The organism is Verrucomicrobia bacterium S94, from assembly GCA_004299845.1.
In the GTDB taxonomy this organism is placed as follows: domain Bacteria; phylum Verrucomicrobiota; class Kiritimatiellia; order Kiritimatiellales; family Pontiellaceae; genus Pontiella.
Genome location: CP036201.1, coordinates 1672474 through 1787816 on the forward strand (window position 1 = coordinate 1672474; position 115343 = coordinate 1787816).

Genomic DNA, 115343 nt, shown 5'->3' on the forward strand with positions numbered 1-115343 from the left:
ACCGAGTTCCATTCTATGACAAAACCGGCCTGTGTTTCATACTGATTATCGATCCGGAAATACGACAGCGCATTCGTCGGAATCGTGTCGGCAATGAATTCTTCAATATTCAGGAAACCATCACCGTCACTATCAACCTGATCACCGGGATATCCGCCCGGGAAGTACTGCATTTTCCAGGCACTTGAAACCACCAGATTTCCGCGGAATCCGGTATCCGGCTGGCTGAATCCCCCTATTCCTCCTCCATTATACGGCCTCACCCAGTAATAGTAGAGTTGGTCCACCGCACCGCCGATATCGTTATATATATTCGTTACTGTATTACCGATGTAGGCTGCGCTCAGCTCATTACTCGTTGTGCCTCGATAGAGGTAATAATAAGTTGCTTCCGGAATTAGATCCCATGTGATGACGGTGTGATCTTCATAGTCACCATCCGTGGCACTGACATCGACCGGAATCTCCAGCGGATGCTGAATCACAGTGAAGGTCTGTGAGGCCACCGTGATGGTGCCTGTTCTGGAAAGCGAACCGGCATATGCTCCGATCGAATAAGCCACCGTTCCGTTATTCGTTCCCGGACTGCCGGACAGAACCGTTATCCAGTTCAGGCTTTCCGTTGCGGTCCAGAATTCACCTGCCGATGCGGTAACCTCAACCGTTCCATTTCCTCCGGACGCAGTAAACGTTGCTGACGATGTATTCAATGATCCGCTTCCGGGGCGCCATCCGCTGTCACCCACACTGAATGTGCTCGTATTGGTGAAGCCGCCGGCACTGACCCAGTAGTAATACAACTGCCCCGGCACAGCTGTATAGTCAGAATAACTGCTCGTTCCCGCTGTCCCGACCTGAATGGCCAAGGAGCTATCGTTTAGCAGACTTCGCCAGACCTCGTAGGAGGATATACCCGAGATACCATTCCAGGTCAGAGATACCCGATCCAGATATGTACCGTCGGTGGCCATGAGGTTTGCCGGTATTTCCGCCGCCGTACTGCCCTGCATGACCAGATCAAACGGCTCGGGATTAGCCGTCGGATTCACTACCGTGAGGTAGTACGTGTAATCCGGCCGCCAGGGCCAGCCGTCAGTATTCCGCAGATACTTGTTCAGCGTATACGAGCCGGAGGTGCGGTACCAGTGATCCGATGAGGTTTGCGACGGAAGCGTTCCCTGCTCAAGATAGACGTTCAATGCTGAGCTGTTGGTCTGACTGTGAATCCATCGAACCGCATCGGCCGGAACATCAATCTGATAGGTTATGCTGGTGCCGGCGGGAACGCTGGTTGAGACGGTTCCACCTTCAAAGTCCACTTTTTCATATTCCGGAATGGTCCCGCCGCTCACGGTCGAACTTACTGAGAAAGACGCATCGGATTTGGCAAAGAAACTGACATAGTAGACATGCCCCGGACGCAGCGGCGGCATATTCAGGGTATGCGTTCCTGTATCCGGATAATTCGGACGGGGTGTTCCCGAGTTTTTATAGTCCAGGTTCCAGTCCCGAATATATGAGGTTGAATCCGAGAAAAGTTCCCAATGTCCCGCCGGCACAGTATCACGGATAAACATATCCACATTACCGGAGGCCTGCGAATAGGTGATTTCCCAGTTTACCGGCGCATTGGTTGGAACCTCCACCCGATAGTGGCGCCAGTCGTTATCCGCCAGCAGCTGTCCCGTATAACTTTCCCCATCCAGAGTCAGCTCCTGCACATTTCCTCCTGCATAGCTGTTTCCGCCGGAGACCTTCAACCGGTATCGGGCATTGCTCGTTCCTTCGGCTTTGACCATCAGATACCAGATCCCGGGCTCAAGGGAATCCGCATATCGACCGTCATACGGCACCCAGTTTCCATATTCCGTATTGGCCGTACTGTTCAGATAGCGATCATAAAGCGTTCCATGATTAATCGTGTCATGATCCAGCGTCGGAACATTTCCGGCGCGGATATAGAGATTCGGATTTCCGCTGATCGCTTCCAGCTGTGTCCGCAACAGGCCGGCATTGTTCTCCGGAACGGTCACCGCATAAATATGGTAGAACCCGTTATTCAGATCCACACCCTGATCCACCGGAAGCGGCAGACCGGCTTCGTTTACTCCGCTGTCTCCAAACAGAGGCACAGACAGCCCCGGTGTGGAAATCGTTTCTCCAACCGACGGCATAATCCACGAACGTTCCGGAATGACCACCGAACTTGTGAGCGTGAAATCGGTTGCCCCAACGCCTTTGACTTCTACATACCATGTGCCCGGCGAAAGAAACGGCGGAACCACCATCAATGCATCCGACCGGAAATAGGTCTGATAACTCTGCTGATTTCCGGCCGGCAACAGATCCTTGCGCGCTCGAACCTGAGCATCGCCCCGAGTGACCGATGTAGTCAGATACCAGCCCGCCACCGGATTGCCGTCCACAACGTCCGGCACATCCACACGGTAGAAAATACGCTCATCATCCACCAGCGTGGCAGAAGCTACATTGGAATTCCCATTTGTATTCAATACGGCATCAATATTCAGGTCTGGCGGAACCAGATCCTCAATCACAAGCTGATATTCCCCGTTCACCAGAGAACCTTCATTATTTCGATCCCCGATCACCAGCGACCACAGCCCCTCCGTCGGATTCGGAATGGTTATAATATCAGGATCCGTATAGCTGGAACTATTCCCGCTGTACAGACCGTAGCTGAGTCCATTCGGAAACGCAGAATCCGTTCTCAGATTCAGCTCCGGCATCCCCGACACGTTTTCCAGCCGCACCTGTACGCCCAAGGTTCCTGACTGAACCGTGAAGCGGTAGAGATCTGCTTCTCCGGCTTCATAATTGTTCGAACGAATGAGGCTTCCGGCCACAGGAAGAAGACCCAGGTTATCCACCACGGCCTCGCCCAGACTGCGCAGCACTGCACCTGACGTACCGGTGCCGATATTACTGCCCGACGGGTTCTGTCCTTCGCTCACCACCATCAGGTAATAGGTGCCGCCCGGAATCGTCGTTTCACCACTGGCCGGAAGCAGCGTGTAATATTCATCCCCGCTTTTACGGAAGGTCGGAAGATATGAAACACTTTGGTCCGGCGAATAGGTCGGGTTCTGGTATTGCGCAATATTAGGCACATAGTCTTTGCGGATAAACAGCGAACTCTCACCGACCGTATTTTCCAAATGGACGCGCCAACTGCCGGTATTCGTGGGCACCTCAACCCTGAAATACCGGACATCACGCGGGGCCAGGTCGGTGATCACCGCACTGCCGCCATTGAATGCAACCGGTTGCGGTTCATACGTCATACCATTCCCCACGGCACTGCTCACAAAGCTGTAGGTTGACGTAGTCGAGGTGGAGCTGTTGTAGAAGCCGATGTAATAACTGCCCGGTTCCAGCGGACGGCCCATGGCCATCGACAGCAGATATTCCGGATAGTTCTGACTTCCGTCGGAACTCCGATAGAACCCCGACCAGTCAGCCGTCGAGGTCGACCACTGGTAACCACTTGTCCATGAACCGGCTGACCGCCAGTGCGTCCAGGAGGTTGAATTGATCGCATCCGGCAGCTCATCCCGCTTGATGACCATAGTCGGCTGCTGCCCGCTCCAGGAATTAACCCGTAGCTCCCACCCCAGTATATCCTGTCCATTGGTCTGTTCCGGAATATCCATGTGATAGTAGCGCCATTCGTTCGGCGGAATCACCACGCCGGCATCTCCCCCGCCGTCGATCTGAATTTCCGAAGCTCCGACGGTGACCACTCGCAAGGTGTATGATCCGGCAGACACTGAATTTCCGCTCCGCGAATCATTGATCATCAACGAATAAGTTCCTGACGGCGGGTTCGCAATCGTAATCAGTTCCGTATCCGTATGATTATAGGTATACCCGGAATACTGGCCATAGCTCGCCCCGTTCGGCATATTGCCGTCGGTACGCAGATTCATTTCCGGACTGCCTACGCGGTCTTCAAGACGGACTTCCAGTGCAAGCACACCCGCCGGAACCGTAAATTCCATCAGGTTGACCTCGCCGGCGGCATACGATTGCGTATCGCTCAACTCCCCTGCCACCGGAACCGTCCCGAGATCCTGAATCACGGCTTCGCCCAGACTGCGCAGTACCGCACCTGACGTACCGGTGCCGATATTGTTGCCCGACGGATTCTGTCCTTCGCTCACCACCATCAGGTAATAAGTGCCGCCCGGAATCGTCGTTTCACCACTGGCCGGAAGCAGCGTGTAATATTCATCCCCGCTTTTACGGAAGGTCGGAAGATATGAAACACTTTGGTCCGGCGAATAGGTCGGGTTCTGGTATTGCGCAATATTAGGCACATAGTCTTTGCGGATAAACAGCGAACTCTCACCGACCGTATTTTCCAAATGGACGCGCCAACTGCCGGTATTCGTGGGCACCTCAACCCTGAAATACCGGACATCACGCGGGGCCAGGTCGGTGATCACCGCACTGCCGCCATTGAATGCAACCGGTTGCGGATCATAGCTCATGCCTGTGCCGATGGCACTGCTCACAAAGCTGTAGGTTGACGTAGCCGAGGTGGAACTGTTGTAGAAGCCGATGTAATAACTGCCCGGTTCCAGCGGACGGCCCATGGCCATCGACAGCAGATATTCCGGATAGTTCTGACTTCCGTCGGAACTCCGATAGAACCCCGACCAGTCAGCCGTCGAGGTCGACCACTGGTAACCGCTCGTCCATGAACCGGCTGACCGCCAGTGCGTCCAGGAGGTTGAATTGATCGCATCCGGCAGCTCATCCCGCTTGATGACCATAGTCGGCTGCTGCCCGCTCCAGGAATTAACCCGCAGCTCCCACCCCAGTATATCCTGTCCATTGGTCTGTTCCGGAATATCCATGTGATAGTAGCGCCATTCGTTCGGCGGAATCACCACGCCGGCATCTCCCCCGCCGTCGATCTGAATTTCCGAAGCTCCGACGGTGACCACTCGCAAGGTGTATGATCCGGCAGACACTGAATTTCCGCTCCGCGAATCATTGATCATCAACGAATAAGTTCCTGACGGCGGGTTCGCAATCGTAATCAGTTCCGTATCCGTATGATTATAGGTATACCCGGAATACTGGCCATAGCTCGCCCCGTTCGGCATATTGCCGTCGGTACGCAGATTCATTTCCGGACTGCCTACGCGGTCTTCAAGACGGACTTCCAGTGCAAGCACACCCGCCGGAACCGTAAATTCCATCAGGTTGACCTCGCCGGCGGCATACGATTGCGTATCGCTTAACTCCCCTGCCACCGGAACCGTCCCGAGATCCTGAATCACGACTTCGCCGAGGCTGTGCAGCACTGCACCTGACGTACCGGTTCCGATATTACTGCCCGACGGGTTCTGTCCTTCGCTCACCACCATCAGGTAATAGGTACCGCCCGGAATGGTTGTTTCACCACTGGCCGGAAGCAGCGTGTAATATTCATCCCCGCTTTTACGGAAGGTCGGAAGAGATGAAAGACTCTGATCCGGCGAATAGGTCGGGTTCTGGTATTGCGCAATATTAGGCACATAGTCTTTGCGGATAAACAGCGAACTCTCACCGACCGTATTTTCCAAATGGACGCGCCAACTGCCGGTATTCGTGGGCACCTCAACCCTGAAATACCGGACATCACGCGGGGCCAGGTCGGTGATCACCGCACTGCCGCCATTGAATGCAACCGGCTGCGGTTCATACGTCATACCATTCCCCACGGCACTGCTCACAAAGCTGTAGGTTGACGTAGTCGAGGTGGAGCTGTTGTAGAAGCCGATGTAATAACTGCCCGGTTCCAGCGGATGGCCCATTGCCATCGACAACAGATATTCCGGATAGTTCTGACTTCCGTCGGAACTCCGATAGAACCCCGACCAGTCAGCCGTCGAGGTCGACCACCGGTAACCGCTCGGCCACGTTGCGGTGGAACGCCAATAGGCATAGGTACCCGTGGTATCCGGAAACTCATCGCGCCGGATCACCATGGTCGGACGCTGCCCGCTCCAGGAATTGACACGAAGCTCCCAGCCGAGAATGTCCTGACCGTTCAGCTCCGCCGGAATATCCACATGATAAAACTGCCAGGTCAAAGGGGCAACCTGAAGCGATCCAGCACTGAACCCGTCTACTGTAACGGCTGCCGGCTGGATATTTCCACTGTTCAGTGTAAAAGCTCCCAGCGCGGCGTCCGGCGAATAAATACCGACATACCAGATATCGGCCTCATGATCCGGATCCTGTAAATAGCCGAGCGAACTGGTCTGGTCGTTATGCGCAACCTGGAAAACAGAGGTGCTTCCGTTTTTACGGTAGTTCCAGCGACCGGGTACAAAATTACGGCGTATCGCGATTTCCGTTCCGGGAACAAAATTGCTGAGATCCAGCAACCAGCCCAGCTGGCCCAATTGCTGGCCAATATCGGATACCGCGAAATAACGCCACCCCGCACGCAACGGATCGTTATTGAGAGTGGAACTGAAAAAGTCAATTTGTGTAATTACGGGTTCGCGGTTCCGTAGATTAAAACTGAAATCAGTATCTCCATAGACTGTGACATAATAAGAGCCATCGCTGAGCGATGCCGGAACCAAAGTGATACTGTCACCCTCTGAAGTACTGTCAATTTCCGAAAAAGCATCATTGTTGAATGCGTTTGGAACTTTATCCAGCCGTACCGCCAGCTCCGGATTTGTACCGGCCGACGGCTCGGCAGTCACCTCCCAGGCGATCTGTTCCGGCGGAACGGGAACGCGGTAGGTCCTGTAAAGAAATCCGGAAGCACTCTGACCAACCAGCGTATTGTTGTAGGTCGTATCAATAATCTCCTGCTGTCGTGAATCCAGCCGGAACTGTTCTCCGGGCACCCCGGAGATACCTACATAATAATAGGACGCGCTGCCCGGCACCACATAATCAGGAACCAGAAGGCCCTGTCCGGTTCGGGTGCGGTCATAATAGCTGTTACTTGATGGATGCGGAGCCAGTCCGTTCCTCACATAAAAAGGAATATTCAGCGTGCCTGTACCGGATGCATCCTGCAACCACAGCCGCCAGGCATATGCGGCGGCCGGAATGGTTGTTTTAAAATAACGAATACCTTCGGGCGGAATTTCAGACACACCGCTGCCGCTACCGGAACCGGCCGCCAGCGCACCGAGATCTTCGGCATAGACATCCCCGGATAACAGATTCCAGGTTGATCCGGCATCCGCCAGCACCGCAATATACCATTCCTGGCCGGAGCCGGATGTTTCAGAAAGATACCGCGTGAAACCATCATCCCCGACATAGACGGAATGGTCTGTATAGGAATAATTATAGCTGTTTGTATAAGGAAGTGCATTCTGGCGGATCAGCAGATCCGCTTCGCCGGAAAGCACATCCAACGCGGTTCGCCATGCGGCGAGATCCGGAAGCTCCGTAGTGATTTTAAAATAATACACTCCGCCATCGGTATTCAGGTTATTGAACACCTCCGTTCCTGCATCAGCCAGACCGGGATCCCAGGTCAATTCAGTCAGGTGAATATCACCAGCAAACAGACTCCAGGAAGCCCCTTCTTCGGCCTCGACCAGAATAAACTTTTCCTGCCCGGCAGTCAGAGGCTGGATAATCGTATCACTACCGGCCAGTTCCGACTCATATTCCCGGTTGTCGGGCGAAACATTTGCAGCTGCATCAGTGTAGAGATCGGCATTTCCGGCGGAAACGTTCAGGACAGTCCGCCAGAATCCCTGGTTAGCCGGTGTATTTGCAGTCGTGATCCGAAACAGGTAACTGTCTTCACGGGTATCTGTATGGGTATAAACCTCCGTGCCGCTCTGCGTAGATCCCGGATCCCACGTCAGTTCTTTCACATGCATGTCGCCGGCAAAAATGCTCCAGACTGAACCAGCCTCAGAGCGAACCAGCAGATACCAGGTCTGAGCCCCCCCGGTAAAGAACGAATAATCCGCTCACTGCCGACAGTGTCCGATTTTTCGACATAATTATTGGTCGTCACAGAAGGCGACGTGCTGATGAAAAGATCCGCCTCACCAGATTCCACATTCAGCACACTTCTCCAAAAACCTGTAGTGCCCGCCGAACTGGCGGTGGTCACCTCAAAAAGATAGAGTCCGGCATAAGGATTCGAATTCACATAAACGGCTGTGCCAGTCTGCGACACACCGGAGTCCCATGCCAACGGGATCTGACCTGCAGCCAGCAGCGGAAGTACGGCAGCAAAAAATAAGATACTCCTCTTCATTACAACTCTCCTTTTTTAAAGCCGCAACGGGATCTGCAGATGCTGGCGCAGTTTGATTACTGAAAAGCCGGAACGTTCTACAATGAATTGACGTTATCCGACGTGCAGTTTCATGCCCCGTATCGATCAACTTTGGCATCTCCTCCGCAGCTGTGCCGGAAACCTACCCCCACACAATTGCCTATACAATGATTATTTTTCTAATGTTTTATAAATTCGCTTCTTTGGGAAAAAGATTTTTGCTTAATGCAAACCGACATACAGGTGATGAAATGTTCAGAAAGAGAAAGGGAGAACAGTTCACCCCCAAAAAAAACACTCATATACAAAATAAGAATTGAATGTTTTCAACCCCGGCCCTGAAGCGATCTTTACCCGATCCACCCCAGGTTCCCTTTTCTCTCTGCAGCTGCCAGCCGCAAATACCATCAGAAGAAAATGCGTTTTCAGATATTGGAAACTGTTTGAGGGCAGATTATTTCAGTATATACAAGCTCTTAAATTTCACATCGCTCCATCATTCCTTAATTACTACGCTTGACTCATTCAGTCAATCTGCACAGAATGGGTCGGCAAAAGGATGCAAAATCTATGAGCCAAAACCAATATATCCAAGACTTCATGAATACCTTCAAATATGAAGGCCTTACCTTTGATGATGTTTCGCTGATCACCCAGTATGCGGACTTTCTGCCTGGCGATACCGACATCTCCTCTAAACTGACCCGCAATGTGAGCGTAAAGATTCCATTTCTTTCTGCCGCCATGGATACCGTGACCGAAAGTCGCATGGCCAACTCCATGGCCATGCTGGGCGGCATCGGGGTAATCCACAAAAATCTCGAACCTGAAGTTCAGGCTCAGCAGGTCAGCCGGGTCAAACATCATCTCAACGGACTGATTGCCGATCCCATCACGTTCTCTACCAACGATACCCTCGAAACCATCGCTGAGCGGCGCTCGGAAAAAGGGTACAGCTTCAACGGATTCCCGATCATTGATAATGACGGCAAGCTCGCCGGCATCCTGACCTCCAAGGATATCCGTTTTGCGCGTTCGAAGCGCGCAGCTGTCACGGAAATCATGACGAAAAATGTCATTACAGCACCCCCGGACACCAATCTGAAGCAGGCCTATGAAATTATGCAGGAACATAAAATCGGCAAGCTTCCGTTGGTAAATAAAGGAAAACTGATTGCTCTGTATTCCTATGCCGACGTTCGACGCCTGATTGAAAATGAAGAACCGCTGTTCAACCGCGACGAAAAATACCGCCTGCGCGTTGCCGCCGGCATAGGCCCCGGCGATTATGAGCGCGCCGAAATTCTCAACGAACGCGAAGTGGACGTACTGGTGGTGGACACTGCACACGGCCACACCAAAGGCGTGATCGATATGGTTTCATGGGTGAAAAATAAATTTCCTCATATCGACGTAATCGGCGGCAACATCGCTACCGGCGAAGCTGCGCTGGCTCTGCGCGATGCCGGCGCGGATGCCGTCAAAGTCGGCATCGGTCCGGGATCCATCTGCACCACCCGCGTTGTTGCCGGAGTCGGCGTTCCGCAGATTTCCGCTATTTATGCCGCAGCAAGTGCACTCAAAGGAGAAATCCCCGTTGTCGCCGATGGAGGCATCCGCAATTCGGGGGATATTGCCAAAGCTCTCGTTGCCGGAGCCGACACGGTCATGATGGGGTCCGTACTGGCCGGCACCGAGGAATCGCCCGGTGAAAAAATCATTTACGAAGGCCGGCAGTTTGTTATTTACCGCGGAATGGGATCGCTCGATGCCATGAAATCCCGTGAAGGTTCCCGCCAGCGCTACGGATTGAGTGATGACGACGATATCGTTCCTCAGGGCATCGAAGGTATGGTACCCTTCGCCGGCACCGTCAGTAAAGTAATGAAACAATACTGCGGCGGCCTTCAGGCCAGTCTCGGCTACTGCGGAGCCAGAAATATTGAAGCGCTCAAGGCCACCGGTAAATTTGTCCGAGTTTCCAGTGCAGGTGCTGTTGAAGCCCATGCGCATGACATCAAAATCACCAAGGAAGCGCCGAACTACAGAAGGTAGATGATACGCGAATCGTGAGGCATGATTTCCATGCTTCACGGCTCAATCATCACGGCTCACGCATGAAAACAGCACTGATTCAAATGAATCCGACGGTCGGCGCGCTGGAAAGCAATGCCGACCTTATCATTTCCAATGCCTGGAAAGCCTTTAACGATGGCGCCGGACTTATTGTCTTCCCCGAGCTCGCCCTGTCCGGATACCCCCCCGAAGACCTGATTCTTAAAGATCATTTCTGCGGAGACTGCGAAGCCCTCCTGACCTGCCTCAACAGGGAACTTCCGCCCGACCCCGTCATTGTTGTTGGGGCTCCCGTTTCCAGAGAGCGGAAAAAATACAATGCCGCCATAGCTTTCCAGGGTTCGGAAATCATCGGGGAATACCGGAAAATGCTGCTTCCGAACTATGGCGTGTTCGATGAGAAACGATTGTTCGAAGCCGGAACCCAACCGCTGATTCTTGAAATTCAGGGAAAACAAGCCGCCATACACATCTGTGAAGATTCCTGGGATCCGGCCGGAGAAGCCGTCCAATCCCTGGAAAACAAGAATATTGACCTGCTCATCAATCTTTCCGCCTCACCCTATCACCGCGGCAAACTCCTTAATGACCGCATCAATGTACTCTCAAAAACCGCTCAGAAACTCGAAACCACACTGCTCTACTGCAATATTGTCGGTGGACAGGATGAGCTGGTTTTTGACGGTGCCAGTATGGTTTTTTCATCCGACGGCACACGTCTCGCCCGTGCCAGACAGTTTGAAGAAGACATCCTCTATTTTGAAGATTTGCCGGCACGGAAGGAACAGCCTCTTTCCGACCTTGAAGAGGTTTATGCCGCGCTCAAACTCGGGCTGAAAGACTACGTCAATAAAATCGGTTTCAAACGCGTCGTCGTTGCCCTTTCCGGCGGCATCGACTCCGCACTGGTGCTGGCCATTGCCGTCGATGCCCTTGGAAAAGAACGTGTGGCCGCGGTCACCATGCCTTCTCAATACTCCTCTGCCGGCACACTCGGCGATGCGCATCAAATGGCCGAAATTCTTGGCATCGAATTTTATGAAATTCCGATTAAAGGACTCTACAAACAGTTCGAAGGCGAACTCTCCAAAGTCTGGGGCAAAGACAAAAAGCCCGGTCTTGCCGAAGAAAATCTGCAGGCCCGCATCCGCGGCAACCTCATCATGGCCCTTTCCAACGAATACGGCTGGCTTGTACTGACCACCGGGAACAAAAGCGAAATGGCTATGGGCTACTGCACCATTTATGGCGACATGGCCGGCGGATTTGCCGTCATTAAAGACGTTCCCAAAACCCTTGTTTTCGATCTCTGCCGATGGCGCAACGAACAGCCGGACGGCATCATCATCCCCCCCGGCATCATTGAGCGTCCTCCTTCAGCAGAACTCCGCCCTGATCAAAAAGACTCCGATTCTCTGCCTCCCTACGAAACCCTCGACCCGATTCTCGAAGACTACGTGGAAAATGACATGGGCATTTCATCACTAATCGATAAAGGTTATGACGAAGCCATCGTCCGGCGTGTAGTCCATGCCGTCGAACTCAGTGAATACAAGCGCCGTCAATCACCGCCCGGCGTAAAAATAACCCCGAAATCATTCGATCGAGACCGGCGCATTCCGATCGTCAATCGTTACCGCAACTGATCAGTAGTACAGGGACCTGTAGCACAGGAATAATTATCACACTTTTGAATGTGTGAAATTCACATAACCCTTTAATTATTCAACATTATTACATTTCACACATTTAAATGTATGAAATAAAACCCGGTTGATCACAATGCCCAGCGCCGTCTTCGACGGCCATGTTCAATAGAGGATTCATCGTCTGCGGCCGTAATCATGGTCTGCGTCGTCAATGGAGTCATTTCAATGGCATTTCCCCGATCAATCGCAGGGCAGATATTCCGGCAGGCCCCACAGCCCCGGCACTTCAAAGGATTGATTTCAGGCAAAGGGATGCCGTCTTTTCCTTCGTGCATTTCGATGGCATTGTAACCGCAGAATTCATCGCATGCCATGCATTCCTGCCGATCTTCCCAGGCCAGACAGGCACCTCGGCGAATACGGGCGGTTGCAATTTTCCGTTGCTGTTTTTCATCCTCGTTCAGAAACCGGATGGCTCCGGTGGGACAGACCGTCGTACACACATTACAGTATTGTTCGCAATATGACCCATCCATTCGGTCAAAATCCATTTCGGGCAGACAGAATTCAGCAAGTCCACCCTCCTTGCGCACTGTCAGCACACCGGTCGGACAGACGTTCACGCAGGCATAACAACGCATGCAGGTTGCCGCGAAATCGTCTAAGTTTTTCGCGCCGGGCGGCAATACCGGAGGATGCTCCGCTCGCGCATTCTGCTTAAAAACCATAGCGGCCGGAACGCCCAGTACCAGACCGGTTAAGATTTCACGTCGGCTGGATTTTATCGATTTATCGGTCTGAGGCGTTTTCACCTTCAGTTTTTCCACCATATATCCCATCGGACAGAGCTGCACACACCAGATATGCGGCTGAACAAAACTGAGCAGAAGAAAAAACGGTATAATCCCCCCCGGAATCCAGGCCATCACATGTGCCGTGCCCTGACCCAGCACCCCGAAGCGGGTAAACGTGGAAAGCGGATCAAGAAACAGAATCAGCGGCAGGCCGGCAATGGATGCAGAAACCGTAAACCAGAACAGATATCCATTCAGCTTCCAGGGCAGAATTCTCTTTTTCGCACTGAATTGCGATGGCACCGAATAAAGGGTTCCCAACGGACAGATCCAGCGGCAGAAAAAACGACCTTTCCACAGACAAAGTAACAGGATGCCCAGTGCAGGAAGACTCCATACCAGCGATACATACCATACCTGATGAGCGAGTGTAGACGACAGGGCCGCCAGCGGACTTAACGCAGGAATCCAGCGAACGGCATGATCCGGCAACGGTCCGCCGATCAGAAAAAAGATACTTAATGCGAGTATCACCAGACGTACCGACCAGCGGATTATCTGTTTATGTTTTTTATAGAAACCATCTGCACTCATCGTTAACCGACTTCAATTTGATGTATATTCATCCCGCTTTTATCAATGACCCCAATGCCCATCTCAGCAGCATATCTAAGGTATTTGATTTCCATGGGATCGAGTTCAAAAATATCCATCGCGCAGGCATCTGCTGCCACCTGATCTCTGGACACAATCAGCAGATTCGGTTTTTTCAAATGTTTTGCCGGTCCCTGAGGGCCATGATCCATCATAACCCGCGTTGCATCAATCAGGGTCCATACCGGTTTAATAAATGAGGAAAAATCAGCTATACATTGATGCAGATCGGTGCGATGCCAATGCCGTCGGTCCCGGACAATGCCCATCCAGTTTTTCATCGCGGCAGAAACGGTAGTGCCATTATGATGTTTCGCCACCGGGATATTCACAATGGCATCCGCATCCAGATATTCACCGGCCACTTCAGCTTCACTGAGTTTACGGCCTTCGGGAATATCGACTTTCCGGTAGCTCTTCTGCACCTTTTTGAGATCGATCATTTTACACTTGTGTTTTTTCGCAACCTTTTCAATACCGCTCCGGTCGAAAGCAATCTTAGCCGCGTTACACGGGTTCTCCGGAATCTGAATCTTTTCCACACCGCTCTTCTTTGCCTTTTCCAGGAAAACATCAACCAGATCCGGGTGTGTATTGGCGCCCACCTCCGGTTCACGTCCCCATGCGGCATTCACCTTCAGTGTCAGATTTTTCACTCCGGAACCAAAACCGCCGTTCTCCATCACAATCGCCATGGCCTTTTCCATCAATTTGCGATTATCCAGCCCATGCAGGATCCAGACATCTGTTTTTTCCGAGGCGATCCCGCGGGCTCCCGAAGCGGCCGCAACCGCAGCACCGGCAGCGGTGGTTTTGACAAAAGTACGGCGTGATGCAGATTCAGTTTTCATAGCAGACTCCTTCGTTAGGGCTATAAGACGAAAGAAGTCGCCGGTGAACCACTCTAAAACAGCTGCTCACATAACTTTAGATGGAATCCGACTAAGCCGGAACTAGAGATCCAGAAAATTCCGGAGCAGTTTTTTCCCCTCAACCGTCAGGATGGATTCCGGATGGAACTGAACTCCATGCACCGGATGTTCTTTATGCTGAACGCCCATGATTTCCCCCTCTTCCGTCCAGGCCGTGATTTCCAGGCAATCCGGCAGGGTTTCGCGTTCGATGATCAGAGAATGATAGCGCGTAGCATTGAACGGACTCGGCAGTCCCTTGAAAACGCTTTTGTTTTCGTGAAGCATCGGGGAGGTCTTTCCGTGCATCAGGCGATCGGCACGAATCACCTTACCCCCATACACATCACCGATCGACTGGTGCCCCAGACACACTCCGAAGGTCGGAAGGCGCGGACCGAACTCGCGGATAATGTCGCACGAAATACCCGCTTCTTTCGGCGTACAGGGCCCCGGGCTGACCAACACCTTTTCCGGTTTCAGTGCCACAGCTTCCGCCACCGTAATTTGATCATTGCGGAAAATACACATCTCCGCCCCCAGCTCGCCGAGGTACTGCACCAGGTTGTAGGTAAAGGAATCGTAATTATCGATAACTAAAATCATTATTTCTCTCGCTAAGGCGCAAAGACGCCAAGTTAAAGGCCGTTTACTATCCGTTTAATTCCATTTTTAATGAGGTTGTCCCCAAAATTGATCAGTAACCCCAACCTTTTCCCAGAAAGCTTCAGGTACGTCAGCAACTGTTTCTTATGCACATCCTTAATGGTTTCAACTGACTTGAGCTCTATGATGACTTTTTCATTAACCATCAAATCAGCTCTAAAACCTTCATTTATAATTCGATCGTGATACACGATCTCTATCGGAGCCTGACGAACGACTGATAATCCTCTTTCTTCCAGCTCATCGGCCAAAATGATTTCATAAACACTCTCTAACAATCCCGGGCCGGTTTCTTTATGAATATGAAAAGATGCATCAACGACAATCTGAGCTATTTCATTTTCATTCATACTTAGCGCCTTTGCGTCTTAGCGAGAGAATCTCATTCCGTCCGGGCGGCGTGGTAGTGTTTAGCAAGTGCCAGTGCTTTCATCATACCGCGCGCTTTGTTGCGCGTCTCTTCGTATTCACTGACCGGAACCGAATCCGCAACAATTCCCGCACCGGCCTGAACATAGGCTTTATCCTTATCCAGAATTACGGTCCGGATCGTAATCGCCGCATCAAAATTGCCGTTATAGTCAAAATAGCCGACACATCCGGCATACGGACCTCGTTTGCTCTTTTCCAGCTCGGCAATAATTTCCATTGCCCGGATTTTCGGAGCACCACTCACGGTACCCGCCGGAAAACTGGAGCGTACCAAATCATAAATATCATGGTCATCAGCCAGCCGGCCGGTCACATCCGACACAATATGCATTACATGACTATACCGTTCGATCACCATCAGATCCGGGACTTTAACAGAATTGAATTCACAGACACGCCCAACATCATTACGCCCCAGATCAACCAACATAATATGCTCTGCAATTTCCTTTGGATCAGCCAGCAAATCCTGTTCAAACGCCAGGTCCTCTTCCGGCGTTGCACCACGCGGGCGGGTTCCGGCAATGGGACGGACTTCTACTTTCTTATCCTCGCAACGCACCAGGATTTCCGGCGAGGTACCGACGATGGCACTTTCACCCATATCCAGACAATACATGTAAGGCGAAGGATTTACCGCCCGCAACGCACGATAAACATCCAGTGAATCGGCTTCATTCTCCACTTCAAAACGCTGGGAGATTACCGTCTGAATCACATCACCGGAACGGATGTATTCCTTGGTATTCTCAACCATTTCCAGAAATTCATCCTTCGAAGTATTCGACTTTGGTTCCAGCGGCTCCACGTCCTTATGCGTATCAATCAGAACCCGGTTCACCTCGGTCTTCAGCGCTTCAGACAGCTCATCAATCTGGGCCAATGCTTTATCATAGGCGTCGTTCGGATCCCCCTCGATATGCGCATCGGCAACAATCCGTAGATTATGATTCACCCGATCAAAAATAATCAGCCCGTCTGTCACCATGAACACCATATCCGGATTGCCGATTTCATCATTTCCGATAACAGGAACCCGTGGCTCAAACTGGGAAACCACATCATATCCCAGAAACCCGACCGCACCGCCGATAAAACGCGGAAGTGTCGGATCATCCACCACCGGTGCAAACTGCTGCATATGCTCCCGCAGCGCATCCAGCGGATCGATATCCTCGATCACTTCCAGCTCTTTACCCTGCGTTTGGATTTCCACTTTCCGGCCATAAGCCCGCAGAATGGTTCGCGGATTTCCGCCGATAAACGAATAACGACCGATATTTTCGCCACCCTCGACTGATTCGAGCAAATAGGTGTGGGACGCCTGATCCTTCTCACGCAGATACTTCCGCACCCTTTCATAGGCGGAAACCGGCGTCTCCTGATCGGCCAGAACTTCCTTCCAGACCGGCACCAGATTCCCCTGCTTTGCTTTTTCCAGAAACGTCGCTCTATCGGGTATAATCGCCATGAAATCTCTCACTGTTAAAGGCGGTTAAGTGTAGTCATTACACCGGTCATCGCAATTAAAAATATCTGAAGTTAAATCCTTCCGCAAAAGAAAGGATCATTTTCCATTCATAAAACCGATACGAAACAGAACCATTAAAAAGCATCTTCCGGATTCACCCGGCATGCCGCACCGGCGGAGCATCCGCCTGCAGATACACATGTTCCACGATTCGGAAAATTATTTTTTATGCACCTCCACCTTCAGGAAACCCGTTTTCGAAGTGGATACCGGAGAAAGCAACCGCTCGGACACCGCTTTAATATCATTCGTCAGCGAATCCACCTGGAAAACAACCGTCTGATTCGTCTGCCACCCGGTCCCTTCAACCAGATTAGTGGAGTGCATTACTTCGATATTCACAAACGGCAACGCCTCAACAGCCCGGCGGTAAGTCACCCCGAAATAGTCCCCGTCTGTGTCGCTGAAAATCTGAAACACCGGCTGATTCCCGGTATTGTCCTCCCACGGCTTCAGGCCCATCGCAAACTCATCCAGTGCCGTCAGATCGTCATCAAAATAATCCGTATCCGGTTCCATCACTTCCGCGTCTCCGGCATAACGGGTTTCGAAATCGTCCGATAACCCATCGTCGTCAAGGTCGCGCTCCAACGGATCTCCATACGTCACATCCAGCACCGCCGCAGCCAGATGCCCGCCGCCTGAAGCATAGGTGACCGAAATGACATTCGTCTCTGACAGCAGTGCCGTCGGTACATCCACCTCCCAAGCCTGCAGCAGATCCGAAACTTCACCCATCTGATTAGACGGCATGGAAACCGCCGTACCGTTTACCAGTAGCGAAGAAGGCAGCCATGAGTCCACATTTCCAGCGGAAATACGCAGCCGTGCATTCAGAATATTTCTGCTCAGATCAATTCCCGAAATTGAAACCGAACTGGGCGAACCTCCGATAATCGGCAAAATCATCGTATCCCCGAAATACGTGATTTTTTCATTATCTTTCTGCCCGCTCGGCGTACCGGAAAGGTTCAGCGTCAGCATCACGGCTTCGTAACCGCTGAGGGTAAGATATTCCTCCGAAATACTGAACGACCCGACAGAAACTTTAGTTGCATCGGAAACCGCATCCCAGTACAGCCTCGAAATTTCCGCTGAAAGAATCGACGCATCGCCCGTTAAATAATCCAGTTCCACATTCACATCCGAATCGAGTGTATTATACATAACCAGCCGGACGGTGTTTCCATCCTGGAGCGCATGCACCAGCACATCGGGATTGCCGGACGAAACCTCCAGACGTGCGCCTCGGAAATCCTGCCAGAATTCATAGAGCCGGATCATATCCGTCCATACATAATTACCGTTGCCGTCATCCTGCAGCATGGCACTGGCCCATGATGTGGAGCTTGCGGTATTGAACGGAATACTCCGCCCCATCAGCCCTCCACGTTCCAGAAACTGGAAGAAAAATGAATTCTGACCGCGCATATTCTGCCAGAATTTTTCATTCAGAGACCCTTCCATATCCGGCAGATGCCCGAACTCGGTAATCATCAACGGCCGGGTTTCCCCAATGCGGATCACGGAATAGTTGTTGATCATATCCATAATGGCTTCCGCATTGGGTCCCATACGGGAATACAGGTGAACGGAATAGGCATCCATCGATGCCCCCGCAATATCAATGAATTCCACCCAGTCACGATTCCAGATCCCGAAATCCTGATATTCAAACGCCGGCCATTTCCCACCGAATCCCACAAATTTTGTACCCAGGTTATCCGCATGCACCCGATCCGCCACCGTTTTCGCCAGTACACAGATATTGCTCCAGGTCGTCCCCAGCTCTTCAGCCTCTCCGTTGATCTCATTCGAAAACTCATACCACGTCATTCGTGGATAAAACATCTGGATATATTTCGAGACGAACTCGGCATTCGCCTCGTGATCCCAGGTACGGAATCCGTTGGGCGGTGCATTGGTAATATCTTCGACCGACGGAAAATGAGTATCGGTGTGGCTGGTAGTGATGTTATCGGTTGTATTATTATGCTCAGGGCTTCCCGCATTTACCCAGCTGTTGGAAGCACTGGCAATCTGACTGTTCATCTGATCCAGATCCCAGTAACCCGGACGATCCGCATCCTCTTTAATCCCCATCATCTTCCAGCGGACTCCGAAACCGCGTCCGGCATAGACATCAAGATCTTCATAAAGATATTCCTGCTGAGCCTCACTGAATCCACTGGTCCCTGCATGTACACTGAACAGGTTTTTCCGGATAATCTCCAACTGCCCATTGATCGATCGACGCCGTGTAACATCCACCCGAACCCGAACCGCATCCGACTCCGGCTCCGGCTCGGCCGGCACTTCCGGAACAGCCGCCTCCTGCCCGATCCAGCGTATCTCCTTCAGAATAAAATTATACTGAACAGCATCATCCGTATCACCGGTTTCAATATAGAGTCCCCCGCCCGTAACGGCGGACAAATCAGGAACTCCAGCTGCCAATAGAGCAGGATCGTCAATTGCGTATTTGGCATCGGCATCCAACTCATTCATTTCTGCTGAAGCCGCTTCATCCACCTTCAACCAGCTCAGACCCAATAGTTCCACAGCATATGTTCCGGAAGTGACAACTGCAGTCGCCTCCGAAAGATACCAGTCAGATTCGGCATCACGAACCATCCACCGAATTTCCTGTTCAGGCGCCGGCGTTCCGATATCCACTTCAATCCGCTCCAGATCCAGCGCAAGGCTTGCAAAGGAAGTTCCGTTTGTATCAAAAACCGTATAAAAATACGTTCCGCTGTAATTCGCTGAAATGGTATCATCGGCATTCGTGTTTCCATAAAGCTCCAACCGCTGATTACCGCCGCTGATATTGATATTGCCCCGCCAGCCGTTCACTGACGCATGTGTACAACCGCCCCACGTGAACCCGGAACCCGACATGGCAGCCGGCGTTTCGCCAGTATCATTACAAATGGAAAAACCATTCGTCGTTTCAAAACTTTCAACCAATGTCGTTTGAGCAGCAACCTCCGCCAATCCGGCACTCAATAGACTGGAAATAAAAAATACAGCACTCAGCCTCCCGCAGAAGATATGTTGCAACAACCAACAGAACGTTCCCATACGATTCCCCTCCTATTGAATAAATAACAACCGCTCAAAATATGAGATTTACACATTATGCCGGAATACCCGTACAATGAAACATCCTTTGTTATCGATCTCACACCGGAAAACAAAAAAGCGGAACTGAAATCAGTTCCGCCGATATCGCTTTCGAATTTCCTCAGCCTTTCAACCTCAGCAGTATCTCCATCGACTGCTTCTGCATCTCCAGCACCCGCTCTTCAGAATCAGCCTCGTTATAACAGCGGAATTCCGGCGCGTTACCCGATGGGCGCATATGCAGTATTTCCGATGACTGAAATGTCACGCGCAGTCCATCCGTCCGGTCAACCGACTCAACCGGCCCGAACAGATCACTGAATACCGTTTCGATGGCCGAAACCTCTTCAAACCGCTCCAGAATTTTTGCACTCTCCTCCGTCGGAAAATTCTGAATACGATCACTCGCCGTAAAACGCTGAGGCAGATCCGCCAGCAGTTGTGAAATCGGTTTACGTTCCTGAATCGAGAGCAGAATAATGCTCAGCACCGGAAGCACCGCATCGCGCGTCGGCAAAGCCCGCAGCTCATTCCCGAAAACCGAAAATTCGGAATTCGTCAGAAACCCACCGTTGGCCTCATAACCCACGACTCCTTTTTTCCCGGAAAAGCTCGCTTCGATCATTGAAGCCACCACAAAGGGCGAACCGATTTTTGTCCGGCGGATATCCTCAAACCACCCGCATTTTTCCAGCGCAGTATTACAGCTCACCGGCGTGCTGACCGAATCCGCACCCAGATATTTCGCCGCCAGAATGCCCGCCACATCGCCACGCAGCCACACACCGTTTTCATCGGAAATCAACGGCCGATCACTGTCTCCATCAGTTGACAGAATGGTATCGAATCCGTTCTGTTCCGACCACTCGGCAGCCAGTTTATAATCCTCATCACGAATGGCCTCCGTATCCACCGGCACAAAAGTATCCGAAAAACCGAGCGGCGTAACATCCGCACCCAGCCCCGAAAAGATTTCAATCAGCACATCACGACCCACCGCCGAATGCTGATAAATACCCACTTTTTTGCCCTGCAGACAGTCTTTCGGAAATGCCCTCAAATAACGCCGGACATATTCAATCCGCGCATCAATATGTTCTTCCGGAAGCTCAAACCCGGCACCGGTAAAAATCGAATCATCCGTTTCAACAACCTGTTCACGAATCTGCTCTTCATCGAACTTGAGAATTTCGCCGGTACATTTATTGAATTTAATGCCGTTGCGGTCAGCCGGAATATGACTTCCCGTCACCATAATGGCCGGGCAGACGTTTTCCAGCCCGTACAGTGCCACCGCCGGAGAAGGAATCCGGCCGCAGTTTACCGGCACATAACCCATATCAGAGGCCGCTTTGGCCACCGCCCCCATAATTCTTCCCGTACTCGGACGGAGGTCCCCAGCAATCGCCACCGGTTCGCCGGACTTTTTCAGCTCACCGGATTCCTCCAGATACTGAAGAAACCCTTTGGTGTAGGCATAACAGACCTGATCGGTCATCTCTGTCGCCAGGCCGCGTGCGCCACTGGTGCCGAATTTCACACCGCTCTTCGCCATCAAGTCGTTGATTCTGATTTTCATAAGAGTTTCAAATTCCGAGGTTAAACAAATTGAAAAAAGCGATTTACGGATCGATATTTTCGAGTTTTGTCGGATTGTCCAGATCAATTCTGCGGTAATAGCAGTTACGCGGTTCACCTTTTGAATTCTTTGTGTGGCAGATCCCGCCACGGTTCGGACGTACAATGAACAGCAGTGAATTCTGCTCACAGTTGACATAAGCTTCCAGCAGCTCGAAGGTTTCGCCGGAAGTCTCCCCCTTAACCCACAGCTCCTGCCGCGAAGAACTCCACAGCACCAGCATTTTCCGTTTAAGTGATTCCTCAAATGCAAGCTGATTGATATAGGCCACCAGAATCACTTCCTTCGTATCCGCATTTTGCACAGCCACCGGAATGATACCTTTTGTTCCTTCAACCGCCTTTTCCAGCTTGTTCCAGTCCAGCGCTAATTCAAATCCTTCTTCAAGTTCTTTGCTCATAATCTCTCCTTCAAGTGAAAGTGCAAAACTATACGCATCTGCAGTCCGCTTGCCAATCTCTCAGCAGACAGATTATGAACCGAACTGTCCGTCCTGCCTGATCAGCTTCGTTACTTCCCTGTATTTTCGTTGCATAAAGTGGGATGCAGCGAAGCAACTGACAACATTGGGGAAGATGAATGAAAAGACGAAATGTACTCGCCTTCGGAACGGCGGCAGGTGGCGGAGCATGCCTGCTCACACTGACTACCGCCTTCAAAACAGACGTTCAGGCGCAAGAAAAACCGCATAAACTTGAGCCGGAAAATCCGGAAACAGAATGGGGATACGCCCCGCTCACCGCAGATGATACCGGCCGCCTGGCCTACAATGGTTATGCCGAAGGCAGCTGCATGTTTGCGGTGGCTAACAGCATCATCAAACAGCTGGCTGAACGCTTCGGCGAACCCTACACCTCGTTCCCGATTCACATGATGAAATACGGACACGGCGGAGTCGGCGGCTACGGAACCGTTTGCGGAGCACTGAACGGAGCTGCAGCAATGATCGGTCTTGTGGTATCCAGTAAAAAGGACCAGAACGCCCTGATCACCGATCTATTCCGCTGGTACGAACAGAGCCGGCTTCCGGTTTATACCCCGGAAACAGCACAGCTGGATTATACGCCGGAATCCTCCACCGCAGCCTCTGCACTCTGTCACGCATCGGTAACTAATTGGTGCAAAGCGTCAGGACACGGAGCAAACAGCAAACAACGGAAAGAACGGTGCAGCAGACTTTCAGCCGATGTTGCTATTCAGGTCAGCAGCATGCTCAACCGCTATTTTGACTGCGAATACGAAACTCCGATGTTCAGCGGTGAAACTTCGAATAGCTGCCTGACCTGCCATGGCAAGGAAAGCAAACTGGAAAATACCAGCGGTCAGATGAACTGTACATCCTGCCACACCAAATCAATCGGCCACCGGCTCTTTGCCGATGTGCATTACAAATGCATAGGAGAAACCGAGTAGCGATTCAGAGACGGACTTCAACGCCTTTGTCGCGCATATATTTCTTCAGCTCACCGACCGTGAGTTCGCCGAAGTGGAACAGCGATGCCGCCAGAACGGCATCTGCTTTCCCTTCGGTTACCGCATCCACAAAATGCTGTTTCGTCCCGGCTCCCCCGGAGGCAATCACCGGCACATTCACCGCCTCGGAAATCGTGCGGGTCAGCTCCAGATCATAGCCATCCCGGCATCCGTCGCAATCCATACTGGTCAGCAGAATTTCGCCCGCGCCGCGCCGAGTGCCTTCAATGGCCCACTCCACCGCATCAAGTTCCGTCGGATTCCGGCCGCCATGCGTATAAACCCCCCACGTACCGTCACCCTTTCGCCGCGCATCAATCGCGAGCACGGTACACTGCGAACCGAACGATTCCGAGCACTCGTTGAGAATGTCCGGATTACGAATGGCCGCCGTATTAAACGAAACCTTATCCGCGCCGGCTTTCAGCATGCGGCGCACATCCGGAGCTGTACGGATTCCTCCTCCGACCGTCAGCGGCATAAAAACCTGTTCTGCACACCGCCGGACAATATCCACCATGGTATCCCGACCATCGCTCGATGCCGTAATATCCAGAAAGGTCAGCTCATCCGCACCCTGCGCCTCATACGCTTTGGCGCACTCGACCGGATCACCCGCATCGCGCAGATCCACAAAATTGACCCCTTTAACCACACGCCCGCCGGTTACATCCAGACAGGGAATAATTCGTTTTGCCAGCATAGAAATTTTCCTGAAGTTTCAAGCCCGTGACGATATTCCAGGCTTTGCAAAAACGCAAACGGGTTTTAGAGGCTATTCCACCTCCACCCCTGCACCATCTTCCGGCTCCGGCTCCACACACCGGCAGGAAAATGATAAATCGGGAAGATCCACCTGCGTAAGCTGAACAAAAATTTCCTGGTCCAGCGGAATATTCTCCACGCGGCGAACTTTCGCATCGATGGCCAGTTCGGGAATCAGCACCGTACCGCGGTCATCCCGCTTATCCACCAGAATACCGCGATACACCTTTTCCGGCTGCTGCTGCATATGCAGCAGCGTCCAGTGACGGTTACTCGACCGCTCCGCCCGCGCCGCACTTCCGCCGCCCTCATCCGCCTGCGCCACACGCGACAGCATATCGGATTCGCCGATCAGCTCCCCACCGCGCAGAAATGCGCGTAGCTGCTGATGCACCAGCAGGTCGGAATATCGACGCAGCGGACTGGTGACTCGTGTGTAAGGCTCAATCCCCAGCCCTGCGTGCAGGCCGGGCTCCAGATGAAGACCCGATCGCTTAAACTTTTTCCGATACATAAACTTTTCCGCCATAGTCTCAGGCGTCGACGGTTCATCCGGCGGCGGCTGCGTTGCAAAAGGCGCCGGAATGTTATGCCCAATCAGAAACCGGGCAACCGCCTCCCCGGTCATCAGCATGGCGTCAGTGACCATATCCCGGCTCTTTAAACGCGGCAGCTGCTTCACACAAACAGAATAACGCACAGATTTTCTCAAACCGAGCTCATCCTCACCCTGCAGTTTATACAGCCCACCCTCTACCGAGGCAGACAGCTTCACCTCCGGCAGATCAATCACTGAAGCTCCGTTGGCTATCCGACGAGCCCTGTATTTTTCGGTCAGTATCAGCATATCCGCAAACGGCGCCTCATCCAGACGCGTATCCACCTCGGCATAACTCAAGCGCTTTACGGCCACCCAGCTCGGAACTATTTTTTCGCACTGCGGAGTGCCGTCATCTTCAAATGATATCTTAAACGAAAGCGCAGGCGACCGCTCCGTCAATCCCAGCCCAAGAGCCTCCGTCACCGGCTCGGGCAGCATGTGGATCACCGTTTCCGGCAAATAGAGGTTCGCCCCGCGCACCCGCGCCTCAACATCCAGCGGCGAATCGGGAAAAATCAGCGCGGCCGCATCGGCCACATGAACCCAGAGACAATCACCGTCCAGACTGATCGCATCGTCCGGATCACTGCAGTTATCATCATCAATCGCATAACTGGCCAGCGCAGTCAGATCCTCGCGCCCCTCATCAGCCAGCACCGGCACTTCCAACGGCGGCTCCACCAACGCACAGCCTTCGCGCGCCGGATACGGATTCACGGTCTCATCCCAGATTCCCAGCTTTAAAAGAAGCCGGTGCGCCTTTTCCGGCCGGAGTTCAATACCCAGTTCTTTCAGCGTCCGATTCGTCACGGCCCGGCCATAGGCCAGCCGCTCCACTTCAGACAACGCTTCAAAATCTTCCGGACCGACCGCACCGGCTTTCACCCGTTCAAGGTACGCGTTCCAGCCGGCAGCCTCTTCCTCCCTGGCACGGCGCTTCTTCAGCGTCTCAGTCACCTCGGCTTCGGAGCGCGCCGAAACCGCCTCCACCGTTCCCGAAAAGTAGAGATTCTCCTGCAGCGTCTTCCAGGCAAACCAAACCGTCACCGGCGTTTCCTCGCCATAGATAAATTCTGCCAGTTCCACAAGCGAAACGGTTTCGTCCTGCAGCAGTTCCCAGGCCTCTTCAATGTTCCCGGCGGGTTCCGTATCCAGCGCTCCCAGCGACTTTATCGGTCCGTCGTGCAACAGCACGATATCCTTGGGCCGCACCTTCACCTGCCTGCCGCCCGCGCGTTCAATCAGGATTTTATCCCCGCCTCCGCCACCACGGCCGGAGCGTTTTTAAACAGAACTAAATTATTCGAACGAAAAGCGCGCGGCATCATTTCTCCTGAACAGCGGCGTTATACACATCAATAACCGCAACCTTGTTTTCACGGGCCAGCCTGCGGCAATCCTCAATTTCCGGCGACACCGTGATGACTTCACCGCCCCGCTTCCCGACTTTCAGCCGCACGTCACCGAACGGCGTTTTCACTGTCTGAAAACTGCGCTCCAGCACCGTCCGCTTTTCCAGCCGCTCCCGAATGCCGAATGTCGTCGATTCAGCAAAAATCATTCCGAGCATTTTTTCGCGGTCGGTAGGCAAACACAATACCGTCAGCAATGTGCCCGGCCGATTCTTCTTCATCTGAACCGGCGTGTTAAATACATCAAGCGCACCGGCTTCGAGCAGCGAATCAAACAGGCCGCCCACCAGTTCCGGTGTCATATCATCCAGATTACATTCCAGCACCAGCACTTCATCCGGTGTCTGATCTTCCAACGTTTCATAAAGTGTCGCCCGCAAAAGATTCGGCCGGCCATTCAACTTCCGGTGTCCGAAACTATAGACGGTTTTCACGGCCCGGCTGACGGCCTTCGGAACCACTGCAGTACGCCACGTTGAGATCAGCGCCGCACCGGTCGGGGTAACAAGTTCAAACGGCTCATCGACCTCCTGTACCGGAAAACCTTCCAGAATCCGCAGGGTCGCCGGTGCCGGGTTCGGATACGTTCCATGTGCACATTCAATCGTGCCATGCCCTTGCGGAAGACTGCGGATCGACACTTCATCCACGCCTAGCTTATACCGTGCCAGACAGCAGCCGACAATATCCACAATCGAATCCATCGCCCCCACTTCATGAAAATGGATTTTTTCAATATCCACGCCGTGAATCGCCGCCTCGGCCTCACCGATTCTCTGAAAAACATCTAAGGCCTGAAATTTTACAAAGTCCGGAAGAGCACTGGCCTCAATCAGCTTTTTAATCGTGCTCAGATGGCGGCCGTGATGATGGTCGTGATGCGCGTGGTCATGATGATGGTGATGCGGGGCGTGCAGCAGCACTTTTCCGCGAACGCCGCTCATGCCCTGCTCGATTATTTCATCAACCACAATTTCGAAAGGGTCCACCTTCAGTGATTTCAGTTCTTCGTTCAGTTCATTCACTGAAACACCAAGCCCCACCAGCGCCCCGAGAATCATATCCCCGCTCGCCCCGCCAATACTTTCAAAATGTAACGTTCTGCTCATGATGCTCCAAGCATGGCAGGTTTTAGTTTTCGCGCCAAGAATCAAACGGCGAGGTCACGGCACTCGGAGCCCCGTAATTCCCCTCCTATGAAAACCGGACCAGTCCCGCTTCGCGCAGACTGATAAAATCGGTATTCATATGGGTTCTGCGATGACCCAGCACGATATGATCCAGCACCTTGATGCCCATTACGTTTCCGGCCTCGATCAGCTGCTTCGTAACTTTAATATCTTCTCCTGACGGCGTCGGATCGCCCGACGGGTGATTGTGCGCCAGAATGATCGAAGCACAGGACAGCTCAACCGCTTTTTTAAACAGTTCACGCGGATGCACCAGACTGCTGGTGAGGGTTCCCTCGCTGATTTTCTGCGGCTCCCCAATCAGCCGGTTTTTAGCATCAAGCATCAGTGCCCAGAAAATTTCTTTCTGAAGGATCCGTGCGCGCTCCCGCAAAACAGCGGCCGCCTGCTCCGGCGTGGTCACTACCGGACTTTCCCCGACACTTTCCCGGGTCAGACGCTGTGCCAGCTCCATCGAGGCCTTAATCATCTGTGCCTTCACTTTTCCAATACCCGGCAGTTTTTCATCCCGCGCCATTTCATTCACAGACGCTTTCGCCAGAGCCGTCAGGGAACCGTAGCGCGAAAGCAGCATCTGCGACAGTTGAACCACATTCACTTTCGTTGTTCCGGTACGGAGAATCAAAGCCAGCAACACGGCATCGGAAACATTTTCGGCCCCCACACGTTCAAATTCCTCCCGCGGACGCAGTTGTGCGGGCATATCACAGACACGGAGACTCTGCCCCTTTGTGGAATATTCAGTCTGAATGGATTCACCCGGCATGGGAACTATTTTCCGGTTGATCCGAATCCCCCGGTGCCCCGGGTGGTTTCCGATAATTCCTCTACCAGCTCATAGTAGATCGGCGAACAGTCGCAGGCAACGATCTGGAACAGACGCTGTCCCTTTTCCGCAGTATAGGGTTCCCCTTTGATATTATCGCACATCGCCATCAGCTCTCCGCGATAACCGGCATCAATCAGGCCGACTGAGTTCGCCAGACGCAACGGCGTTTTGGAAATACTCGAACGCGGCATCAGAAAATAGGCGCGGCCGTCTTCAGGCTCACAGGCAATCCCCAGCCGAATCGCTTTAGTATCGCCGGGTTCAATCGTGATATCTTCGAGCACATAGAGATCGAGCCCCGCATCCCCTTCGTGAAAATGGCCGTGATCCGAGTAAATTTCGCGTGCTGTATCGTTCAGCGGTTTGATTTTAAGATGCATCTTCTATCCTTTTTTGAGTTTCAGAATTCAGAGAATGTAAAACAACCTGCGGCCATAATCCATAAAAGAGTTTTATACGATACCGGCAGCAGCGCTTATCAGGCAGAGCCCTCACCGTCCCGCGGTTTGCCGCCTCCCCGGCGGCCTCCATTTAAGTATTGTACTTTCCTTCCGTCCATGTATTTGGTGTATTTCGTGATCACTTTGAATATAAGGAAAAAGAACATGCTTAAGTTAGCCATTTTCGGGTCGGGATCAGGAACCAACTGCCAGGCGATCATCGATGCGGTGGAAGCCGGAACACTGAACGCCGAAATCAGGTGCGTACTGGCCGATAAGGAAGACGCCTACATTCTTGAACGAGCTCGCACACACAATATTCCCGCCATTTACATTGACTGTGCCCCCTTTAAAACCAAACTCGACGGCGAGGCCGAGCTGTTCGTTCTCCGGACCCTGAAAGAGCACGACGTCAATTTTATCGCCCTTGCCGGTTTCATGCGGATTGTTAAAGATGGTCTTCTTAAGGCCTATGAAGGCCGGATGATCAACATTCATCCCTCGCTGCTGCCCAGCTTTCCCGGTCTCGACGGCGGGAAACAGGCCTTTGAATACGGTGTTAAATTTACCGGATGCACGGTTCACTTTGTCGATGCGGGCGTTGATACCGGGGCCATCATCAACCAGAAAATCATCTCTATCGATGATGAGGATACACTGGATACCATGATGGAAAAACTGCATGCGCAGGAACACATCGCCTACCCCGAAGCGCTTCAATGGATTGCCGAAGGAAAAATTCAGCGCAACGGACGGCGCATCAAAATAACGTAGCCGAAACATCCGTCTTCATCATGTGTAATAGAGAGAAAAAGCTTTCTATTCAGACCAGCAGATCGTCGTCAATCGGCTGATGATGCTCTTCTTTCAGTCGAACCGGATCCCAGACAAAATGACTGAGAATAAAAGAGGCCAGACGCGTGACGAAAAGAATTCCGCCACCATAGAAAAGCAATGCAGTGACCGGATAGCCTTCATAGGCTTCCATAAACTCATTCCGCAATGCTCCGCCCACCATAATGAGCAACATTCCCGGTGTGATAAAACGAATCGCGATGTCCCAGACAACAGGCAGTTTCACGGTGCTCACCGCATTTACATGACTGCGCATGACCCCCGATTTCAGAATCCAGCCGACCAGAACACACTCCAGAATGCCGCCGATGATCAGGGCATAGTTATTAATAAAATGGTCGACGATATCCAGAATAAACAGACCGCCCTGCGTGGTGAAAACAATACTGCCCGTCAGCCCCAGACCACAAATGATCGAAGTGGATTTTTTCCGACTGATCTTAAACTTATCGCAAATGGAACAGGAGAACGCCTCCGTCAGCGAAATCGCCGAAGAAAGCCCCGCCACAATCAGGACCAGGAAGAACAACGCACCGAAAATGCGGTTTCCGGCCGGCAGCTGATTGATTGCTTCGGGATAAACCACAAAAGCCAGACCGGGACCCGCTTTAATGGCATCGCCGAAGGCGATGCCCTGAGTCTGCGCCATGTAGCCGATTGTTCCGAAAACAGCAAATCCGGTAATGAATGAATAAAGACAGTTGAGCACACAGGTCGTCAGAGCATTCCCGACAATGTCGGTTTTTTTCGGCAGATAGCTGGCATAGGTGATCATGATCCCGAAACCGAGTGAGAGCGTGAAAAAGATCTGACCGAAAGCCGCCACCCAGACCTTGCGGCCGGCATCAGTAAACAGGCTTATTTTTGAAAAGTCACAGGACAGATAGTTTTCCCGAATGGCGGTCCACGCCCCGGGAAGCTGAATGGACCAGGCCACGAGCACAAGCGTCAAAATGAAAAGAAGCGGCATGAAAATCATGCTCGCTTTCTCAATCCCATGGCTCACTTCGCGATAACAGATAAACCAGACAATCGCCCACGTCAGAACGGTTCCCGCCAGAATCGGCCAGCGAATGGAGCCGAGCTCGAAAGGCCCGCCGCTGATCTTCAGAAATTCACCGAAGAAAAATGCACTCGTGTCGTCGCCCCACGAAAGGTTGAACGAGAGCAGAAAATAATTCATACACCAGCCGATTACAGCGGCATAAAAGAGGTTGATCCCGAAAAACGCCACCGTCGGCATCCACCAGCCCAACGGTTCCCACAGCCGGTTCACCCGGGCGAAGGCCAGTGGTGGAGAAGCTTTTTCCCGATGCCCCAGCGCATATTCGAGAATCATCAGGGGAATACCGGCCAGCAACAGAGCCACAGCATAGGGAATCAAAAAGGCCCCTCCGCCGTTTTCATAGGCCATATAGCCGAAACGCCAGATATTTCCCAATCCGACCGCCGACCCGATTGCGGCCAGCAGAAAACCGACTTTACTGCCCCACAGGCTTCTTTTTTCACCCATCGCTTCGCTCCGTCTGAATCGGGATTACTGAAATACCGGGGAGTTTTAAAACAGAAAGAAGTGCACCATATATCCGCGACTCCGGAACTCCGCCGTTCTGCATTTAATTTCTATGACGGAATGTGATGCGCCCTTTTTCCAGATCGTACGGCGAAATTTCTACAGTTACCCGGTCACCCACAGCAATACGAATAAAATGTTTACGCATTTTCCCGGAGATATGCGCCAGAACCTCATGTCCATTCTCCAGCTCAACACGGTACATCGTTGCCGGAAGTACCTTTTTCACAACACCTTCTGCTTCGATTACGTCTTCTTTAGCCATTCAAGCTCCTTTCAAAAATTACAAAAGGAGCATGCTACACGCAAAAATAACGTTTGCAACCCTAACAGTTCGCGCTTTTCCCAATTCACAGCTCACTCCGCCGTTCGATCAGCAGTTCCACCACCGATGGATCCGCCAAAGTGGAGATATCTCCGAGATCATCCGTTTCCTGGCGGGCAATTCTACGCAGAATACGCCGCATGATTTTCCCTGAACGGGTCTTCGGCAGTCCCGTCGTGATCAGAATATGGTCCGGGGCCGCAATCGGACCGATATGCGTCCGGACCTCATTCCGGAGTTCTCCTACCAGTTCAGCATCGGCTTCGAAACCCTCTTTAAGAATGACATACGCAAAAATACCCTGCCCTTTGATCTCATGCGGAAACCCGACCACCGCCGCCTCGGCACAGCCGGGATGACTGACCAGCGCGCTTTCGACCTCGGCGGTACCCATGCGATGCCCGGAAACATTGATCACATCATCCACTCGCCCTGTAATCCAATAATAACCGTCCTCATCACGCCGGCACCCGTCGCCGGTCAGATAATAGCCCGGAAACGGATCAAGATACGTCTGCACAAACCGCACATGATCGCCCTGGATCGTCCGCGCCATTGCCGGCCACGGACTTTTTATGGCCAGCAGACCGGAGACCCCATTGCCTTTAATTTCATTCCCCTGATCATCCAGCAGCACCGGTTCGATACCGAAAAAAGGAAACGCGGCCGATCCCGGTTTGGTCGGCGTGGCGCCCGGCAGCGGGGTGATCATAATACCGCCGGTTTCGGTCTGCCACCAGGTGTCGACAATATTGCAGCGCCCTTCACCGACCACGTCGTAATACCACTGCCAGCTTTCAGGATTAATCGGTTCGCCCACCGAACCCAGTACGCGAAGGGTTGAACGGTCATACATTTTTACAAACGCATCCCCGTTACGCGCAATGGCACGGATAGCGGTCGGTGCCGTATAAAACTGTGTAATTTTCAGGCGGTCGACCATATCCCAATATCGGCCCGAATCCGGATAGGTCGGAACCGATTCAAACATCACGGTCGTCGCTCCGTTCGCCAAAGGCCCATACACCACATAACTGTGGCCCGTAATCCATCCGATGTCGGCAACACACGCAAAAATATCGTCTTCTCGATAATCAAATACATAGCGGTGAGTCAGCATCGTGTAGAGCAGGTAACCCGCGCTGGTATGGGAAATACCCTTGGGTTTCCCGGTCGACCCCGAAGTATAGAGTAGAAAAAGCGTATCCTCGGAATCCATATGTTCAACCGGACAATACGGCCGCTCATTTTTCATAGCCTCGTTCAAATCGATATCACGCGGTTCATAAAAAGGAACCTTCGCATCCGTGTGACGCACCATAAAAACATGCTCCACCGTCGGGCAGGCCATAACCGCTTCGTCCACAGGGCGTTTAAGCGGAATCGTCTTCTTTCCGCGACGGCCCTCATCGGCCGTAATCACCGCTTTGCATTTGGCATCAATAATCCGGTCCCGCAACGCTTCGGCACTGAAACCGGCAAACACCACACTGTGCACAGCACCGATACGCGCACAGGCCAGCATGGCAAAAGCCGCCTCCGGAATCATCGGCATATAAATCGCCACACGGTCGCCTTTTCGAATTCCGTTATGCCGAAGAACATTCGCCAGTCTGCAGACCTCCCGATGCAGTTCTCGGTAGGTAAACGTACGGACATCACCCGGTTCATCACCTTCCCAGAGAATGGCCACCTTATCCCCTCGCCCGGCCAGATGGCGGTCGACACAGTTGTGACAGACATTCAGTTTACCGCCCAAAAACCACGCCACCATACCGTTTGTAAAATCGCAGTCCGACACCTGATTAAAACCGTGAAACCAATCGATATGCTCTTTCGCCTGTTCACCCCAGAACGCTTCCGGATTTTCCAGCGACCGGGCATACAGCTCCTGATATTCCTCCAGACTCTGGAAATGAGCTCCTTCGCTCACCCGGGCCGGCGGCGCATACATTGAATACCCCTCTTTATGACCACTCATACAACTTCTCCGATTATTAACCATGAGAATATATTATGAACACGATCATATTTTAAGCAAAACCTTTTCCTAAACATTGAAAAAGGCGGCTTCCAATCGCTGGAAAAGCCGCCTCAAACCGAATCGTTCCCTAAAGGGGGATCTATAGCGATTCGCCGCGCAGAGGGATGCCGCGTTTATACAGATTGCTGTGCCGCGTAATACCGGCCAGCAGCTCTTTCTGCTTGTTGGCTTTGGCCACTTTGGCGGCCCGCTTCGACCATTCAACCGCTTCGCCGAAGTGCGAAAGTTCCGCATAGGCGGCACTGATCAGAATCAGCGTCGATGCGTCGTTCTGTCCGGTCAGATCAAGCAGTTTCTGGGCGTACTCCAGTGCCTCCACCCCATTGCGTTCATCGGGATTTTCATCGGTGGCAAGAATCGTAATGAGTTCGCGCAGAGCTGCGGTATCGCGCGGGTTGACGTGCAGTTTTTTGCGTGCCTTTTCACTCTTCGATGCATTCTCACTCTCGTCGGCATGCATATCCATATCGTCCAACGAGGAAACAGACAGATCGAGCTGAATATTCTCTTCCTTAAATTTTCTCTCCAGAAACGACTTATCCACCGCATTGCTATAAGCTTCTTCCGGCGTAATGATGCCTCGCTTGACCAAATTCAGCAGGTCATCGGCAAACGTGCACATACCGATATTTTTACCCGTCTGCATCAGTGAGGGAATCTGATGCGTTTTACCTTCGCGAATATTGGCTGAAACCGCCGGAGTGACCACCAGAATTTCGCAGGACGCAATACGACCGCCACCGATGCGCCGGCAGAGAGTCTGTGCAATGACACCTTTAAGCGAATCGGCCAGCATACTCCGGATCTGATTCTGACGGTCCGCCGGAAATTTATCGATAATCCGGTCTACCGTGGTCGCTGCGGTATTGGTATGCAACGTGCCGAAAACCAGATGTCCCGTTTCTGCGGTTTCAATGGCAATTTCCATGGTTTCGAGGTCGCGAAGCTCCCCCACCAGAACAATATCGGGGTCTTCACGCAGGGCTGCACGCAACGCATTGGAAAAACTTTTGGTGTGCACATGCACTTCCCGCTGATTGACCAGACAGCCCAGCGAACGGTGCTTAAACTCCACCGGATCTTCTACCGTGATGAGATGCTGGCGCCGTGTGCGGTTGATCAAATCAACCATGGCCGCCAGCGTTGTCGATTTACCCGAACCGGTCGGCCCCGTAACAATCACCAGCCCTTTTTTCAGAAAACAGAAAGATCGCACCCCCTCGGGAATATTCAGCTCCTCAAAGGTGGGAACCCGGGAGGGAATCTGGCGCATCACGCACCCGATTCCCTCGTGATCGATAAAAACATTCACACGGAAACGCGCCGCGCCCGGCAGTTCATAAGCAAAGTCCGTATCCCAATGCTCTTCGAGTTCATCAATATTACGCTGTGGAGCAAATTCATAAATGAGCTCCCTCAATTCCTCATCGGTAAATTTTTCAGTTCCCCGCTGAAAATGCATTTCGCCGTCTATGCGGTAGCAGGGCTGATGGTTGGAGGAAAGATGGATATCACTGGCGCCCTTTTCGAGCATTTCTTCAAGATATTGGTCTATTTGTCTCATACGTTTTCCTTAACAAAAATGCACAATATCTTTAGCAACATCAGTGCCATACCTCCCGGCAATTGACATTCAGGTAAAAGCGCTACGTCTTTTCACTGATATATCTCTGAATCGTCCGGCCCAGCTCCCTCCAATCCACCGGCTTAGCTACATAACCGGAGTGACCCAGCGAACTCAGATCCTCGCCATCAACTTTTTCCATGTACCCGCTGCACAGAATGGCCGGAATATCCTTCCGGATCTTGAGAATCTGCTGAATCAGCTCATGGCCGTTGATTTCAGGCATGCTGTAATCCGTCACAACCATGTCAAAAGTTTCCGGACTACGCCTGAATGCTTCCAGCGCCTGCCGGCCGTTGGGCGCGGAAACCACTTCATAACCGAATGATTCAAGCATTTCGCGGCCCATGGAAAGAATGGCCTCATCGTCATCCACAAAAAGAATACGTCCCGCCCCGGAAGGTTCCGACAGATCAACCGATTCTTTCTCCGCAGGAACAGCTTCGCCCAGCAGCGGAATATATATCGTAAAAGTAGTACCTAAACCCTCTTCACTTTCCACGCAGATCTTGCCGCGATGCTTACGGACAATGCCATGAACAATCGACAGTCCGAATCCGGTACCCTCTCCCTTTTTCTTGGTTGTGAAATAGGGCTCGAAAATACGTTCAACCACCTCAGGCGGCATACCGCATCCGCTGTCAGAGACTGTTATACAGGCATATTTACCCGGCTCAAGGTCCACCAGTTTTTCGTCTTTATGCCCTTTTGCAATTTCAACTTCCTGCAGCGAAACACTCAATATTCCCTGATCGGTTTTTCCCAGCGCATGCGCTGCATTGGTACACAGATTGATTAAAACCTGCTGAATCTGTGTTGCATCCCCCAGAATGGCTCCGCAGGCCGGATCAATATTCTGCTTAACCGTGATATTCTTTTTCATGGTGGTCTGCACCATGTTGAGCGAATCTTCAACAACAGGCTGCAGATCCACCGTCCGGAACTCCTGCTCCTCCTGCCGGCTGAACGTCAGAATCTGACGCACCAGCTTGGTGGCCCGATCGCCGGCTTTTACGATCTCTTTCAGATAACCGTATGCCTTACTCTCCTCATCCACAGTATTCATGCAGAGTGCCACATAACCGAGAATGGCTGTGAGAATATTGTTAAAATCGTGAGAAATCCCGCCGGCCAGCGCCCCGATGGCATTCATCTTCTGCTGCTGACGCATGTACTTCTCGATCTCACGCTCTTCCGTAATATCACGGCCGATTGCCACATAGTTAATCATCTCATTCCCCTCGCCGCGGATGGGATAGATGACCGATTCCTCTATATAAATACTGCCGTCTTTTTTTCTATTGATAAATTCGCCCGACCAGGGCTCGCCACGGCTGATTGTGCTCCACAGTTCCTCATAAAACTGCGCTCTCAGCTTTCCACTCTTGAGAAAATTTGTTTTCCGACCCAGAACCTCATTGTGGGTATACCCCGAGGTATTCTCAAAAGCGGCATTCACATACTGAATATTTCCACTGACATCGGTAATGATGATCGATTCGCTCGACTGCTCCACCGCCACAGCCAGACGACGCATCTCCTGCTCCATCTGCATACGCCTGGTCAGATCGCGGCTGATGCTGATCATTCCCGTGGAGCCCGCGGCGGATTCAAGATACGGAATTTTCACGGTTTCGAGATAAACATCCTCTCCATCCGCATTACTGGTCCATCCTTCAGATTCCGCAGAAGTTCCCCGAGCCAGAACACGCAGATCTTCCATGTGTGAAGCTTTTGAAATGTTTTCCGGAAGAATCTCCGACGCCGTCCGTCCGTAAATCGCATCCACTTCAGCCCGACAAACCGCGCATATGCCGAATTGCAACTCAGATAAAGGCCCCGGCTGTCCTTCACATAAATCGGATCGGGGATCGAATCGATCAGGCAATACATCAGCGCCTGCTGCTCCACAAGACGGCGCCCCACCTGAATCCGGGCAAGCAGCTCGCCGCTGTCGAACGGCTTTATAATAAAATCATCCGCCCCGGCCGCAAAACCCTCCAGCACATCCTCCTTATCGGATTTCGCCGTGAGCAGAATCGTATAAACCGGAATCGGGGATTCAATCTGACGCATCTTCCGGCACAGTTCGATACCGCTGAGCCCCGGCATCATCCAGTCGAGTAAAGCCAGCTTCGGAGGATCCTCCTGCTGCAGAATTTTCCAGGCCGCATCACCGTTCTCGGCCGCAACCACTTTATACCCTGCTTTGGTCAGGGTCTTCTTCAACAGGGTCCGCGAGAACGCATTATCCTCAGCAATCAGAATTTTCATCAGGTCATCTCCAAGGAGCCGCAAACCATGCTGTACATTCCCTAAAAAGCTCCATTCAAAAAAAGAAGTGTTACAGATCGTTCATAGGGGTTCAACCGTTTTCCAGACTGTGGAAATCTAAAAAAAACGCCTCGGGAATTCCCGGGGCGCAGTACGGATTTCCTACTGTTGAAAACGGATAAACCTTAGTGATCCGTCACATCCACCACTTCCTTCACTTCCGGCACCCGCTCCTTCAACAGCGTTTCAATACCGTTTTTCATAGTCATGCGGGCCCCCGGACAGCCTTTGCATCCGCCCTCGAGCTCAATATACACAATACCGTTATTCACATTGGTCACGTTGCCACCGCCACCATGGGAGGCCAATGCCGGCGTAACTTCCTCGTCCATTACCGCATTCACTGCATCCAGAATTTCCTGATCCGTCATGGTTTTTTCCTTTTCTATAGATGAAATTGACTTAGCTCGGCTTTATCCCTACTACTTTCCCCCGACTTACACAAGCATAGGGGAGCCATTAATGATCGACTATATCCTGAATATTCTCAAAGGCGCACTTATGGGTGCGGCCAACGTAATCCCCGGCGTTTCCGGCGGTACCATGGCCCTCCTCACCGGAATCTTTGAAAAACTGATCAACACCATCAAATCATTCGATCTAACGGCCGCAAAACTGGCCTGCAATTTCAAATTCAAAGAGCTCTGCGAACACGTCGACATCAGATTCCTCTCCGCCATCGGCATTGGAATTATCGGCAGCATTCTCACCGTGGCCCGTATTCTCGAATATCTCTTTGAACATCAGGCACTATACGTCTGGGCCTTCTTTTTCGGCCTGATTCTGGCCTCTGTCTACTTTGTCGGGAAAAAGATTCAGCAGAAATCCATGGCCGTTTACCTGCTTTTTGCACTCGGCACCGCCATCGCCGTCGGCATTGCATTCCTGGAACCGGCCGAGCAGAACGACGCCATTCCCTACCTGCTTATCTGTGGGGCCGTCTCCATGTGCAGTATGATTCTGCCCGGCCTCTCCGGCTCTTTTGTTCTGCTGCTCATGGGCAACTACGAACTCGTCATGATCGATGCCGTTAACACACTCAATCTTCGCGTCATTATCCCGACCGGCATCGGCATGGTGCTTGGTCTGGCCGCTTTCGCCCGCGTGCTTTCCTGGGTCTTCAAAAAATTCCACGATCAGACCATCGCCCTGCTCACCGGTTTCATCTTCGGCTCGCTGACCATTCTCTGGCCCTGGAAAGAAGCCATCACCAAAACCTTTCAGGATGGCGAAAACATCAAAGAAAAGGTGGTGGGCTATCATCACAGCCTGCCGGAAATGAGCACCGAAACCGGAATCGCCGTCGCCATTATGCTGGCCGGAATACTCATCATCGCGGCCGTTGAAACCACCGCCGGAAAAATCAAGGCCGACTGATCACTCAGCCGGCCCGTTTTCTTCCGGAAAAGGAACGCCTACGCCTGAACCATTTTATCCGCACGATACGACGAACGTACCAGAGGCCCCGAAGCCACGGCATCAAACCCGATCTCGTAGGCCGCATCCTCAAAATCGACGAATTCCTTCGGAGTCACAAACCGCTTTGTATGCGCATGGTCGCGCGTCGGAGCCATATACTGCCCGATAGTCAGCAGACGAACGCCATGGTCATAAATATCCTGCAGGCACTCCATCACCTCTTCGTTGGTTTCGCCCAGACCCAGCATAATACCGGTTTTCACCCGAATCGAACCATCGCCGTATTCTGAAGCCATTTTCAGAATATTCAGCGAACGCTCATACGTAGCCCCCGAACGAATTGAACGCTGCAGCCGTTTCACCGTTTCTACATTGTGGTTGAAAACAATCGGTCCGGCATCCAGCACCTTATAAAGCGATTCCTTCCGGCCCCAGAAATCCGGCGTCAGCACTTCCACGGTAATCCCGGGAACGCGTTCTTTCACCGCCGTAATGGTCTGCGCAAAAATCTCTGCGCCGCCATCAAGTACATCGTCCCGCGTAACCGATGTAATCACCACATGTTTCAGTTTCATTTTCTCCACGGCATCCGCAACCCGGCGGGGCTCATCCAGATCCAGACCTTCCGGTTTCCCAAAGGCAATGGAACAGAACCGGCAGTCGCGCGTGCAGATATTCCCCAGAATCATCACCGTTGCCGTACCATGATTCCAGCATTCGTGGCGATTCGGACACTTGGCGTCTTCACAGACGGTATGCAGTCCGTTTTTTTTCAGGGCATTGTGGGTTTCAGCATAGGCTTTATCGGTCTGAATCGGGCGCCGCATCCATTCCGGAATCCGTGCGGGCCGCACTGCTTCTGTTGTATCCATATATATCCTCTCCAATCGACCGGAAAATCGGTCGTGTCAGTGGCAAAACACGAGGAACATAGCAGAACCTGCGCCGCGGAAAACCCTATTCCTTAATTTATATAGGACTGATGAGGTTCAAAATGGACACTTTTATCATGTTTTCAGCAATTTCATCCATAAGTATAGCATTTCGCTCTATGGCCGAAACGCACTTGATCCTTTTTCCTATATAACATTAACCAAGATATAAGGAGTTTAGTTATGCCTGTTCATCCTGATCCGTTTAAGGCCGACCGTGAGTCGACCGGACTTCATCATGTCGATGTCGAAGGTGAAAACCTTCCGCTGATCCTCACCCATCAAGAGGTCCGCAATGCCGCCCGCGATTATAAATCGTTCAGCAGTGACAATCCCCTGATGTGCGTCATCCATTCTGAAGCAGATGTGCGCACGGTTCGCCAGCTTCCCCTGGAAATCGATCCACCCGACCACACCGATTATCGCAACATTGTAGAGCCTCTATTCAAACGGCCGATGGAGGACGAAGATTACATGGCCGACATGAAAGCCCTTGTGAGCGGAATGGTGACCGATGCCGTGCAGCAGAAAGAAATCGAAGCCGTACGCGGCTTCGCTTTGCCGCTGCAGTGCCGGGCCCTGACACGCCTGCTTAACGTTCCCGAAAGTGAAGCCGACGAATGGATCAGCTGGGGCGTGCACGTCTTTCATGACCGCGACGACGGAGTCGACAGTGGTCCGGTTCTCGAAAATTATACCGGAAAACAGTTCAAAAAAGTCGAAGAAAATCCGGGCAACGATTTTTTCAGCATCCTGAATCAGGCGGAATTCCGCGGAAGAAAACTGACCTTCGAAGAAAAACAGGGTTTTGCCAACGTCGCATTTGCCGGCGGAAGAGATACAGTGATTAATATGGTCTCCAGTATTCTCGCCTATTTCGGCGATCACCCGGAAGGAATCGACTTTCTGCGTGAAGATGAAACCCGCATTCCGAAAGCCGTTGAAGAATTTGTCCGTTATGTCAGTCCACTCACCGCAATTACCAGGGTGTGCCCCCGTGCTAAAGAGGTACTGGGACACACCGTTCCCGCCGGCGGACGGGTCGGACTGTGCTGGCCGTCTGCAAACCGCGATGCCTCAGTCTTTGAAAATCCGGATGAAATCATCCTCGACCGGCACCCGAACCGGCACGTCGGGTTCGGCCATGCTACTCACCGCTGTATGGGTGCCCCGCACGCCCGGCTGATTATGCGCAGTCTGCTTGAAGCGCTCTGCGAACAGGTCGAACGCATCGAACTGATCGAAGCCGTGCCGAAATACGACGAGGAAACTTCATTCAAACGTATGACCGGATACGAGTCTGTAAATATCCGTTTTATCAAACGATAAACCGCCCGCTCCGGCCAAAGAGCGGAAAGCTTTAAAAACCGCGATATCAGCTGCGAAGCGTATCGATCATTTTTTCAAGCTTTTCGCTCTTTTCCTGCAGCTCAACCTTACGTTTGCGCTGAATATCCACCACATCCTTTGGCGCACGGTCCACAAAATTAGGATTCTCAAGCTTCTTCTTAACACTGGTCAGGAAGCCGTTGACTTCCTCCAGCTCTTTGGTCAGCTTTTCGATTTCCGCATCAACATCAACCAGACCTTCGATCGACATATACACCGTGCCCAGCGCACTGATACCGCTCGGCATCGCGCCTTCCGGTGTATAATCAACATCCACGTTCAGAGCTTCAGCTTTCAATGCCGCAGAAATAGAGGCCGCATCTTCCTCGATCTGCCGGGCCACCTCGGCATTTGCTGCGCGCACACAGAATGTAGCTGTCTGTTTATTCGTCAGGTTATATTCTGCCCGCAGAATCCGCCCGATGCGGATCAGATCATGTTTTCCATCGACGTATTTCACAATCGAGGAACTGATGCCCGAAGCCACCGGACGCTCCGGCCACGGGGCAATCATAATAGAATCTGTTTCGTGGTTATATCCCATGCCCTCCCAGAGTTCTTCCGTCTGGAACGGCATAAACGGATGAAGCAGCCGAAGTGCCGTGGAGAATGAAAAATGCATCACCTGCAGCGTATGCTTCTTCTGCTCCGGCGTACCTTTGTAAAGAATCGGCTTCGCATATTCAAGATACCAGTCACAGTAGCTGTGCCAGAAGAAATCATATAACGCCAGCGTCGCATCGTTAAACCGATAACGGCCCAGATTATCGTTTACCTCTTCAATGGCTTCATTCAGCTTGGCCAGTAGATGCTGGTCATCCGGCGTCAGATTCGCTTCGTCAAACGCCAGATCCTTCACATCAAACCCTTCAGAATGCATTTCCATGAAACGGGCGGCATTCCAGATCTTCGTACCGAAGTTACGGCCGATCTCAAACTTTTCATCGTTAATATAAACATCCTGCCCGGTCGCGGTGATCATCAGCAGTGAAAAGCGCAGAGCATCCGAGCTGTATTTTTCGATGATATCCAGCGGATCGATGGAATTACCGAGCGATTTCGACATTTTCCGACCCTGATCATCACGTACGGTACCGTGGATGTAGACGGTATCGAACGGAATGTCCCCCATCACTTCCAGACCCGACATAATCATACGTGCCACCCAGAAAAAGATGATCTCGTTGCCGGTCACCAGTGTATTGGTCGGGTAATAGAATTTCAGATCTTTATCTTCGTTCGGCCAGCCGAATACACTGAACGGCCATAGCCAGGAAGAAAACCACGTATCGAGTACATCCTCATCCTGCCGCACGTTGGCTGACTGGCATTTCGGGCACACTGTTTCCGAGGTTTTAGAAGCCCACTCATGCCCGCAGTCATCGCAATAGAAAATCGGAATACGATGCCCCCACCAGATCTGGCGCGAAATGCACCAATCACGAATGTTTTCCATCCAGCCCATGTAAGTTTTATTCCAGCGCTCGGGAACAAACTTAATCCGGCCGTCATTCACCGCCTCAATCGCCGGACGCGCCAGCGACTTCATCTTCACAAACCACTGCGGGGAAAGGCGCGGCTCAACCACCGTATCACAGCGATAGCAATGCCCTACCGCATGCATATGCTTCTCAACCTTTTCAACCAGCCCGCCGGCTTTCAGATCCTCCATCAACTGTTTGCGGCATTCAAAACGGTCCATGCCTTCATACCTTCCGGCATTTTCATTCATGATACCGGTATCCGTCATTACATTGATCTGCGGCAGATCATGACGAATACCCATTTCAAAGTCGTTCGGATCATGCGCCGGCGTGATTTTCACAATACCGGTACCGAATTCCGGATCGACATAATCGTCGGCAATAATCGGTATTTCGCGGTTCACGATCGGCAGAATCACTGTTTTTCCCACCAGATCCCTATAGCGCTCATCGCGCGGATTCACCGCAACAGCGGTATCGCCGAGCATCGTTTCCGGACGCGTCGTCGCCACCACCAGTTTTTTCTTTTCGTCTTTGACCGCATATTTAATGTGATACAGCGCACCCTCAACCTCCACGTGCTCGGACTCCTCATCCGACAGTGCGGTTTCACAGCGAGGACACCAGTTGATGATCCGGTTGCCGCGGTAAATCAGCCCCTTATCATACAGCCGGCAGAAAATTTCCAGCACGGCATCGCTCAGACCTTCATCCATCGTAAAGCGCTCGCGGTCCCAGTCACAGGATGCCCCGAGTTTCTTCAGCTGATTGGAAATGGTGGAACCGTATTCCTCTTTCCACGCCCAAACCCGTTCCAGAAATTTTTCACGCCCAAGGTCATCCCGTGTTTTACCCTCTTTTTTCAGGGCGCGCTCCACTACATTCTGCGTGGCAATGCCGGCGTGGTCCGATCCCGGAACCCAGACCGTATTTTTGCCTTTCATACGCGCCACACGGGTCAGTACATCCTGAATATTATTGTTCAGTGCATGGCCCATATGGAGAATACCGGTCACGTTCGGCGGCGGAATCACAATACAGAACGGATCGCCACCATCTTCGCTTTCGGCGTGGAAGCGTTTGTCTTCCATCCATTTTTTATACCACTTCTCTTCAACAATCTTTGGGTCGTACTTCTGTGCTAGTTTACTCATATTTTTTCACCGAATATTCCGCGCAGAGACGCTGAGAGCGCGGAGGATTATTTTTCAAAATTATTAACTATCCGTTTAATTCCGTCTTTAAGCAGTCGAAAATTGACATTGATCAAAAGTCCTAACTGCAAATCCATTAATTTTAAATAGGTTCCTGTCTGCTGTGAAAACACCGGTTTTAAATCCTCAACAGACTTCACTTCAACAACTACTCATTTATCAACCAGCAAATCTATTCTATACGCATTGTCTTCAACAATTTCTCTACGGAACATATGACCGGGAGATAAATGTTCCCCTCAACATCATACTGCACAGCCTTTGCGCACTCTGCACCTGTGCGAGGAGTTCCTTCAGTCAGCACGTTCCTCATTCAGGAAGAGCTTGTATTCCACGCCGTCAACCAGAGCCTCCCACGAAGCTTCGATAATATTTTCCGAAACACCGACCGTGCCCCATGTATTTTCACCGTCCGATGATTCAATCACCACGCGGGTTTTCGCCGCCGTCGCCTCTTCCGGGTCAAGGATGCTCACTCGGTAATCCGACAGCTGCACATCCCGGATACTCGGATAAAATTCCTGCAGGGCATTTCGCAGAGCCATATTCAGCGCATCCACCGGACCATCACCCTCGCCCACCGTAAACGCCTGCTTTCCGTTTACGTTCAGCCGTAGCGTCGCTTCGGAAATGCACGGCTCATTTTTACCCCGCTTTTCAACCATCACACGGAAGCCCTCAAACTCGAAGAAACTCTTGTGTTCCTTCAGGACCTTTTTGATCAGCATCTTGAACGAAGCATCGGCCGATTCATACACATAGCCGCCCCGCTCCTGCTTTTCCATAGTCTTCAGAATATCGCGCACCTCCGGCGACTTCCGGTCGATGTTATTCAGCCCCATCTCAATCAGCTTTTCCATCACATTGCTCGCACCGGAAAGTTCCGAAATCAAAATCCGCCGCTCATTACCCACCGACTCCGGCGGCACATGCTCAAAGCTGTGCGAAACCTTACGGACACCATCCACATGCATCCCTGCTTTATGAGCAAAAGCACTTTCCCCCACAAAAGCCGCCCGCTGATTATCCCGCAGATTCGCCTGCTCGTTCACAAACTGCGAAACCGACTTCAGATTTTTCAGCTGCGCCGGATCCGCCAGACAGGTTTTATCGGTTTTCAGATTCAGGTTAGCCACCACTGAAACCAGATTGCAGTTACCGCACCGTTCACCGAACCCGTTAATCACACCCTGAACATGCACAGCACCGGCACGCACCGATTCCATCGCATTCGCCACAGCGGTTTCAGAATCGTTATGCGTATGAATCCCCACGGCCACGCCGAATCTTTCGCGCACCAACGTAGTCACCTCAAAAACCTCATTCGGCATGCAACCGCCGTTGGTATCACACAATACCAGACAGTCCGCTCCGCCCTTTACCGCCGCTTCCAGAGATTGAAGTGCATAATCCGGGCTGTCCTTATAACCATCAAAAAAGTGCTCCGCATCGTAGATCACCTCTTTGCCGTTAGTCTTCAGAAAACGACAGGTATCCTCGATCATCGCCAGATTTTCCTCCGGCGTCGTTTTCAGAACCTCGGTCACATGCAGCAGCCAGCTCTTACCGAAAATCGTACAGACTTCCGTATCGGCCTCCAATAGCGCCGCCGTCCCTTTATCCTCTTCCACTTTCACATTGGCCCGGCGCGTACTCCCGAAGGCCGCAATTCTGGCATGCTGAAGCTTTTCCTTTTTAATGGCTTTGAAAAAAGCCATATCCTTCGGATTCGACGCCGCAAATCCACCCTCGATATAATCCACCCCAAACGAATCGAGCATTTTCGCCACGTGAATTTTAGCCACAGCCGAGAAGGTAACCCCCTCCGCCTGTGCACCGTCACGCAATGTTGTATCGTAGATGAAAACTTTATTTTCTGCACTCATGGAGACTCTCTCTGTCAATCAAAACGCGGAAACATACCGCAGCCCCCTTAATCGAACCAAGCCTGAAGGGGGAATTTCTCGAAACATAAAACCTGCTGTTTTGCACTGAAACCGTTCTTTTCCATCGCTATATTTCCTCTCATGGACCCTATTCCCGCCAACCGAAGCCTGGCCTATCTGCTCGGCCGCCGATCCGGCCCCCTTTTTCTAAAAGCAGGCTGGGTGATGAAATCGCTGGCCGGCACAGAAGAGGAAAAGATATCGGCCGAATTCCAAATGGGCCTGCTGCTGGCCCGGGCCTACGAAGCGGACGTTCCAGCACTTGCAAACAACCGGCTCGATGAAATCGCCGCGCGGCTGACCGCCAGATTACGCAACAAAAACCGGAAACATATCTTTAAACTTGATCAGTCCGACGACCTCAACGCCTGCGCTATTCCCGGAGGATTTATCTATATGTCGGAAAAACTGTTCGACCTTTGCGGCGAAGACGCCGACGCCATCGCTTTTGTACTTGCCCACGAAATTGCCCACGGTATTCATGGTGATGCCAACCGGCGCTACCTGACCAAAACCATAATCAACGGATTACTGCGTCTGCAGACCCGAGGCCTCTCTCCGTCCACAAAACAACTGCTTGCCCGGATGATTCAGCAGGGTTATTCCCGCGAACAGGAATTCCGCGCCGACCGCTTCGCCGTCGCCCTCACCAAAGCCGCCGGCTTTAATCCCCGTGGCGGCGCCCGCCTTTTTTCCACTCTCCGGAAAAGAGCTCCTGACCCCAATCCGTTCGGAGCCTACTTTTCCTCGCATCCCCCGATGGGCGAACGTATTTCCCGCATTCAACAACGAATTAAAGAATTGAATTAATCCAGCGGGGAACCACAGAATTTGCAGTGTTTTGCATCCGAATCATGCGGCCCTTTTTTACAGGACGGGCAGATTTTCCCGCGCTTTTTCATGGCGGATGAAAATCCGATCTCCGCAGTAATAATCCCGGTCGGCACAGCAATAATACTGTAGGCGATGATCATCAGAAACGCGGCCAGAGTTTGACCTAAAGGGGTCTCCGGGGCCATGTCTCCATAGCCCACCGTCGTTACGGTGATGATGGCCCAGTAGACCGACTGCGGAATACTGTTGAAACCGTGTTCCTCCCCTCTATCGCATACATCAACGAGCCGACAATAACAACCAGCGTCAGTACCGTAACCAGAAAAATGCCGATTTTCCGACGGCTGGCCATCAGCGAATTCATCAGCAGATCCGCTTCGCCGACATACTGCGCCATTTTCAATACGCGGAAAATGCGCAGCATGCGCAACACCTTAATCACATCCAGAAATTCCGCATTATCAATAAACAGCCCCAGATAAAAAGGCAGCACCGCCAGCAGATCCACCACTCCGAAAAAACTGTGCGCATATTTCACCGGATTCCTGGCACAATATAGCCGCAGAATATATTCAATGGTAAACAGTACCGTGAACGCGGTATTAAGCGATGAAATCAGCAGGCCGTGCGCATCCCGGATAGCATGTACACTGTTAAGCATCGTCAGCCCGACACTGATCAGAATGGCCGCAAACAGCCCGACATCAAAGGCCTTCCCCGCCGGTGTATCCGCCCCGAAAATAATGATAAACAGCTTCTGCTTCAGCGTCTGATCACTCATGATACAGGCATCCGTCCGGCGTTATCTCCAGATGATAAACCGGGAAACCGAGCTCCTCCAGATCAGCATAACCGATCCCAATGGCGCAGTCGCCCATCCCCGACCCGGAAATCTTCGCGCCGAAAATATCCGGCGACTGCTGCAAGGCATCGACAATAATCTGGAGCTCCGGCGTATTCACCCCCATTTCATCCATCAATTCCTGATTCCGGTTGAGAATTTTTCCAAAACCCGGGACATCGTGATTCCGCAGCCTGGAAACCGCCTCTTCCGCCCCGCATGCATTTCGGCATAAATACGCATATATTTACCGGGATCATCCGCCTTGAGCTGCTCCACCCGCAGAATAACATCCGGCGTAGGCGTTTTGTACCCGCAGTAAACTGCAGTCAGCGGAATGGAAACGTTCAGAGGAATAAAATCCGGATCAATGGTATAGCCGACGATTCCGCCGAACACACTGGCGGCGAGGTCGGAACCGGAGCCGCGTCCCTGCACCGTCTGCACGGTTTTGAGTGCTTCATCAAACAGCCGCTCCGGTGCAGGCGTATTGCCGGACAGCCAGAACATCAGCGCCGCATGCGTTGCCACGGTCACTGCAGCCGACGACCCGAACCCGATATCCGCCGAAAATTCGGAATGAATTTTCAGAAATAATCCCGAGGGCACCGCATCCAGGTGCCGCCGGACGGCCTGCAGTACAAAACGGAACCGTGGATCATCCTTCAGATCACTGAGTGATGCCCGATACGTTCCGAGACCGGAATCAATCTCCAGCACGTTTTCCGGTATGGGGAAAAGCTCCACCTGAATCCGGCGGTCGATCGCCCCGATCAGTGCACGGTTTCCATGAAGTACCGCATGTTCACCCAGCAGCATCAGACTGCCGGGCGCCGAGGTTTTGATGACGGCAGCTTCGGCCATGCGGATCAGACAATTCGGGTTCCCAGCGGATCCCCCGAACGGGCGATACGCTATAGCCATACTTTTCGCAGATTGCGCGCGGCATTTCATCGGCAATTACCAACACCACACCCCCGCGCTCTCCGGACACGGATCCCGCTCCGCATATTTTCGCAGAACCGCCCCATGCTTCAATTTCGGAAATAAAACGCTGCACCTTTTCCGGCACCACACCGATGGCGGAAAGTAACCGGTTGTTCTCCCGAACCAGCCAATGCAGTTTCTGCGTATTGTTGGTCCGGATGGCCTGCTCAAACTCGTTGGTCACAGCCTCGAATTCACTCCAGATTTCGCTACTCTTGAACTGCTTTTCCACATTCATCACACACTCACCGGTGGATGACACCGGAATACCGGTCTGCACCATGTACATCTGCATTCGCGGAAGCGAAATCGAAACAGCTTTTCCGTTCTGAAACCGGGCACAGCCGCCGTGCAGCGAAATATAGGAATCCACACCGCTTGGCCGGCCGTGCTGGAGTTTTTCGGCTTCAAGGGAATATTCGTAGTACCAGTCGGGCTTGAAATCAACACGGAAGTAGTGCCCGATCGCCCGGATTTCGCTCAGCACGGTAGCCGCCGAGGATCCCATACCGCAGCCCACCGGAATGCTGGAACGCAGCTTCATCACCAGCCCGGAATCAAGCGTGCGGTGCAAACCGTCCATCGTATGAATAAATGCAAACCGGAACAGATCGGCCGGAGCTCCAAGCACATAGCTGATCCCGATTTCCCCTTTCAGGAATTCACGGTACTTTTTTTCTGCACGGCGCTTCAGATCGCGCAACGCCATCAGCGTATGGGATTCGGAAATTCCGGTTCCGGGAAGATCAAAGGCCACGCCCTGCTCCTCTTTCGGCGTCAGCTCAAATACCGCACTACGGTCAATCGCCATGGCAATGGCCGGTTTTCCGTAAACCACCGCATGTTCACCGCTGAGGATCAGCTTGCCCGGAGCAACTGCTTTCATTCGTCTATTAATGATTCATACTCCCTTTTATGCTGACTGATCCCCGAGAACCGGAACGGTCCTGTTTTGTATTGCGGAAAACTGTAATTTCCGCCGTCCGTCGGCACACCGTAATGAAAAATGTCTTCGTACTGTTGATACGTAAGTTCTGTGCGTTCTGCGAGCATTTTTGCATGCTGATCCGCATAGAGCACATTACGGTAACCGGGCTGGATTACACCGCTGTAAAATTCACCGACACACCCCGAACCATAACTGTACAGCCCGATGCGTTTTCCGCCCAGATCCTCCTCCGAGGTTTCAAGCAGAGAAGTAAGTCCGACATACATTGAGCCGGAATAACAGTTTCCGGTAATCCGACTGTACCGCAGCGATTCCTCCAGCAGATGCATCATCTCCTCGCGTGAGGTCTTCACTTTGAATTTCCGGCAGAGCTTCTGATGGGCCTTTTCAGCCATTTTTGTAAATGGAATATGATAGCAGAACCGGTCAAAATCCGTCAGCTCACGGCCGGATTGTTCCGCATACTGCTTCCAGGATTCAATGAGTGCATGAATGTAGACCATCGTAGAGTACTTCCCGTCCACCAGCGCTTCTGAGCGGTAATTCGGACGCCAGAAATCCATGACATCCTCCGTATAATATCCCGCTTCAGGGTCAATCGCCAGAATCCGGGGATCGGCGGAAATCAACATCGCAACCGATCCGCAGCCCTGCGTCGCCTCACCGGGACTTCCCAGTTCATAACGGGCCACATCGGACGTAATCACCAGTGCTTTTTTGGAGGGATTCCGCGCCACAAAGCCGAGGGCCAGCTGAATGCCGGCGGTTCCGGAATAACACGCCTGCTTTAACTCAACGGTGCGGCAGCGCGAACCCAGTTCCAGCAGTCCGTGAACATAAACCCCCGCGGCCTTCGACTGGTCAATCCCGGTTTCTGTGGCAAAGAGGAGCAGCTCGACATCATCCAGCTCTCCCTCCTTCAGGAGCGGATATGCGGCACTCGCGCCCAGCGTAACCACATCCTCGTCCGGCGCAGGAATACCCATTTTTTCCTGCCCGATACCCACATAATATTTATCGGCATCCACTTTACGCGCTTCAGCCAGCGTTTTCAGATCTACAAAATAATGAGAGGTGTAGAAGCTGATCCGATCAATTCCAATCTTCATTCAGAATGAGTTCCTCTTTGCCTTTCAAATCTTCAACACACCCGCTTCCCAGCAGAAACATCGCCGTCACAAATTCCCGTTTAAGCCGTCGTATCACCTGCCGCACCGCATCCGCCGATTCCCTCGCCGGATCCAGAAACGGCCGGGCCAGACCGCACATCGATGCCCCCAGAATAATACTTTTAGCCATATCTATGCCACTCCGGATACCTCCGGAAGCGATCACATTCACCTCATGCCGGAAAGGGGCCATCATTTTCAAAGCAACCGGCGTCGGAATGCCCCAGTCCCCGAACAGTTCCCCCAGAGAAGGATTCTGACTACGGCGGCTCTCCACCATACTCCATGATGTACCGCCGCTGCCCGCAACATCAATATGTTTAACTCCGGCCGCCAGCAGATGCTCCACATCCTGCGCGGAAATTCCGGCACCGACCTCTTTGATAATGACCGGCTTTCTGAGCTGCTGCACAACCGTTGCAATTTTACTCCGCAGATCAGAAAAATCGGTATCCCCCTCCGGCTGCACCGCTTCCTGCAAAGGGTTTAGATGCAGATAAAGCGCATCGGCCTCCAGCACCTTTACCGCAGCCTCACAGTCCGCAAAGCCTACATTGTAATTCAGTTGAACCGCCCCCAGGTTTCCAATCAGAGGAATACTCGGCGCATGCTCACGCAATTCAAAACTGGCCCGTGCCGCACGGTCGGAAAGAAATACACGCTGCGATCCCACCGCCAGCGCCACACCCTCAGCTTCGGCGGCAACAGCAAGATTGCGGTTGATGTTCACCAACTCTTCATCTTTGCCGCCGGTCATCGAGGAAATCAGCAGCGGAAACGAAAGTTTTCTGCCGAGAAACATTACCGAAGAATCAATCTCCGATAGATTCAGCTCGGGCAGAGCCCGATGCGTCAGATGAATTCGGTCAAAATAGGATTTATTACGATCAATCGCCGCGTCATCCGACACGATATTGATATGATCCAGTTTTCGCTGATTGATTTTTGCCATAAGGAAAATACCTTATAACGTTAGACCGGATCTTGAAAACCCCAAAAATCAACCGCCGGACTTCTTCACCGTATAGCCCATCGCCTGCAGTTCCGCCACCAGCAGGTCGCGGTGATCGCCCTGAATTTCGATGGTCTGCCCTTTAACGGTTCCGCCTGTTCCGCATTTCTGCTTCAGTTTTCTGGCCAGGTCCTTCAAACCCTGCGGATGGGTCGGAACGCCGGTAATCACCGTCATGCCCTTGCCCTTTCGGCCCTTGGTTTCCCGCCCGACGCGGACAATACCATCACCCTTCGGCACATCCGCCCTTTTCTTTTCGGGCTTAATGCGGCCCATTTCGGTTGAAAAAACAATATCCAGATCGTCAAAACTGTTCATGACATATCCTTTAATTAAACCAATCGCACTCCATCATCTTCGATGGTGATCAGGCGCTTTTTATACAGTGCGCCGATGGCGTTTTTATAGGTCTTTTTACTGACACCGAACAGAGCATTGATTTTTTCCGGCGGCGTTTTTGCCGTCACAGCCATAAACCCGTCGTTTTTCTTTAGATGTTCCAGAATCACATCGGTAAGCCCTGTGACTTTTCCATAGCCCTGTTTCTGCAGAGTCAGATCGATCCGTCCGTCGGGGCGCACCTTTTTAATGTAGCCTTTAAGCCTGGTTCCGCGCTCCAGTGGACGGAAAATCTCATTATGAAACACCATGCCCCAGCGCTCATTATTAATGATGAATTTGTAGCCGAGATCCGATTTCTGCCAAACGATCAGATCCACCTCTTCATTGTTTTTATAAAAACGCTTGGAGTTGAGGTATTTGTCCAGCTTCGCCGAAGCCACAATACGCTCACTGGTCTTATCGTAGTAGATATACACCAGATAGGATTCCCCCTTGCGCATCTTCATCCGCTGTTCCCGGAATGGAACAAACAGATCTTTCGGCAGTCCCCAGTCCAGAAACGCCCCGATCGGTGTAACATCTTTACAGCGCAGCAATACAAATTCACCCACTTCACCCTTCGGTTGCTCGGTGGTGGCGGTCAATCGGTCTTCAGAATCAAGATAGACAAAGACATCGATTTTATCGCCAATGTTCCAGGCCTTGGAAACATAGCGCTTCGGCATCAGAATTTCACCCAGCTGCAGTCCATCGAAAACGAGACCGAAATCGGTCTCGCGCGATATCGTAAGCCGGTTCCGTTTTCCCACCTCAACCATGCATGCTTCTCCTCTGACTCGAACGGCGGCTTTTCACACGGCCCGGGCGCGGCCCTTTTCGCGTATTTTTCGGCCGGCCGTCGTTCCCCACCGTAACCTTGCCGCGCTGCTGCCGGACCTTAGGTCCCGGTTTGGCCTCCGCGCCGGTTGCATTCATTGCTTTTTCAGAATGCCAACTATGATTCAGATCCCGCGGGACCTCAAAACCGATCAGCTTTTCAATCGCACGCAGATAGTCCCGTTCCGGTGCACAGCACATCGAAATCGCATCGCCTTCAGCACCGGCCCGGGCGGTTCGTCCAATCCGGTGCACATAGGTTTCCGGCTCCACCGGCATATCATAATTAATGACGTGGGAAATTTCCTTCACATCAATCCCGCGCGCCGCAATATCGGTGGCTACCAGTGCCCGGCATTTGCCCGATTTAAAATCGGCCAGCGCCTGGGTCCGCGCACCCTGGCTTTTGTTGCCGTGAATCGCCGCCGCAGAAACACCAACACCCTCGAGCTTGCGTGCCACTTTATTGGCCACGTGCTTCATCTGTGTAAAAATGATGACCTTATCCAGTTTCTTACTGCCCATCAGCTGCAGAATCAGATCGTCTTTATGCTCTTTTTTAACAAACAGGACTTTCTGCGTAATCCGCTCAACCGCCGGCTTTTCCGGTTCAATGGCCACCTGTGCCGGATTATTCACCAGCGACTCCGCGAGCTGCTTGACCTTCGGTTCCATCGTCGCCGAGAAAAAGAGCGACTGCCGTTTTTTCGGCAGCTCTTTGATTATTTTTTTGATGTCATGAATAAAACCCATATCGAGCATACGGTCGGCTTCGTCGAGCACGAAGATTTCCACACCGCCCAAATCAAGCAGTCCCTGGCCCACCAGGTCATTCAACCGTCCCGGTGTAGCCACCAGCATATTCACCCCGCGCCGAATGGCTTTTACCTGCGGATGCTGACCGACGCCGCCGAAAATAACCGTATGCGAAACTCTGGTATATTTGCCGTATTTTTTAATACTGTCACCAATCTGCGCCGCGAGCTCGCGCGTCGGGGCCAGAATCAGGACTTCCGGCCGTTTCGGAACCGGGCGCTTATTCTTTTTCACAAGATACTGAAGAATCGGCAGTGTGAAGGCTGCCGTTTTTCCGGTACCCGTCTGGGCACACCCGATCATGTCGCGTCCCTCCAGCAGGTACGGAATCGCCTGCTCCTGAATCGGTGAGGGTGTATGATAACCTGCGTCGGTTACTGCATTTCCAAGTTCAGGAAGCAGTGCACCGAAAACGCCATTGAGGTCGTTTTCTTTTTTCATTTGGTTTTTCCACGGAACAGTTTCAACCACTCATACATCGATCCTCAAACGAGGAAGGATCTACGAACAACCCGACTGCCACTCTGTGGCTCCTAACCGGCGAATAAAAATAATTTCAAAACTCGCCGCCGGTGGAGTGAAGAAAAAAGGGCGGTCCGTCTGACCATCCCGAAGTGGCGTGGGTTCTATAGGTTCAGATACACCGAGTCAAGCTCAGCATTCCGGAGTTTCCGGAGAGACTGTATATTCACCCTTACCGAAAAAGGCCTTAAAACAGAAAATCCAGACCGAAAGCAATCCCCAGCCCAGACCGAAAAGGACACCTGCGTCAACAATTCCGCGCCAGGGCTGCGGCAGAAAACGAACCGACAATATCAGTACAATCACCATCGTCGTAACACTGTAGGCCACAATTTTCCGTTTTTTCGTGGCATAAAAAAACCCCATGCAGAAAAGTGGAGCAAAAAGAATACGGATCGGCGTAGGATTGTTTTTCAAATACAGTGCCCGCGCAGCAACCCGCGGGGAAAATTTAAGATGAAATCCCTTATAGCCCTCCGCGTAGCCCATAAACACAAGGCTTACGGCCAGGCCGATCCATTCAACCGCACCGAAGCGCGTCCCGATGATTTTATCCACAAACGGCCAGATACTGAAAAGCCCACGCCCCAAAATAAAACTTAACCCGATAATGCCCCAGCACGCTCCAATTATTCCCGCCATAAACAGCCATCCATTCATTCATCGATCAAAGGCGCGCGAGTGTATCAACCCCTTATCGGAAACAAAGCCTTTTTAAAGCAGAAGAACACATGGCACGATGCCTGCTATAAACTCAGACACATCTCCTCCTCACCAGGCAGTGAGCTGAGAGCGTATCAGCTCGCTGCCTGTGTGTTTACTTACCCAGGAGAGCAGTTCTTCTGCACCCGGAGAACTGCTCTTCTTTTTTTTAAGGATCGCCACGGCATTTTTACGCAACTGCGTTACGCCCGCATATTCAGTCGCATTTCCTTTGATTAAACGTCGGATCTCCCCCGCCGGTGATTTCAAAAGCCACTCCAGATCAACCGGAATCCGGGTATCGACCTTATCTTTCGGCGGACAGACCACCGAACACCAGTCACAACCGAAAAGCCAGTCCTCAATCATTTTCGCTTCTTTAAAATTAAGAACGGATCTTTTCTCGATTGTGAGATAACTGATGCAAAGCTGCGCATCAATCGGATCGCCAAACCGGATCGCCCCGGTTGGACAGTTTTTGATGCAGGCCCGACAGTCATCGCAGGCAAAGGGCATTTTCGGTTCATGAATCACCTCCGGAAGCTCCCGATCCACAAAAAGACAACCGATAAATACCCGGACATTGGTTCGAGCCGGCACACGGAGCAGATCATTCGCCCCACGAATACCCAGCCCGCCGACCGTCGCAAAGAGCCGTTCATATACCGCTTTCGTATCCACTGCGGCCTCGGCCTGAAGATCTTCACCCAGTTTATCTTTCAGTGCCGCAAGCATCCGCTGACCGGCACGGTGATAATCCAGCTCCCGGGCATAGGCCGAAATATAGCCCAGCAGTGCATCGTTTCCTGGGATGGGAAACGGGTGCCTTGCTTCCGGATCGCCCCATTTATTCGTAAACGTCAGCACAATCACTGATTTTGCAAACGGAAAAGCATTCCACGGATCAGCCTTATCCGGAAACATCCGTTCCAGGTAATCCATCTCCCCCTGTTTACCGGACTCCAGCCACGCACGGTGCAACGCACTGTTTTCCGTAATGCGCTTCTTCAGAACAGGATTATCCAAACGGATACACGCCGCCGAAAACGCACCGATTTCCCGGGCGGTTTCCTGCAACCATTCTGTAAAATTTTCTAAATCCATTTTAAGCACCACGGAACACACTGAATACACGGAAGGTTCCTGAATTGCGATTTTTTCCGTGTGTTCAGTGTATTCCGTGGTTTAGCCTCCGCTCCCACGATGAGCAACGGTTTAAAAATTCTATTTATCTTTGTGGATGGATTCGGGCTCGGCTCCGACAATCCTGTCGTTAACCCATTGCGCGATTCCCGTTTTACAAACCTTGGAAAACTGCTTGATTCAGCCATTCCGATCGATGCGTGCCTCGGCGTCGACGGCATCCCGCAGAGTGCCACCGGCCAGGCCTCGCTCCTTGGCGGCTTCAATGCCCCGCAGGCCATGGGCCGGCATATTGAAGGCTTCCCCCCGCCCCGACTCAAAAAACTGATCGAAAAAGAGAATATTTTTTCCAAACTTCGGAAACTCGGCAAAGCCCCCACCTTTGCCAATGCCTACTGGATCGACGACCCGCTCAATATTCCGCTCAACCGGCAATCTGTCACGACGGTCATGGCACTGACAGCCAACGGCAAAGTGCGCCATAAAGATGAACTGCTGAACGGAAAAGCCGTCAACCACGATATCACCCGCTGGACCATGCACGAGCGTGGATACGACGGTCCCCATATTTCCGAAGAAGAGGCTGCCGCCCATCTACTGACGGTAGCGGCGGAACACGACTTCACCCTGTACGAATATTTTCTGACCGACCGTGCCGGCCACTCCGGTAATCCCGAGCTGATTTTCCAATGCCTGAAGTCGCTCGAAAAATTTCTTCCCATTACCGCAACATTCGGAAATCACCCTAATCAGCTGTTTCTGCTCTGCTCCGACCACGGCAACATCGAAGACCGCACAACCCGAACCCACACCCTCAATCCCGTCCCGCTGATCGCCATCGGCGATGGTGCCGAACACTTCCAATCCCTGGAAAATCTCGCCGACGTTACCCCTGCTATCCTTCGTTTATTCTGAAGCAGACCAAGAGCACCCGTCAGGAGACAGTTAATCTTCATCCTACCCATCCCATATAATATTTAATTGACATATATATTATACGTATAATTAACTCTCAGTTGAACATTAGAAATTCAGAGGATTATGAAAACAACGGTTACATTCACTTTTTTACTGTTCTTTTGCACCACCTCCTTTTCCGAAATTTTCACGCTGGATCTGAACTCGCCCAACCAGTTCACCGATAATTTCCAAACATCGTATACCGGAACGCCCGTGTCGCAACAAAGTGACGGCGGACTCGGAGGATCGGGATCGATCGATTTCACCAGCGGCGACGGAACTCAGGGATGGTACACTAAATTCTCATTCGATCCGATTGATGTCGGAGGAAGTCTGTCTTTGTCCTATGCATTTCAGTACCATGACAATGATGAGAAGCTGTCTAGTGTTTCCGGAGTAAAAATCGGTTTTTGTACCGATCCGACCTCGCCCTCTAATCAATACGGGATGCCCTCCTCAGGATTGCTTGGCGACCTGGGAATGTGGAGCTGGGGAAACGCAATATTATCCAGTGACTCATCCGGTATGATCAGCGGAGGCTTGGGGAACGCTATTTCCATGACGGATTATGGCTGGTACGAAATCGGACTTGCACTTTCCCGAACCGCAGACACAACGTACGACATCACCTATTCATTCTGGTCGCTGAATGATGACGGGGAAAAAGACACGCAACTCGGATTTAACAGTGGAACGCCGTATGACTCCTCGAAGTTTAATACCACACTATATGCCTTCCTGGCTTTGGAAAATCCGACTGCTACGGCAACCTTTAATGCTCTGGATAACATAACACTCAGCAGCACCGGCACTATTAATGATCTCGCAATCCCCGAACCAAGTTCATTAACTCTGGCCGGGTTCATCTGTGCATTTGCTTTTTTCATTCGCAGACGAATGCTGATCTAACCCCGCCATTTAAATTCAGAGACGGCTCCGTCTATGCCGTAATTATTAACTCAACATTGGCTTTGTCGAACATCCCTGTCTTTCGGTACATTCGCCGAATGAATCAGGAAGAACAGAAACGTCCCGACTGGGATGAATATTTCATGGACATCGCACATGTAGTCTCCAAACGGGGAAACTGTTGCAGGCGGAAGGTTGCCGCTGTGATTGTCCGGGACCGGCGGATTATCTCTACCGGCTACAACGGTACCCCGCGGGGCATCCCCAACTGTTTTGAAGGCGGCTGCCCGCGCTGTAACTCGGATGCACCGTCGGGCTCGGACCTGGGCGACTGCATCTGCGCCCATGCGGAGGAAAATGCGATTGTTCAGGCAGCGTATCATGGCATCAGCGTCCGCGACGGATCGCTCTACTGCACGCTGAGTCCCTGTCTGCTCTGCACCAAAATGATTATCAATGCAGGTATTAAAGAAGTGATTTATGAAGAGGAATACCATTTCAGCCCGCAGTCGCGTGAACTTTTCGCGACGGCGGGTGTAATCTGTCGCCAGTTTAAACGAAAATAACGGCATGAAACGTTTCGCTGCCGCCCTGCTCTGCCTCTTTTTTTCCGCACAGATCCGGGCGGAAAACTTTTCCGGCTGTTTTATTCCCGGCGAAATATCGGAATATAAGGTTTCCTGGATGGGGGTTCCGCTGGCGTGGTCGAGATCGACCACCGATGTGGTGAATCACAACGGGACCGACCGCATCCGAATCACCATGGTTTCCAGAACCTATACAGCGTATGACCACATTTACAAGGTGGATGACAAAACCGAGGTGATTCTTGACCCGGAAAGCGCTCTGCCGATCCAGCTGGACCTGATGCTCAATGAAGGCAACCGGAAAAAAAGTCACCTGACCACCTTCGATCATACCCGGGGAGAAGCGGTGTTCATTGACCGCATGGCCGGCACAACGAATGTTGTTGCCATTGCCCCGGATACCCGGGAAATTCTAAGCTTTCTCTATTCCTCTCGCATCAGAGACCTCACTGTTATGAAAGAACAGATCCATACGCTGTTTGTTGACGGTAAAATGCATGAAGTCGGACTGACACTGGGAAAAACCAAACGGCTGAAAATTCCGGACCGGGGAAAAGTGGAGAGCATTCGGATTGAACCGCTGGCCGAATTCGACGGCTTATTTCTCCGCCAGGGGAAAATCTTTTTTTGGGTTTCAAAGGCGGATCGCCGTATGGTTACTTTAGTACAGGCCAGTGTTCCGGTGGGCAAAGTGAATGTAAAACTGCAGAATGTTTCTGGACCGGGCCATGATTTCTGGGTGAAGGAGCAAGAATGAAAATTAGGGTAGAACGTGCAGAAGAGCTGCTCGGAAGCGCATCCGAAAAACGAATTCTCGTGGTGGGCGATTTAATGATGGATCGCTTTGTCTATGGCAGCGTCTCCAGAATTTCCCCCGAAGCCCCGGTTCCGGTGGTTCACGTTTCTCACGAAAAAGCCATGCCCGGCGGAGCCTGCAATGTAGCCTCCAACCTGCTGGCACTCGGAGGAAAAGCCTCCATGGCCGGTATTATCGGAAAAGACCCAATCGGCCGGGAACTCAGAGATCAGCTTTCAAATAACGGCGTTCTGCTGAATGCTCTCATTGAACACGCGGCTCATCCGACCTGCGTAAAAACCCGTATTGTGGCCGATCAGCAGCAGGTGGTCCGGGTGGACCGCGAGGAATACCTGTCGGTTTCCACCAAGGAGATGGACGATTTCTGCTCCCGCATGGTCAAGGAAATCAACTGTGCCGACGGGGTCATAATCGAGGACTACGGCAAGGGCTCCGTTCAACAGGAAGTGGTCGATACCATATTGACGGCCGCTCAAAAGAAGGGCATTCCGGTCGGCTATGACCCCAAGGACGGCCACATTCTGAAAATGGAAGGCGTATCGGTTGTAACACCGAACCGAAAAGAAGCGTTCGGATCTGCCGGCGTTACAGAGTCCAAACCGGCTGACAATCCGCTTGAAGACGAGGCGCTGCTCGAAACCGGACGCATTCTCGATGAAAAATGGAAGGCCCGGCACACCCTCATCACTCTCGGCCCACACGGTATGCTGCTGCTCAACCGGGGCGAAAAAGCACAGCATATTCCCACCCGCGCCCGCGAAGTGTTTGATGTCTCCGGAGCTGGCGATACCGTAATTGCCACCTATGTCCTCGCCCTCGCCTGCGGAGCCTCCTATCTCGAAGCTGCAGAGCTCTCCAACTTTGCCGCAGGCGTAGTCGTCGGCAAACTCGGCACCGCCACCTGCACACAATCCGAACTGATCAGCTATATGAAGAAACACGCCGACGAGATTTAAGCATGAAAATCATGATCACCGGAGCCAGCGGACTGCTGGGCCGTGCCTGCGCCGCATCCTTTGCCGATCTCAATCCCGTCACCTGCGCCTGGAGTCGGGCCAGTAAAAACAACCTCAAACTGGACCTTACTGACTCCAAGGCCATTCGTTCAGCAATGGAGCGGATAAAGCCCGGTTTGATTATACACGCCGCAGCGGAACGAAAACCTGACATCTGCGAAACCCGGCAGGATCTGACACTGCGGTTAAATGTGGATGCCACCCGGACAATCGCCACCTTCGCCGCGGAAACCGGGGCTAAAATGATTTATATTTCCACTGACTATGTGTTCGACGGCTCCCACCCGCCTTATTCCGTGGACGCAGCAACAAATCCGCTCAATTACTACGGACAGACCAAACGCACCGGGGAACTGGCAACCCACACCGCTTCGGCCGACCACATCGTTCTGCGTGTTCCGATTCTCTATGGTGAAGTGGAAAACCTCAAAGAATCCCCGGTCACACTGATGCTGCACAAACTGCTCGATCCGGCACCGGTTGCCGAAGACCACTGGGCGGTGCGTTTCCCGACTTACGTCGGCGATATTGCTGCAACGCTGCGGAACTGGCTTCCGACCCTCGATAAGGCTTCGGGCATCTATCATTTCAGCGGAAAAGAAGCGCTGACCAAATTTGAAATGCTCAAGATCATGGGCGAAGTCCTGCACCTGAGCTCCGAACATCTCTCCGCGAACCTTGAGCCGCCGTCCGGTGCTCCGCGGCCGAAAAACTGCCAGCTGGACATCAGCAGGCTGGCGGCATGCACGCGCTTGCAGCAGACGCCGTTCCGCGAGAATATCGGACGGATTCTGAAACCGTTTTTGAAAGGAAGCCATTATGAGTAAAATTGTCGGTGTCATTCCCTCCCGCTGGGGCTCTACCCGCTTCCCGGGTAAAAGCCTCGCCCTGATTTCCGGAAAACCCATGATCCAATGGGTCGTTGAACGCGTTAAACAGGCGGAAAAACTTGATGCCATCATCGTGGCTACCGATGATCAGCGGATTGCCGACTGCGTCCGCTCATTACATATTCCAGAGGTAACGGTCGCCATGACCCGCCCTGATCATCCCTCTGGAACCGACCGGATTGCAGAAGCGGTTGAATCACTTGAAATCGATGCCGTAATCAATGTGCAGGGTGATGAGCCGCTGATTGATCCGAAACTGATTGATGAACTCGCTGAGGTGATCATTTCCAACCAATGGGACATGGCCACGGCCGCCACACCGATTACCGATAAAGCACAGATCACCGATCCGTCCGTGGTAAAAGCCCTGTTCAACCGCCACGGTCAGGCGCTCTACTTCTCGCGCGCTGTCGTTCCTCATATCCGCGAACCGAACGAATCTCCAGCTCACGGGATCTACTGGCGGCATATCGGCATCTACGCCTACCGTCGCGAATATCTGCTCAAACTGGTCAGCGAACCCCCATGCGAACTGGAAAATCTTGAGAAGCTTGAACAGCTCCGCGCTCTGGATATGGGATGCCGTATGAAAGTCATCAAAACCGAAGATTTCGGTATCGGTGTCGATGTACCGGAAGATATCCCGAAAGCCGAAGCCCTGCTGACCCGGTAAACCCGATACACAGCAGAACCATCAACAATCTGTACGGCACTGATGCGATTTAGCCCCTGCTGATCCGACTATGATTTGAAGCATTAAAATCAGTTGCCAACGTCTGCCATTTTGCTATCTTCTTTGGCTTTCCACCGCATGCCGGGGTGGCGAAATTGGTAGACGCAGGGGATTCAAAATCCCCCGACTTCGGTCATATGGGTTCGAGTCCCATCCCCGGCACCACTTTCTTCCGCAATATCCGCTAAAGCAGTTCGTCGTACGACCCTTTTTCGCGCAGGGCAACAACCATTTTTTTGATGTCCTGAGCACGGTCTTTCGGGCACACGAGTGTTACCCCTTCGGCCTGAACGACAATCAGGTCTTTCACTCCGATCACGGCAGTCAGGTGATCTTTAGAGAGGATAATGTTGTTTTCAGCATCAAGTGTTTCCACCGTTCCGATCGGCGTGTTGCCTTGTGCATCCTGATCAAAATGGCTCTCGAGTGCCGGCCAGGCACCGACATCGTCCCAATAGAACGTACCGCAGGCCATGACAATATTATCGGCTTTTTCCATCAGAGCATAATCAACGGAGATTTTTCCCAGGTTCGGATACGTGGCATCCATACCTTCAATAATTTTTCCATCGGCAGCGTAGCCGGAGAGTGTATTCATCAGTTCGCGCATTTCCGGACAATGGGCACCGAATGCTTTTTCCAAGGCAGGAACAGACCAGATAAACATGCCGGAATTCCAGAAAAACTTTCCGGTTTCGAGATATTCAGCGGCAGTCGCTTCATCCGGTTTTTCGACAAAGCGCGCCGCATTTTTGAACTCCACACCTTCAGCGGTCTGAAAATCTGCACCGGATTCAATATAGCCGAAACCAGTCGCGGGATAGGTCGGCCGAATGCCGATCGTAACCAGAATATCGTTCGCTTCGGCAAGGTCCATCCCGCCTTTCAGCGTATTGGAAAAAACGTCAAGATCACCCATCACCTGATCGGCCGTGAGTACTGCAAAAACGCCGTTTTCATCTTTGGCTTTTACCAGCGCACCACCGCAGGCCACTGCCGCAGCGGTATCGCGCCCCACCGGCTCTCCGACAATGTTTTCCGGCGGCAGCAACGGCGCAGCTTCTCGCGTGACATCGACCAGATCGGCATTGGTTACAACAAAAACATTTTCCGGCGGAACCAACCCTTCCAGACGTTCCACCGCCTGCGCAATCAATGGTTTTTTGCCAACCAGTGCCAACAGCTGTTTCGGATGTTTGGAGGTACTGAGCGGCCAGAAGCGCTCACCCTTTCCACCTGCCATAATCACTGCATAACGTCCTGCCATAATAACTCCGCCTTTTAGTTTCCGGTTTGGATTTCAAGAAATGAGAACTAAACTTCTTTTACCGCATCGACCATTGTTTTAACAAAAGCTGCAGCATCAGCCCGGCCTTCAGCAGTGTGCGGATTATGATGAAAAGCATTTACAATGGCACTGCCCACCACCACGGCATCAGCCAGTCCGGCAGCTTCACGCGCCTGCTCCGGCGTCCCGATTCCGAATCCAAGCGCGACGGGAAGCTCAGTATAACTTCTGATCCGCTCTACCAGCGCACCTGCCCCTTCCGCAATGGAATCCTGTACACCGGTCACCCCTTCACGAGACACGCAATAGATAAATCCGTCAGCCTGTTTAACAATTTTCTGAATCCGATCATCCGGCGTCGTCGGTGTTACCAGCTGAATTCCATTAAGACCGTTTTGTTTCAGTGCCCCTTTATACGGTTTAGCCTCCTCTTGCGGAAGATCCAGCAGTAGAAAGCCGTCAATGCCGGATTGCGCCGCCATTTCAATGGATTTCCCGAATCCGCGTGCCAGCAGCGGATTCATGTAGGCATAAAAGATCATGGGGATTTCAGAGCGCTCACGGATCTTTGAAATACACGCCATAACCCCCTCAAAAGTAGCCCCGGCTTCCAAAGCCCGGGTGGCAGCCTCCTGGTTCACACGTCCATCAGCCAGCGGGTCGGAAAACGGGAGCCCGAGTTCAACAACATCAACGCCCGCATCTTCAAGACGCAGTACAATATCTACGGTGTCCTGCAGGTTTGGATCGCCTGCCGCCAGATAAGCTACAAACCCTTTTTTACCCTGTTTACGGAGATCAGCAAACCGGTGATCAACTCTGGTTTTTTTCATGAAATTTCCTGTTTAAAACTGAATCGTGAATTGTACGGAAATTTCCTGCCAAGGAAAGTCCGCGCCGCGTTTTTCTGACCGGAACCCTCTCCCTCCGGCAGAACTGGATTTATACAGATTTTTCACATCCGAACCGGTTCCCCCCGCCATGGGCACCGGCATCCATAACATCGATAATACGGCTGTGCCGTACATCGGGCTCCGGTTTAATATCCGCATAAAAGAATGAGTTCTCCATGGCGGCGATCCTGCGCAGACCGACAAGCTGTGCAGTGTAGCTCCTCAAGCATTCGGTCATTAGAAGCGAAGTATTGCCCCCGAGTTAAACACGTTCATTTTCATAAATTCAATCCGTGCTTTTACAGGAGAACATCGTTCCCAACAAACAGATCCCCTACAGGAATCAGAAACCCCAGGTCTCCCTCCTTACGGATCAGCAAAGTTTTCACCATAAAATGAATGAGCGGCAAAACACAACATCCACCTTCGATGCAACAGGTTATCGAATTCAACAGGTTCTCCACATGTTCCTTCCGGATGCATAACCGACTCATTCCCAACAATCTAAACTAAAGAGATACGTCCAGCGCGAAAAATATATTTACGAAAAAAGCCGCCCCGGTTAGTGCGGAGCGACTTCCAACAACGTACCCTGTTATATAACGTTACATCGATTTACTGAAGGTCAGGCTGTTGACTCCAGCGGCGGCACAGGCGTCCATAACATCAATGATACGGCGATGAAGCGCATCTGCATGCGGCAACACATTCACAAAAAACGGAGATTTCTGTGATGCAGCGATTTCTTTCAAACCGGCAATCTGTACCACCAGATCCTGCAACTCACGGTCATCATATGAAAAGCGCATGCCTTCCACCTGCACCGTTCCGTCGCGCGTGATTTCTATCAGCACTTCAACAGGAATTTCCTGCATATCCTCGACCGCCACATTGGCGGGGAGCATAAAGCCGATATCCGCCTCTTTCTTAATCAGTGACGCCGTCACCATAAAGTAGATGAGCAGCAGGAACACCACGTCAATCAGCGAAGCAATTTCAAGCTTCAGCGGACTTTCTTCATAATGTTGCATTAAATCCATGGTGCCTACTCCTCAAATACCGAATAGATCAGATCCTGCGCACCGACTTCGGCACACGCAATAGTGATCTTTTCATTAACCTTGTATTTCACGTCGCCGTCGGCGCGAATAAGAATGCGCAGGTCGGGATCAGCTTCAAGCCATTGTTCGATCGTTTCCTTGATCTGGTCAATGTCCTTCGGCTCCGGATCTGCACCGATGAAATATTTTTCATCCTTGGTCACGGAGATCATCAGACGGCCGGTTGTATCCTCCGGCACTTTACCATAAGCGGCCGCAGGAATGTCGACCTTCGGTTTTTCGTCGATGATCTGTGAGGCGACGATGAAGAAAATCAGGAGCAGGAACACCATGTCGATCATTGGCGACATATCCAGCTCTAGATCTTCTGAATCTTTCTGTACGAGTTTCATACCCGATCCCTACCTTCCGGGGGTTGGAAAAAAAGACGATAGAATCGGAGGGCTATTCGCCTTCCATTTTCTCCAGCGTTTCGAGATCCATGAAGCTTACCGGTTCTCTGCCGGTCTGCAGGGCATCAAAGAGATAACCGATGTTACGACCGAGTGTTGCCAGGGTCTTCTGGAATCCTTTCTTGAAGAAGAAGAAGAAGAACATCGACGGAATCGCGATCACCAGGCCGGTTGCCGTAGTAATCAGAGCCTCACCAATGTTGGCCGCGAGCAGTTCCGGTTTACCCATACCCTGCGCGCCCATGGTGTGGAAGGCTTTAATCATACCGGATACCGTACCAAGCAGACCCAGCATCGGAGAAGATGCACCGATGATCGAAAGATAGTCGATCGGTTTCATGAGCTTAGTCATCTGCTCAACCGAGGCCTCCTCAACCGACTCTTTCACTTTCACAAAATCAATTTCCTCTTCACCATCCAGACAACGCTCAAGACCGGCACCGAACGTATTGGCAAACAGAGACGGATTCTTGCGGCAATAGATCAACGCTGTTTTACATTTTTTCTGGAGCATCATTTCGAGAAGTTGCGGCATCTGGTCAGTATGCAGCAACGTTTTCGGGCGCAGCGAAATAAGGTTCTGGATAATCAGGGCCACCATAAAGAATGAGAACGCTCCTAACGGGAACATTGCCCATCCACCCTGCTTGAGCAGTGTCCATAAATCTGTTTTCTGCGCTACCGCAGCATCCGCAATATCACCCTGAGCCATTGCAGCGCCTGCTACAGCCAGCAGTGCCACCATCAAGAGTCCTTTTTTCATTATCTTGCCTCCGTTTCCTTATTCAGATTCCGTTTTAGTTTCTGTTGTTGCACTAACATCTGTATTTGCGGCTTCGGCCTGCACAGCTGCTTTTTCAGCTTTACGTCGGGCCATCTGTTCCGCTTTCTTTTTTTCCGCGGCCTGTTCAGCTTCTTCCATTTCGGCTTTGATCGCCAGTTCCCGGGCTTCAACTTCCCGGCCGCCAAGTTCAGCCCACAGTTTTTCAGCATTTACAGCAACAGCTGTTCCGGCATACATATTTTTTACCTGACGCGCCGTATTCATCGCTGAATTGGTGGTAATCACAGAATTGGTTCCCGTCATATCGAGGTAGCAATAGGCCACCAGCAGTTCACTCGCCGGTAGAATTTCAACATCGTTGGGGTGATTTTCGATGATCCGGGTGACCGTCTGAATGGCCTGCTTAGGCTCTCCGTTGGCACGTTCAATAGCGGCCTGGATGTAAAGCGAAGCCGCTTCGGCATCCTTCGGGAGCTCACTGCGGATTTTTTCCGCAAGGACCAGGTCACCCTGAGCCAGGGCAATCTGAGCCATACCCACCTGCCCCAACAACTTCATCTTTACATCCTCCATCGCCAGCAGCTGCTGCGCATAGCGGGCGGCAGATTCATAATCCTCAAGCGATTTATAGGAATGATAAACCAGTACAAATGTCGAACGTAGATTGTTCGGCACAGGCATGTACGGGACAAATTCCTCCATATCGGAACCCACCGTATCAATCACGCCTTGAAAATCGCCGGCGGTAAACATTTCTTCAACCGCTTTTGGGTCAAATTTAGGAAAGAAGGTCAGCTGCGCCAGTTTATCCATAGGTGCCGGCATATCCCGCAACTGTTTATACGGCTGGAAGATGAGGCGGTCACCCTCTACACGCTGCAGCATCACTTTTACTTTTTTACCGTTGGCCACCTCCATGACGGCCGGGGTACCGGTCTGCTCAATTTCCTTATTCTGCTGCGCAGATGCCGTAATGCTACCCAGAATAACAAGACTCATTAAAACGCATTTCATTATTCGCTCTCCTCAGTGGAAGACTCTTCTGCCGCATCGGACGAGAAGGCATTATGCTCATCGTCCCCGCCCTCTGACATTTCAGCTTCAACAGTAACCGTGATATTGGTGGTATTTCCCGCCTCCATGTAGGCGACAATTTCGGCCACTTCCGCAGCACCCAGATACTCACGTGCCACATCAGCCTGCGGTAACGTGTTTACGTATGGATCAAACAGCAGTGCCCGGTAGGTATTGCGCACATCGTTTTCACGTCCCATCTGCTTCAGGATACGCGCACTGGCCAGATAACCTTCAGCAGCCCAGTAGCCGCCAGCGTGCCCTTTATACTGGAAATACGTGCGCTGATACCAACCGAAGGCTTTAGGCAGATTGCCGGCCTTTTCCTCGACCTGCCCCAACTGGAAAGTAGCCTGGGCCACCGGCTCACCGCGCCAGGACGGAACTGTACGAATACTCATATTAGCTTCACGGGCTTCGTCAATTTTGCCTTCGTCAAGCAGCACCTGCGCTTTCAGAAGCTGTGCCCACGCCACATCATAATCGGTGCCATACAGTGCCTGTGCATCATTAATAGTAGCCAGCGTACCCTCATAATCTTTTTCTTCATACTGACCGAATGCCCGCAGCTTGTAAGCGGCTCGCATAAAGTCGGAATCTTCAAACTTGTTGATGAAGATACGGAGAATCTCTTCCGCCCGGTCATATTCCTTATTTTCAAACGAGGCATCGCAGATCAGTGCCAGTACCGGCGGCGATGCATTATCGAAACTTTCCAGCTCGGCCAGCAACGCTGTACCCAGCTCCAGTTCGGTTTCCTGCAGTTTGGCCAGCGTAACCTTCAGGCGCAGCAGCAGAGTTTCGTTTTCGGCTACGCCGCACGCATCCTCAAGTTCTTCAATGAGTTTTTCCTGTGCATCAAAATCCAGATAGATCCGTGAGATTTTAACGAGCTCATTGATCATCTGGTCGACGCCGTCCTGACGCAGGTCTCCGCCGTATTTCACGATGGCTCCGACATAGGTATCCACTGCATCGTCATATTCTTTCTGCTGAATTTTGGTTTTGCCGATCCAGAACAGGGCTTTTGCAATATCGGCCTCTTCGTTCCAGTCGTGCTCATAACGTTCAACTACACGCAGAATATCATCATATTTGTCTTCCGCTTCATACACCTCAGCCGCCTGGAATGTGGCATACGTAGCCTGATTTACCTTGGTGGCCCCTGCATATGCCCGTTCATAGTCGGCGATGGCCTCATCCAGCATACCTTCCGACCCGTAAATGTCCCCGCGCATACTGCAGGCTTCCGGATAAACGGAAGAGTCCGGATAGGTTTCAATAACATATGTAAAGCGTTCTTTCGCCTCTTCATACAGTTCCTGGCCAAACAGACAGATTCCGCCCTGGAAATAACACTCGTCCACATACTGCTCGGTTGGGAACTTTTTGATGTAAAGCTCAAAATTCGGCTGCGCCTCGGCATATTTCTGGAGGAACAGCTGTGACATCGCATACCAGTAGATGCTGTTCGCTTCCTGGTGCGACTCCGGGAATTCATCCAGCACATACTTAAAGCCTTTTTCCGATTCCTCGTAATTCTGGCCGATCAGATCCGCAACCGCCTGCATGAAATAGAGTTCGGTGTCATATTTAACGATGGTCGCCTCATTGGTGCGCACAAATCCGTCTATATAAGGTTTAAGCGTTTTAATCCGGGGCATCATTTCATGCGTCTGGTAGTACCCGGTCAGCATATAGGCCAGCTGACGCGGGGTCATACCTTCTTTATATTTGCCCATATGCTCATGCGCCAGCTCCTCAGCCTTTTCAAGCTCGTTGAGGTTTTCGAGCAGCATGTCCACCAGCTCATAAACGCAGCGCTCCCCGACCTCAGTGGTCGGATCAGCCCGGTAGACCTTTTCAAAAAACCTGAACGCTTCCCAATAACGTTCGACTGTTTTATACAGGTCCGCCATACGATACTGAATGTCGAGCTCATAAGGCGGAAGGGCTTTAAGCGCATTAATCAGAGCTTCCAGCTCACGAATCGGTTTCGGAATCTGTTTCTCTTCAACTTCACCTTCTTCCTTTTCTGCAGGCGCTTCCTCTTCTCCACCGCCGAAAAGCAGTTTTTCAGCTTCTGTCAGCTCGGCTCCTTCTTCCGGAGCCATGTCATAGGCCAGACGCAGATCGCGCAGTTTACCCTCCTGATACTCAACCAGCTCATCGCGCGGCATAATCATGCGGTAAAGCGGTAACGCGGCATCATACTCTTCCGCATCATAAAGTGCCGCCGCGGCATTCATCAGCGCCAGATTAACACGGATATCATAGCGGGCGTCGGTTCGGTAAAGCTGAGGAACCCATTCCAGAATCCGGTCAAATGCCGGAATTTCGATCAACGCATTAATCACCTGCATAATCGCGTAACCTTTACGCTGATCATCATTGGTGTGCTCAATCACATACGAATAAGCAGGAATACACTCTTCAAATTTATCAATTTTGAAATACGATTCCGCCAACGTCATATACATGGTCGTCAGTTCATCCTGCGTATACGGCTCTTCAGGTTCGATTTTCTCCTTCGAATAGTCCTCCCCGTCCTCATCGTCTTCGGATTTCCGCGTCGCGATCAGCACCGGGTTTTCATTATAATAAAGTGCATTGGTCACAGTGGCCGCACACTCTTCATAAGCCTCGGTATCAAAATAGCAGGTCGCCAGCATCTTCATCGCCTGGCGCGGTTTGTCTGCCAGCGGTGTATCAATATAATCCTGCAGAACGGCGGCCGCCTCATCATAACGGTCCTTCTGAATCAGAAGCGATGCCAGCTTGAAGCGCGTATCCTGAGCGATCGCCACGACGCGCGGCGCCTTTGATTCCTCGACTTCACTGATGTACTGATACATCCAGTCGATCGCATCATCATATTCTTTGGCCTGCATCGCCTTCATGGCCAATTTCAGCATTTCACCGGCGGTGGGTGCATCCTCTGCCGCAAAGGCACAGGTCGCAGACCCCAACAGGACGATGGCGAGTACGAGTTGACGAATTACAGAAAAACGTCCGGCTTTTTTCGTTAGCATCTTAAACAGTCCCAAACTGATTCCTCGTTCTTTCAAGTCCGGGCACACCTACCGGCGACCCCCGAAACACCAAAACGGGCAATAAAACAATCTGTCTTACCCCTCTACCTGGACTCGAGACTCGAGTATCCAGAAATAAGGCCAAAATATAGGTTAAAAAAACTTCATGAGAAAGGTCTAAGTTAGGAAAAAACAGATTTTGGACAACCCGGCCTGAATTTTTTTCAACCGAACTCTGCTACATTAGCGGACTTACGCAAAAAGCATGAAAAAAACTGATATTCACAGAATCCTCATTTACCCCCCGAAAAAAACGTCCGGCGAAGCATTTTCCTTTGTGTAAAAACGCATTTTTCAGCCTCTCAAAAAGCCATGCTTGTAATTTCCTGCCGATACACCCACACTCCGCCGCCTTTTCACCCTCAACCGGCAGGACGGTATGAATCCCTGGGTATTATTAGACGAAACCGATGTCCCCAACGACGGCGGCATTATGAAACTTTACCAGCGCGCCTTCGAATTTTCGATCAGCATTGATTGCGAAGAACTCATGAACAGCCGCATGCACGGCTCCGAAGATGCACTCGCCGAACTCGCCTGCAGACCGCTGGTCCCCAAAAAGAAACCGTGCGTACTGATCGGCGGCCTCGGAATGGGCTTCACGCTCCGCGCCGCACTTGACACACTGCCCCCGGATTCCACGGTCGAAGTCGCTGAACTCGTTCCAGCCGTCGTCCGGTGGAATCGTACACATCTCGCCGATCTGGCCGGAAATCCGCTCACCGATCTCCGAACGATTGTCCACGAAACCGATGTCGCTTTAGTAATAAAAAAAGCCAACGATGCCTACGATGCCATCATGCTCGATGTCGACAACGGTCCCGACGGCCTCACCCACGCCGACAACGACCGTCTATACACTGCCGGCGGCATCAAATGCGCGGTCAACGCCCTTAAAAGCGGCGGATTTCTCGGGGTCTGGTCTGCCGAACCCGACGCCGCCTTCACCAAACGACTTCGTGGCGCCGGACTTAAAGTCGAGGAAAAAACCGTACGCGCCCGAAAGACCAAAGGCCGCCGCCACACCATTTGGCTTGCACAGAAAGTATAGTCACAACTTGTAATTCACAGCCATTGGAAACATGATGCGAGCCTGACATCAGGGAACGAAACGATATGAAAAAACAAACCTTTACAGTACATTATAAAGACGAAGGCAAACGCCTCTTCATTCTCATTGCCGAGCAGCTCGATATCTCCAAAAAAGCTGCCCAGGCCCTCATCGACGACAAAAAAGTCCTCGTCAACGGTAAGCGCGTCTGGATCCGCAAACATGAAGTCCACGAAGACGACCGCATCGAAATTCTCATCAGCGACTTCAAAAAACCTGAAGCTAAAAAAATTGCCATTCTCTGGGAGGACGAAGACTATCTCATTGTCAACAAACCCGCCTACTTCGTCACCAATGCCGACGACAACTCCATCGAGGCCAAATTACGCATTCAGAAAAAAAACAAAAACATCGTCGCCGTACATCGGCTCGACAAAGAAACCTCCGGCTGCGTCATTTTCGCAAAATCCGCAAAAGCCAAAGAAATCATGATTCCCATGTTTCAGGGCCGCGACATCATAAAAATCTACCGCGCCATCACCATCGGCCACTTTCCCACCAGCTGGAAAGAAATCCGCACCGACATCGAAGGCTACATGTCCACCACCCTCGTCAAAACGCTCGACTCCAGAAAACACGCCTCCTACCTCGAACTGCGCATCGAAACCGGCCGCACTCACCAGATCCGCCGCCACCTCGCGGACAAGCGCTATCCGGTCATGGGCGACAAAAAATATGCAGGCACCGGCAACGAGCTCTCCCTCGAACAGCCCCGCCAGATGCTCCACGCCTATCGCCTCATCTTTCCCCACCCCAAAACCGGGAAACCCGTCCGCGCCACCGCCCCCCTTCCCGGCGATTTCAAAGCCTGCCTCGCCCAGATGAAACTGCGGTAAAAGGACACCGGCCATCAAACCGTGCAAATACCCGTATTTTCAGAAAAAAGATCAATACAGGAATTAAGCGGCCCCTCGGCGAATGATGTTCAACCGGGACGTTGAATACATTCAAAGGCCGGAAAAACCAGCACCGTAGCATTCAACGCCCCCACCCACCCGGCCCACACAAACGGCGCACCGGTAAATGTACTCAAAACGGCCGATCCCGGCTAAATCTCTGCAGCCCGGGTCTCTGATCGGGCGCAATGCGCCACAGCTCCACCTGTCCAATGTAAATTCCCTGTAGACCCGGTTCCCAACCGGGCAAAAACTAAAAGCCGCCGCAATGTGCCAAGGCTTTAAAAACAATTAAACCGTGTGATTGTCCATCTATGGAGGGATACCGTCCATGGGCATTCCGGCGCGGCTATTTATATTTCATCTCAATAAAACCCGGAGAGATGTTATGAAAGCCACCGATAAACCCCGCTGGTACAAATGCGATGTACCGAAGAATGAACTGAAACAACTGATACAGAAGAGCGACGCCGCCGGCCTTCTGCATACACTGCTTTATCTGGCCTTACTGATCAGCCTTGGCACGGTCGCGTATTTTTCTTTGGGAACTCCCTGGATGATCCCGGCGTTTTTCGCCTATGGCACGGTCTACTGTTTCTGGAATCATATGATGCACGAAACCTTTCACGGCACGCCCTTCAAAAATAAAAGACTCAACGGCTTCTGGTGCTGAATCTCATCCTTTTTCAACGGGGTCGAAATGGTACACAACCGCTACGGTCACCTGCAGCATCACAATTTCACCTATCACGAAGAAGACGATCCGGAAATTGAAATCCAGCGCACGATCACCCTCTGGAAAATGCTGCCGAAATTTGTGGCCGTCGGCCTCTTTAATCCCATCCCGGTTGCCCGACATGCCTTAGGCATCATCGACGAGGAAACCCGTCAGATCGTTCCGAAAAACGAATGGAATAAAATGATATGGAGTTCGCGTTTCTGGCTGATGGGACACAGCCTCATCATTTCCTCCTGTTCCATCTTCAACACCTGGCTGCCCGTCGTCTACACCATCTTCGCCCGCTTTTACGGTGCTCCGCTCGGCCGTTCGCTGGATCTGATTCAGCATATCGGCATGGAAGTGAACGTGCGCGACCACCGGCTCTGCACACGCGATGTCTACCTCAACCCACTCACCCGGTTTCTTTACTGGAATATGAACTATCACATCGAACACCACATGTTTCCGGCTGTTCCGTTTCATGCCCTGCCGAAGCTTCATGAGAAAATTAAAAACCAGCTGCCGCAAACCTATCCCGGCTGGCTCGCCGCTTATCGCGAAATCATCCCTACCGTCTTGAAGCAGCAGAAGAATCCCGAGTATTGCTTCACGCCGAAACTCCCGGAGGAAACCGCATGACGATTAAATTCTTCACTCCGCACTGGGGCTATGAACATCTCGATTTCGATCAGTTCTGCCGGCAGGCGGCCGCTGCCGGATTCGACGGCATTGAGCTCAATCTCGCGATTAAGGTCGATGAAGCCGTCGCCCAGCTCAATCAGATCAAAACGCACGGACTTGAATATATTGCCCAGCATTCCGGCACACGCCATCACGACTTTGAAGAACACAAAAAACATTACCGCGAACACCTTGAACGCATTACCGATTACCGACCACAGCTGCTGAACTGCCACACCGGACTTGATTTCTTCACGTTTGAACAAAACCTCGAGCTGGTCGACATTGCCCGGGAAACCAGTGACGCTTTCGGCATACCGATTGTACACGAAACGCATCGCGGGCGTTTTCTTTTCCATGCGGCCCTTACATACCAATATCTGAAAGCCCGACCGAACCTTCGTCTTACTGCTGATTTCTCGCACTGGTGCTGTGTATCGGAATCGCTGCTCGAAGGACAGGAACATTTTATCGATGCCGCCATGGAGCACAGCGACCACATTCATGCCCGTGTCGGCCACGACCAAGGCCCGCAGATCAATGATCCGCGTGCACCGGAAAACAGACCGGTTGTTGAACGCTTTCTCGGCTGGTGGGACCGCATCGTCGAGTTGCATCGGACTAAAGGCTCAGAACAGCTGACGATCACCTGCGAATTCGGCCCCCGGCCCTACACCCAGCAGCTGCCCCTGACCCGCCAGCCGGTTTCCAGCCAGTGGGACAATAATATCTATATGATGCATCTGCTGCGGAAACGCTACCGGTAATCGCGCGGGGCGACGCCCATGATTTTTCTGAACAGCCGGGAAAAATAATACGGATCGGTGAAGCCGAGCTGTTCGCTCACCTCGCCCACCCGTAGACTGGTGGTGACAGAGAAGTGGACCCACTCTTTAAACCACTCGGTGATCAGTTTTAGTTATGCTACATAACTCCGATTGTTTTTAAATCAAAAGCGCGTACCAGTTATGTATGGCTTCAGCGAAATCCACTCATAACGTTAGTATGAAGAAATACACATCTATTCATAAACTCCCTGAATTTAAGAAGCATCTGTCAAAAAAGAACAACGACTGATTTTCAGGAAGCATGTACACAAAGGTTCATCATTGGAAAATGTGGATATACCTGTTTACATACACTGTATTATTCATGGGCGGACAAGAGATTGCATATCGGATAACAGACTATGACAGAAACACACTTTTTTATGTCATCCATATTCCACCGGTTTTAATCGCATATCGTTTTTGAATGTAGGCCTGATCTAAGAAACCACATAATCCAGCGGCTGACGCTATCTGAGAAAACGCCGATCAGTCATCCGGAAAAGACATCCCCTCAACCAATACGCATTACAGAAACAGAATAAATGGAAACCCCGCCATCTGCAGTTGTCCGCCAAATAAGATAATGACTTTTGATCAGCTCCGTCAGAATGGTCATACATCACCCTGATTCATCTTGAGCCCTCTTTTTTTATCGCCCAACAGTCCGCTGACTATGACCTGTTCCTAACAGGGACTCTGTCAGATCTTATCTGACACAAAAACAGGTAAGCTGCGCGACTGTTGTCCTCCAGAAACGTTCGTTACACACCGCCTGTTTTATTATTGATGAACTCAGCGTATTTTCTGTCCTCTACACAAATATGGTTCAACCACCAATCTCTTAAAAACTTCAGCAACTCACCGGGATCGTGTTCAATTTTTATTTTAGAACTGATTTGCTTCATTTTAATTGCCAGTTGGTTATGTAATTTTTGATGATGATCAAAATCAGGATACCCCTCCATTTCCATAACATTTTCTTCTAACATAAAGTGATACTTCGTGTACTCTTTAAGAGTAATAAGAATTGATTCCAGCACTTCTTTTCCCATGTTATGTATTGTAAAATAATGAAGAGTATTGATTACGGAAATAATGGCTCTATGCTGTTCATCGACAACGGGAATCCCAAGCTCATTATCACTTTTCCAAATAATATAGAGGTTATGTTTCAAAATATCTCCTTTCTACTTTCCTTTCACCCTGCAGGCCTCCAGCTGTGTCGGTGCGCATAAACATTGACCGGATCAACAGCCGCTTATACGGCAAGGTCTCCGATCATTCCCATATACTGGATTGCATTTAGAGAGAATCCAGCCGGATCAGGTTTCCTTCCTATAGAAGCAACACATCCTCATTCACTCCCCCAGAAGAGGTATGCCACGAACACCACCAGCGCCAACTATCTCAATGAAATGTGTGGCCGAATTTCGGCATAGTCAACTCTCCATGTCTCCATGACCTATTCTTTGTGCAACAGCTTTTTGACGGCTGATGATAACACTGCAGGAGTGGCTATCAAATGCATACAGAATGAACGCCGGCTCCGGGCAAGGAACGTAAAGAGAAAATATACATTCCTAAAAACATCGATGAATGTTTTTCAGAGTTGGACCGGATACTGAAAAAGAAAGATATACGCTCTCTGAAAAACTGTTCAGAAACTGAATGGTCCAGATATCACTTCGGCCTCGGACGCTGGTTGAGAGGAAATTGAAAACTGTGGGAAGGTTTGGAAACAACTGGAAACAGAGGATTCATTCCGTCAACCGGCATCGCCTGCACAGACCTCTCCTTCAGGATAAAAGGGAGTTTACATCACAGTGTCTTCATGGTTTTACCGGCCCGTTTCTTACCGATCAATAGGCGCGGGCATCACTGTTTTTCATAAAATTGATGAACGAACGATTGGCCACACGGTGACCGCCGGGTGTTGGATAGTCGCCCGTGAAATACCAGTCGCCTCTATGATTCGGACAGGCTGCGTGAAGGCCTTCAATGCTTTGGTAGATAATCTCCACTTCGGCCTTCATGCCCTCCGGGGTAAGAATTTCAGCGATCTTTTTGGAGATTTCATCGGCCGTGAACGGTTCGAACAGTTTTTTCACCTGATTTTCGGCCTGGAGCATGGGCTTTTCCTCGTCATCGAGACAGGCCATGAAGATGTCTTCCAGCAGCTCTTCGCGTCCGGACTCCCGAAGCAGAGCCACTGCGGCCTCGAAGGCGATAAAATCCTTCATTTTAGACATATCGATGCCATAGCAGTCGGGATAGCGAATCTGCGGCGCGGAGGAGACAATCACAACCTTCTTCATACCAAGGCGGTCAAGAATACGGAGAATGGAGGTCCGCAACGTCGTACCGCGTACAATGGAGTCATCGAGAATCACCAGCGTATCGTTGGGCTTCACGATCCCGTAGGTGGTGTCATACACCTGCGCCACCAGATCGTTTCGATCGGCGTCGGCAGTAATAAAGGTGCGCAGTTTGGCATCTTTGGTCATCAGTTTTTCAATACGCGGCTGAAACGAGAGCAGTTCGTCAATGCGCTCGGCGGTCACCCGTCCGCCATCCTGAAGCAGATGTTTTTTCAGGCGCTCGCTCACCAGCTCCTTCACCCCTTCCACCAGCCCGTAAAAGGCCGTTTCCGCCGTATTCGGGATATAGGAAAAAACGGTATTTTCCAGGTCATAATTAACGGTTTCCAGCACCCGGCGTACCAGTGAACGACCGAGGTTTTTGCGTTCCTGATAAATATCCTTGTCGGTTCCGCGCGAAAAATAGATGCGCTCAAACGAACACGGCGTTTTTTTGAGCGGTTTATTGACCTCTTCCATCACCACTTCACCGGTACGTTTCACCACCAGCGCATGGCCGGGTTCAATTTCCTTCACCGATTCAACCGGAACATTCAGTGCTGTCTGGATCTGCGGCCGTTCGGAAGCAATCAGCACAATTTCATCATCGTGATAATAGAACCCCGGCCGGATACCGCACGGATCGCGCAAAGCAAACAGATCACCGTGCCCGATCATGCCGCACATCAAATAGCCACCGTCGAACGAGCGCGTCGCTTTTTTAAGAATCCGGATCACATCCAGTTCCTGGATGATTTTTTCCGTTATTTCCATACGGCTCAGCCCTTCCTTTCGGTATTTACGGAAGAGGAAATCGTTGGCTTCATCGAGAAAATGGCCCATTTTTTCAAGGACCATCACGGTATCGGCTTTGTTACGCGGATGCTGTCCCAGCTCCACCAACATATCGAACAGCTCATTGTTGTTTGTTAAATTAAAATTACCCGCAACCACCAGGTTACGGGTCATCCAGTTATTCTGACGCAGGAAAGGATGGCAGAACGATTCACCCTGGGCGCCGTGGGTGCCGTAGCGCAGATGGCCGAGCAGCAGCTCGCCGGCAAACAGCACGTTGTTTTTCACCCACTCTCCGTCATTCATTTTTTCGGGATGCTTTTCACGCGCATCTGCAAAAGCTTTCACCATGCGGTTGCGTACCGCCATAATCGGATTTTTATCGGCCGAACGGGTGCGGAAAATGTAGGGCTCGCCCGCCGGCATATCGAGTTTGATCGCGCAGGCCCCCGCGCCGTCCTGACCGCGGTTATGCTGCTTTTCCATCAGCAGGGTCAGCTTATTCACCGCATACATTGCAGTCCCGTATTTCTCAATGTAGAAATCGAGAGGTTTCAACAGTCGTACCGCGGCAATACCGCACTCATGGCCGATCCAATCGCTCATAACATACCGTCCTCTGGTTATGTTCGGGTTTGATTAGGAAAAGGCGCACCGTGCCCTAGATCATTCGGCCGGTCAAGCTCCGGCATCGACTTTCAGCCGCTACAAATATAATGACAAAATTGCAATTGCCCGTATTCTCCTTATCCGCCATATATTCCGCCGTATTTTGAACGTTCCGCCCGGCTGGGCGTCTATCGCAGAAAACTTAACAAGGAAGTACAAGTTATGTTGTTATCACTTGACCCTGTTTATTGGATTTTCATGATTCCAGGCCTGATTCTCGCCGGAATCGCCTCTGCAAAAACCAAGGGCACATTCAGCAAATATGCCCGCGTCAGCGCCAGTTCGCATATGACCGGGGCCCAGGCCGCCCGTCAGATGCTCGATCGCGCCGGACTGCACGATGTCGCAATCAACCGCACTCGGGGATTTCTTTCCGATCACTACAACCCGGCCAACCGGACCCTGAACCTGTCGCCGGATGTCTATGATGCGCCCTCGCTCTCCGCCATCGGGGTCGCCTGTCACGAAGCCGGCCACGCCCTGCAGCATGCACAGGGATATGTCCCGCTCCAGATCCGCAGTGCCATGGTGCCGATTACCCAGTTCAGCTCCTGGGGCTCCTACGTCTTTATTTTTCTGGGCATTTTTATGCAAAGCATGGGGTTGATCAAACTCGGCGTCATCCTCTTTGGGATCGGCTTTCTTTTCTCCGTCGTCACCCTGCCGGTCGAATGGGATGCCTCCGCCCGGGCCAAACGGCAGATGGTCACCGACGGCATTGTCCTGCCCTCAGAGGCCGCCGACGCCGGAAAAGTGCTGGACGCCGCGTTTCTGACCTATGTCGCCTCCGCCGTCACCGCCCTGCTCACCCTCCTCTACTACCTCATGCGTCTCGGCCTGCTCGGCGGGCGCGATGACTGAGCTTTTTAAGCGCGGTTGCCCCGGGGACTCCCCCGGACAACCGAACAGCTCACACAACAGCAATACACGGCTAGATCTTCCCTAACACCGCCCGATCAGAGTTCAGGCGTTTATGAACGTCTGCAACATCATACCGTTTTACAGCCCGCTGCACGGAGGCGCGAAGCGCTACATCGACGGCACAGCCTGCGAAAAAGGCAGAGCGCAAACCACCCTGTCATACGAAACCGACCGGACCGCTGTCGAAAACGGAAATCCGGAACTCCTCTATAAAACCGTCAAACGCCCATTCAGGCGTCAACCCGCAAAAATGCCGGGCGGATGAATCAGCCCGAACTCAACCTCAGGAAGTTTGCCCGGATCGCCATGCATGGACTGGTAATCACCGTGATCGTATCCAGTCTTGTCCTGCTGTTCACATCCAAAAGCGACACCCTGAAACTGCTGCAGGAAAACGTGCACTGGCCCTTCGTTCCCCTACTGTCGCTTCCCATTCTGCTCGCATGGTGCTGCAACGGTGCCCGTTTCTGGCTGATGACCCGCTGCATCGGCCATCCGATCAGTTATACCCGTGCATGGAGCATCGCCCTCTCTTCCGAATTCGGCGTTATGGCCTCTCCCGGCGGGGTCGGCGGGGCCGCCGTCCGGATCGCATTTCTGAAAAAATCCGGCATCTCCTATGTCCACGGCGCTTCACTGCTTGCGGCTGACGTTTTCATGGATATGCTCTTTTTCATATCCATCATCCCCCTTGCCATTGCCGCCCTGCTCAAATTCATCCCGTTCAATTCCCTGTCCGGAACCCTGCATCCACAATGGTTCGCCCTCCTGCTTCTTCCCGCGCTTCTGTACAGCCTGCGCAAACGGATTTTACAGACGCTGGAAAAACAGCAGACCTACCGGAAGTATCGCATGAGCGGCCGTCTCCGCCTCGCCCGCATCAATCTGACCCACGGGTTCCGCCAGGGCCGCAGTGCCTTCACGCTGATCTTTAAAAATCACCGCGGCATCCTGACCGTCAACTACCTGCTCGCCGCAACCCAGTTCACCGCACGTTACAGCATCCTGCCGCTCGCGATCCACCTGCTTGGAACCCCCGTCAATCCCCTGCCCCTCATCGTGATGCAGGGAGTGCTTTTCATGATTTCCATGCTGGTTGTCGCCCCCGGAGGCGGCGGAAGTGTTGAACTGCTCGCCGCCCTGGTTCTTCCCCGGCTGATACCGACTCAGCAGGTCGGGGTCGTCATTCTTCTGTGGAGAATCTTCACCTACCATTTTTACCTGCTTTTCGGCGGTATTGTTTTCACCCGCACGTTCAGGAAGCTGATGTAGTCGCGGTATACTTTCACACATTATTATGTATGAAATTTATGCCCCGCTGATTGAACTGGATTCGCATACCCTGTCGGTTTGCGGTTTTCGAGGCACGGCTCAATCAGTCTCTAGACATCGGCTTCAATTTCCCGGTACCGGAAATCTGACGGATACGCGGCAATACAAAGAATATTTTCACCGGTATATGTTCCGGCCCGCCAGATACCACCCGCCGGATGAGTGCGCATCACAGCCGTGTTCGCGACGTGATACAGAGCTACGCATATGCAACCCATTAATACCGTCAATATTCCGAACGAAATCACAAATAAGGCAACTCATGCCCCTCCTGCAGGTCATTTTTATCTACCTGATATCAAGACTTTGCACGCAGGCACAGACAAGAAGCCTTCACCAGGCATTTCCAGCTCGCAAAAAAATGAGCGCACTTATCAGATCCTGCTCCGCCTTCGATCTGAAACCGCTTATTCCTGTTCGATGGAGGCGCCCGGATTAACGACCCAGAAAAAAAGCAGGCCTTTTTCCCAATGTGGTTTTTACACCAGAGACGCCCCGGTCTCAGGAAAATGCGGAGGATTTCAATACAACACAGGGAGACCCGGCATTTCTACTTCGCCCGGCCGGGACGGTATACTTCCGGTTGCGGCGGGTTTACCGGCTGCGGCCGTGTAAGCGTTACATATTCCGGTTTCTGCGGAACCGGGAAGATCGAAATACGATGATGCATCATGATGTTATTCCCTCACTTTCACCGGCTTTTTCTTCAGCTACCGCCTCTTCGCAAAGACCGCTGGTAATGGTCGTAATCATCGCGGTCAAATTTCTGGTTTTTTTCCGGAAATAACGTTCGACCAATCCCAGATGGCGGACAAGAAAACGGCTTACCGCATTTTCGGGATAGGCATAGACTGCGGCCGTATACCGGGTGACCGATTCACTTTCCTGTTCAACCCGGATATGTATGACCGACTGAAATTTACCGAACGACCGGCGGCCGGCGGAATAGAGCACAATGTCTATTTCTGTTTCGGAATTCTGTTTACGCAGGACTTCCGTAATATCCGTCCGTTCATTCTTCCGGTTCACGTAAAAATAGGTATTGGACGAGGTCTGCTGAATTGAAAACTCCGGTTTCCCGTCATCATCAATCATCGTATTGTACGCCTCCTGCACATTGGTCATAAAAGCGGGATCGAGCAGCACCTGAAGTGCGGCCTTAAAGTTTACCGGCACCGACCCGCTGGTCTCCGCATAAATCGGCTTCTTCTTTTGCAACAGCGTTTTAGAAGGTCCTTCCGGCAATAACGGCACGGTTTCCAGCGCCTGCACTTCAGCAACACAACACAGCAGCATCGCACCCGCTATCCCGGCGCGGAATACACGGCCGGAATCACATGTATAACTTTTCAAGAGCATACTCCCATCGGCTGTCTTTCGCCTTGCGTCCCGCATTAATTCTGAGCTGTTCATAAAGTTCGCGGTCTTCCGTGACGCGTTTCATAGCCTCAAACATTTCATCCGGGGTGCGGGCGCCTACCACCAGCCCCGAGTTGTGCGATTCCACAATTTCCTGCGGGCCGCCCTCGTTTGAAACAATTGCCGGAAGGCCGGATGCATGAGCTTCGAGCACTACATTTCCGAAGGTGTCCGTCATGCTAGGGAATACAAACAGATCGGCACTGGCGTAAACTTCGGCCAGTTCGTCGCCGTAGAGATAGCCGGTAAAGACAATCTGCGGATCATTGTACTTCAGCTGCAGCTCATCCCGCTGCGGTCCGTCACCCACCACAATCAGATCCGCATCACTGCCGCTATCGATCAGCCTGCTGAACGCCTTGAGCATCACCTCGATATTTTTCTCCCGGGAAATCCGGCCGGCATAAATGAATTTAAAACTTCCGTTCCGGTTATAGTCAGCCTCCCAGACCGCGCGGTTGCGCCGTTCCGGACTGAACCGTTCACGATTGATCCCCCGCGGCATGACATCGATTTTATCGCCATCAAATCCCCCGTCCATCAACAGGGTTTTATACTGACGCGTCGGCACCAGAATCTGATCCATCCGGCCATAGAACCAGCGCATAAAGCGCCAGGCCACTTCGCCCATTTTTTCATCGTCCAGAATATCGGAAAAAAAGCGCGGAAAATCGGTATGATAAATCCCCCTGGTCTTCAGCCCCAGCATATAGGCCGCACCCAGCGCGCAAATCCCCAGTGTTCCCGGCGTGGAGATAATGATTTCGTCAAAGCCCTCGTTTTCAAAATAGGCCAGAATCTCCATGAACGGCGGATAGCTGATCATGAGCGATTCATATTCCGGCATTCTGAACGAACCGACCGGTTTGAAATTTTTAACCGGGAAATCGGCCGCCGGCTCTTCGTCGAGACTGGTAATGACGGTGATATCCTTGTGGTTCTCTCTGGCCATGCCGGCCAATGTACGAATGGTTTTCGTGACACCGTTCACATCGGTGAACGTATCGGTGACCCACGCTTTTTTTCCGGTTTTCTCTTTAAGATTTCCAGCCATGGGAAAGCGGTCGGCCACACTGCGCAGAAATTCCTCATCCTTATGCTGCGTGGCAAAAGCGGTCAGATACGGTGCGATGCCGAGTGCAACCGGCCCCAACGAGGAAACCGCCTGCAGCGATCCGATCAGCTCACCTTTGCGGATCTTTTTCGCCGCCTTCTGAATAAATGCAAAACTCAGCTCCTGACTCAGGCGGCAGGCCGATTTAAAATTAGCGGCATCTTCATCCTCGATCAGAAGGTCATTCGAATTATTTTCCAGCACCCGCGAGAGCTCTTCAACAATCATCTGCTCAAGCTCATTCATCTGCGTTTTAACATAAGCCTTCTGAATTTTCTTCTGGAATGCCGCCTTGACGGATGCCCGGAAACCGGTTTTTTCCTGCCCTTTTTCATCGGGGGTTTCAGCCATGGTTTTCAGTACATTACCGATGACCGAACGATCGTTGGTTCCCGGAGAAAGAAGCCGCTCTTTATAATAGCAGTAGGCAATACGGTAAAGACTGTTTGCCAGACGGACACTGGTGCCGCCCACACCTCCGGGTTCGTGCTGCCCTTCCCGGATAAACTCCAGAAAATCAATAACGCCGGGAGCATAAGGCGTAACCGTGTAGGCACCGGCAATGTACAGGCCGCCATGATCATCCGATCCGCCTGTAAGGGTTTTATTCCAGGGCTCAAGTCCGACGGGTTCCAGATGGTGCCGGTCCGCCAGCGCGGCAATCACTTCCGGCGTCAGACTCTGAAAAACTGCATTACCAATATCGCAGGCTCTCGGCACCCGGGAACCGTTAATGCCTTCGAAACGGTTGAACATCACGAGCAGTTTTTCAAACTGCTCCACCGTCAGTTTATCATTCACCCGAAACAGCGGATGGGCAATCGTATGAATCACCCGGTTCTGATTCATATACTGGCGCAGGTCGTATATGTTTTCCCGAATCTTCTGCATATCGCGAAACTGATTCTCCGTAATCCCCGAAACCAGGCAATGGATTTTGCAGCCGTTTTCCGGGAAATAGGTGGTCAGTTCAGCCGAGATAAAGGTTCCCGGTAAATGGGCAATCTCCATGGCACCGCGAATACAGTTGTGATCGGAAATCGTCACAAAATCCATCCCCGCTTTTTTACAGGCACGGTAAACCTCCAGCGGCTCCATAAAACTTTCAGGAGCCCCGATACGGCGGAGAAACCACTCGGAAGGGCGGTCGGAATATTTGCTATGCACATGAAGATCGGCTTTAGACACGGAAACGTTTGTTTTCATGTGCGCAAATTCACCTGAAGCCGTTACCGTCGAATTGGCCGGTCATTAGGATTACATGAGTTTCCGCACCCCAACTCCCCGCTTGATTTTCCATCCATTGGAACTATGATTCCGGCCCTTTAAATATCGATTAAACCACAGAATACACGGAGTACACGGAAATCCGGCTATTCTGTGTATGCAGTGCATTCCGTGGTGATCATAGTTTATGAGTAAAATAGAAACAGGCGGATATGAACATCGGTTCGGCGGGCTTTTCCGGCTTTACGGAAAAACGGCCATGGACAACCTGCGCGCAGCACATGTGCTGATCGTCGGCGTCGGCGGGGTCGGCTCCTGGGTCGCCGAGGCGCTGGCGCGTTCCGGCATCGGACATCTGACGCTGGTCGACTGGGACGACATCTGTTTTTCCAACACCAACCGGCAGATCCATGCCATGACCGGCACCGCCGGACGGGCCAAAGTCGATATTCTGGCCGACCGCATTCACCTCATCAATCCGGAATGTGAAGTCACACCGATCCGCGAATTCTATTCCGATAAAAATGCCGATGAACTGATCCGGCCCGGCCTTTCCTATGTGGTGGATGCCATCGACAAAAAAAACGCCAAGATTCACCTTATCACACACTGCACGAAACTCGGCATTCCGGTGATCATCAGCGGCGGTGCCGGCGGCCGGGTGGATCCGTCAAAAATACAGACCACCGACCTGCGCGACTCCTTTAACGATCCCCTGCTCGCGGCCTGCCGCAAACAGCTGCGCAAAAATATTCCGGGCATGCACCTGAAACATAAAAAGAAATTCGGTATCCCCTGCGTCTTCTCCGCAGAGACCATTCGTTATCCGCACCCCGACGGCGGCATCTGCTTTGAAAAACCCGCGGCCGGCGAAGGCCCGAAACAGCTTGACTGCCAGTTCGGCTTCGGGTCCGCCGCCTTCCTGACCGGAAGCTTCGGTTTCGCCATGGCCGCCAGAATCATCAACGACCTCACTGCTGAACCGTAATTCAGACCGGATTAACCGACCAAAGCAAGTTCTGTACAGGAACCGAAAAAACCGATGGGATTTGTGCCGAGGCGTCGCTCACCCTCCCAGCGTTTAATCAGCTCCTGCTCATTTCTGCGGTGCGTATCATCCAGCAGAATCCGGCAATCCGGATCAAGATGACTTCCCATCACCGGAAACAGGCCGTAACGTCCGCCCCGGATTGTTCCCGGCGGTCCGTCACAGATCACCATACCGAAATCGGCCGGCAGATTTTCCGGCGCGTCATACCACTCGAATTCCCCGTAGGATTTCAGCGGCGCATGACATACGGTCACCGGTTTTAAATTCAGCGAAACCAGGACCTCGTTCACATGAGCCGCCCAGTATTCGTGATGTTCGAACGCCCAGGCTTTCCGGTTGTATTTTTCCGCCAGCAGCGCAATGAGCAAAGTGGTCGCCCCGGAACCGCATTCAAGAACCGGCCCTTTGCTTTCCCTGAAAATACGTTCAACCTGCTGAAGGTAACGGGCACTGGCCGAATAACCGATATTGCCCCAGGAGAGTAAAAGCTGAATCCGCTGCTGCCAGCCCAGCGGCCTTTCGGAGTTTAAATATTCACGGACATTGCCGACCACCCGTTTGAGGTTCCGGCTTTCGAGTCGGCGTTTCTGTGCTCTGGAAGACATAAATTCCCTTTCGTAGAAGTGATTCCAGTTCGCAAATGTTCTGCGTTTGATGAAATATTTAACGAAAGGATTAGCCCGCAATGGGAACGGGATTAGCTCTGTGTGAGTTAAACAAACGGAAATCAGGGAATCCTCCCCTTTGTTTCCCGTATTTACGATTTTCCATGGTGGTCAATAAACCGCAAGAATGATGCCTTCAAGGCCCGACGGCAGTTCAACAAACCCGGCTTCGAAATTGTTCATCAGCCGGGAACCCAGCGGCGACTCCGGCGTTACAACCGTCACCGTCCGACCGGCGGCCTTAACTTCCGTACCTCCACCGCAGTTCAGCAGCATGAAAGTATCTGTTTCTCCGTCGAGCTCCACATCGACCATAGCTCCGACATCAATTTCCTGCCCCGTGAAATCCTCAATCTCCATGGATTTCAGTTCATCAATCCAGTGCTGAAGCTCCAGTGCATGAGCGGCATAACCCCGCGCCAGATGAGCCGCCTCGAATCCGGTGGTATCGCGCTGTTTTTCGGCATGGGCGGCACTGAAAGCCGATGCGGCATTCGACTGCACGTTCGCACGCGCCTGCCGCTCGAGTTCTTTTTCCAGGGCCTGAATTACCGCCGCTATAACCGTCTCTTTCATGGCGCGCATTTATAGCCGCAAATTTCCGGCCATTGGAAGTTTGATTCATGATAATCCTGAAGTCATGATGCATACTTTTACGGAGGAAGCATTTATGGCTGATAAAATGACCTGGGAAAAACTGCTGAGCGGCAACCGCCTGATGGACAACCGCAAGATTGACCGCGGCGGCACACGCACCGGTTTTCACCGCGACTACGACCGCATTGCTTTCAGTCATCCGTTCCGACGGATGAGTGATAAAACGCAGGTGCATCCCCTTTCACCGAACGATCATATTCATTCCCGGCTGACACACAGTCTGGAAGTTTCCATAGTCGGGCGCAGTCTGGGCATGTCCGTCGGCGAACACCTGAATCTTCCTGAAGGCATCAACCCGACTCACGTCGGCCAGATTCTTCAGGCGGCCTGCCTGATGCACGATCTCGGAAATCCCCCGTTTGGCCATGCCGGTGAAGATGCCATTCAGCTCTGGTTTTCCGATCCGAAAAACGCACACCACCTTGAAGGACTGACTCCGGAACAGATCAGCGATTTTCAATCGTTCGAGGGTAACGCCCAGGCTTTCCGGATTGTGACCAATCTGGAAAACAACCCCGGCAATGGCGGAATGCAGCTGACGTGCGCCACACTCGGGGCATTGATGAAATATCCGTGGACCAGTGATAAAATTCGGGGAAAGAAAAAATTCGGGGCCTTTCAGGCGGAAAAACATCTGATGGAAATGGTGGCCAAAGAGACCGGTATGATCAAAGAAGAGGACGGCCGCTATAAACGCCATCCGCTGGCCTATCTTGCCGAAGCCGCCGATGACATCTGCTACCGGATCATCGATCTCGAAGACGCCGAAGAAATCGGCGTGGTATCGTACTCCAAAGTCAAAAGTCTGCTGAGTGATATATGCGGAAGGAAAGCCGACTCCAAATTCAGCAAGCGCAAACAGATTTCCTCGCTTCGCTCGGCCTCCATCAACAAAGCGGTAAATGCGGTATCCGCAGCATTTCTTGAACATGAAGAGCAGTTTCTTTCCGGAAAAATCCCCTACGATGTTGAACTGATCAGCCTGTGCCCGCCGGATCTGAAAGAAGCGCTCGACCGCGCCAAGCGGTACGCCAAAAAGCATATCTACACCGATCCTCGGAAAATGGGGCTGCAGCTCGGCGGATATAAACACATCGGCAACATGCTGGAGCTGTTCTGCACGGCGGCCCGTCAGCGAATCGACCATAAAGACATTTCCTACCATTGCGAACAGGTCATTACGCTGCTCAAATCCGATGCTCCGAAATACGGCGATGAGCTGTACCCTTCTCTGCTGAAACTCACCGATTTTATTTCCGGCATGACCGACCACTATGCCTCGCGCCTGGCCCGGCAGCTGAGCGGCATGGGATAAATCACTTAAAAATCGAATCAATCCCCATAGCCGATTCGGAAGCGAATTCCGGCACCGCCTTTCTGCTGAACCGTTTCAGAAGCGGGTACAGCATAGAAAGTATATTCAGCGTTACCACGCGGTCGAACAGCCGATAGCCATGCTCACCGCGGAACATCATTTTCAGCATCAGATGCAGATGAGCACGCCGCAGTTTAAATTTTGAGGTGTCCAGCATAAGAACATACCGCGGCTCTTTATACTTCATTTCATATTCGGTTTTCATTTTCTGCAGCCGCGCCACCAGCTCATCGGTGAAATCAAGAAAATAGTATTCCCGAACCGTGGCCATGATGCTGAAGGTATCGTACTGAAACTCGAGATCTTCAACCGGCAGCCCCAGCGGTCCGGCCAGCTCCTGCATACGCCTGATTTTTTTCAGCGCCCGGAACCCCTGCTTCACGGCCCGTTTGCCGTCGCTCACATAGCAGCGCATAAATTTACGCATAAAGTGATTGGCCACAATATGGCGCCAGTAGACATTCACCAGCGGCGGAACCCGCAGACGACGGAAATAAATATTACGCGATGCAAAATCCTCGGTATAGAGCAGTTCCTTGATGACTTCATCGGAAAGCCGGAGTAATTCCTGCAGCGGCCGCCAATGGGGATCGGAATAATTCCGTCGGTAATATTCCTGAATCACCTGATCCGTCGTAACCGTCTGATCCCGGAATAGCTGCACCGTCACAAAGGTATTGATTTCGTTCCACACAGCATGCTCATCCAGATAGGTCAGGCGGCGGAAACCGCTCCATCCTCCGGTCTGGCACCAGACCGAAATTCCGGCAATATTCTGGCCGATCAGTTTATCCCGGATGTCTTCGTAATCCCAGCCGATGAACGAGGGATATTCACCGAAACCCTCATATTCACGCCGCGCCTGGAATTCAACCAGTTTCCGATGCCCGCCACGGAAGAACAGCCGATTCAGCGGCAGATAGCGGAAAAAGTCGGACTGCCCGTATTTCATGGAAATAATAAAATGATCATTTTCCAACCCCCGGAAAACGGCATCGAAGGTATCCGGATTCCAGATGATATCCCCCACTTTACCAACGCCGACACTCCAGGTCCGGAAAATCAACTGCCGGTCAAATTCCTCAAAAACCGGGATCAAGGTCTCAATCATCCGGCGGGCCTGCAACGGACTCGAAAGCACCAGCCGGCTGTGGAAATCGCCCTCCACATCCAGTCCGTCCGCTTCGCCGATACGGACAATCAGACCGCCGACATTCGGAAAATCGGTGAAAAGCTGACGGCAGGCATCGGCCGCGAAACGCCGGATATCTTCGTCTTTGCTGCCGATGTGCTTTTCGATGGCACGGTTATAAAACAGCAGATCGGTGGTAATATACGGCGTAAGACCATGGCTCTCGGCAATCTCAAACAACGCACTGAAAAGCAGCCGGTATTCAAAAAGTTTGTTAACCAGTTCCGGCCCGTAAAAATCGAAAATACAAAGGTGCGCCAGATCATCGAGCGTGATGGCATTATAGCCCGCATCCGCCGCTTTGGTACAAAAGGTTTTGAAATCCTTCTGAATCTGTTTCGTTCGGTACGGGTTCAGCCCGCCGTCTTTTTCAAGATGAACAAAAGGGGCTTTCGACCAGTTGATCACCTCCTGGTCGCAGCCCCTGAAAAACGGCGAAATGCCGTCTATTAAAAACAGATCCATACAGATCGATTAACTTCGGGTTTTCGCAATACGTTCAACCTGTTTCAGATAATCTTCGATATCGGAACGCGGCTTGAGCTCATAGGCGCGGCGCAGCAACGGAAGAGCATCGGCATATTTCGCCTGCCCCACCAGCAGCTGTCCATGGTACAGCTTGGCTTCCGCTTCAAACTTTTCAATGGCTGCGGCTCGTTCATAGTAGAAAATGGCTTTTTCCGGCACATTGCGGCCATAGTGCTGAGCAAGCAGAATAAGGGCCTCGCCGTCGAGCGGATCGACCTCCACCACTTCCTCCAGAATGTCCACCACATCCCCCCCTCGCCACCGGCCACAGCCACACGCGCCTGCAGCTTCAACAGCTCCTTGAGATTGTCCTTATCCAGAGAGGTCTTCCGTTCCGAAACCCGGTTCAATATACGAACCGACTGTTCCAGAGATCCCCGGGCCGCCAGTATTTTTGCAGCCCGCAGGGCTTTTTCCGGCTCCGCCCCGTCATTGAGTTCATAGGCCCGCAGATAAGCATCGGCCGCCATATCCCAACGCTCCTCGTTCACATAAATATCGCCGAGCATGGTCATGCTTTCCGGCGTCGATTTTCCCAGGGCATTGACATACTCATAGTTTTCCGCCGCCCGCATCGGCTGTTTCAGACCGAGATAGGCATTGGCCTGCAGCAGCCAGAAGTCGGCATTGTCGGGCTTGGTTTTTATCAGGGTGTTGCAAAGACTCACAGCATCGCCGAACTTCTGCTGTTTAAAGAAACTGCGGGCCAGACCCAGCTGCCAGTCGATGGTTTCCGGATCGAGCAGAATCGCCTGGCGATAAGCCGATTCCGCGCAGAGATGATTTCCGGTGGAACCATAGGCAAACCCCAGCAGTCCATAAGCAATCGCGGTATGCCCGCCCAGTTCGATGGTTTTCGTGAGATAAGGCAGAGCCTTTTCAAAATCTCCGTTGCGCACATGAATCAGGCCGGCATTCTTATACGCCCGCCGGAAGTTTGGAAACTGCGCAATGGCCCGGTCATAATACGTCAGTGCTTCATCGAGCCTGTCCTGCTGGAAATAGATGTTCGCCAGCGTGAATTCGAAGGTGGCCGAAGAGGAGTCTTTACAGTTTTTCAACAGCAGCTTCTCCGCCTTTTCCGTATCATCCTCCTCCGACATGGCATCGAGGACTTTCTGCATCTGCTCGTATTCAACGGCGGTCAATTTCGGTTCAATGTCCGTATTCACCCCGTAACTGGCCATAAACTGCTTCTGGAACATTTCTTCATCCCAGATCGAAAGGTCCTGAACCTTCTTCGGCTTTGTGTTGATCATCTTTTCCGGCGGCTTGCGGATATCGGACATATCCGGCAGTGCATTGATAAAATCCTGCATTTCATCGGCAACGGACATTCCGCCACAGAACAGCAGTGCTGTGAATCCGGTTGTTTTACAATATTTAGAGATATTCTTCATGACGTTATCCTACTTTTGGAAAGTGATCGGCACACGCATCCGGAACTGGACGGGTTTGCCTTTGCGTTTCCCCGGCTCAAATTTCCATTGTTTAACTGCCTTCAGCGCCGGATTATTGAAGGCCGGATGGGTCGACTTCTGAACCTTCAGGTCTTTGGTCCGACCGTTTTTATCGACCAGAAATAAAACATAAACGGTACCCTGCATGCCTTTACGGGCAAGTTCCGGAGGATAAACCGGTGCCGGCTGATAAACCACCCGCGGTTTCTGGTCGAGATCGGAAAGCGAGAAAATCGCATCCACTTCATTCCCGTTTCCGGCCACGGCCCCGATATCCACCGAAAAGTCACCGCCGCCGAACCCGCCGTCGCCGGGATTCAGAGCCAGCTCAAGCTGCGAAAGATCCAGCGGAGCGGCATCGACCGCCGGCGGAGGCGGTTCTTCGGGTTCCGGCTCCGGCGGAGGTTCCTCCTCCATCGGCGGAGGAGGCGGAGGCGGCACATTCGCCACATCGACCGTCCGGATGGTCAGATCTTTCTCCGGCGGCTGCGTGATCACCTGCAGGATGGGCAGCAGCATGAAAAAGGCAAAGGTCAACCCGGCACCCATTCCGATATTGATCGCCTGCTGCAGCAACGGTTTTAAACATTTAGTGATCGTTTCCACGTCGGCCTATCCCTGGTTCCTGAGTGTGGAAATACTCACTTTGACGGCACCGGCCAGCTTGGCCTCATCGATCACCCGCACCAGCAGACCCGACATCACGTTCTGATCCGCCTGAATGATAACCGGGACCTCTTCCTTCTGCATCATCCGCTTCACCAGCGGACGGATACCGGAAATACCGATTTCATTGCCGCCGTATACCACCTCCCCGTTCTGGGTGATGGCAATCATGATACTGGTCTTCTCCAGCTGAACCGAGGACGCCGCCTGCGGCTTGTCCACTTCAACCCCGGTCTCTTCCACAAACGTGGTGGTCACAATGAAAAAGATCAGAAGAATGAATACACAGTCAATCAGTGGCGAGATATCCACCGCCACTTCCGAATTGTCTTCGCTGCTGCTGTTAAAACGTCCCATTTGACATACTCCGTAATTCGTATTGCGTAAGGGTTACGCGGCATCCTTTTTCAGGGTCTCTTTATAAATCCGCTGTGAACATACCGTCTGCAGATGTGCGAGAAAGGCCTTGTACTGGGCATGTTCGCGGGCCAGCTTGTACTGGAAAATCAGACCGGGCAGTGCAATCAGCAGACCGGTTTCCGTCGTAATCAGCGCTTCTGAAATTCCGCCGGCCACCATGCCCATGGTTTTATCACCGCCCGAACCGCCGGCCAGTGCCGCAAAGGTGGACAGCATCCCGGTCACCGTACCGAGCAGCCCCATCAGCGGTGCAATGCTGACACAGGTCTGCATCACGTTCAGATCGCGGTTAACCGGTGCAATCTCGGTCTGGTTCAGCTCATCAAAGAAAATGCCGATTTCCTCCAGATCCCGCGCACCCATAACAAACCGGATCATTTTCCCGACCGGACCGCGCCCCTTTTCGGGGTCCCTGACCCAGCGTTTCATTTTCTTTTCCGAGACATACAGATAGCCCTTCGCCCGGACGCGGGAAAAGATGCTGAAGCCCATGTAGAAGATAATGAAGGCATCGGCCGCGAGAGCATACATGGCCCAGCCGCCCGATCCCCAGATCGCCAGCGTCTGTTTCCAGAATTCCTGTAAACTTAAATCCATCGATTCTATTCCGGTAAACCCGTCAGGCTGCGGAGACCTCTTCGGCCGGTTCAACGGCTCGAACCGAGCGGTTGATAAAGAGAATGGCCACCTGTTCCATCTGATCCGTGATCTTTTTGGCCATGCGCGAAAGGAAGGCATACATCACCAAAGCACTGATCGCCACGACCAGACCCATTTCAGTGGTTACCAGTGCTTCGGAAATCCCGCCGGAAAGCGTCTTTACATCCCCCGACCCGAACACCGTGATCATTTTGAACGTGTTGATAATACCCGTAACCGTACCGAGCAGTCCCATCAGCGGCGCAGTGGAAGCGCACACCGCGAGAACCGGTGTAAATTTGTTCACACTCATACGCGTCGTCAGCATCGTTTCATACATCACCTCTTCAACGAGCTCTTTCGGTTCGTTGATGTGTTCAATACCGGAGGTCAGCATGGCGGCCGTCGGCCCTCTGAGTTTTTCAATCTCGGCAGCGGCCATTTTATGATCATTCATCAGAATCGCTTTCAGCACCGGCATCGCCTTCGATTCTGACACTTTCGGAACCAGCAGCAGCTGGATAAGCTTGAAGATCGAAATCACAACACAGAGCATAAACATGCCGACGATGACATACCCCACTTTTCCGCCCTTCACCAGATGCTCTTTGAAGGTCTCCCGGGTTTCCTCAATTTTACGGGCATTGCCCAGACTGGGATCGAACGGGAACAATCCTTTCTTTTCCGCCACCGTGCCCTTCACCATTTCCGTATTCAGCGGATCGGCAAACGGCAGAACGGTCGGTTCCAGCGAACCGAGACGCTGTTCAGCAATACCCGCCAGCGAACCGTCTTCCGCCGCAAACAGAGCCACCGGCCCGATCAGCAGAAAATCGCCATGCTTTACCAGACCGTCTTCACCTGCCGCTGTTCCGGAAAATGCGCATCCGCCGACAATATCCTGCAATCGTTTAATGGAGGTCTCGACCAGCTCCGTCTGTTTAACAAAAATCTCCTGATCGGAAAGATTGCTGTTTTCCGGGGCCAACGTTGCGGCTTTCACCGTATCTTCATACAGATCCAGCTCGGCAATGTGCAGACGGGTTTCAAAATTCCGGGTGTATTCAATCAGCAGGTTCGAAATATAGTTTTTCTCACCCTTACGGCTTTTAATGTCGGAACGCAGGTTGTTCAGATCAAGGTTGCGGCTGTCGAGCTGACGCATGATTTTCTGATGTTCAAGGCGTACCTCCATCACCTCATCTTCAAGTGCATTGAGCCCCTTCACCATCGGCAGTTTTTCCCTGGCGATCGCTTTCCGCACATTGGAAAGCTCCTGAAGACTGGCCTCCAGCTTTTCCTGCATCGTGACGGCATCCTGAGCGAACGCCCCCAGCGCGGTGAACAGCAGCAGCGCAACAGCAGAAAACAAACGGTTCCGGCAAGGCATGCAGTTAAATCCTGTTTTTTTCATCATATAATCCTTAATCGACGCTTACGGGCAGCGGCATAAAAGCCGCGACCTTTTCGTTTTTCAAAATGGAGATGGAGTCGGCAACGGTCCGGGCGATGGAATTATCCTGCTCCCATTTCCAGCCTTCGGAAGTCGGGGTTCCGATGAAGGCGACATCACCGTTGTTGTTGCAGGAATAGCCGACCGCATAGCCGACGTACATCGTCTGCACCTCAGCGGTCGAACCATCGGCCAGTTTTTTCACCTCGCTCACCACCGTAATTTCACCTGCCCCTTATTGAGCTCATTGATGATTCCGATGACGTTCTGATAACGCTCCGACAGCGAGAGATCGGTTTCTTCTGTTTTCGGAATCCGCTGACTCAGCGATTTAATCCGCTCCCGAACCGGATCCGGAAGCATCGGCAGCAGGTTCAGCACCTCACGCTCCAGTGTGAAGATTCGGTTAACGAGCGTGGCCGATGCATTTTTCAGCTCATTCTTCTCTTTAATCAAATCCTCACGTTTTTTATCGGCATCAGTAATCAGCGACTGTGTCTCATGAATTTTGGTATTCAGGGTATCGCGCTCGTTACGGATGAGATCAATTCGATCACCCAGAATTTCACGTTCCAGCTCCCATTTCTGCTTCTCTTCCGAAATCAGCTTGCGGGTTTCAACCCACTTCGAGAGCGCCTCTTTCGTTTCATCCAGTTCCCGGGCCTGCGCCCCGAAGGCCGCGCCTGAAACAGCTAAAATTATCAACAGTTGTTTTTTCATGTTTACCTCGAGCTAGAGTTCTATTGTCAGAATGTTTTTGAACAGTGAGTGAATTGTTAGCAGGTCGTTACCAGGTGGCGCTCACACCCACGCTGTATTCGATGCCTTTTTTATAGGAGGTGTGTACCGCCTCTTCACCGGCATATTCGGAGCGGTAGACGGACTGAATTTCCGGATCGAGCAGATTTTTCGCTTTAAAACCGATACTGAAATGATTGCCCAGTTCCTGTGAAACAGAAAAATTAAGCACACCGTAACCCTTTTCATAAATATTCGGAATATAGCGGTTGGAATCCTGTGTGCCCGCCGCCTTCAGGGCATCGCCCTTGAAAATATAAAACAGACCGAGCTCTGTTCCGAACTGCGGAACCGTATACGTAGCATTGATATTATACAGGTATTCAGGAGTGCCCATCATATCACGCTTTCCATCATCATATTCCGCGTCAACAATTTCCGGAAGCCCCGCCAGCGCATCCAGTTCCGCCCCCGATGCATCCAGTTCGGACTGGATCAGTGTAAAGTTTGCCCCCAGATCCAGCCCCTCCAGCGGTTCCCACCATTCACCTAATGACTGGCGCACCTCAAATTCATAGCCGTTAATGGTCCCTTCCGAATAATTGTCCGGCGTGGTCGCCAGCGTAGCGGCACCCAGAATCTGCTGACGGTAATCAATGACATCCCTCAGCTCTTTATAAAACCAGGAAACAGATACCAGTCCTCCGGTATAGGGATTGTAATCAAACCGTAAATCGTAGTTCCGGATCGAGCTCATCTCCAGATCCGGATTTCCGATAAACGGATCATCGCCCAGCGTATCCACCTGTTCAATAGGCACCAGTTCCTTGAAGGTCATCCGTGCAATGGTCTCTGTATACGATCCTCTCAAGGAAAATTTCTTATGCGGAGAAAATTCAAAACCGACCGAAGGCAGCACATCGTTCTGATTAATGGACGCATTCGCCAGTGCTTCATTCCCTGCAAAATCAAGCGGACCGTAATTGTTGGCCGGAATATAAAGCTGCGCGTTCGGATCAACATCCCGCATGACCGTACTTAAATCGGTTTTCTCAAAACGGACTCCCCCGGTAATTTTAAAAAATGAAGCAAGCGGCAGATCGCCCATCAGATAGAATGCGGTAATGTCCTGCGTTCCGTCATAATTTACGTCAAACGGATAATCATTCATTTCAATCTGTTCATCACTCAGGTAGGAACTCCAGAGCTCCTCCCAGGGCATGGAAGATTGCACCTGCTGAGAATTCAACTGCTGCGTGGTGTAGAAACTGTTCTGATCAAAAGAACGTTCCACCGAGTCGTCAAAGCCGCCCAGTTTGATAAATCCCTCTTCATCGTTCCACGCCTCAAACGGAAGATTGAGATTGCCGAAATACTGAAAACTGTCTTCTTCAACATTACGCCAGGTACGAATAAGACGGGCGCGGCCGCCATCATCATTATACATACGATGAATCCCGTCTCCATCGTCATCTCTACGCCAATAGGTTTCCAGCGAACGCCGGTCCGGGGTATCCATCGTTGATCCGCTCCAAGCAACGGTCCAGTCAATCTCCGGTTCATTGAACGTAAAAACGGAACCGATCCGCAATCCTCCAAACGGAATGGTGTGATCTCCGCGCAGCTGCAGGCTGTTGGCGGTTCGTTCTGTATAGTCGAGTTCCTCTTTACGGTTAAACGGAGCAAAACTGGAAAAATCCTGATTCCCTCCGAAAACCGGAGAATCGGAATCCGCCCCGCCCGGCGACGTAACATCATCCGGATCATACCCTGGAAAAAAGTAATATTTTCCCCGCGTGTCTTCCGACAGGCGGGCGGTGCTCTCACCGGTAAAGGTATAGGAATAAAGGAGATTAACCGCATGATTTTCCGTTTCAGCACCGAATCCTGCCAGCGTTCCCCACTGCAGTTCTTCACTGCCCTGCTGGAAATCATACAGCGAGGTGTCCAGTTCTGAACCGGGATTAAGATAGGAATTTCCCCCGAAGTTGAAATACGGATTATCTCCGCTGTATTTCGGTGTCAGTGTATCCTGCAGCCCGCCGTCATTCTCCAGCCAGTATTTATCATTCCGCCCTTCGCTGTAGGAGGCATCCCGCTTATAAAAAAGCGATCCGATAAATCCGACTTTCAGATCGGAACCGACCTCAAACTTGTCTCCGGCCGTTAACGACCAGTCATACATAGGCTGGCTGTCCCCGCGTTCAACCCCCACAACCCCGGACCATGTCGAATTAATATCCTGTGGCTGAATATCATCCGCAATATGTCCCCACGTGCCCATATCGACGGCGTCATCCAGCAGAAAACCGCTGCCGGCATCTGCAACACCGGTTTTATATTTTGTACCGATTTTAAACTGCAGCACCCGTTCATCCGGAATGCCTTTGAGCATAATGTTTACCGCACCGCCGGAAGCATCGCCCTGCTGATCCGGCGTAAAGGTCTTGGAAACCTGAACGCTTTCAATCATGGCCGAAGGAAACTGGTCCAGCTGTACAGCACGCTTATCCGGATCCGCACTGGGCAGCCGCACGTTATTCATAAGAGACGCCACATAGCGATCCGGCAATCCGCGGACCACTGCATACTTTCCATCCTGGATCGTTGTGCCCGGAACCAGCGTAAGCGCCTGGGCCGCATCGGATGCTCCCGCCTTGCTCATCAGATCGGCACCGACGGAGTCCATCATCGCCACGCTTTCCATTCGCAGATTCAGCAGGCCGATTTCTGAAGCACCGCCCAGACTGATCTCCTTTACGACAAGCTCATCCATTTCTTCATATTCGCCCGCCAGCGACGCATCCATCTCCGCCAGTTTTCCCGGAGATACGATCACCTGCGGCTGCGTGAAACGGGTATAGCCGTCTTTGCTGAACATCAGCGTATAGGCCCCGGGCTCAACCTGCTCAAGGAAGTAGCTTCCCGCATCACCGGTCACCGCCTCCTGACCGGTTTCCGAAATCACTACTTTAACTCCCGGAAGCGGCACTTCAAAATCGGCATCCATCACCATGCCGCGAATACCGCCCTGCTGAGCGGATGCTCCGCAGATACAGAGACTCAGAACAAATAAAAGTCGTAAACAGTTTTTCAATTCACACCATCCAGAATCGTACACATTCAATCACAACAAAGCGGGTACGTACCGTTACCAGGGAGTTCCCAGACCATTTCGCATTTCCTTCAGCCGCTCCCATAACTGATCGGTCGGTTCAATATGGTTCAGTGCCAGTGAACAGCAGATCCGGTTTAAATCCTCCGCCTGCGGTCTGGAATTCGGATTCAGCGTTCCCTCGGAAATCGCGTCGAGATATAATTCAAGAGCCTTTTCAGTTCTGCCCAGTTTCGCATATACTTCAGCAACGGCACACAGGCGCGCAGCGCGTTCCATATTCACGATCCGCCCGCGGTTTTCCCGGTAATATGCCAGCAGCAGATCCACCTCTTCCGACACCTTCTCCTCCTGCCCGACCTGTATCATCAGCTGCAGAACCCGGGCAGCTTCAGTTACATAATAACGCGGTCCGGACTTCAGGCTTTCAATCATCAATTCAAGTTCCGCAAGAACGGACGCAACGGCATCGATATCGTTATGCTTCACAGCAATCCCGGCAAATTCCATATACAGATCAATTTTCATGAATACCGGAACTCGGGTAAGAGCCGGCTTTATTTCCTCATTCAGAATCCGGTTCAGATTCAACGCGTCATAATGCAGATCCACGGCATGCACCAGCGCATGAAAACCGAAGTACGCAATTTCAAAATTCTGATGTGTCGTTAACGGTTTAAGCCGCTGAATCGCGTCCTCCGTATCCACGGCATCCGTCACGATGGCTTCTGCGTTGAGACTGGCCGCATTCACCTCGCCGTACCGGAGATCAAGTGCCATGGATTCCGTGGATTCCCGGTTCATCCGCAGTACCTCTTCGGTACGCGTCAGCACCGCCTGATAACGGTGATCAACCAGCGTATCAATCAAAGGATTATCTGTGCTGAGCGCAACACTTCCGGAACGGATTTTTTCCGACATTTCCAGTGCGGGAAAAACCTTAGCCAGAAAGCTCTCCGCCTCTTTCTTCATACCCCGTTCCGCATAATATGCCGCAATATCCGCATAGCCCATCCAGCGCTGCCAGTTCTGAATATCGACCACAAACCGTTCAGCCATTTCGGGGCTGTTCAGCTTCAGACAGGCCTGAGCTGTTTTCAGCTGTGCCCGCGACCGGTTTTTTATATGCGGATGCAACGGCATGGCAGAAACACCGGAATAAGCCAGCTCCAGCAGCTGTTCCTGAAAAGGCGCCATGGAACCCGCTTCGGCTGAAGCCACCGATTCCGGAGCCGTAAACATCCCGATCATCATCCCCGTAGAAAGCGCTAAACCTGTTACTAACCGCATCATATTGCCTACCTAACAAATCAGTTTAAAAAAGGCTGGTGGCAGAGGAATCTGCCACCAGCGTATTCAGATCATTTTCCGCAATGCCTACTTCACAACACGGAAGAACTTAGTCGGGTCTGCAGCAGCATCCGCCCAGGCCATTTCCTCACCGGTTCCGATCAGCGTCGCTTCAACGGAAACCGAAGAGAAGCCGGCATCTGCCGAACTCTGAACGAAGTATTCAACCCCTTCGTCGGTATCGAAGGTCAGAGCCACACCGCCCTGAACCAGGTCGTTGATCATCACGCCTTCACCATGGCTGGTGCTGTCAATGAATCCGAACTGATCCGCAGCGGACCAGCCCAGCAGCCAGTTATGATCCGGGCTGAAGCCGCCGGCATACGTTGCTTCCGTAAAGAATCCATCCGCAGTAACCGAAGCCCCCATATCGACTGCATCGTTCGCAGCACACGGATCAAGGCTCAGAACCGGACTGATGGTCTTACCTTCTGTGCTGGTGAACGCCGCAGTATCACGGGTGATTGATGCGATCGGCATGGCCGCCGGCTCAACAATGTTGTTCAGAGCGGCATTGGTCTGACCGAGCAGGTTGAACCAGGTGTAGTTATTGTTGTTATAGAATACACAGTTTTCAAATCCGGCCAGCGTACCTTCACGCTGTGCCGTATAGATCGTCCACGGTGCAATCCCGATGCTGTTGGAAGGCAGGTTCGTATACGATTCTGAGAACACTTCCTCAAAGGTCAGAGTGCCGTTGTAACCATAGCCCTGAGCTCCGTCGCCGTCATCACCATCCGCACGAACAACATGCTCGGAAACATCCATAAAGATGCAGTTGCGGTACTGAATACGGGCCCCATCGCGCCAGGCGGTTCCGCCGTCACCGTCTTCACCGTTGCCGTTACCCTGCCCGATGGCTGTAAAGTTGGCAATAACACCTGTCGTTACCGGCTGAGCATCGGAATCCTCTGCACCATCGTGTTCAAAAATGTTGTCTCCGAGCCCCGAACCCTGTTTGTAATCTCCGGAATACCCCTGAACAATCAGGCCAAACTGAGCTTTACCGCGCCATCCCTGGTCAATGTCAAAGCTGTCGTCACCGACATTCCAGATATTCACGTGCTTCAGGTTTACTTTACCGCCCCAGATTTCGATGCCGTCATCCACGTTGTTCATGACTTCCACATATTCGATATCCGTGGCTGCGCCGACACCACCGAGCGACAGACCGTTCAGCTCAACATCCGGCTGCGAGGTCTGCTGACCGCCGTAACGGATCGACAGATATTTAATGGAACCGCTGTCATCATAATCATCGTTACCGCCGTAATACGGACGGGTATCACCGACATAGGCAGCACTCAGGCCTTCCATGATTTTATCGCTGTTGCCGTCCGGCTCTTTTGAGTTCAGCACACCGTCTGAACCGGTAATTGCAGAGCCTTTATAATGCGAAGCTGAAATCATGCCGTTACCGCAGATTGCAATCGAACCCCACTGATTGCACTGGGGCTGCCATGTCGTAAAGTTATCGTTTGTCGAAGTAAAGATCACCGGATTATATTTTGTTCCTTCAACAAACAGCTGAGCCCCGCGGGTGACCCCTAGGCTTCCGTCTCCCGAGTTTTTAAACACAACTCCGGCTTCCAGCGTCAGTGCAGCCCCCGGCATAACGTATACAACGTTGGTCAGACTGTAATAATCTCCGTCCGGCAGTGCCGGCAGATTAGTGGACGTGACAATGTCCTGGTCAATATAGGTGACCGCTGCGCCGGCTATACCCGTTGCAGCCACAGCCGCTGCAATAATAAACTGCTTTTTCATTATTTCTCCTTTAATGAACATTTGATTTAATTCGATGCGGTCACCCGCGATAAATAAAATGGTGCTAAAGGGGAGAACCGGAGGCCGTTCCTTTTCCACCTTCCGTATTCGACAATCCAGTTGAAGCGTTAAAGTGAAAGGGGTTCATTAATTTAATTAAAACCGTTCCAACTGAATTGCCCCCTTCAACGCCGATGATTTGGCCCTTCCTATGTTTGGAAAACATTAGGATATGTTATGGATGCTGTTGGCGCTTTATGGCCAGTCCGCTAGAATAGAGTTAGATTTCTGTTTGCACCCTTTAAAACATGCGGTTTTTCAATTCCCGGAAAACAAACCCGCATCCCTGCTTGTTTGACTGTAGTAGAATAAAAAACGCCCCGGCACATTTACTCCGGAACGTCTCATTAACAATCTGTCGAATGAACTTACCGCGTAACCACCGGGACCGGCTCGACCGGAGCAGCCAGCACAACATCGGTATCTGCATTTCTATTTCATCTTGAACCCGACCGCCTGCACAGGCATTTTCAACAACGGTGTAACCTGCAGGATTGCAATGAACAAATGGATCTCCAGAAATTTTCAAACGGTTGCGTTAATACTCATAATCTGCGGAATGCCGGTCACCCGGGGACTCGCAGCAGAAGCGGCCTATAACATACTGAAAACCGCAGATCATGATCCTACCCTTTTCACACAGGGGTTCATGGTTGATGGCGACGAGCTGATTGAAAGTTCGGGCCTTTATGGGCAATCCCGAATTCTGCGCTACAGAATTGCCACGGGAAAAGTGATCCATAGCCGGGACCTGCCCGCTTCTGTTTTTGCCGAAGGCCTCCACCTGCTGAACGATTCCGTTTATCTGCTGACCTGGCGGGAAGGCTGCGCCTATCGACTGGATGCAGCTGACTTCAGCATTCAGCAGCGCTTTGTGCTCGAAACCGAAGGCTGGGGACTGACGCACGACGGCACGCACTTTATTCAGAGCGATGGTTCCAACGTGCTGTATTTTCGCAACAGTTCAACCTTTAAGGTGGAAAAACAACAGCCGGTTTACAACGGAATGCGGCGGCAGAGTAATCTTAACGAACTGGAGTATGCCCGGGGACTGATCTGGGCGAATGTGTACATGACCCCCACCATTGTCGCCATTTCGCCGAACAATGGACGCGTGGTCTTTTCACTGGACCTGTCCGACCTCACCGCCCGGCACAACGATGGAGACATCGGCCACGTTCTCAACGGCATTGCATACGATCCGCAGCGTGACGCCTTCTGGATAACCGGAAAATGCTGGAACAAACGCTACCTGATCCAAATCAATTCTCCCGAAACCGCAGCACCGGAAAAATAAATGGCGGAGAAAACCAGTCCGGCAGACATTTCAACTTTCGGAACTATCCAACGTATAGATCTAAAGGTTTCAGTCCTTCGGAAGATGGAAACCCCATCGCTCCACCAAAACCGATAAATCTATTTACAAAACCACCGAATTTCTTTAAAGTGAGTGAAAACTAAGACAGTGTTGTATAAACGAGATAGACTGATTATAGTGAAGGTCTATGATAGCTCGCGTATTTTCATACCGGCACGAATCTCAATTGGACTCTATAAGAATGAAAAAAATATTTGCAATCACATGTGCGCTCTCCGTTATAGGAAGTATGGCCTCCTATGCAGACGTCACCCTTTTCGATGATGACTTTTCCTCATCGACAATTGCAAATGACGGGCGGATTTCCCGGGATGATGTCGGGGAAGGATGGCGTAAAAATACAAATTCCCTATGGACTGCGTCTGGTGGAAACCTTGCCAATGCGGGCACGACTGCCGGAGTGCCATCAGAGGGTGCCGTTGGGCAGGTGATTTCCGTGACCACAACGGATACAAGCCTGACCAAAATCCAGGTTTCTTTTGATTATGTGGTCGGTACGGGATCGACACTTTATTTCCATCTTCACGGCTATACGGAAAACGGAGCGCCTGCTGCAAACGAACCACTCGCAAATACCGGAGCGCAAAACGGCCGCATTCAAAATCAGGCGGAAAACGAATATGCCGATATCAGCCTCCTGGACGGCAGTGACCCGGAAACTGAGCCCTCTGGTTACAGCTTATTTGCGGCCGGCACATCCGGAAACTACGCGCAGACATTCGATCTGACTGAATATTCCTGGTCTGCCGATGAACTGCCCGGGATTTCAGGGAGCATCGGGAGTATTGCTGACTTTGACCTCATTCTGGCGGCTTTCGCTTCGAAAATAACGCAAACGGATGGATCGGGAGCAATCTCAGTCGATAATTTCAAAGTCACGGCCATTCCGGAACCGGCGGTCCTTGGGTTAGTTGTACTGTTCGGAAGCAGCTTCTTCTTTGTTCGGCACTTCTTCGATAAATAAACAGTACCATTCCATATACCGGCCCGTTTTAAGATAGGGCCGGTTCGATGACCCGGCCGCCCTATCGCTCGGTTTGCAGAAGGCGAACCCCTTTCATATGACTGTATGTGCGTGCGGCACCATCACTCCCGAGATTCGGAATAAAAACCAGATTTCACGCAATTCACCGAACTCCGGTTTGATGGATTATTTTCAGGTATCTGAATTTTCCCATCGGTTTAATCTACGCAGAAGTGCCGCGCTCGATGCGGCGGTGAGCATCCATCAACTCTCCCGGATTGGTCTGCGCGGCAAGGAGCGAAAGTTCCCCGCAAAGCACCTGCGCGGCGCAGAGACAGGCGAGCCGTTTCGAATTTTCACCCGGCTCACGGTTTTCGGTCAGGCCCATGCGCTGCATATTTTGCAGAACGAAATCGAGTCCCTTTCCATTGCCGACCGTGCCCATAATCAGATTCGGCAGCGTGACGGAAAAATAGAGATCTTCACCACGCACTTCACAAATCGTAAATCCCTGCGAGCCTTCCACAATATTGGCGGCATCCTGACCGGTGGCCAGATAGAACCCGAGCAGCATGTTGGCAAAATGGGCATTCGCACTACGGGAACCGCCGGCCAGCAGCGTGCCGATCAGATTTTTACGGATATTAAGCTGAACAACTTTTTCAGGCGTAGTCTTCAGGTAGCGCCGGCACAGTTTTCCCGGAATTGTCATTTCAGCCACGACATATTTGCCCCGGCCGAGAATGCCGTTGACGGCGGTGGCTTTTTTATCGGAGCAGTAATTGCCTGAAATGGAGCCGTATTTTAAATTCGGATGTTTTGCGAGAATATGATTCATCAGCGCCTCGGCCGCCTGCGTGCACATATTGTGTCCCGAGGCATCACCGGTCGTGAACTCAAAACGAATAAAAAGCAGATTAGCCGCAATCTGGGCATTGATATTGATCAGTCTGGCAAAACGACTGGTCCCGTCCACTACCTTTCCAAGGGTTGGGAAATCGGCTTTGATTTTTTCCAGAGCCAGAAACGCTGCCGTTGCATCCGGCGCTTCAAACAGAACGGAACGGGTCATCCGGTCATCAATTACAGTACATCTTATCCCCTGTTCACAGTTCATGGAAACCCGGGCTCCGCGATTGACCGATGGCCACAGCGGCGTTTCATAGGTCGCCAACGGCACCTCGAATTCACCTTCAATAACCGGTCCGGACACGTTTAAAGGCCCAACAAACTGCATGGGGATCTTTGCGTATTGACTCATCTCTGCTCCTTATAAAAAAAGAGTAAGCGGGATTGATCCGGCTTGTCAAATATCGAGCCGCACCACTTGCTCTCCTCCTCCGGAAAGGAACTTTGCTAAATATTTACCAAACAGCGGAATAACAGTATTCTAACATTTTAAAGATTGTTAGCGTTCAGTAAATGCGGAACATTGACGTCATGGAAAAGATCAAAATTCTGGTTGTTGAGGACGAAGCACCGATTCAGGAACTTTTACAGTTCAACCTGGAGCGCAGTAAATATCGTGTAAAGGTGGTGGACTCCGGAGAAGAAGGCTTAACTACCGCCCAGCAGTTTAAACCCGACCTGATCCTGCTGGATATTATGCTACCGGGGACCGACGGTCTTGAAGTCTGCAAAAAACTCAAGGCCGATCCCAAAACGGAACGCATCCCGATTATTATGCTGACCGCCCTCTGCGAAGAGGCGGATGTCGTGACCGGCCTTGAACTGGGGGCCGACGATTATATCACCAAGCCGTTCAGCCCGCGCGTCCTTCTGGCCCGCGTGAAAGCCGCATTGCGCCGGATCTCTGCCCGGAAACCGGTCTCCAATGAGGAGCTGATAAACGTGCATAACATCACGGTGGATATCGGCCGCCACAAGGTCGAAGTTGAGGGGCAGGATGTGGCCCTCACCTTTACCGAATTCAAAGTGCTGCAGCTGCTGGCGCAGCAGCCGGGCCGTGTATTCACCCGCTACCAGATTGTCGACGCGGTGCACGGCGAAGATTATCCGGTCACAGACCGTTCGGTGGATGTCCAGATTGTGGGTCTTCGCAAAAAACTGGGCGTGGCGGGAAAATATATCGAAACGGTCCGCGGCATCGGCTACCGCTTCAAAGAAGAAGAATAGGCCGGAAATACGGCAATGAAAAAAAAACATCTTTTCTGGCTCCTGCTTCCCTCATACTGGATATTGATCGCAGGTGCCATTCTGGTGGTGGCGCTGTATGCTTTCCACTCCATGCAGAATCTTTATTTCCAGGCCTTGGAAAAGGATATTTCCACCCGGGCCACTCTGCTTTCCGAACAGATTAAGGATATTGATCTACAGGATGATGCTCCCCGGATTGATGCCCTCTGCAAAACGGTCGGTGCATCTTCCGGGACCCGTTTCACAATTGTGATGCCCGATGGAAAGGTCATTGGTGATTCCGACAAAAAGCTCCATGAAATAGAATCGCACGATGACCGGCCGGAAATCCGCATGGCTCTGGCCGGTACGGTCGGAAAGGATATCCGGTTCAGCCGTACGGTCCGGCAGGACATGATGTATATTGCCGTTCCGTTACGGAATCAGAACCATGAAACACGCTGCGCCGTACGCGCAGCGCTCCCGATGACCGATATCGAAAACGAACTGGATGCCATGACGGTTCGTGTTCTCGTATTTTCTGTTCTGGCCGGCATTCTGGCCATGGTGGTCTGTGTAGTTATGGTCCGTCGTATCACCTACCCTCTTCGGGGTATGGGGCAGACCGCCCGGCGCTTTGCCGACGGTGATTTCACGCAGCGTGTCCCCCGCCAGAAGGCGCTTGAACTCGATGAACTGGCGGAATCGTTCAACACCATGTCGGAACAGCTGGACAAAACACTCACCACGCTTAATGAACAGCGCAACGAACAGAATGCCGTATTATCCTCTATGGATGAAGGCGTTCTGGCCATTGATAAAAAAGAGCGCATCATTCATATGAACCGCGTTGCCGGCGAAATTCTGGGGGTGGATCATTGCAAGGTGAAACGCGAAATTGTCCAGCAGGTAATCCGCTATGCCAACCTTCAGGAATTTATTAAAGCCCTGCTGGGCTCCCAGCGTGCAATCAGCCGCGATATGACCCTGATCGGCGACGTCGAAAAACAGATTCAGGTCCGCGGAACCGTGCTCTGGGATGCCGAGAACGAAGCCATCGGGGCATTGGTTGTGCTGCGCGATGTCACCCAGTTGCGCCACCTCGAAACGGTACGCTCGGATTTCGTGGCTAACGTATCGCACGAACTTAAAACCCCGATCACCTCAATTAAGGGTTTTGTGGAAACCCTGCTTTCCGATGACTGGAACCATGAACCCGATATTCTCCGTTTCCTCGAAATTATCAGCCAGCAGGCCGGGCGTATGAATAATATTATCGATGATCTGCTCACACTCTCCCGCCTCGAACAGAAAGAGGGACACGTGATGACGGAGCCGGCAAAGCTTCAGGGCGTCATTGAAACCGCAATCTATCTCTGCCAGCTGCAGGCCGGAAAAAAACAGATCCAAATCGACTGTATCTGCCCGGAGGATCTCGAACTCGAAATCAACGCTCCGCTACTGGAGCAGGCACTGGTGAACCTGATCATCAATGCTGTGAAATATTCAGAAGAAAATAAAAAAGTCCTTGTGCTGGCTGAAAAAAAGGAAAGCGTTATCAGCATTTATGTTAAAGACGAAGGTTTCGGGATTGATCGCAAGCACCTCGAACGTCTCTTTGAGCGCTTTTATCGCGTCGATACCGCCCGCAGCCGCAAACTGGGCGGAACCGGGCTGGGTCTTTCCATCGTGAAACATATTGTGCAGGCACACAACGGCACCATTCGGGTCGAAAGTAAACTCGGTTCCGGCAGCACTTTCACCATTGATCTTCCGATTCCTAAACAGCACTGAAAACGTCTGCTTTTCCCGTCCCAAATCGCCCGTATTATTTATTAGCATTTCATAAGTCATGTGATAGGTTCTCCGCGCAATTTTTATTCGAACTGTACAGGGGTGTTGTAAATGAATATCGATTTCATCTTGAAGATCGTCTTTCCAGTGATCGGGGGCTGGGAATTTTCCTGCTGGGCATGAAACACATGTCGGAAGGGCTTCAGGCCGTCTCCGGCGACCGGCTGCGTAAAATGATCAGCGCAGTCACCAACAACCGCATCATGGGCGTCGCCACCGGTATTCTGGTCACCTGTCTGGTTCAGTCCAGTTCGGTAACAACCGTTATGGTTGTCGGGTTTGTAAACTCCGCCATCATGAATTTAATGCAGGCCATCGGCGTGATTCTCGGCGCCAACATCGGCACCACCATCACCGGCTGGATTCTTGTGCTTAAAATCGGTAAATACGGGCTGCCCATTCTCGGTATTGCGGCCTTTTTCTTCCTCTTTTCAAAGAATCAGCGCGTGCGGTATATCGGCATGACCCTGATGGGCATCGGCATGGTCTTTTTCGGTCTGGAGCTGATGAAAAACGGCTTTAAACCGATTAAATCGCTACCGGAATTCCAAGCCTGGTTCCACGCCTTCCAGGCAACGAGCTACATCGGCATCATTAAATGCGCGATGGTCGGTATGATTCTGACCATGATTGTACAGTCCTCTTCGGCCACACTGGGCATCACCATCGGACTAGCCGCAACCGGAGTCATTGAATTCCGCACAGCCGCCGCGCTGGTGATGGGCGAAAACATCGGCACCACCGTAACCGCCCTGCTGGCCTCGATCGGAACCACCACAAACGCCAAACGCGCCGCCTATGCCCACTTTTTCTTTAATGTAATCGGTACCGCCTGGTTTATTGCCCTTTTCCCGTTTGCAATTGGCGGTCTTGCCCATCTGATTGCCCTCAAAACCGGATTCGACCCCGCCACAGCCAGCCTCCAGGAAATTGCCACGGCACTCTTTCCTGACGGGGACATTGCAGCCATCATCGCCGATGCCAACCTGTCTGACCCCGTAACGGCCGCCGGGAAAAAGGTTGCCGGGCGTTTCGATCAGGTGATCACGGCCGGTATCGCCCTCACACATACAACTTTTAACGTGGCTAATGTCCTGATCTTCCTGCCGTTCATCGGTTTCCTGGCTAAATTTGTCACTAAACTGGCTCCGGAAAAAGAAACGAAAGAAGCTGCTCACCTCACCTACCTCGACGTCCGCATGCTCGATACCCCTTCACTTGGTATTGTTCAGTCGCAGGGCCAGCTCAACTTCATGGCTGACAGCGTTGAAGGCATGATGATCAAACTGCGCACCTGCCTTGATTCCGGAATAACCGATGAACTCGAACGTAAAATTTTCGAGCGGGAGGAAATTCTCGATAATGTCCAAAAGGAAATCTTTCTGTTTCTAAGCAATATGGTCTCCGGACAGGTTCCGTTGGAAGTCACCAATACCGCGAATAAACAGATGCGGCTGGCCGACGAGTATGAAAGTCTTTCCGACTATTCGACCAATGTGCTTAAGGGCCTGAAAAAACTCAAAGCCGGTAATCTCAATCTCGATGGTTCCGCCAAGGAAAAGCTGCTCATTCTTCACGACCGGGTAGCCGCCTATATCATCAAAGTAGATAAATTTATGAAGGATGAGAATCCGGATGTACTCACCTGGGCGAATACAGAAGGCACCGCAATCTCAAAACTGATGAAAGAGATCCGTGCCGAACATCTTGATCGCCTTCAGAAAGAAGAGGCATCGCCCTATTTCAGTTTAGCCTATACCGATATCCTCAACTTTTATCGCCGCATGAAAGACCACGCGCTCAATATTGCTGAAGTGGTGCATAGCGAAAAATAACACAAACAGTTATCTCAGCACAGTAAGGCTCCCGGACCGGGGGCCTTTTCTGCGTTTACGACCTCCGAAACCGGCAAAGGAGACCTTTCCTGCAGCTCACAGCTCACAGCCCTCACAGCTTACAGCCTGCAAGCCCCGGAACCCTGATCGGAGCATACTTTTCCCGGCATAACAGCCGCATAACCGATTGTTAATACTGCTAATAAAACAAAATTCAAATATTAACGCCTAACACAGTGCTCACACTACGCTAACACGGACCGCTAATCATATACTCACATTGATCGGCAAACGGGCGGCTGAACTAACCGATCTCAAACATTAGGATCAGAAATCAGAAATTAAACCCGCACAATGGCGGTTTATCCTGCAAGCAGGGTCCGGGAAAAAGGCCCCAACATAAATAAAACAGAGGATGTATGTATGAAAAAAGAGCTTATATGCAGAGTCGCAGTAGTCATGACACTGATCACCCTGACTGCGGCAGCCGAAGAACCTTCCGTCTACGATAAAATCTGGGGTGTGACGAACTATGAAAACAAAGAGGCACCCGTGTTGCAGAAGCTCGCCTTTGTCGGCCGCCTGCAAGGCGATGCCTATTCATTCGGAGAGGACAGTAAACACAATGAGGATTTCACATGGAGACGGCTTCGTCTCGGTTTCAAAGCCGAATTCTTTCAGGACTGGCTGATTCATATTGAAGGCGATTTCGACCTGAATGAAATCGAAAACTGGGATGCGTTCAATAACCGCTTAACAGATTCATATATCGGCTGGAGCCCTTCTCAAAAAGTAAAACTGAAAGTGGGTAAACAGTCGGCCGGTTTCACCCTCGACGGAGCCACCTCGTCCAAAAAACTGATCGTTCCGGAACGCAGCATCGTGGCCGGAAACCTCTGGTTCGGTACGGAATACTTTACCGGAGCAACCATCTTCGGCGATGTTGATAGCGTGTACTACAAAGCCGGCGCATATTCTTCGAGCGCGGAATCCGGATTCGGGCACTTTGAAAGCGGATATTTCACCCTGCTTTCCGGCGGGATCAAATTAGGCGATCAAAGCTCGATGCGGCTGGACTATGTGTTCAATGACACCGACTACGACAGCAACTATGAATACGGCACCAGCAAACTCGAACATATCGTGGCGCTGGTTTACAAAACACAGCTGAATGAAAAACTCGGCCTCTGGGCCGACATTGCCGGCGGCATCGGAAATTCCGACGAGAATATGAGCGACCTGATCGGCATTGATATTATGCCCTTTTATAACTTTTCCGAAAGCCTGCAGCTCGTTCTGCAGTATGCCGGTGTTACCAGTCTGGAGGGTGATGCGGATGTGAATATGGCCCGCTATGCATCCCGCAATGCCAACCGGAACCAGGTGGAAACCGCCCACAATCTACTGCTCGGATTCAACTGGTACCTCTATGGACATAAACTGAAGTGGCAGAATGCCGTAGAGTATAACTACGGTGAAAATCTTAACGGCTCCGGCGAAGACTACAATGGATACGGACTCACCTCCGCCCTCCGCGTCAGCTGGTGATTTTCACGATAGATCACGCAGATCTCAGGGGCACCCGGATTACGGGTGCCCTTTTTGTCTGCGGGCTTGATTTAAACCGCCGCGTTCTGACATCCTGATTCCTTATCCGAACAACCCGTAAACAAGGTACACTGCATGTCGAAATTCCCTCTGAAGCCGCTTTTTCTGAAAACCGCCGCGTTTGTACTGCTGGCAGGATCGGGCCGTGCGCAGAACGATGATTTCCCGCTTCAAACTCTTGCCGGCACCTTCGATCCCGTGCTGATCACCGGCCGACTGCAGGCCGACGGCATCTCATATCATGAAGGCGGAAACCGTCTGGATGATCTGTTCTGGCGGCGGTTCCGAATGGGTGCAAAAACCGATTTTAAACAGGGGTTGAATGTAAAGGCGGAGCTGGATTTCAACCTCAATCAGGCCGACTCCGGTGACTGGCAGAAATTCTACCGCCGTATCACCGATGCCTATATCCGCTGGAAACCCGTCGGTTCCCTGCAGTTGACCCTGGGTAAACAGGCCGTGAATTTCACGCTGGACGGCTCCACCTCCACCACAGAACTGTTCACACCTGAACGCAGCGTTGTGGCGAACAACATCTGGTTTCCTGCCCGGTTTTTCACCGGAGTTGCCGCCGCCGGACAAACCGACCGCTTTTTTTATACCGCCGGCGGATATTCAGCCAGCGCCGAAGCGGAGTTCAGCCATTTCGATGCCGGTTATTTCGGCCTTTTCTCTCTCGGATACCAGACCGGTAAAAACGGCTCCATACGGGTGGACTACATTTATAATTCGCCGGACTACGACACCGCATATAAAACCTTTACCGGACAGCAGGACATCGGCACTGCGGATCACCGGCAGCTTCTCTCTTTTGTGGTCAAACAGATGCTTTCAGAAAAGCTGGGAATCTGGGCCGATCTGGCAGCCTCCGAAGGCATTCAGGATGCAGACTATGCGGTTGACCGGAGTGATCTGCTCGGACTCGAGATTATGCCGTTTTACAACATAACCGAATCGCTTCAGTTTGTGGTACAGTATGCCGCCGTCGCCGCCCTGGATGGAAAAGCCGATGTTGTCATGGCGACCTGGGCCTATGCCAACGCCGAACAGCAGAAAGTTGAACAGACCCACAACCTGCTCTGCGGTTTCAACTGGTTTATCTATGGCCATCGCCTCAAGTGGCAGAATGCGGTTGAATACAACTACGGCGAAAACATCGGAGGTTCGACGGATGACTATAGCGGTTACGGTATCACCTCCGCCCTCCGCATCAGCTGGTAGCCCTTTTGCTGATTGACGCCTTTCTCCGGCTCCGGTAGCCAAACCCCATGCATTTACTCATTGTAGAAGACAGCCAACGAATCTCCGTACCGCCGGCCAAAGGTCTCCGCGAGTCCGAATATGAGGTCACGGTAGTCGGCAAGGGCATAGATGCCCTGACCTGCTTCACCAACCGCACTCCCGATCTGATTCTGCTGGATCTCGGCCTGCCGGATATGGACGGATTCGACGTGCTGAACCGCATCCATGCCTTTCTGCGCCGCGGGAAGAAAAGGTATGATACCACCATAAAGATTGCCGACCTGGTAATTGATCCGGTCAGGCGGAAAATTGACCGTTCCGGTGGAAGCATTGAGCTTACTCCAAGGGAATTCGATTCTCGGCGGCCGCGCCGGCCGATGCGGAATCGCTCTTTCTGACCACAGCCGCTAAATACAACATGGCCCAGCTCAGACTGCTTTCCGCCACCGGAAATGAGCTGAAATAACAACAACCAGCGGTAAGTTCCAATGTTAGGAATATATTGGAACTTACCGCTTCTGAATCTTTCTCTAATGCAAGCCTAACACTTAGAGCACAGATTACCCACGCTCTTTAAGAAATTCCGTTAGGAGTTCATAACAAATCAGGAGAAAGGTTTATGAAAAAAAAGATTCTTGCAATGACAGCCGCAGCAGCGGTTGCGGCATCGGCCGGCGCATCTGACAAGATTGTTATTGATGGTTCCACCACCGTGGGACCGATTGCCAAGGCCTTTGCAGAATATTATATGGCAGCCAACCCCGACGTGAATATCACCGTTTCCGAATCCGGCTCCGGCAATGGCGCGAAGGCCATGATGAATGCAAACTGCGAAATAGCCATCATGTCCCGTCCGATGAAGCAGACCGAATTCAAAGCGGCTGCTGAAAAGGGTATTCAGCCTGTGGCCCATGTGGTTGCCCTCGATGGACTTCCGCTTCTGGTCCATCCTTCCAACCCGGTACAGGACCTTACGGTTGAACAGGTCCGGAAAATCTATCTGGGCGAAATATCCAACTGGAAAGAAGTCGGAGGTCCGGATAAAGCCATCGTAACCATCTCCCGCGACACCAACTCCGGCACTTATGAAACGTTTGCCAAACTGATCATGAATAAAGAAAAAATCGGCGGAAAATGCGAATACGTCGGCTCCAACGGCGCCATCCGCCAACGTGTTCAAAGCACGCCCGCCGCAATCGGTTACGCCGGTCTAGGCTTTGTTGACAAAACCGTCAAAGCCCTGAAAATCAACGGTATTTATCCATCTACAGAAACCGTTCAAACCGGCGAATATCCGGTTGCCCGTCCGCTGTTCATGTATACCGACGGTTATCCCAGACTGGGAAGCCCGCTCTATCAGTTTGTAACCATCCACCTGACCGAGGACGGACAGGAAATGGTTGAAGAAATCGGATTTGTTCCGGTAACTGCATACTAAGGCCTTTTATATCTCCAACCGTAGTCCGCGGGATTCGGCCGGAAGCCGGATCCCGTTTTTTCCGTCCGGAAAACATTATGAAAGCATTGCTCCCCAGCAGCGGAAGAACAGAGACCAACACTGTCATTTTTTATCAACATTCCATAAAATCCGAAGTTCAGATCATCTTCCAATATCCGGAAATTAAACCCTTTCACCCGCTTACACTCATCCAACATTAATCGCTCACTAATCTTTTACTAACAGTTCGAAGCCATTGTCTGGCGCGATATTCAAGGGATTTCTGTGTCTATGAGCAAAACAGCTAATATGAACCTAATAATGAGTGATGCCGCCAGCCGGCGCCAGCGTATCAGTATCCTGCTGGGTCAGAGTTTTCTTTTTCTGATCACTTCACTTTCCACCTTCGCGGTCTTCTTTATCTTCTATTTTATTCTGAAGGACGCGATTCCTTTTTTTAAACTTGAGGGATTCAGGGAATTTTTCACCAGCACGCACTGGTACCCCTCCGGATCACCGGCTGAATTCGGCGCCCTGCCTATTTTTATCGGAACAGGGCTGGTTACACTCGGGGCCGTTGTGGTTGCGGTCCCTCTCGGCATTTCCGCCGCAGTCTGCCTTTCCGACCTTCTTCCGTTTAAGGTCCGGCAGATTGTAAAACCGCTCATCGAAGTACTCGCCGCGATTCCGTCCGTGGCATACGGTTTTTTTGCCCTGGTTGTTTTTGCACCGCTGCTCCAAAACCATGGCGGTGTCATTCTCTCCACCGGCATCTGGCTGGTCCTCGGGCCGATCCTCGCTCTGCTCGTCATTGTGATCGGAGACCTGATAACCGAGAAACTTCGGGAAAAAATTCCCAACCCTAAAACAGCGGGAGCGATCATTTTTCCAGTGCTTGGCATTCTGGCTCTTATTTTTCTCTATCGGATCTCGACCAACCTGCTTGGTATCGAAATCAGCTCCGGAACCAATGCGCTAAACGTATCTATCATTCTGGGCATCATGGCGCTTCCGACCGTAGTCAGTGTTTCCGAAGATGCGCTGCAGGCTGCCGGCCGTGAACTGCGGGAAGGCTCATATGCCCTCGGAGCCACGCGGGCGGAAACCATCATTAAAACCATCATTCCCGCCTCGGTCAGCGGAATTCTGGCCGCAGTTATTCTCGGGGTGATGCGGGCCATCGGCGAAACCATGGTGGTCTGGATGGCTTCGGGCAATGCCTCCCGGATTCCGGAACCATGGTATAATGTACTGCAGCCGATCCGGACCCTTACTGCCACCATTGCCGGCGATATGGGCGAAGCCGACCACGTAAC

General features: G+C 51.8%; 96 protein-coding genes, 1 tRNA gene and 2 pseudogenes (2 of these 99 only partly in view). 36 read left to right on the top strand and 63 right to left on the bottom strand.

Translation table 11 applies throughout. The annotated features are described in order from the left end of the window. Both EGM51_06950 and EGM51_06955 read right to left on the bottom strand, forming a co-directional pair. A protein-coding gene (locus EGM51_06950) for a hypothetical protein (GenBank protein ID QBG47147.1) crosses the window boundary here: on the bottom strand, nt 1–7874 show its 5' portion. Its footprint begins 157 nt before the window's first position; the window shows 7874 of its 8031 coding nt (coding positions 1–7874); it begins with the start codon at nt 7872–7874; its stop codon lies beyond the left edge, outside the window. Continuing rightward, nucleotides 7871–8266, bottom strand: coding sequence for a hypothetical protein (locus tag EGM51_06955; GenBank protein QBG47148.1), 396 nt, complete (start codon nt 8264–8266; stop codon nt 7871–7873). Before EGM51_06955 ends, EGM51_06950 begins: the two co-directional genes overlap by 4 nt. Nucleotides 8267–8857: 591 nt before the next feature. Between EGM51_06955 and guaB the strand changes: the two genes are divergently transcribed. Then, on the top strand, nt 8858–10342 hold the full coding sequence (gene guaB, locus EGM51_06960) for an IMP dehydrogenase (GenBank protein ID QBG47149.1): 1485 nt from the start codon (nt 8858–8860) through the stop codon (nt 10340–10342). A 62-nt stretch (nt 10343–10404) separates the two neighbouring features. After that, a complete protein-coding gene (locus tag EGM51_06965) occupies nt 10405–12009 on the top strand; it encodes an NAD+ synthase (GenBank protein QBG47150.1) in 1605 nt (534 codons plus the stop codon). Between the two features lie 131 nt (nt 12010–12140). On the opposite strand, the gene EGM51_06970 is transcribed toward EGM51_06965, so the two are convergent. The 8 genes from EGM51_06970 to EGM51_07005 all read right to left on the bottom strand — a co-directional run bounded on the left by EGM51_06970 (nt 12141) and on the right by EGM51_07005 (nt 22165). After that, nucleotides 12141–13400, bottom strand: a complete 1260-nt coding sequence (locus EGM51_06970; protein ID QBG47151.1) for a 4Fe-4S dicluster domain-containing protein — start codon at nt 13398–13400, stop codon at nt 12141–12143. Nucleotides 13401–13402: 2 nt separating this feature from the next. Beyond that, entirely contained in the window at nt 13403–14311 is a 909-nt protein-coding gene (locus tag EGM51_06975; protein QBG47152.1) for a DUF362 domain-containing protein, read from the bottom strand. A 102-nt stretch (nt 14312–14413) separates the two neighbouring features. Then, nucleotides 14414–14977, bottom strand: coding sequence for an aminodeoxychorismate/anthranilate synthase component II (locus tag EGM51_06980; GenBank protein ID QBG47153.1), 564 nt, complete (start codon nt 14975–14977; stop codon nt 14414–14416). 32 nt (nt 14978–15009) lie between these two features. Further along, a complete protein-coding gene (locus EGM51_06985) occupies nt 15010–15387 on the bottom strand; it encodes a GxxExxY protein (GenBank protein ID QBG47154.1) in 378 nt (125 codons plus the stop codon). 32 nt (nt 15388–15419) lie between these two features. Beyond that, on the bottom strand, nt 15420–16940 hold the full coding sequence (gene trpE / locus EGM51_06990) for an anthranilate synthase component I (GenBank protein ID QBG47155.1): 1521 nt from the start codon (nt 16938–16940) through the stop codon (nt 15420–15422). A 219-nt stretch (nt 16941–17159) separates the two neighbouring features. After that, nucleotides 17160–20084: a hypothetical protein gene (locus tag EGM51_06995; GenBank protein ID QBG47156.1), complete on the bottom strand. Its 2925-nt coding sequence runs from the start codon at nt 20082–20084 to the stop codon at nt 17160–17162. Nucleotides 20085–20247: 163 nt separating this feature from the next. Beyond that, on the bottom strand, nt 20248–21699 hold the full coding sequence (locus tag EGM51_07000; GenBank protein ID QBG49263.1) for a phosphomannomutase: 1452 nt from the start codon (nt 21697–21699) through the stop codon (nt 20248–20250). Nucleotides 21700–21748: 49 nt separating this feature from the next. Beyond that, complete coding sequence (locus EGM51_07005; protein QBG47157.1) at nt 21749–22165, bottom strand: phosphoribosyl-AMP cyclohydrolase; 417 nt, start codon at nt 22163–22165, stop codon at nt 21749–21751. A gap of 179 nt (nt 22166–22344) precedes the next feature. Between EGM51_07005 and EGM51_07010 the strand changes: the two genes are divergently transcribed. Next, nucleotides 22345–23178 carry a hypothetical protein gene (locus tag EGM51_07010; GenBank protein QBG47158.1) on the top strand — a complete coding sequence of 278 codons (834 nt, stop codon included), beginning with the start codon at nt 22345–22347 and terminating at the stop codon, nt 23176–23178. Nucleotides 23179–23182: 4 nt separating this feature from the next. Here the strand turns inward: EGM51_07010 and hisF are convergent, their stop codons facing one another. The 5 genes from hisF to dut all read right to left on the bottom strand — a co-directional run bounded on the left by hisF (nt 23183) and on the right by dut (nt 28415). Continuing rightward, nucleotides 23183–23941 (bottom strand): imidazole glycerol phosphate synthase subunit HisF, encoded by a 759-nt coding sequence (gene hisF, locus EGM51_07015; protein ID QBG47159.1) that lies wholly within the window; start codon nt 23939–23941, stop codon nt 23183–23185. 72 nt (nt 23942–24013) lie between these two features. Then, nucleotides 24014–25852, bottom strand: coding sequence for an RNB domain-containing ribonuclease (locus EGM51_07020; GenBank protein QBG47160.1), 1839 nt, complete (start codon nt 25850–25852; stop codon nt 24014–24016). Between the two features lie 76 nt (nt 25853–25928). Further along, complete coding sequence (gene larC, locus EGM51_07025) at nt 25929–27125, bottom strand: nickel pincer cofactor biosynthesis protein LarC (protein QBG47161.1); 1197 nt, start codon at nt 27123–27125, stop codon at nt 25929–25931. Between the two features lie 85 nt (nt 27126–27210). After that, complete coding sequence (locus tag EGM51_07030; protein QBG47162.1) at nt 27211–27972, bottom strand: JAB domain-containing protein; 762 nt, start codon at nt 27970–27972, stop codon at nt 27211–27213. A gap of 5 nt (nt 27973–27977) precedes the next feature. Continuing rightward, nucleotides 27978–28415 carry a dUTP diphosphatase gene (gene dut / locus EGM51_07035; GenBank protein QBG47163.1) on the bottom strand — a complete coding sequence of 146 codons (438 nt, stop codon included), beginning with the start codon at nt 28413–28415 and terminating at the stop codon, nt 27978–27980. 177 nt (nt 28416–28592) lie between these two features. Between dut and EGM51_07040 the strand changes: the two genes are divergently transcribed. Further along, entirely contained in the window at nt 28593–29249 is a 657-nt protein-coding gene (locus EGM51_07040) for a phosphoribosylglycinamide formyltransferase (protein QBG47164.1), read from the top strand. A gap of 49 nt (nt 29250–29298) precedes the next feature. Here the strand turns inward: EGM51_07040 and EGM51_07045 are convergent, their stop codons facing one another. The 7 genes from EGM51_07045 to EGM51_07075 all read right to left on the bottom strand — a co-directional run bounded on the left by EGM51_07045 (nt 29299) and on the right by EGM51_07075 (nt 37601). Then, nucleotides 29299–30843: a sodium-dependent transporter gene (locus tag EGM51_07045; GenBank protein ID QBG47165.1), complete on the bottom strand. Its 1545-nt coding sequence runs from the start codon at nt 30841–30843 to the stop codon at nt 29299–29301. 103 nt (nt 30844–30946) lie between these two features. Next, on the bottom strand, nt 30947–31168 hold the full coding sequence (locus EGM51_07050) for a translation initiation factor IF-1 (GenBank protein QBG47166.1): 222 nt from the start codon (nt 31166–31168) through the stop codon (nt 30947–30949). 85 nt (nt 31169–31253) lie between these two features. Continuing rightward, on the bottom strand, nt 31254–33182 hold the full coding sequence (acs, locus tag EGM51_07055) for an acetate--CoA ligase (GenBank protein ID QBG49264.1): 1929 nt from the start codon (nt 33180–33182) through the stop codon (nt 31254–31256). Nucleotides 33183–33351: 169 nt separating this feature from the next. Further along, nucleotides 33352–34836 carry a type IV pilus twitching motility protein PilT gene (locus EGM51_07060; GenBank protein ID QBG47167.1) on the bottom strand — a complete coding sequence of 495 codons (1485 nt, stop codon included), beginning with the start codon at nt 34834–34836 and terminating at the stop codon, nt 33352–33354. An 82-nt stretch (nt 34837–34918) separates the two neighbouring features. Then, on the bottom strand, nt 34919–36784 hold the full coding sequence (locus EGM51_07065; GenBank protein ID QBG47168.1) for a PAS domain S-box protein: 1866 nt from the start codon (nt 36782–36784) through the stop codon (nt 34919–34921). Next, nucleotides 36523–37170: a response regulator gene (locus EGM51_07070; protein ID QBG47169.1), complete on the bottom strand. Its 648-nt coding sequence runs from the start codon at nt 37168–37170 to the stop codon at nt 36523–36525. Before EGM51_07070 ends, EGM51_07065 begins: the two co-directional genes overlap by 262 nt. 185 nt (nt 37171–37355) lie before the next feature. Then, a complete protein-coding gene (locus tag EGM51_07075; protein ID QBG47170.1) occupies nt 37356–37601 on the bottom strand; it encodes a NifU family protein in 246 nt (81 codons plus the stop codon). A gap of 91 nt (nt 37602–37692) precedes the next feature. Here EGM51_07075 and EGM51_07080 point away from each other — a divergent pair, with 91 nt between their 5' ends. After that, nucleotides 37693–38607 (top strand): DUF368 domain-containing protein, encoded by a 915-nt coding sequence (locus EGM51_07080; protein ID QBG47171.1) that lies wholly within the window; start codon nt 37693–37695, stop codon nt 38605–38607. A 38-nt stretch (nt 38608–38645) separates the two neighbouring features. On the opposite strand, the gene lipA is transcribed toward EGM51_07080, so the two are convergent. After that, entirely contained in the window at nt 38646–39521 is an 876-nt protein-coding gene (gene lipA, locus EGM51_07085; protein QBG47172.1) for a lipoyl synthase, read from the bottom strand. 243 nt (nt 39522–39764) lie between these two features. Between lipA and EGM51_07090 the strand changes: the two genes are divergently transcribed. Further along, entirely contained in the window at nt 39765–40910 is a 1146-nt protein-coding gene (locus tag EGM51_07090; protein QBG47173.1) for a cytochrome P450, read from the top strand. 46 nt (nt 40911–40956) lie between these two features. On the opposite strand, the gene EGM51_07095 is transcribed toward EGM51_07090, so the two are convergent. The 3 genes and pseudogenes from EGM51_07095 to EGM51_07105 form a co-directional block, all read right to left on the bottom strand. After that, a complete protein-coding gene (locus EGM51_07095) occupies nt 40957–43608 on the bottom strand; it encodes a valine--tRNA ligase (GenBank protein ID QBG47174.1) in 2652 nt (883 codons plus the stop codon). 47 nt (nt 43609–43655) lie between these two features. Continuing rightward, a pseudogene (locus EGM51_07100) lies at nt 43656–43883 on the bottom strand (GxxExxY protein). A 78-nt stretch (nt 43884–43961) separates the two neighbouring features. Beyond that, nucleotides 43962–45554, bottom strand: coding sequence for a citramalate synthase (locus EGM51_07105; protein QBG47175.1), 1593 nt, complete (start codon nt 45552–45554; stop codon nt 43962–43964). A gap of 141 nt (nt 45555–45695) precedes the next feature. Between EGM51_07105 and EGM51_07110 the strand changes: the two genes are divergently transcribed. Beyond that, nucleotides 45696–46424: a hypothetical protein gene (locus EGM51_07110; GenBank protein QBG47176.1), complete on the top strand. Its 729-nt coding sequence runs from the start codon at nt 45696–45698 to the stop codon at nt 46422–46424. Here the strand turns inward: EGM51_07110 and EGM51_07115 are convergent. The 11 genes and pseudogenes from EGM51_07115 to EGM51_07165 form a co-directional block, all read right to left on the bottom strand. Continuing rightward, nucleotides 46421–47229 (bottom strand): annotated as a pseudogene (locus EGM51_07115) (ion transporter). The gene EGM51_07110 and the pseudogene EGM51_07115 overlap by 4 nt on opposite strands. Continuing rightward, nucleotides 47222–47536, bottom strand: coding sequence for a hypothetical protein (locus EGM51_07120; protein ID QBG47177.1), 315 nt, complete (start codon nt 47534–47536; stop codon nt 47222–47224). The pseudogene EGM51_07115 and the gene EGM51_07120 overlap by 8 nt, the downstream one beginning before the upstream one ends. Next, nucleotides 47425–48243 carry a GHMP kinase gene (locus tag EGM51_07125; GenBank protein ID QBG47178.1) on the bottom strand — a complete coding sequence of 273 codons (819 nt, stop codon included), beginning with the start codon at nt 48241–48243 and terminating at the stop codon, nt 47425–47427. The genes EGM51_07120 and EGM51_07125 overlap by 112 nt, the downstream gene beginning before the upstream one ends. After that, nucleotides 48095–49162, bottom strand: a complete 1068-nt coding sequence (locus EGM51_07130) for a mevalonate kinase (GenBank protein ID QBG47179.1) — start codon at nt 49160–49162, stop codon at nt 48095–48097. The genes EGM51_07125 and EGM51_07130 overlap by 149 nt, the downstream gene beginning before the upstream one ends. After that, nucleotides 49159–50334, bottom strand: coding sequence for a hydroxymethylglutaryl-CoA synthase (locus EGM51_07135; GenBank protein QBG47180.1), 1176 nt, complete (start codon nt 50332–50334; stop codon nt 49159–49161). Before EGM51_07135 ends, EGM51_07130 begins: the two co-directional genes overlap by 4 nt. Continuing rightward, nucleotides 50318–51346 (bottom strand): type 2 isopentenyl-diphosphate Delta-isomerase, encoded by a 1029-nt coding sequence (locus EGM51_07140; protein ID QBG47181.1) that lies wholly within the window; start codon nt 51344–51346, stop codon nt 50318–50320. The genes EGM51_07135 and EGM51_07140 overlap by 17 nt, the downstream gene beginning before the upstream one ends. A gap of 48 nt (nt 51347–51394) precedes the next feature. Continuing rightward, complete coding sequence (yciH, locus tag EGM51_07145; GenBank protein ID QBG47182.1) at nt 51395–51724, bottom strand: stress response translation initiation inhibitor YciH; 330 nt, start codon at nt 51722–51724, stop codon at nt 51395–51397. 14 nt (nt 51725–51738) lie between these two features. Further along, on the bottom strand, nt 51739–52566 hold the full coding sequence (locus EGM51_07150; GenBank protein ID QBG47183.1) for a GntR family transcriptional regulator: 828 nt from the start codon (nt 52564–52566) through the stop codon (nt 51739–51741). Beyond that, nucleotides 52559–53881: a DEAD/DEAH box helicase gene (locus tag EGM51_07155; GenBank protein ID QBG47184.1), complete on the bottom strand. Its 1323-nt coding sequence runs from the start codon at nt 53879–53881 to the stop codon at nt 52559–52561. The genes EGM51_07150 and EGM51_07155 overlap by 8 nt, the downstream gene beginning before the upstream one ends. 213 nt (nt 53882–54094) lie before the next feature. Continuing rightward, complete coding sequence (locus EGM51_07160; GenBank protein QBG49265.1) at nt 54095–54451, bottom strand: hypothetical protein; 357 nt, start codon at nt 54449–54451, stop codon at nt 54095–54097. Nucleotides 54452–54733: 282 nt separating this feature from the next. After that, entirely contained in the window at nt 54734–55768 is a 1035-nt protein-coding gene (locus tag EGM51_07165; GenBank protein QBG47185.1) for an epoxyqueuosine reductase, read from the bottom strand. Nucleotides 55769–55867: 99 nt separating this feature from the next. Between EGM51_07165 and EGM51_07170 the strand changes: the two genes are divergently transcribed. From EGM51_07170 to EGM51_07205, 8 genes are all read left to right on the top strand, one after another. Then, nucleotides 55868–56722, top strand: a complete 855-nt coding sequence (locus EGM51_07170; GenBank protein ID QBG47186.1) for a peptidase — start codon at nt 55868–55870, stop codon at nt 56720–56722. Nucleotides 56723–56848: 126 nt separating this feature from the next. Then, nucleotides 56849–57676, top strand: a complete 828-nt coding sequence (locus EGM51_07175; GenBank protein ID QBG47187.1) for a PEP-CTERM sorting domain-containing protein — start codon at nt 56849–56851, stop codon at nt 57674–57676. 98 nt (nt 57677–57774) lie between these two features. Then, nucleotides 57775–58242, top strand: coding sequence for a dCMP deaminase family protein (locus EGM51_07180; GenBank protein QBG47188.1), 468 nt, complete (start codon nt 57775–57777; stop codon nt 58240–58242). Nucleotides 58243–58246: 4 nt separating this feature from the next. After that, nucleotides 58247–59020, top strand: a complete 774-nt coding sequence (locus EGM51_07185) for a DUF3108 domain-containing protein (GenBank protein QBG47189.1) — start codon at nt 58247–58249, stop codon at nt 59018–59020. Continuing rightward, entirely contained in the window at nt 59017–60036 is a 1020-nt protein-coding gene (locus EGM51_07190; protein QBG47190.1) for a carbohydrate kinase, read from the top strand. The genes EGM51_07185 and EGM51_07190 overlap by 4 nt, the downstream gene beginning before the upstream one ends. Nucleotides 60037–60038: 2 nt before the next feature. Further along, complete coding sequence (locus EGM51_07195; GenBank protein QBG47191.1) at nt 60039–60923, top strand: SDR family oxidoreductase; 885 nt, start codon at nt 60039–60041, stop codon at nt 60921–60923. Further along, nucleotides 60916–61659 (top strand): 3-deoxy-manno-octulosonate cytidylyltransferase, encoded by a 744-nt coding sequence (gene kdsB / locus EGM51_07200; protein ID QBG47192.1) that lies wholly within the window; start codon nt 60916–60918, stop codon nt 61657–61659. The genes EGM51_07195 and kdsB overlap by 8 nt, the downstream gene beginning before the upstream one ends. Before the next feature lie 140 nt (nt 61660–61799). After that, nucleotides 61800–61884: transfer RNA gene (locus EGM51_07205), tRNA-Leu, on the top strand. Nucleotides 61885–61903: 19 nt separating this feature from the next. Here the strand turns inward: EGM51_07205 and EGM51_07210 are convergent. From EGM51_07210 to EGM51_07240, 7 genes are all read right to left on the bottom strand, one after another. After that, nucleotides 61904–62986, bottom strand: a complete 1083-nt coding sequence (locus EGM51_07210; protein QBG47193.1) for a mannose-1-phosphate guanyltransferase — start codon at nt 62984–62986, stop codon at nt 61904–61906. 47 nt (nt 62987–63033) lie between these two features. Beyond that, complete coding sequence (locus EGM51_07215) at nt 63034–63840, bottom strand: tryptophan synthase subunit alpha (GenBank protein QBG47194.1); 807 nt, start codon at nt 63838–63840, stop codon at nt 63034–63036. Between the two features lie 665 nt (nt 63841–64505). Beyond that, nucleotides 64506–64940, bottom strand: a complete 435-nt coding sequence (locus EGM51_07220) for a biopolymer transporter ExbD (protein ID QBG47195.1) — start codon at nt 64938–64940, stop codon at nt 64506–64508. 5 nt (nt 64941–64945) lie between these two features. Beyond that, a complete protein-coding gene (locus EGM51_07225) occupies nt 64946–65353 on the bottom strand; it encodes a biopolymer transporter ExbD (GenBank protein ID QBG47196.1) in 408 nt (135 codons plus the stop codon). A gap of 52 nt (nt 65354–65405) precedes the next feature. After that, nucleotides 65406–66176 (bottom strand): MotA/TolQ/ExbB proton channel family protein, encoded by a 771-nt coding sequence (locus EGM51_07230; protein QBG47197.1) that lies wholly within the window; start codon nt 66174–66176, stop codon nt 65406–65408. 18 nt (nt 66177–66194) lie between these two features. Beyond that, the gene (locus EGM51_07235; protein QBG47198.1) at nt 66195–67211 is read right to left on the bottom strand and encodes a tetratricopeptide repeat protein; all 1017 of its coding nucleotides are present in this window, start codon (nt 67209–67211) and stop codon (nt 66195–66197) included. Further along, nucleotides 67211–70303 (bottom strand): tetratricopeptide repeat protein, encoded by a 3093-nt coding sequence (locus tag EGM51_07240; protein ID QBG47199.1) that lies wholly within the window; start codon nt 70301–70303, stop codon nt 67211–67213. The genes EGM51_07235 and EGM51_07240 overlap by 1 nt, the downstream gene beginning before the upstream one ends. Nucleotides 70304–70742: 439 nt before the next feature. Between EGM51_07240 and EGM51_07245 the strand changes: the two genes are divergently transcribed. The 5 genes from EGM51_07245 (at nt 70743) to EGM51_07265 (ending at nt 74539) form a co-directional block, all read left to right on the top strand. Then, nucleotides 70743–71414, top strand: a complete 672-nt coding sequence (locus tag EGM51_07245) for a hypothetical protein (protein ID QBG47200.1) — start codon at nt 70743–70745, stop codon at nt 71412–71414. A gap of 65 nt (nt 71415–71479) precedes the next feature. Next, on the top strand, nt 71480–72310 hold the full coding sequence (locus tag EGM51_07250; GenBank protein QBG47201.1) for an RluA family pseudouridine synthase: 831 nt from the start codon (nt 71480–71482) through the stop codon (nt 72308–72310). A gap of 448 nt (nt 72311–72758) precedes the next feature. Next, nucleotides 72759–73043 carry a hypothetical protein gene (locus EGM51_07255; protein QBG47202.1) on the top strand — a complete coding sequence of 95 codons (285 nt, stop codon included), beginning with the start codon at nt 72759–72761 and terminating at the stop codon, nt 73041–73043. Between the two features lie 27 nt (nt 73044–73070). Next, entirely contained in the window at nt 73071–73730 is a 660-nt protein-coding gene (locus tag EGM51_07260; protein ID QBG47203.1) for a hypothetical protein, read from the top strand. Further along, nucleotides 73727–74539 (top strand): sugar phosphate isomerase/epimerase, encoded by an 813-nt coding sequence (locus EGM51_07265; GenBank protein ID QBG47204.1) that lies wholly within the window; start codon nt 73727–73729, stop codon nt 74537–74539. The genes EGM51_07260 and EGM51_07265 overlap by 4 nt, the downstream gene beginning before the upstream one ends. Here the strand turns inward: EGM51_07265 and EGM51_07270 are convergent. The 3 genes from EGM51_07270 to EGM51_07280 all read right to left on the bottom strand — a co-directional run bounded on the left by EGM51_07270 (nt 74530) and on the right by EGM51_07280 (nt 78360). Beyond that, a complete protein-coding gene (locus EGM51_07270) occupies nt 74530–74685 on the bottom strand; it encodes an AraC family transcriptional regulator (protein ID QBG47205.1) in 156 nt (51 codons plus the stop codon). The two genes, EGM51_07265 and EGM51_07270, sit on opposite strands and share 10 nt — an antisense overlap. 678 nt (nt 74686–75363) lie before the next feature. Then, nucleotides 75364–75780 carry a bacteriohemerythrin gene (locus EGM51_07275; protein ID QBG47206.1) on the bottom strand — a complete coding sequence of 139 codons (417 nt, stop codon included), beginning with the start codon at nt 75778–75780 and terminating at the stop codon, nt 75364–75366. A gap of 681 nt (nt 75781–76461) precedes the next feature. Continuing rightward, on the bottom strand, nt 76462–78360 hold the full coding sequence (locus tag EGM51_07280) for an amidophosphoribosyltransferase (protein QBG47207.1): 1899 nt from the start codon (nt 78358–78360) through the stop codon (nt 76462–76464). Nucleotides 78361–78588: 228 nt separating this feature from the next. Here EGM51_07280 and EGM51_07285 point away from each other — a divergent pair, with 228 nt between their 5' ends. From EGM51_07285 to EGM51_07300, 4 genes are all read left to right on the top strand, one after another. Continuing rightward, on the top strand, nt 78589–79284 hold the full coding sequence (locus tag EGM51_07285; GenBank protein QBG49266.1) for a zinc metallopeptidase: 696 nt from the start codon (nt 78589–78591) through the stop codon (nt 79282–79284). A gap of 112 nt (nt 79285–79396) precedes the next feature. Next, nucleotides 79397–79609, top strand: a complete 213-nt coding sequence (locus EGM51_07290) for a hypothetical protein (protein QBG47208.1) — start codon at nt 79397–79399, stop codon at nt 79607–79609. Further along, nucleotides 79606–80616 (top strand): flippase-like domain-containing protein, encoded by a 1011-nt coding sequence (locus tag EGM51_07295; GenBank protein ID QBG47209.1) that lies wholly within the window; start codon nt 79606–79608, stop codon nt 80614–80616. Before EGM51_07290 ends, EGM51_07295 begins: the two co-directional genes overlap by 4 nt. 267 nt (nt 80617–80883) lie before the next feature. Beyond that, nucleotides 80884–81291, top strand: coding sequence for a hypothetical protein (locus EGM51_07300; GenBank protein QBG47210.1), 408 nt, complete (start codon nt 80884–80886; stop codon nt 81289–81291). A gap of 54 nt (nt 81292–81345) precedes the next feature. On the opposite strand, the gene EGM51_07305 is transcribed toward EGM51_07300, so the two are convergent. Together EGM51_07305 and EGM51_07310 are read right to left on the bottom strand one after the other, a co-directional pair. Beyond that, on the bottom strand, nt 81346–82029 hold the full coding sequence (locus EGM51_07305; GenBank protein QBG47211.1) for a hypothetical protein: 684 nt from the start codon (nt 82027–82029) through the stop codon (nt 81346–81348). After that, nucleotides 82010–84415, bottom strand: coding sequence for a glycosyltransferase (locus tag EGM51_07310; GenBank protein QBG47212.1), 2406 nt, complete (start codon nt 84413–84415; stop codon nt 82010–82012). Before EGM51_07310 ends, EGM51_07305 begins: the two co-directional genes overlap by 20 nt. Nucleotides 84416–84623: 208 nt before the next feature. On the opposite strand from EGM51_07310, the gene EGM51_07315 reads away from it, so the two are divergent. Beyond that, nucleotides 84624–85424, top strand: a complete 801-nt coding sequence (locus EGM51_07315; GenBank protein ID QBG47213.1) for a tRNA threonylcarbamoyladenosine dehydratase — start codon at nt 84624–84626, stop codon at nt 85422–85424. Nucleotides 85425–85435: 11 nt separating this feature from the next. On the opposite strand, the gene EGM51_07320 is transcribed toward EGM51_07315, so the two are convergent. Together EGM51_07320 and EGM51_07325 are read right to left on the bottom strand one after the other, a co-directional pair. Further along, entirely contained in the window at nt 85436–86092 is a 657-nt protein-coding gene (locus EGM51_07320) for a hypothetical protein (protein ID QBG47214.1), read from the bottom strand. A 171-nt stretch (nt 86093–86263) separates the two neighbouring features. After that, entirely contained in the window at nt 86264–86728 is a 465-nt protein-coding gene (locus EGM51_07325; protein ID QBG47215.1) for a hypothetical protein, read from the bottom strand. Between EGM51_07325 and EGM51_07330 the strand changes: the two genes are divergently transcribed. After that, entirely contained in the window at nt 86727–88124 is a 1398-nt protein-coding gene (locus EGM51_07330; protein QBG47216.1) for a deoxyguanosinetriphosphate triphosphohydrolase, read from the top strand. The two genes, EGM51_07325 and EGM51_07330, sit on opposite strands and share 2 nt — an antisense overlap. A gap of 1 nt (nt 88125) precedes the next feature. Here the strand turns inward: EGM51_07330 and EGM51_07335 are convergent, their stop codons facing one another. From EGM51_07335 to EGM51_07385, 11 genes are all read right to left on the bottom strand, one after another. Beyond that, complete coding sequence (locus EGM51_07335; GenBank protein ID QBG47217.1) at nt 88126–89841, bottom strand: hypothetical protein; 1716 nt, start codon at nt 89839–89841, stop codon at nt 88126–88128. Between the two features lie 44 nt (nt 89842–89885). After that, on the bottom strand, nt 89886–91304 hold the full coding sequence (locus tag EGM51_07340; GenBank protein ID QBG47218.1) for a tetratricopeptide repeat protein: 1419 nt from the start codon (nt 91302–91304) through the stop codon (nt 89886–89888). A 9-nt stretch (nt 91305–91313) separates the two neighbouring features. Continuing rightward, a complete protein-coding gene (locus tag EGM51_07345; protein QBG47219.1) occupies nt 91314–91970 on the bottom strand; it encodes an energy transducer TonB in 657 nt (218 codons plus the stop codon). A gap of 6 nt (nt 91971–91976) precedes the next feature. Next, complete coding sequence (locus EGM51_07350; GenBank protein ID QBG47220.1) at nt 91977–92387, bottom strand: biopolymer transporter ExbD; 411 nt, start codon at nt 92385–92387, stop codon at nt 91977–91979. 33 nt (nt 92388–92420) lie between these two features. Next, complete coding sequence (locus EGM51_07355; GenBank protein ID QBG49267.1) at nt 92421–92981, bottom strand: MotA/TolQ/ExbB proton channel family protein; 561 nt, start codon at nt 92979–92981, stop codon at nt 92421–92423. An 88-nt stretch (nt 92982–93069) separates the two neighbouring features. Further along, nucleotides 93070–94506: a MotA/TolQ/ExbB proton channel family protein gene (locus tag EGM51_07360; protein QBG47221.1), complete on the bottom strand. Its 1437-nt coding sequence runs from the start codon at nt 94504–94506 to the stop codon at nt 93070–93072. Nucleotides 94507–94513: 7 nt separating this feature from the next. Continuing rightward, a complete protein-coding gene (locus tag EGM51_07365) occupies nt 94514–94756 on the bottom strand; it encodes a hypothetical protein (GenBank protein ID QBG47222.1) in 243 nt (80 codons plus the stop codon). After that, nucleotides 94753–95262 carry a DUF3450 family protein gene (locus EGM51_07370; protein QBG47223.1) on the bottom strand — a complete coding sequence of 170 codons (510 nt, stop codon included), beginning with the start codon at nt 95260–95262 and terminating at the stop codon, nt 94753–94755. Before EGM51_07370 ends, EGM51_07365 begins: the two co-directional genes overlap by 4 nt. Before the next feature lie 67 nt (nt 95263–95329). Further along, on the bottom strand, nt 95330–98377 hold the full coding sequence (locus EGM51_07375) for a hypothetical protein (protein ID QBG47224.1): 3048 nt from the start codon (nt 98375–98377) through the stop codon (nt 95330–95332). A gap of 54 nt (nt 98378–98431) precedes the next feature. Then, nucleotides 98432–99688 (bottom strand): hypothetical protein, encoded by a 1257-nt coding sequence (locus EGM51_07380; GenBank protein QBG47225.1) that lies wholly within the window; start codon nt 99686–99688, stop codon nt 98432–98434. A gap of 84 nt (nt 99689–99772) precedes the next feature. Then, nucleotides 99773–101512, bottom strand: a complete 1740-nt coding sequence (locus tag EGM51_07385) for a hypothetical protein (protein QBG47226.1) — start codon at nt 101510–101512, stop codon at nt 99773–99775. 559 nt (nt 101513–102071) lie between these two features. On the opposite strand from EGM51_07385, the gene EGM51_07390 reads away from it, so the two are divergent. Next, on the top strand, nt 102072–102869 hold the full coding sequence (locus EGM51_07390; GenBank protein QBG47227.1) for a glutaminyl-peptide cyclotransferase: 798 nt from the start codon (nt 102072–102074) through the stop codon (nt 102867–102869). 262 nt (nt 102870–103131) lie between these two features. Further along, the gene (locus EGM51_07395; protein QBG47228.1) at nt 103132–103914 is read left to right on the top strand and encodes a hypothetical protein; all 783 of its coding nucleotides are present in this window, start codon (nt 103132–103134) and stop codon (nt 103912–103914) included. Nucleotides 103915–104137: 223 nt separating this feature from the next. On the opposite strand, the gene EGM51_07400 is transcribed toward EGM51_07395, so the two are convergent. After that, nucleotides 104138–105175, bottom strand: coding sequence for a hydroxymethylglutaryl-CoA reductase (locus tag EGM51_07400; protein QBG47229.1), 1038 nt, complete (start codon nt 105173–105175; stop codon nt 104138–104140). Between the two features lie 179 nt (nt 105176–105354). Here EGM51_07400 and EGM51_07405 point away from each other — a divergent pair, with 179 nt between their 5' ends. The 8 genes from EGM51_07405 to EGM51_07440 all read left to right on the top strand — a co-directional run. Then, the gene (locus EGM51_07405; GenBank protein QBG47230.1) at nt 105355–106050 is read left to right on the top strand and encodes a response regulator transcription factor; all 696 of its coding nucleotides are present in this window, start codon (nt 105355–105357) and stop codon (nt 106048–106050) included. Between the two features lie 15 nt (nt 106051–106065). Continuing rightward, a complete protein-coding gene (locus tag EGM51_07410; protein ID QBG47231.1) occupies nt 106066–107844 on the top strand; it encodes a HAMP domain-containing protein in 1779 nt (592 codons plus the stop codon). Next, the gene (locus tag EGM51_07415) at nt 107841–109739 is read left to right on the top strand and encodes a Na/Pi cotransporter family protein (protein ID QBG47232.1); all 1899 of its coding nucleotides are present in this window, start codon (nt 107841–107843) and stop codon (nt 109737–109739) included. Before EGM51_07410 ends, EGM51_07415 begins: the two co-directional genes overlap by 4 nt. Before the next feature lie 354 nt (nt 109740–110093). After that, nucleotides 110094–111287: a hypothetical protein gene (locus EGM51_07420; GenBank protein ID QBG47233.1), complete on the top strand. Its 1194-nt coding sequence runs from the start codon at nt 110094–110096 to the stop codon at nt 111285–111287. A gap of 135 nt (nt 111288–111422) precedes the next feature. After that, the gene (locus EGM51_07425) at nt 111423–112568 is read left to right on the top strand and encodes a hypothetical protein (GenBank protein ID QBG47234.1); all 1146 of its coding nucleotides are present in this window, start codon (nt 111423–111425) and stop codon (nt 112566–112568) included. 47 nt (nt 112569–112615) lie between these two features. Further along, complete coding sequence (locus EGM51_07430) at nt 112616–112987, top strand: response regulator transcription factor (protein QBG47235.1); 372 nt, start codon at nt 112616–112618, stop codon at nt 112985–112987. Nucleotides 112988–113208: 221 nt separating this feature from the next. Next, nucleotides 113209–114027, top strand: a complete 819-nt coding sequence (locus EGM51_07435) for a PstS family phosphate ABC transporter substrate-binding protein (protein QBG47236.1) — start codon at nt 113209–113211, stop codon at nt 114025–114027. 291 nt (nt 114028–114318) lie between these two features. Then, a protein-coding gene (locus tag EGM51_07440) for a phosphate ABC transporter permease subunit PstC (GenBank protein QBG47237.1) crosses the window boundary here: on the top strand, nt 114319–115343 show its 5' portion. 121 nt of this gene lie beyond the right edge of the window; only the first 1025 of its 1146 coding nucleotides appear in the window; it begins with the start codon at nt 114319–114321; its stop codon lies off the right edge, out of view.

What these genes read in the sequence shown, in the direction of transcription:
- EGM51_07360 (QBG47221.1), bottom strand. Translation starts at nt 94,506, where the DNA reads ATGATGAAAAAAACAGGATTTAACTGCATGCCTTGCCGGAACCGTTTG.
- EGM51_06985 (QBG47154.1), bottom strand. Translation starts at nt 15,387, where the DNA reads ATGAATGAAAATGAAATAGCTCAGATTGTCGTTGATGCATCTTTTCAT.
- dut (QBG47163.1), bottom strand. Translation starts at nt 28,415, where the DNA reads ATGCATCTTAAAATCAAACCGCTGAACGATACAGCACGCGAAATTTAC.
- EGM51_07430 (QBG47235.1), top strand. Translation starts at nt 112,616, where the DNA reads ATGCATTTACTCATTGTAGAAGACAGCCAACGAATCTCCGTACCGCCG.
- EGM51_07070 (QBG47169.1), bottom strand. Translation starts at nt 37,170, where the DNA reads ATGAAAATTCTGATTGCTGAGGATAATGCGTTCTCGCGGACCCTGTTG.
- EGM51_07030 (QBG47162.1), bottom strand. Translation starts at nt 27,972, where the DNA reads ATGCCGGGTGAATCCATTCAGACTGAATATTCCACAAAGGGGCAGAGT.
- yciH (QBG47182.1), bottom strand. Translation starts at nt 51,724, where the DNA reads ATGAACAGTTTTGACGATCTGGATATTGTTTTTTCAACCGAAATGGGC.
- EGM51_06955 (QBG47148.1), bottom strand. Translation starts at nt 8,266, where the DNA reads ATGAAGAGGAGTATCTTATTTTTTGCTGCCGTACTTCCGCTGCTGGCT.
- guaB (QBG47149.1), top strand. Translation starts at nt 8,858, where the DNA reads ATGAGCCAAAACCAATATATCCAAGACTTCATGAATACCTTCAAATAT.
- EGM51_07280 (QBG47207.1), bottom strand. Translation starts at nt 78,360, where the DNA reads ATGAGCGATTGGATCGGCCATGAGTGCGGTATTGCCGCGGTACGACTG.
- EGM51_07255 (QBG47202.1), top strand. Translation starts at nt 72,759, where the DNA reads ATGAAAGCCACCGATAAACCCCGCTGGTACAAATGCGATGTACCGAAG.
- EGM51_07190 (QBG47190.1), top strand. Translation starts at nt 59,017, where the DNA reads ATGAAAATTAGGGTAGAACGTGCAGAAGAGCTGCTCGGAAGCGCATCC.
- EGM51_07400 (QBG47229.1), bottom strand. Translation starts at nt 105,175, where the DNA reads ATGAGTCAATACGCAAAGATCCCCATGCAGTTTGTTGGGCCTTTAAAC.
- EGM51_07235 (QBG47198.1), bottom strand. Translation starts at nt 67,211, where the DNA reads ATGAAATGCGTTTTAATGAGTCTTGTTATTCTGGGTAGCATTACGGCA.
- trpE (QBG47155.1), bottom strand. Translation starts at nt 16,940, where the DNA reads ATGGCGATTATACCCGATAGAGCGACGTTTCTGGAAAAAGCAAAGCAG.
- EGM51_07135 (QBG47180.1), bottom strand. Translation starts at nt 50,334, where the DNA reads ATGAAGATTGGAATTGATCGGATCAGCTTCTACACCTCTCATTATTTT.
- EGM51_07165 (QBG47185.1), bottom strand. Translation starts at nt 55,768, where the DNA reads ATGGATTTAGAAAATTTTACAGAATGGTTGCAGGAAACCGCCCGGGAA.
- EGM51_07425 (QBG47234.1), top strand. Translation starts at nt 111,423, where the DNA reads ATGTCGAAATTCCCTCTGAAGCCGCTTTTTCTGAAAACCGCCGCGTTT.
- EGM51_06965 (QBG47150.1), top strand. Translation starts at nt 10,405, where the DNA reads ATGAAAACAGCACTGATTCAAATGAATCCGACGGTCGGCGCGCTGGAA.
- EGM51_07295 (QBG47209.1), top strand. Translation starts at nt 79,606, where the DNA reads ATGAATCAGCCCGAACTCAACCTCAGGAAGTTTGCCCGGATCGCCATG.
- EGM51_07215 (QBG47194.1), bottom strand. Translation starts at nt 63,840, where the DNA reads ATGAAAAAAACCAGAGTTGATCACCGGTTTGCTGATCTCCGTAAACAG.
- EGM51_07265 (QBG47204.1), top strand. Translation starts at nt 73,727, where the DNA reads ATGACGATTAAATTCTTCACTCCGCACTGGGGCTATGAACATCTCGAT.
- EGM51_07350 (QBG47220.1), bottom strand. Translation starts at nt 92,387, where the DNA reads ATGGGACGTTTTAACAGCAGCAGCGAAGACAATTCGGAAGTGGCGGTG.
- kdsB (QBG47192.1), top strand. Translation starts at nt 60,916, where the DNA reads ATGAGTAAAATTGTCGGTGTCATTCCCTCCCGCTGGGGCTCTACCCGC.
- EGM51_07330 (QBG47216.1), top strand. Translation starts at nt 86,727, where the DNA reads ATGGCGCGCATTTATAGCCGCAAATTTCCGGCCATTGGAAGTTTGATT.
- EGM51_07050 (QBG47166.1), bottom strand. Translation starts at nt 31,168, where the DNA reads ATGGCTAAAGAAGACGTAATCGAAGCAGAAGGTGTTGTGAAAAAGGTA.
- EGM51_07410 (QBG47231.1), top strand. Translation starts at nt 106,066, where the DNA reads ATGAAAAAAAAACATCTTTTCTGGCTCCTGCTTCCCTCATACTGGATA.
- EGM51_07170 (QBG47186.1), top strand. Translation starts at nt 55,868, where the DNA reads ATGAGCAACGGTTTAAAAATTCTATTTATCTTTGTGGATGGATTCGGG.
- EGM51_07040 (QBG47164.1), top strand. Translation starts at nt 28,593, where the DNA reads ATGTATTTGGTGTATTTCGTGATCACTTTGAATATAAGGAAAAAGAAC.
- EGM51_07335 (QBG47217.1), bottom strand. Translation starts at nt 89,841, where the DNA reads ATGGATCTGTTTTTAATAGACGGCATTTCGCCGTTTTTCAGGGGCTGC.
- EGM51_07110 (QBG47176.1), top strand. Translation starts at nt 45,696, where the DNA reads ATGGACCCTATTCCCGCCAACCGAAGCCTGGCCTATCTGCTCGGCCGC.
- EGM51_07130 (QBG47179.1), bottom strand. Translation starts at nt 49,162, where the DNA reads ATGAAAGCAGTTGCTCCGGGCAAGCTGATCCTCAGCGGTGAACATGCG.
- EGM51_07185 (QBG47189.1), top strand. Translation starts at nt 58,247, where the DNA reads ATGAAACGTTTCGCTGCCGCCCTGCTCTGCCTCTTTTTTTCCGCACAG.
- EGM51_07315 (QBG47213.1), top strand. Translation starts at nt 84,624, where the DNA reads ATGAGTAAAATAGAAACAGGCGGATATGAACATCGGTTCGGCGGGCTT.
- EGM51_07435 (QBG47236.1), top strand. Translation starts at nt 113,209, where the DNA reads ATGAAAAAAAAGATTCTTGCAATGACAGCCGCAGCAGCGGTTGCGGCA.
- EGM51_07300 (QBG47210.1), top strand. Translation starts at nt 80,884, where the DNA reads ATGCAACCCATTAATACCGTCAATATTCCGAACGAAATCACAAATAAG.
- EGM51_07370 (QBG47223.1), bottom strand. Translation starts at nt 95,262, where the DNA reads ATGAAAAAACAACTGTTGATAATTTTAGCTGTTTCAGGCGCGGCCTTC.
- EGM51_06975 (QBG47152.1), bottom strand. Translation starts at nt 14,311, where the DNA reads ATGAAAACTGAATCTGCATCACGCCGTACTTTTGTCAAAACCACCGCT.
- acs (QBG49264.1), bottom strand. Translation starts at nt 33,182, where the DNA reads ATGTATGCGCCGCCGGCCCGGGTGAGCGAAGGAGCTCATTTCCAGAGT.
- EGM51_07045 (QBG47165.1), bottom strand. Translation starts at nt 30,843, where the DNA reads ATGGGTGAAAAAAGAAGCCTGTGGGGCAGTAAAGTCGGTTTTCTGCTG.
- hisF (QBG47159.1), bottom strand. Translation starts at nt 23,941, where the DNA reads ATGCTGGCAAAACGAATTATTCCCTGTCTGGATGTAACCGGCGGGCGT.
- EGM51_07225 (QBG47196.1), bottom strand. Translation starts at nt 65,353, where the DNA reads ATGAAACTCGTACAGAAAGATTCAGAAGATCTAGAGCTGGATATGTCG.
- EGM51_06995 (QBG47156.1), bottom strand. Translation starts at nt 20,084, where the DNA reads ATGGGAACGTTCTGTTGGTTGTTGCAACATATCTTCTGCGGGAGGCTG.
- EGM51_07210 (QBG47193.1), bottom strand. Translation starts at nt 62,986, where the DNA reads ATGGCAGGACGTTATGCAGTGATTATGGCAGGTGGAAAGGGTGAGCGC.
- EGM51_07150 (QBG47183.1), bottom strand. Translation starts at nt 52,566, where the DNA reads ATGGTTGAGGTGGGAAAACGGAACCGGCTTACGATATCGCGCGAGACC.
- EGM51_07290 (QBG47208.1), top strand. Translation starts at nt 79,397, where the DNA reads ATGAACGTCTGCAACATCATACCGTTTTACAGCCCGCTGCACGGAGGC.
- EGM51_06980 (QBG47153.1), bottom strand. Translation starts at nt 14,977, where the DNA reads ATGATTTTAGTTATCGATAATTACGATTCCTTTACCTACAACCTGGTG.
- EGM51_07325 (QBG47215.1), bottom strand. Translation starts at nt 86,728, where the DNA reads ATGAAAGAGACGGTTATAGCGGCGGTAATTCAGGCCCTGGAAAAAGAA.
- EGM51_07075 (QBG47170.1), bottom strand. Translation starts at nt 37,601, where the DNA reads ATGACGGATCAGGAAATTCTGGATGCAGTGAATGCGGTAATGGACGAG.
- EGM51_07095 (QBG47174.1), bottom strand. Translation starts at nt 43,608, where the DNA reads ATGAGTAAACTAGCACAGAAGTACGACCCAAAGATTGTTGAAGAGAAG.
- EGM51_07105 (QBG47175.1), bottom strand. Translation starts at nt 45,554, where the DNA reads ATGAGTGCAGAAAATAAAGTTTTCATCTACGATACAACATTGCGTGAC.
- EGM51_07175 (QBG47187.1), top strand. Translation starts at nt 56,849, where the DNA reads ATGAAAACAACGGTTACATTCACTTTTTTACTGTTCTTTTGCACCACC.
- EGM51_07385 (QBG47226.1), bottom strand. Translation starts at nt 101,512, where the DNA reads ATGAAAAAGCAGTTTATTATTGCAGCGGCTGTGGCTGCAACGGGTATA.
- EGM51_07060 (QBG47167.1), bottom strand. Translation starts at nt 34,836, where the DNA reads ATGAGACAAATAGACCAATATCTTGAAGAAATGCTCGAAAAGGGCGCC.
- EGM51_07320 (QBG47214.1), bottom strand. Translation starts at nt 86,092, where the DNA reads ATGTCTTCCAGAGCACAGAAACGCCGACTCGAAAGCCGGAACCTCAAA.
- EGM51_07090 (QBG47173.1), top strand. Translation starts at nt 39,765, where the DNA reads ATGCCTGTTCATCCTGATCCGTTTAAGGCCGACCGTGAGTCGACCGGA.
- EGM51_07310 (QBG47212.1), bottom strand. Translation starts at nt 84,415, where the DNA reads ATGAAAACAAACGTTTCCGTGTCTAAAGCCGATCTTCATGTGCATAGC.
- EGM51_07180 (QBG47188.1), top strand. Translation starts at nt 57,775, where the DNA reads ATGAATCAGGAAGAACAGAAACGTCCCGACTGGGATGAATATTTCATG.
- EGM51_07240 (QBG47199.1), bottom strand. Translation starts at nt 70,303, where the DNA reads ATGCTAACGAAAAAAGCCGGACGTTTTTCTGTAATTCGTCAACTCGTA.
- EGM51_07080 (QBG47171.1), top strand. Translation starts at nt 37,693, where the DNA reads ATGATCGACTATATCCTGAATATTCTCAAAGGCGCACTTATGGGTGCG.
- EGM51_07260 (QBG47203.1), top strand. Translation starts at nt 73,071, where the DNA reads ATGGTACACAACCGCTACGGTCACCTGCAGCATCACAATTTCACCTAT.
- EGM51_07395 (QBG47228.1), top strand. Translation starts at nt 103,132, where the DNA reads ATGAAAAAAATATTTGCAATCACATGTGCGCTCTCCGTTATAGGAAGT.
- EGM51_07420 (QBG47233.1), top strand. Translation starts at nt 110,094, where the DNA reads ATGGCGGTTTATCCTGCAAGCAGGGTCCGGGAAAAAGGCCCCAACATA.
- EGM51_07140 (QBG47181.1), bottom strand. Translation starts at nt 51,346, where the DNA reads ATGGCAAAAATCAATCAGCGAAAACTGGATCATATCAATATCGTGTCG.
- larC (QBG47161.1), bottom strand. Translation starts at nt 27,125, where the DNA reads ATGAGCAGAACGTTACATTTTGAAAGTATTGGCGGGGCGAGCGGGGAT.
- EGM51_07390 (QBG47227.1), top strand. Translation starts at nt 102,072, where the DNA reads ATGAACAAATGGATCTCCAGAAATTTTCAAACGGTTGCGTTAATACTC.
- EGM51_07160 (QBG49265.1), bottom strand. Translation starts at nt 54,451, where the DNA reads ATGGGCTACGCGGAGGGCTATAAGGGATTTCATCTTAAATTTTCCCCG.
- EGM51_07250 (QBG47201.1), top strand. Translation starts at nt 71,480, where the DNA reads ATGAAAAAACAAACCTTTACAGTACATTATAAAGACGAAGGCAAACGC.
- EGM51_07380 (QBG47225.1), bottom strand. Translation starts at nt 99,688, where the DNA reads ATGATGCGGTTAGTAACAGGTTTAGCGCTTTCTACGGGGATGATGATC.
- EGM51_07220 (QBG47195.1), bottom strand. Translation starts at nt 64,940, where the DNA reads ATGGATTTAATGCAACATTATGAAGAAAGTCCGCTGAAGCTTGAAATT.
- EGM51_07245 (QBG47200.1), top strand. Translation starts at nt 70,743, where the DNA reads ATGAATCCCTGGGTATTATTAGACGAAACCGATGTCCCCAACGACGGC.
- EGM51_07195 (QBG47191.1), top strand. Translation starts at nt 60,039, where the DNA reads ATGAAAATCATGATCACCGGAGCCAGCGGACTGCTGGGCCGTGCCTGC.
- EGM51_07125 (QBG47178.1), bottom strand. Translation starts at nt 48,243, where the DNA reads ATGAAATGCCGCGCGCAATCTGCGAAAAGTATGGCTATAGCGTATCGC.
- lipA (QBG47172.1), bottom strand. Translation starts at nt 39,521, where the DNA reads ATGGATACAACAGAAGCAGTGCGGCCCGCACGGATTCCGGAATGGATG.
- EGM51_06970 (QBG47151.1), bottom strand. Translation starts at nt 13,400, where the DNA reads ATGAGTGCAGATGGTTTCTATAAAAAACATAAACAGATAATCCGCTGG.
- EGM51_07155 (QBG47184.1), bottom strand. Translation starts at nt 53,881, where the DNA reads ATGAAAAAAGAAAACGACCTCAATGGCGTTTTCGGTGCACTGCTTCCT.
- EGM51_07340 (QBG47218.1), bottom strand. Translation starts at nt 91,304, where the DNA reads ATGAAGAATATCTCTAAATATTGTAAAACAACCGGATTCACAGCACTG.
- EGM51_07005 (QBG47157.1), bottom strand. Translation starts at nt 22,165, where the DNA reads ATGAGCAAAGAACTTGAAGAAGGATTTGAATTAGCGCTGGACTGGAAC.
- EGM51_07230 (QBG47197.1), bottom strand. Translation starts at nt 66,176, where the DNA reads ATGAAAAAAGGACTCTTGATGGTGGCACTGCTGGCTGTAGCAGGCGCT.
- EGM51_07355 (QBG49267.1), bottom strand. Translation starts at nt 92,981, where the DNA reads ATGTATGCTCTCGCGGCCGATGCCTTCATTATCTTCTACATGGGCTTC.
- EGM51_07010 (QBG47158.1), top strand. Translation starts at nt 22,345, where the DNA reads ATGAAAAGACGAAATGTACTCGCCTTCGGAACGGCGGCAGGTGGCGGA.
- EGM51_07405 (QBG47230.1), top strand. Translation starts at nt 105,355, where the DNA reads ATGGAAAAGATCAAAATTCTGGTTGTTGAGGACGAAGCACCGATTCAG.